Annotated in this window: 118 protein-coding genes and 3 pseudogenes; 86 read left to right on the top strand and 35 right to left on the bottom strand. The window is 73.1% G+C overall.

What is annotated here, in order from left to right:
* From tuf to truA, 33 genes and pseudogenes are all read left to right on the top strand, one after another.
* The coding region (gene tuf / locus VG869_15530) for an elongation factor Tu (GenBank protein ID HEV3452595.1) at positions 1–132 on the top strand (132 nt) is incomplete at its 5' end.
* 10 nt (positions 133–142) lie between these two features.
* Positions 143–469, top strand: a complete 327-nt coding sequence (rpsJ, locus tag VG869_15525) for a 30S ribosomal protein S10 (protein HEV3452594.1) — start codon at positions 143–145, stop codon at positions 467–469.
* A 235-nt stretch (positions 470–704) separates the two neighbouring features.
* Positions 705–1,388: a 50S ribosomal protein L3 gene (gene rplC / locus VG869_15520; protein HEV3452593.1), complete on the top strand. Its 684-nt coding sequence runs from the start codon at positions 705–707 to the stop codon at positions 1,386–1,388.
* Positions 1,385–2,059, top strand: a complete 675-nt coding sequence (gene rplD / locus VG869_15515; protein ID HEV3452592.1) for a 50S ribosomal protein L4 — start codon at positions 1,385–1,387, stop codon at positions 2,057–2,059. The genes rplC and rplD overlap by 4 nt, the downstream gene beginning before the upstream one ends.
* Positions 2,056–2,349 (top strand): 50S ribosomal protein L23, encoded by a 294-nt coding sequence (gene rplW, locus VG869_15510; protein ID HEV3452591.1) that lies wholly within the window; start codon positions 2,056–2,058, stop codon positions 2,347–2,349. Before rplD ends, rplW begins: the two co-directional genes overlap by 4 nt.
* A 1-nt stretch (position 2,350) precedes the next feature.
* Complete coding sequence (rplB, locus tag VG869_15505) at positions 2,351–3,187, top strand: 50S ribosomal protein L2 (protein ID HEV3452590.1); 837 nt, start codon at positions 2,351–2,353, stop codon at positions 3,185–3,187.
* 15 nt (positions 3,188–3,202) lie between these two features.
* On the top strand, positions 3,203–3,484 hold the full coding sequence (gene rpsS / locus VG869_15500) for a 30S ribosomal protein S19 (protein HEV3452589.1): 282 nt from the start codon (positions 3,203–3,205) through the stop codon (positions 3,482–3,484).
* A gap of 2 nt (positions 3,485–3,486) precedes the next feature.
* On the top strand, positions 3,487–4,206 hold the full coding sequence (gene rplV / locus VG869_15495; protein ID HEV3452588.1) for a 50S ribosomal protein L22: 720 nt from the start codon (positions 3,487–3,489) through the stop codon (positions 4,204–4,206).
* A pseudogene (rpsC, locus tag VG869_15490) lies at positions 4,206–4,826 on the top strand (30S ribosomal protein S3). The gene rplV and the pseudogene rpsC overlap by 1 nt, the downstream one beginning before the upstream one ends.
* Positions 4,827–5,158: 332 nt before the next feature.
* Entirely contained in the window at positions 5,159–5,575 is a 417-nt protein-coding gene (gene rplP / locus VG869_15485; protein HEV3452587.1) for a 50S ribosomal protein L16, read from the top strand.
* Positions 5,575–5,796 (top strand): 50S ribosomal protein L29, encoded by a 222-nt coding sequence (gene rpmC / locus VG869_15480; protein HEV3452586.1) that lies wholly within the window; start codon positions 5,575–5,577, stop codon positions 5,794–5,796. The genes rplP and rpmC overlap by 1 nt, the downstream gene beginning before the upstream one ends.
* Entirely contained in the window at positions 5,793–6,068 is a 276-nt protein-coding gene (gene rpsQ / locus VG869_15475; GenBank protein HEV3452585.1) for a 30S ribosomal protein S17, read from the top strand. The genes rpmC and rpsQ overlap by 4 nt, the downstream gene beginning before the upstream one ends.
* A complete protein-coding gene (gene rplN, locus VG869_15470; GenBank protein HEV3452584.1) occupies positions 6,065–6,433 on the top strand; it encodes a 50S ribosomal protein L14 in 369 nt (122 codons plus the stop codon). Before rpsQ ends, rplN begins: the two co-directional genes overlap by 4 nt.
* The gene (rplX, locus tag VG869_15465; GenBank protein ID HEV3452583.1) at positions 6,433–6,756 is read left to right on the top strand and encodes a 50S ribosomal protein L24; all 324 of its coding nucleotides are present in this window, start codon (positions 6,433–6,435) and stop codon (positions 6,754–6,756) included. Before rplN ends, rplX begins: the two co-directional genes overlap by 1 nt.
* Complete coding sequence (gene rplE / locus VG869_15460) at positions 6,756–7,325, top strand: 50S ribosomal protein L5 (GenBank protein HEV3452582.1); 570 nt, start codon at positions 6,756–6,758, stop codon at positions 7,323–7,325. The genes rplX and rplE overlap by 1 nt, the downstream gene beginning before the upstream one ends.
* Before the next feature lie 10 nt (positions 7,326–7,335).
* The gene (locus VG869_15455; GenBank protein HEV3452581.1) at positions 7,336–7,521 is read left to right on the top strand and encodes a type Z 30S ribosomal protein S14; all 186 of its coding nucleotides are present in this window, start codon (positions 7,336–7,338) and stop codon (positions 7,519–7,521) included.
* A gap of 12 nt (positions 7,522–7,533) precedes the next feature.
* The gene (gene rpsH / locus VG869_15450) at positions 7,534–7,938 is read left to right on the top strand and encodes a 30S ribosomal protein S8 (protein ID HEV3452580.1); all 405 of its coding nucleotides are present in this window, start codon (positions 7,534–7,536) and stop codon (positions 7,936–7,938) included.
* An 8-nt stretch (positions 7,939–7,946) separates the two neighbouring features.
* Positions 7,947–8,486, top strand: coding sequence for a 50S ribosomal protein L6 (gene rplF, locus VG869_15445; GenBank protein ID HEV3452579.1), 540 nt, complete (start codon positions 7,947–7,949; stop codon positions 8,484–8,486).
* A 10-nt stretch (positions 8,487–8,496) separates the two neighbouring features.
* Positions 8,497–8,850 (top strand): 50S ribosomal protein L18, encoded by a 354-nt coding sequence (rplR, locus tag VG869_15440; protein HEV3452578.1) that lies wholly within the window; start codon positions 8,497–8,499, stop codon positions 8,848–8,850.
* A 79-nt stretch (positions 8,851–8,929) separates the two neighbouring features.
* Positions 8,930–9,466: pseudogene (rpsE, locus tag VG869_15435) on the top strand (30S ribosomal protein S5).
* The gene (gene rpmD / locus VG869_15430) at positions 9,466–9,648 is read left to right on the top strand and encodes a 50S ribosomal protein L30 (GenBank protein ID HEV3452577.1); all 183 of its coding nucleotides are present in this window, start codon (positions 9,466–9,468) and stop codon (positions 9,646–9,648) included. The pseudogene rpsE and the gene rpmD overlap by 1 nt, the downstream one beginning before the upstream one ends.
* Positions 9,649–9,655: 7 nt before the next feature.
* Positions 9,656–10,147, top strand: coding sequence for a 50S ribosomal protein L15 (gene rplO / locus VG869_15425; protein ID HEV3452576.1), 492 nt, complete (start codon positions 9,656–9,658; stop codon positions 10,145–10,147).
* 36 nt (positions 10,148–10,183) lie between these two features.
* Positions 10,184–11,497, top strand: coding sequence for a preprotein translocase subunit SecY (secY, locus tag VG869_15420; protein ID HEV3452575.1), 1,314 nt, complete (start codon positions 10,184–10,186; stop codon positions 11,495–11,497).
* Positions 11,490–12,185: an adenylate kinase gene (locus VG869_15415; GenBank protein ID HEV3452574.1), complete on the top strand. Its 696-nt coding sequence runs from the start codon at positions 11,490–11,492 to the stop codon at positions 12,183–12,185. Before secY ends, VG869_15415 begins: the two co-directional genes overlap by 8 nt.
* Complete coding sequence (gene map / locus VG869_15410) at positions 12,182–12,934, top strand: type I methionyl aminopeptidase (GenBank protein HEV3452573.1); 753 nt, start codon at positions 12,182–12,184, stop codon at positions 12,932–12,934. Before VG869_15415 ends, map begins: the two co-directional genes overlap by 4 nt.
* Positions 12,935–13,085: 151 nt before the next feature.
* Positions 13,086–13,310 (top strand): translation initiation factor IF-1, encoded by a 225-nt coding sequence (gene infA / locus VG869_15405; protein HEV3452572.1) that lies wholly within the window; start codon positions 13,086–13,088, stop codon positions 13,308–13,310.
* Between the two features lie 13 nt (positions 13,311–13,323).
* Positions 13,324–13,437: a 50S ribosomal protein L36 gene (gene rpmJ / locus VG869_15400; protein HEV3452571.1), complete on the top strand. Its 114-nt coding sequence runs from the start codon at positions 13,324–13,326 to the stop codon at positions 13,435–13,437.
* Positions 13,438–13,447: 10 nt separating this feature from the next.
* Positions 13,448–13,828, top strand: a complete 381-nt coding sequence (rpsM, locus tag VG869_15395; GenBank protein HEV3452570.1) for a 30S ribosomal protein S13 — start codon at positions 13,448–13,450, stop codon at positions 13,826–13,828.
* Positions 13,828–14,226 carry a 30S ribosomal protein S11 gene (rpsK, locus tag VG869_15390; protein ID HEV3452569.1) on the top strand — a complete coding sequence of 133 codons (399 nt, stop codon included), beginning with the start codon at positions 13,828–13,830 and terminating at the stop codon, positions 14,224–14,226. The genes rpsM and rpsK overlap by 1 nt, the downstream gene beginning before the upstream one ends.
* On the top strand, positions 14,226–14,849 hold the full coding sequence (gene rpsD / locus VG869_15385) for a 30S ribosomal protein S4 (GenBank protein HEV3452568.1): 624 nt from the start codon (positions 14,226–14,228) through the stop codon (positions 14,847–14,849). Before rpsK ends, rpsD begins: the two co-directional genes overlap by 1 nt.
* Before the next feature lie 50 nt (positions 14,850–14,899).
* Entirely contained in the window at positions 14,900–15,835 is a 936-nt protein-coding gene (locus VG869_15380) for a DNA-directed RNA polymerase subunit alpha (protein ID HEV3452567.1), read from the top strand.
* A gap of 4 nt (positions 15,836–15,839) precedes the next feature.
* Positions 15,840–16,187, top strand: a pseudogene (gene rplQ / locus VG869_15375) (50S ribosomal protein L17).
* Complete coding sequence (truA, locus tag VG869_15370; GenBank protein ID HEV3452566.1) at positions 16,187–17,002, top strand: tRNA pseudouridine(38-40) synthase TruA; 816 nt, start codon at positions 16,187–16,189, stop codon at positions 17,000–17,002. Before rplQ ends, truA begins: the two are co-directional and overlap by 1 nt.
* Here truA and VG869_15365 read toward each other — a convergent pair.
* Positions 16,984–18,492: an alkaline phosphatase family protein gene (locus VG869_15365; protein HEV3452565.1), complete on the bottom strand. Its 1,509-nt coding sequence runs from the start codon at positions 18,490–18,492 to the stop codon at positions 16,984–16,986. The genes truA and VG869_15365 overlap by 19 nt on opposite strands.
* Before the next feature lie 125 nt (positions 18,493–18,617).
* Between VG869_15365 and rplM the strand changes: the two genes are divergently transcribed.
* The 16 genes from rplM (at position 18,618) to groES (ending at position 33,389) form a co-directional block, all read left to right on the top strand.
* On the top strand, positions 18,618–19,067 hold the full coding sequence (gene rplM / locus VG869_15360; GenBank protein ID HEV3452564.1) for a 50S ribosomal protein L13: 450 nt from the start codon (positions 18,618–18,620) through the stop codon (positions 19,065–19,067).
* A gap of 13 nt (positions 19,068–19,080) precedes the next feature.
* On the top strand, positions 19,081–19,473 hold the full coding sequence (gene rpsI, locus VG869_15355; GenBank protein HEV3452563.1) for a 30S ribosomal protein S9: 393 nt from the start codon (positions 19,081–19,083) through the stop codon (positions 19,471–19,473).
* A 31-nt stretch (positions 19,474–19,504) separates the two neighbouring features.
* A complete protein-coding gene (glmM, locus tag VG869_15350; protein ID HEV3452562.1) occupies positions 19,505–20,860 on the top strand; it encodes a phosphoglucosamine mutase in 1,356 nt (451 codons plus the stop codon).
* 11 nt (positions 20,861–20,871) lie between these two features.
* Positions 20,872–24,306: an SIS domain-containing protein gene (locus VG869_15345; protein ID HEV3452561.1), complete on the top strand. Its 3,435-nt coding sequence runs from the start codon at positions 20,872–20,874 to the stop codon at positions 24,304–24,306.
* On the top strand, positions 24,303–24,713 hold the full coding sequence (locus VG869_15340; GenBank protein HEV3452560.1) for a holo-ACP synthase: 411 nt from the start codon (positions 24,303–24,305) through the stop codon (positions 24,711–24,713). The genes VG869_15345 and VG869_15340 overlap by 4 nt, the downstream gene beginning before the upstream one ends.
* A 2-nt stretch (positions 24,714–24,715) precedes the next feature.
* On the top strand, positions 24,716–26,152 hold the full coding sequence (locus tag VG869_15335) for an NAD(P)H-hydrate dehydratase (protein ID HEV3452559.1): 1,437 nt from the start codon (positions 24,716–24,718) through the stop codon (positions 26,150–26,152).
* A complete protein-coding gene (locus VG869_15330) occupies positions 26,152–26,622 on the top strand; it encodes a CBS domain-containing protein (GenBank protein ID HEV3452558.1) in 471 nt (156 codons plus the stop codon). Before VG869_15335 ends, VG869_15330 begins: the two co-directional genes overlap by 1 nt.
* Positions 26,619–27,755 carry an alanine racemase gene (gene alr, locus VG869_15325; protein ID HEV3452557.1) on the top strand — a complete coding sequence of 379 codons (1,137 nt, stop codon included), beginning with the start codon at positions 26,619–26,621 and terminating at the stop codon, positions 27,753–27,755. The genes VG869_15330 and alr overlap by 4 nt, the downstream gene beginning before the upstream one ends.
* Complete coding sequence (locus VG869_15320) at positions 27,752–28,759, top strand: alpha/beta hydrolase (protein ID HEV3452556.1); 1,008 nt, start codon at positions 27,752–27,754, stop codon at positions 28,757–28,759. The genes alr and VG869_15320 overlap by 4 nt, the downstream gene beginning before the upstream one ends.
* Positions 28,756–29,643 (top strand): P1 family peptidase, encoded by an 888-nt coding sequence (locus VG869_15315; protein HEV3452555.1) that lies wholly within the window; start codon positions 28,756–28,758, stop codon positions 29,641–29,643. The genes VG869_15320 and VG869_15315 overlap by 4 nt, the downstream gene beginning before the upstream one ends.
* 23 nt (positions 29,644–29,666) lie before the next feature.
* The gene (locus tag VG869_15310) at positions 29,667–30,263 is read left to right on the top strand and encodes a uracil-DNA glycosylase (GenBank protein HEV3452554.1); all 597 of its coding nucleotides are present in this window, start codon (positions 29,667–29,669) and stop codon (positions 30,261–30,263) included.
* Entirely contained in the window at positions 30,260–30,745 is a 486-nt protein-coding gene (gene tsaE, locus VG869_15305; protein ID HEV3452553.1) for a tRNA (adenosine(37)-N6)-threonylcarbamoyltransferase complex ATPase subunit type 1 TsaE, read from the top strand. The genes VG869_15310 and tsaE overlap by 4 nt, the downstream gene beginning before the upstream one ends.
* Positions 30,745–31,434, top strand: coding sequence for a tRNA (adenosine(37)-N6)-threonylcarbamoyltransferase complex dimerization subunit type 1 TsaB (tsaB, locus tag VG869_15300; GenBank protein HEV3452552.1), 690 nt, complete (start codon positions 30,745–30,747; stop codon positions 31,432–31,434). The genes tsaE and tsaB overlap by 1 nt, the downstream gene beginning before the upstream one ends.
* Positions 31,431–31,976, top strand: a complete 546-nt coding sequence (gene rimI, locus VG869_15295; GenBank protein ID HEV3452551.1) for a ribosomal protein S18-alanine N-acetyltransferase — start codon at positions 31,431–31,433, stop codon at positions 31,974–31,976. The genes tsaB and rimI overlap by 4 nt, the downstream gene beginning before the upstream one ends.
* The gene (gene tsaD / locus VG869_15290) at positions 31,973–32,989 is read left to right on the top strand and encodes a tRNA (adenosine(37)-N6)-threonylcarbamoyltransferase complex transferase subunit TsaD (protein HEV3452550.1); all 1,017 of its coding nucleotides are present in this window, start codon (positions 31,973–31,975) and stop codon (positions 32,987–32,989) included. The genes rimI and tsaD overlap by 4 nt, the downstream gene beginning before the upstream one ends.
* Before the next feature lie 106 nt (positions 32,990–33,095).
* Positions 33,096–33,389, top strand: coding sequence for a co-chaperone GroES (gene groES, locus VG869_15285; protein HEV3452549.1), 294 nt, complete (start codon positions 33,096–33,098; stop codon positions 33,387–33,389).
* Positions 33,390–33,432: 43 nt separating this feature from the next.
* Here groES and VG869_15280 read toward each other — a convergent pair whose 3' ends face one another.
* Positions 33,433–35,061: an AMP-binding protein gene (locus VG869_15280; protein ID HEV3452548.1), complete on the bottom strand. Its 1,629-nt coding sequence runs from the start codon at positions 35,059–35,061 to the stop codon at positions 33,433–33,435.
* Positions 35,062–35,105: 44 nt separating this feature from the next.
* Here VG869_15280 and VG869_15275 point away from each other — a divergent pair, with 44 nt between their 5' ends.
* The 9 genes from VG869_15275 (at position 35,106) to VG869_15235 (ending at position 43,955) form a co-directional block, all read left to right on the top strand.
* A complete protein-coding gene (locus VG869_15275) occupies positions 35,106–35,801 on the top strand; it encodes a CoA pyrophosphatase (protein ID HEV3452547.1) in 696 nt (231 codons plus the stop codon).
* Positions 35,802–35,931: 130 nt separating this feature from the next.
* Positions 35,932–37,098 (top strand): GuaB3 family IMP dehydrogenase-related protein, encoded by a 1,167-nt coding sequence (locus VG869_15270; GenBank protein ID HEV3452546.1) that lies wholly within the window; start codon positions 35,932–35,934, stop codon positions 37,096–37,098.
* 10 nt (positions 37,099–37,108) lie between these two features.
* Positions 37,109–38,650: a glutamine-hydrolyzing GMP synthase gene (guaA, locus tag VG869_15265; GenBank protein HEV3452545.1), complete on the top strand. Its 1,542-nt coding sequence runs from the start codon at positions 37,109–37,111 to the stop codon at positions 38,648–38,650.
* Between the two features lie 4 nt (positions 38,651–38,654).
* Positions 38,655–39,680 (top strand): class I fructose-bisphosphate aldolase, encoded by a 1,026-nt coding sequence (locus tag VG869_15260; protein ID HEV3452544.1) that lies wholly within the window; start codon positions 38,655–38,657, stop codon positions 39,678–39,680.
* A 71-nt stretch (positions 39,681–39,751) separates the two neighbouring features.
* Positions 39,752–40,615 carry an aminoglycoside adenylyltransferase domain-containing protein gene (locus VG869_15255; GenBank protein HEV3452543.1) on the top strand — a complete coding sequence of 288 codons (864 nt, stop codon included), beginning with the start codon at positions 39,752–39,754 and terminating at the stop codon, positions 40,613–40,615.
* Positions 40,616–40,669: 54 nt separating this feature from the next.
* Positions 40,670–40,843, top strand: coding sequence for a hypothetical protein (locus VG869_15250; GenBank protein HEV3452542.1), 174 nt, complete (start codon positions 40,670–40,672; stop codon positions 40,841–40,843).
* Between the two features lie 9 nt (positions 40,844–40,852).
* Positions 40,853–41,290, top strand: coding sequence for a D-aminoacyl-tRNA deacylase (gene dtd, locus VG869_15245; protein ID HEV3452541.1), 438 nt, complete (start codon positions 40,853–40,855; stop codon positions 41,288–41,290).
* Positions 41,291–41,359: 69 nt separating this feature from the next.
* Positions 41,360–41,587, top strand: coding sequence for a hypothetical protein (locus VG869_15240; GenBank protein ID HEV3452540.1), 228 nt, complete (start codon positions 41,360–41,362; stop codon positions 41,585–41,587).
* 46 nt (positions 41,588–41,633) lie between these two features.
* Positions 41,634–43,955 carry a UvrD-helicase domain-containing protein gene (locus VG869_15235; protein ID HEV3452539.1) on the top strand — a complete coding sequence of 774 codons (2,322 nt, stop codon included), beginning with the start codon at positions 41,634–41,636 and terminating at the stop codon, positions 43,953–43,955.
* 1 nt (position 43,956) lies between these two features.
* Here VG869_15235 and VG869_15230 read toward each other — a convergent pair whose 3' ends face one another.
* Positions 43,957–44,421, bottom strand: coding sequence for a hypothetical protein (locus tag VG869_15230; protein ID HEV3452538.1), 465 nt, complete (start codon positions 44,419–44,421; stop codon positions 43,957–43,959).
* An 89-nt stretch (positions 44,422–44,510) separates the two neighbouring features.
* Here VG869_15230 and VG869_15225 point away from each other — a divergent pair, with 89 nt between their 5' ends.
* From VG869_15225 to VG869_15210, 4 genes are all read left to right on the top strand, one after another.
* A complete protein-coding gene (locus VG869_15225) occupies positions 44,511–44,927 on the top strand; it encodes a cobalamin B12-binding domain-containing protein (protein ID HEV3452537.1) in 417 nt (138 codons plus the stop codon).
* Positions 44,928–44,960: 33 nt separating this feature from the next.
* A complete protein-coding gene (gene sucC / locus VG869_15220; GenBank protein ID HEV3452536.1) occupies positions 44,961–46,109 on the top strand; it encodes an ADP-forming succinate--CoA ligase subunit beta in 1,149 nt (382 codons plus the stop codon).
* 7 nt (positions 46,110–46,116) lie between these two features.
* On the top strand, positions 46,117–47,001 hold the full coding sequence (sucD, locus tag VG869_15215) for a succinate--CoA ligase subunit alpha (protein ID HEV3452535.1): 885 nt from the start codon (positions 46,117–46,119) through the stop codon (positions 46,999–47,001).
* Positions 47,002–47,173: 172 nt separating this feature from the next.
* Entirely contained in the window at positions 47,174–47,398 is a 225-nt protein-coding gene (locus VG869_15210) for a DUF4190 domain-containing protein (protein HEV3452534.1), read from the top strand.
* Positions 47,399–47,512: 114 nt separating this feature from the next.
* Here the strand turns inward: VG869_15210 and VG869_15205 are convergent, their stop codons facing one another.
* Together VG869_15205 and VG869_15200 are read right to left on the bottom strand one after the other, a co-directional pair.
* The gene (locus VG869_15205) at positions 47,513–47,971 is read right to left on the bottom strand and encodes a hypothetical protein (GenBank protein HEV3452533.1); all 459 of its coding nucleotides are present in this window, start codon (positions 47,969–47,971) and stop codon (positions 47,513–47,515) included.
* A gap of 184 nt (positions 47,972–48,155) precedes the next feature.
* A complete protein-coding gene (locus VG869_15200; GenBank protein HEV3452532.1) occupies positions 48,156–48,653 on the bottom strand; it encodes a hypothetical protein in 498 nt (165 codons plus the stop codon).
* A 108-nt stretch (positions 48,654–48,761) separates the two neighbouring features.
* Between VG869_15200 and purN the strand changes: the two genes are divergently transcribed.
* The 8 genes from purN to VG869_15160 all read left to right on the top strand — a co-directional run bounded on the left by purN (position 48,762) and on the right by VG869_15160 (position 55,675).
* Positions 48,762–49,325 (top strand): phosphoribosylglycinamide formyltransferase, encoded by a 564-nt coding sequence (gene purN / locus VG869_15195; protein HEV3452531.1) that lies wholly within the window; start codon positions 48,762–48,764, stop codon positions 49,323–49,325.
* Entirely contained in the window at positions 49,322–50,830 is a 1,509-nt protein-coding gene (gene purH / locus VG869_15190; protein ID HEV3452530.1) for a bifunctional phosphoribosylaminoimidazolecarboxamide formyltransferase/IMP cyclohydrolase, read from the top strand. The genes purN and purH overlap by 4 nt, the downstream gene beginning before the upstream one ends.
* Positions 50,830–51,690, top strand: coding sequence for a tetrahydrofolate dehydrogenase/cyclohydrolase catalytic domain-containing protein (locus VG869_15185; protein HEV3452529.1), 861 nt, complete (start codon positions 50,830–50,832; stop codon positions 51,688–51,690). Before purH ends, VG869_15185 begins: the two co-directional genes overlap by 1 nt.
* The gene (locus tag VG869_15180) at positions 51,687–51,902 is read left to right on the top strand and encodes a hypothetical protein (protein ID HEV3452528.1); all 216 of its coding nucleotides are present in this window, start codon (positions 51,687–51,689) and stop codon (positions 51,900–51,902) included. Before VG869_15185 ends, VG869_15180 begins: the two co-directional genes overlap by 4 nt.
* Before the next feature lie 24 nt (positions 51,903–51,926).
* Positions 51,927–53,129 carry an NADP-dependent isocitrate dehydrogenase gene (icd, locus tag VG869_15175; protein HEV3452527.1) on the top strand — a complete coding sequence of 401 codons (1,203 nt, stop codon included), beginning with the start codon at positions 51,927–51,929 and terminating at the stop codon, positions 53,127–53,129.
* Positions 53,130–53,207: 78 nt separating this feature from the next.
* Positions 53,208–53,993 carry a J domain-containing protein gene (locus VG869_15170; GenBank protein ID HEV3452526.1) on the top strand — a complete coding sequence of 262 codons (786 nt, stop codon included), beginning with the start codon at positions 53,208–53,210 and terminating at the stop codon, positions 53,991–53,993.
* A 19-nt stretch (positions 53,994–54,012) separates the two neighbouring features.
* Positions 54,013–54,999: a malate dehydrogenase gene (locus tag VG869_15165; GenBank protein ID HEV3452525.1), complete on the top strand. Its 987-nt coding sequence runs from the start codon at positions 54,013–54,015 to the stop codon at positions 54,997–54,999.
* Entirely contained in the window at positions 54,893–55,675 is a 783-nt protein-coding gene (locus VG869_15160) for a TMEM175 family protein (GenBank protein HEV3452524.1), read from the top strand. The genes VG869_15165 and VG869_15160 overlap by 107 nt, the downstream gene beginning before the upstream one ends.
* Here VG869_15160 and VG869_15155 read toward each other — a convergent pair.
* Entirely contained in the window at positions 55,672–56,430 is a 759-nt protein-coding gene (locus tag VG869_15155; protein ID HEV3452523.1) for a PspA/IM30 family protein, read from the bottom strand. The genes VG869_15160 and VG869_15155 overlap by 4 nt on opposite strands.
* Before the next feature lie 72 nt (positions 56,431–56,502).
* Positions 56,503–57,453 carry an alpha/beta hydrolase gene (locus VG869_15150; protein HEV3452522.1) on the bottom strand — a complete coding sequence of 317 codons (951 nt, stop codon included), beginning with the start codon at positions 57,451–57,453 and terminating at the stop codon, positions 56,503–56,505.
* 30 nt (positions 57,454–57,483) lie between these two features.
* On the opposite strand from VG869_15150, the gene VG869_15145 reads away from it, so the two are divergent.
* From VG869_15145 to VG869_15130, 4 genes are all read left to right on the top strand, one after another.
* Positions 57,484–58,218, top strand: coding sequence for a hypothetical protein (locus tag VG869_15145; GenBank protein ID HEV3452521.1), 735 nt, complete (start codon positions 57,484–57,486; stop codon positions 58,216–58,218).
* A 17-nt stretch (positions 58,219–58,235) separates the two neighbouring features.
* A complete protein-coding gene (locus VG869_15140; GenBank protein ID HEV3452520.1) occupies positions 58,236–58,712 on the top strand; it encodes an MOSC domain-containing protein in 477 nt (158 codons plus the stop codon).
* A 58-nt stretch (positions 58,713–58,770) separates the two neighbouring features.
* Positions 58,771–59,865 carry a DUF1214 domain-containing protein gene (locus tag VG869_15135; protein ID HEV3452519.1) on the top strand — a complete coding sequence of 365 codons (1,095 nt, stop codon included), beginning with the start codon at positions 58,771–58,773 and terminating at the stop codon, positions 59,863–59,865.
* 106 nt (positions 59,866–59,971) lie between these two features.
* The gene (locus VG869_15130; protein ID HEV3452518.1) at positions 59,972–60,334 is read left to right on the top strand and encodes a cupin domain-containing protein; all 363 of its coding nucleotides are present in this window, start codon (positions 59,972–59,974) and stop codon (positions 60,332–60,334) included.
* Positions 60,335–60,520: 186 nt separating this feature from the next.
* Here the strand turns inward: VG869_15130 and VG869_15125 are convergent, their stop codons facing one another.
* From VG869_15125 to VG869_15075, 11 genes are all read right to left on the bottom strand, one after another.
* Complete coding sequence (locus VG869_15125; protein ID HEV3452517.1) at positions 60,521–61,147, bottom strand: TMEM175 family protein; 627 nt, start codon at positions 61,145–61,147, stop codon at positions 60,521–60,523.
* A gap of 117 nt (positions 61,148–61,264) precedes the next feature.
* On the bottom strand, positions 61,265–63,724 hold the full coding sequence (locus VG869_15120; protein ID HEV3452516.1) for a hypothetical protein: 2,460 nt from the start codon (positions 63,722–63,724) through the stop codon (positions 61,265–61,267).
* Between the two features lie 128 nt (positions 63,725–63,852).
* The gene (locus tag VG869_15115; protein HEV3452515.1) at positions 63,853–65,178 is read right to left on the bottom strand and encodes an MATE family efflux transporter; all 1,326 of its coding nucleotides are present in this window, start codon (positions 65,176–65,178) and stop codon (positions 63,853–63,855) included.
* 346 nt (positions 65,179–65,524) lie between these two features.
* Positions 65,525–66,385, bottom strand: a complete 861-nt coding sequence (locus VG869_15110) for a class I SAM-dependent methyltransferase (protein ID HEV3452514.1) — start codon at positions 66,383–66,385, stop codon at positions 65,525–65,527.
* A 184-nt stretch (positions 66,386–66,569) separates the two neighbouring features.
* On the bottom strand, positions 66,570–67,094 hold the full coding sequence (locus VG869_15105; GenBank protein HEV3452513.1) for an adenylate/guanylate cyclase domain-containing protein: 525 nt from the start codon (positions 67,092–67,094) through the stop codon (positions 66,570–66,572).
* A complete protein-coding gene (locus VG869_15100; protein HEV3452512.1) occupies positions 67,091–67,786 on the bottom strand; it encodes a DUF4097 family beta strand repeat-containing protein in 696 nt (231 codons plus the stop codon). The genes VG869_15105 and VG869_15100 overlap by 4 nt, the downstream gene beginning before the upstream one ends.
* 80 nt (positions 67,787–67,866) lie before the next feature.
* Complete coding sequence (locus VG869_15095) at positions 67,867–69,141, bottom strand: sulfotransferase (protein HEV3452511.1); 1,275 nt, start codon at positions 69,139–69,141, stop codon at positions 67,867–67,869.
* Positions 69,142–69,275: 134 nt separating this feature from the next.
* The gene (locus VG869_15090; GenBank protein HEV3452510.1) at positions 69,276–70,727 is read right to left on the bottom strand and encodes an FGGY-family carbohydrate kinase; all 1,452 of its coding nucleotides are present in this window, start codon (positions 70,725–70,727) and stop codon (positions 69,276–69,278) included.
* A 10-nt stretch (positions 70,728–70,737) separates the two neighbouring features.
* Positions 70,738–72,243, bottom strand: coding sequence for an FAD-binding oxidoreductase (locus VG869_15085; protein ID HEV3452509.1), 1,506 nt, complete (start codon positions 72,241–72,243; stop codon positions 70,738–70,740).
* Between the two features lie 42 nt (positions 72,244–72,285).
* Positions 72,286–73,935: a glycerol-3-phosphate dehydrogenase/oxidase gene (locus tag VG869_15080; GenBank protein ID HEV3452508.1), complete on the bottom strand. Its 1,650-nt coding sequence runs from the start codon at positions 73,933–73,935 to the stop codon at positions 72,286–72,288.
* 43 nt (positions 73,936–73,978) lie between these two features.
* A complete protein-coding gene (locus VG869_15075; protein HEV3452507.1) occupies positions 73,979–74,332 on the bottom strand; it encodes a rhodanese-like domain-containing protein in 354 nt (117 codons plus the stop codon).
* A gap of 238 nt (positions 74,333–74,570) precedes the next feature.
* Here VG869_15075 and VG869_15070 point away from each other — a divergent pair, with 238 nt between their 5' ends.
* Positions 74,571–75,536 (top strand): hypothetical protein, encoded by a 966-nt coding sequence (locus VG869_15070; protein ID HEV3452506.1) that lies wholly within the window; start codon positions 74,571–74,573, stop codon positions 75,534–75,536.
* A complete protein-coding gene (locus tag VG869_15065) occupies positions 75,533–77,032 on the top strand; it encodes a GGDEF domain-containing protein (protein HEV3452505.1) in 1,500 nt (499 codons plus the stop codon). Before VG869_15070 ends, VG869_15065 begins: the two co-directional genes overlap by 4 nt.
* Here the strand turns inward: VG869_15065 and VG869_15060 are convergent.
* Entirely contained in the window at positions 77,029–78,618 is a 1,590-nt protein-coding gene (locus VG869_15060) for an AMP-binding protein (GenBank protein ID HEV3452504.1), read from the bottom strand. The two genes, VG869_15065 and VG869_15060, sit on opposite strands and share 4 nt — an antisense overlap.
* Before the next feature lie 53 nt (positions 78,619–78,671).
* Here VG869_15060 and VG869_15055 point away from each other — a divergent pair, with 53 nt between their 5' ends.
* Complete coding sequence (locus tag VG869_15055; GenBank protein HEV3452503.1) at positions 78,672–80,210, top strand: AMP-binding protein; 1,539 nt, start codon at positions 78,672–78,674, stop codon at positions 80,208–80,210.
* Here the strand turns inward: VG869_15055 and VG869_15050 are convergent.
* Complete coding sequence (locus VG869_15050; GenBank protein HEV3452502.1) at positions 80,180–80,545, bottom strand: hypothetical protein; 366 nt, start codon at positions 80,543–80,545, stop codon at positions 80,180–80,182. The genes VG869_15055 and VG869_15050 overlap by 31 nt on opposite strands.
* A 165-nt stretch (positions 80,546–80,710) precedes the next feature.
* On the opposite strand from VG869_15050, the gene VG869_15045 reads away from it, so the two are divergent.
* Positions 80,711–81,295: a hypothetical protein gene (locus tag VG869_15045; GenBank protein HEV3452501.1), complete on the top strand. Its 585-nt coding sequence runs from the start codon at positions 80,711–80,713 to the stop codon at positions 81,293–81,295.
* A gap of 7 nt (positions 81,296–81,302) precedes the next feature.
* Here the strand turns inward: VG869_15045 and VG869_15040 are convergent, their stop codons facing one another.
* From VG869_15040 to VG869_15020, 5 genes are all read right to left on the bottom strand, one after another.
* On the bottom strand, positions 81,303–81,887 hold the full coding sequence (locus VG869_15040) for an HD domain-containing protein (GenBank protein HEV3452500.1): 585 nt from the start codon (positions 81,885–81,887) through the stop codon (positions 81,303–81,305).
* 67 nt (positions 81,888–81,954) lie between these two features.
* On the bottom strand, positions 81,955–82,890 hold the full coding sequence (locus VG869_15035; protein HEV3452499.1) for an aldo/keto reductase: 936 nt from the start codon (positions 82,888–82,890) through the stop codon (positions 81,955–81,957).
* Positions 82,891–83,252: 362 nt separating this feature from the next.
* Complete coding sequence (locus VG869_15030) at positions 83,253–84,680, bottom strand: glycosyltransferase 87 family protein (protein HEV3452498.1); 1,428 nt, start codon at positions 84,678–84,680, stop codon at positions 83,253–83,255.
* Positions 84,681–84,759: 79 nt separating this feature from the next.
* Positions 84,760–84,978 (bottom strand): hypothetical protein, encoded by a 219-nt coding sequence (locus VG869_15025; protein ID HEV3452497.1) that lies wholly within the window; start codon positions 84,976–84,978, stop codon positions 84,760–84,762.
* Entirely contained in the window at positions 84,978–85,739 is a 762-nt protein-coding gene (locus tag VG869_15020; protein HEV3452496.1) for a hypothetical protein, read from the bottom strand. The genes VG869_15025 and VG869_15020 overlap by 1 nt, the downstream gene beginning before the upstream one ends.
* 225 nt (positions 85,740–85,964) lie before the next feature.
* Between VG869_15020 and VG869_15015 the strand changes: the two genes are divergently transcribed.
* A complete protein-coding gene (locus VG869_15015) occupies positions 85,965–87,098 on the top strand; it encodes a glucosaminidase domain-containing protein (protein HEV3452495.1) in 1,134 nt (377 codons plus the stop codon).
* Between the two features lie 26 nt (positions 87,099–87,124).
* On the top strand, positions 87,125–87,274 hold the full coding sequence (locus VG869_15010; GenBank protein HEV3452494.1) for a hypothetical protein: 150 nt from the start codon (positions 87,125–87,127) through the stop codon (positions 87,272–87,274).
* A gap of 77 nt (positions 87,275–87,351) precedes the next feature.
* Here VG869_15010 and VG869_15005 read toward each other — a convergent pair whose 3' ends face one another.
* Together VG869_15005 and VG869_15000 are read right to left on the bottom strand one after the other, a co-directional pair.
* Positions 87,352–88,023 (bottom strand): hypothetical protein, encoded by a 672-nt coding sequence (locus VG869_15005; protein ID HEV3452493.1) that lies wholly within the window; start codon positions 88,021–88,023, stop codon positions 87,352–87,354.
* Between the two features lie 45 nt (positions 88,024–88,068).
* Positions 88,069–89,397 carry a glutamate decarboxylase gene (locus tag VG869_15000; GenBank protein HEV3452492.1) on the bottom strand — a complete coding sequence of 443 codons (1,329 nt, stop codon included), beginning with the start codon at positions 89,395–89,397 and terminating at the stop codon, positions 88,069–88,071.
* Between the two features lie 250 nt (positions 89,398–89,647).
* Between VG869_15000 and VG869_14995 the strand changes: the two genes are divergently transcribed.
* Both VG869_14995 and VG869_14990 read left to right on the top strand, forming a co-directional pair.
* Positions 89,648–90,127: a MarR family transcriptional regulator gene (locus VG869_14995; GenBank protein HEV3452491.1), complete on the top strand. Its 480-nt coding sequence runs from the start codon at positions 89,648–89,650 to the stop codon at positions 90,125–90,127.
* Between the two features lie 29 nt (positions 90,128–90,156).
* Positions 90,157–92,037 (top strand): ABC transporter ATP-binding protein, encoded by a 1,881-nt coding sequence (locus VG869_14990; GenBank protein ID HEV3452490.1) that lies wholly within the window; start codon positions 90,157–90,159, stop codon positions 92,035–92,037.
* Between the two features lie 38 nt (positions 92,038–92,075).
* Here VG869_14990 and VG869_14985 read toward each other — a convergent pair whose 3' ends face one another.
* From VG869_14985 to VG869_14975, 3 genes are all read right to left on the bottom strand, one after another.
* The gene (locus tag VG869_14985; protein ID HEV3452489.1) at positions 92,076–93,065 is read right to left on the bottom strand and encodes an aldo/keto reductase; all 990 of its coding nucleotides are present in this window, start codon (positions 93,063–93,065) and stop codon (positions 92,076–92,078) included.
* A 175-nt stretch (positions 93,066–93,240) separates the two neighbouring features.
* The gene (locus VG869_14980) at positions 93,241–95,133 is read right to left on the bottom strand and encodes a glycosyltransferase (GenBank protein HEV3452488.1); all 1,893 of its coding nucleotides are present in this window, start codon (positions 95,131–95,133) and stop codon (positions 93,241–93,243) included.
* Positions 95,134–95,310: 177 nt separating this feature from the next.
* Positions 95,311–96,288, bottom strand: coding sequence for an alkaline phosphatase family protein (locus VG869_14975; protein ID HEV3452487.1), 978 nt, complete (start codon positions 96,286–96,288; stop codon positions 95,311–95,313).
* Positions 96,289–96,438: 150 nt separating this feature from the next.
* On the opposite strand from VG869_14975, the gene VG869_14970 reads away from it, so the two are divergent.
* Positions 96,439–96,657, top strand: a complete 219-nt coding sequence (locus VG869_14970; protein ID HEV3452486.1) for a dodecin — start codon at positions 96,439–96,441, stop codon at positions 96,655–96,657.
* A gap of 19 nt (positions 96,658–96,676) precedes the next feature.
* Here the strand turns inward: VG869_14970 and VG869_14965 are convergent, their stop codons facing one another.
* Entirely contained in the window at positions 96,677–97,327 is a 651-nt protein-coding gene (locus tag VG869_14965) for a nitroreductase family protein (protein HEV3452485.1), read from the bottom strand.
* 67 nt (positions 97,328–97,394) lie between these two features.
* Complete coding sequence (locus tag VG869_14960) at positions 97,395–97,688, bottom strand: hypothetical protein (protein HEV3452484.1); 294 nt, start codon at positions 97,686–97,688, stop codon at positions 97,395–97,397.
* Positions 97,689–97,764: 76 nt separating this feature from the next.
* Between VG869_14960 and VG869_14955 the strand changes: the two genes are divergently transcribed.
* Positions 97,765–98,205: a TIGR03618 family F420-dependent PPOX class oxidoreductase gene (locus tag VG869_14955; GenBank protein ID HEV3452483.1), complete on the top strand. Its 441-nt coding sequence runs from the start codon at positions 97,765–97,767 to the stop codon at positions 98,203–98,205.
* Between the two features lie 30 nt (positions 98,206–98,235).
* On the opposite strand, the gene VG869_14950 is transcribed toward VG869_14955, so the two are convergent.
* A complete protein-coding gene (locus VG869_14950) occupies positions 98,236–98,997 on the bottom strand; it encodes a DUF4230 domain-containing protein (protein ID HEV3452482.1) in 762 nt (253 codons plus the stop codon).
* Between the two features lie 238 nt (positions 98,998–99,235).
* Between VG869_14950 and VG869_14945 the strand changes: the two genes are divergently transcribed.
* Positions 99,236–99,979 carry a dienelactone hydrolase family protein gene (locus VG869_14945; protein HEV3452481.1) on the top strand — a complete coding sequence of 248 codons (744 nt, stop codon included), beginning with the start codon at positions 99,236–99,238 and terminating at the stop codon, positions 99,977–99,979.
* Between the two features lie 13 nt (positions 99,980–99,992).
* Here VG869_14945 and VG869_14940 read toward each other — a convergent pair whose 3' ends face one another.
* Both VG869_14940 and VG869_14935 read right to left on the bottom strand, forming a co-directional pair.
* Positions 99,993–100,472 carry an SRPBCC family protein gene (locus tag VG869_14940; GenBank protein HEV3452480.1) on the bottom strand — a complete coding sequence of 160 codons (480 nt, stop codon included), beginning with the start codon at positions 100,470–100,472 and terminating at the stop codon, positions 99,993–99,995.
* 46 nt (positions 100,473–100,518) lie between these two features.
* The gene (locus VG869_14935; protein HEV3452479.1) at positions 100,519–100,902 is read right to left on the bottom strand and encodes a cupin domain-containing protein; all 384 of its coding nucleotides are present in this window, start codon (positions 100,900–100,902) and stop codon (positions 100,519–100,521) included.
* 139 nt (positions 100,903–101,041) lie between these two features.
* Between VG869_14935 and VG869_14930 the strand changes: the two genes are divergently transcribed.
* Positions 101,042–102,238 (top strand): cation:proton antiporter, encoded by a 1,197-nt coding sequence (locus VG869_14930; GenBank protein ID HEV3452478.1) that lies wholly within the window; start codon positions 101,042–101,044, stop codon positions 102,236–102,238.
* The last annotated feature ends 63 nt before the right edge of the window (positions 102,239–102,301 follow it).

The following is a 102,301-nucleotide window of genomic DNA, read 5'->3' as shown; positions in this document are numbered from 1 at the left end:
ATGCCCGGCGACAACACCGAGATGACCGTCGAGCTCATCGCGCCGATCGCCATGGAAGAAGGGCTCCGCTTCGCCATCCGAGAAGGCGGCCGCACCGTCGGCGCCGGCCGCGTCGCCAACATCACCACGTAGAGGAGCTCGGATGGCGGACTCGAGGGGCCAGAAGATCCGGATCCGGCTCAAGGCGTACGACCACGAGATCATCGACCAGTCCACGAAGAAGATCGTCGAGACCGTGGTCCGCACCCAGGCCAAGGTCCGAGGGCCGGTCCCGCTCCCGACCGAGATCCGACGCTTCACCGTCATCCGCTCGCCCCACGTCGACAAGGACTCCCGCGAGCACTTCGAGATGCGCATCCACAAGCGTCTCCTCGACATCGTCGACCCGACCAGCAAGACGGTCGAGTCGCTCCAGCGCCTCGACCTGCCGGCCGGCGTCGACATCGAGATCAAGATCCAGCAGGCCTGACCCGCCTGGCTGGCCGAACCGGCGGTCAGGTAAGGTGGACGGCCCGCCGGCCCCGTCGGGCGCCGGCGTCGCCCACCTGACCGAGTTCGCCAACCGACGTCCGCGCACGCCCTTGGGAACGGCGCGGCACAACCGAACCGCACGCTCCCGCCGGCACCGGCCGTCCCCCGCCCGGACCGGGGGAGCGTTCGCGTGAGGGCATCAAGACGCCAGCAGAGCAAGGACCACGACGACCATGGCCGGCAAGGGCATCCTCGGGCGCAAGCTCGGCATGACCCAGGTCTGGGACGCCGAGAACCGGGTCATCCCGGTGACGGTCATCCAGGCCGGGCCCTGTCGCGTCGTGCAGCTGAAGACCCCCGAGCGGGACGGCTACGCCGCGGTCCAGCTCGCCTTCGGGACCGCGAAGCCCGCCCGGCTCACGAAGCCGGCCCTCGGGCACCTCGAGGCCGCCAACGCCGAGCCCGCCCGTCACCTCGCCGAGCTCCGGGTCGAGGACCTCTCCGCCTTCGAGGTCGGGCAGGTGCTGGCCGCCGACATCTTCGTGGCCGGGGAGCGCGTCGACGTGACCGGCATCAGCAAGGGCAAGGGCTTCACCGGCGTGATGCAGCGGCACAACTTCAAGGGCCAAGGCGCCAGCCACGGCACCCACAAGAAGCACCGGGCCCCGGGATCGATCGGGGCCTGCGCCACCCCGGCCCGCGTCTTCAAGGGCATGCGCATGCCCGGGCAGCACGGGAACCGCAGCGTCACGACCCTCAACCTCGAGGTCGTCGAGGGCGACGCCGAGCGGGGCCTCCTGCTCCTGAAGGGGTCGGTGCCGGGCCCGGCCGGCGGCCTGGTCTTCGTCCGCAACGCCGTGAAGGGCCCGCCGGCATCGCCGCCCCGGTCTGACGCCGTCCCGGCGGAGCGCACATGAACCTCGACGTCACCTCGGTGTCGGGCGCGAAGGCCGGCAGCGTCGAGCTGCCCGAGTCGCTCTTCGGGATCGTCCCGAACGTTGCTGTCCTCCACCAGGTGGTCACGGCCCAGCTCGCGCACCGCCGGGCTGGCACCCACGCCACGAAGACCCGCTCGGAGGTTTCCGGCGGGGGGGCCAAGCCGTGGCGCCAGAAGGGGACCGGGCGGGCGCGCCAGGGCTCCATCCGGGCCCCCCAGTGGCGAGGGGGCGGCGTGGCGCACGGGCCGAAGCCGCGGGACTACGCCCAGCGGACGCCGAAGAAGATGGTGCGGCTCGCCCTGCGCTCGGCGTTGTCCGACCGGGCCGCCGAGCACCGCGTGAAGGTGGTCGACGCCTGGGGGATCGAGGAGCCGAAGACCGCCCGCGCCCTCGAGGTGCTCGACGGACTCGGGCTCCGCCCGGCCGGCGAGCGGCCCCCGCGGGTGCTCCTCGTGCTCGACCGGTCCGAGGACGCGGTCTGGAGGTCGTTTCGCAATCTCAAGCACCAGGTCCAGATCGTGCTGCCCGAAGAGCTGAACGCGCACGACATCGTCGTCAACGACTGGCTGGTGTTCAGCCGGGCCACCCTCGACGCCGCCGTGGCGAGGCTCGCGCCCGCGGCCCCCGAGCCGGAGAGCGAGCCGGCATGAGCCGGGACCCGCGCACCGTCATCATCCGCCCCGTGGTCTCCGAGAAGGCGTACGCCCACTACGACGCCGGCGTCTACACGTTCGTCGTCGCCGGCGACGCCAACAAGATCGAGATCAAGCGAGCCGTCGAGGCGATCTTCAACGTGACGGTGACCAACGTGAACACCCTGAACCGGTCGGGGAAGCGCAAGCAGAACCGACGCACCGGGACGTGGGGTACCCGCTCGGCCCAGAAGCGGGCGGTCGTGTCCCTCGCTCCGGGCGACCAGATCGAGATCTTCGGGGGCTGACGTGCCGATCCGCAAGCGCAAGCCCACCAGCCCGGGACGCAGGTTCCAGACCGTCTCCGACTTCGCCGAGGTCACCCGCGACCGTCCCCAGAAGTCGCTGACGCGCCCGAAGCGCAAGACCGGGGGTCGCAACGCCGCCGGACGGATGACCGCCCGACACCGGGGAGGCGGTCACAAGCAGAAGTACCGCGTCATCGACTTCAAACGCGACAAGGACGGTGTCCCGGCCAAGGTCGCGGCCATCGAGTACGACCCCAACCGCAACGCCCGCATCGCGCTGCTCCACTACCGCGACGGCGAGAAGCGCTACATCGTCGCCCCCGCCCACGTGGCCGTCGGCGACCTCCTCGAGAGCGGCCGCGGCGCCGAGATCCGCCCCGGCAACGCGATGCCGCTGCGGTTCATCCCCGTCGGCACCACCGTCCACAACGTCGAGCTGAAGCCGGGCGCCGGCGCCAAGCTCGGTCGCGGCGCCGGCGCTGCCATCCAGCTCGTGGCCAAGGAAGGCGATTTCGCCACCCTGCGGCTCCCGTCCACCGAGATGCGGCGGGTCCCCATCGACTGCCGGGGCACCGTCGGCGCCGTCGGGAACGCCGAGGCGACCCTCGTGAAGCTCGGCAAGGCGGGCCGGAACCGGTGGCGGGGCAAGCGGCCGCACACCCGCGGGGTCGCCATGAACCCCGTCGACCACCCGCTCGGCGGCGGTGAGGGCAAGAGCTCCGGGGGTCGACACCCGGTCTCGCCGTGGGGCAAGCCCGAGGGGCGGACCCGCCGCAAGGGCAAGAAGTCGGACCAGCTGATCGTGCGCCGCCGCCGCAGCCGCGGCGCCCGCCGGTAGGCAGGAGGAGGCACCGTGCCGCGCAGCCTGAAGAAGGGCCCCTTCGTCGACCTGCACCTCGCCAAGAAGGTCGACGCGATGAACTCGGCCGGCGACCGCAAGGTCATCAAGACCTGGTCCCGACGATCCACGATCACCCCCGAGATGGTCGGTCACACCATCGCCGTGCACGACGGGCGCAAGCACGTCCCCGTCTACATCAGCGAGGCGATGGTGGGTCACAAGCTCGGGGAGTTCGCGCCCACCCGGACGTTCCGGTACCACGCCGGCCAGGAGCGCAGCGGGAGGCCCCGGTAGCCGTGGCCGACACCGACACGCGGTCCACGACCGCCCGACTGCGGTACGTGCGCACCTCTCCGCCGAAGATGCGGCAGGTGCTCGAGCTGATCCGCGGCCAGGACGTCGAGACGGCTCGCGACACGCTCCGCTTCTGCGAGCGGGCGGCGGCTCGCGACGTCGTCAAGCTGCTCGACTCCGCGGTGGCCAACGCCGAGCACAACGACCAGATCCCCGAGGAGGAGCTCTTCGTCGCTCGCGCCCACGCCGACGAGGGGCCAACACTGAAGCGGTGGCGTCCCCGCGCCCGCGGGCGAGGGGTTCGAATCCGGAAGCGGACCAGCCACATCACGATCGTGCTGTCCCGCTTCGCCGGCGAGGACCTCGAACGTCGCCGCCGGGCTGACGCCGCCAGCGGTCGGCGGGCACGTCGGCCCGCCCGGCGCCGCCCGGCCGCCCCGCCGCCCGAGGAGCTCGAAGCCGCCCCGGAGGAGGAGCTCGAGGCCGCGAGCGGCGACGCCGCCGCGGCAACGCCCGAGGCCGACACGGCCGCACCCGCGGCGGCCGCCCCGGCCGCGACCACGGCGAGGAAGCCGACGGCTAAGCAGACGACGGCGAGGAAGACGACGGCCAAGAAGACGACGGCCAAGAAGGCCACGGGCACCACGAAGAAGGCCGGCGAGCCGGCCAAGCAGGCGACGCCCCGGAAGCGGCGTCCGAACAAGCCGAAGGACGAGGACTGATGGGCCAGAAGGTCAACCCGTACGGGTTCCGCCTCGGAATCACCACCGACTGGAAGTCCCGGTGGTTCGCCGACCACAAGGAGTACACGGACAGCCTCATCGAGGACTGGCGGATCCGGGACTATCTCCGCCGCCAGCTGCCGCACGCCGCCGTGAGCCGGGTGGAGATCGAGCGCACCCGCGACCGGCTCCGCGTCGACGTGTACACGGCCCGTCCCGGGATCGTCATCGGCCGGCGAGGCGCGGAGGCCGACCGGCTCCGCCAGGGTCTCTACAAGATCACCGGTAACCCGAAGATCCAGTTCAACATCCAGGAGATCAAGCAGCCCGAGCTCGACGCCACCCTCATCGCCCAGGGGGTCGCCGACCAGCTGGCCGGGCGGGTCTCGTTCCGTCGGGCCATGAAGCGGGCGGTCCAGACCGCCATGAAGGCGGGCGCCCAGGGGATCCGAGTCCAGTGCGGGGGCCGCCTCGGCGGCGCGGAGATGTCCCGAAAGGAGTGGTACCGGGAGGGCCGGGTGCCGCTCCACACGCTCCGGGCCGACCTCGACTACGGCCAGGCTGAGGCGCGCACCACGTTCGGTCGCATCGGCGTGAAGGTCTGGATCTACAAGGGCGAGATCCTCCCGTACCGGTCGGCGGCCGACGACAAGATCAGCCGCGAGGCGGCGATGGCGGTCGGCGAGACCGCCGGTGGCGAGGCGGCGCCGCGCCGACGGGTGATCAGCGCCGGTGGCGGACGCCGTCGGCGTGACGAGACGGTCGAGGTCCCCGTCGAGGCGACGGCCGAGGTCGGACCCGACGAGGCGACCCCTCTCGTCAAAGAGGCCGACCCCGAGCTCGAGCGGCTCCTCGCCGAGGAAGAGGAGATCGAGCGTCGTACGCGCCAGCACCACGAAGCGCCGAAATTCCATTCCGACGACGAATGACGCGGAAGCCCTGAGGTCCCAGCATGTTGATGCCACGCAAGGTCCGCCACCGGAAGGTGCAGCGCGGCCGCCGCACCGGAACGGCCAAGGGTGGAACGCGCGTCAACTTCGGCGACTACGGCATTCAGGCGCTCGAGGCCGGATGGATCACCAACCGCCAGATCGAGGCGGCCCGCATCGCGATGACCCGCTACATCAAGCGCGGCGGGAAGGTCTGGATCAACATCTTCCCGGACAAGCCGGTGACCCAGAAGCCCGCCGAGACCCGGATGGGCTCCGGCAAGGGCAACCCGGAGCACTGGGTCGCGGTCGTGAAGCCGGGCCGGGTCATGTTCGAGCTCGCCGGCGTCCCGGAGCAGACCGCCCGTGACGCCATGCGCCTCGCCATGCACAAGCTCCCGATCAAGACCCGCTTCGTCGTCCGCCAGGAGGAGGCGTGATGAAGGCCGCCGAGCTCCGGGAGCTCAACGACGCCGAGCTGGCGAACCGGCTTCGCGAGTTCCGGGAGGAGCTGTTCAACCTGCGCTTCCAGAACGCCACCGGCCAGCTCGAGAACTCCACCCGAGTCGGCGATGTGCGCAAGGACATCGCGCGCTGCGAGACCCTGCTGCGAGAGCGTGAGATCGTCGCGGCCGAGGCGTTGAAGGAGAACCAGGCATGAGCCAGCCCGACGTACCGCCTCGCCCCAACCCCCGGAAGGTCCGCGAGGGTCTCGTGGTGTCCTCGAAGATGGACAAGACGGTCGTCGTCGCGGTCACGGACCGGGTGCGCCACGGTCGCTACGGGAAGACGGTGCAGCGCACCCGGAAGCTGTACGCGCACGACGAGTCCAACGACGCGCGCGAGGGCGACCGCGTCCGGCTGACCGAAACCCGCCCGCTCTCACGGAGCAAGCGCTGGCGGGTCGTCGAGGTGTTGGAGCGGGCGCGGTGATCCAACAGGAATCCCGCCTCAAGGTGGCCGACAACTCCGGCGCGCGCGAGGTGCTGTGCATCAAGGTGCTCGGGGGCACTCGGCGCCGGTATGCCGGCATCGGCGACATCTTCGTGGCCACCGTGAAGGACGCCGTGCCCGGCGCGACGGTGAAGAAGGGCGAGATCGTCAAGTGCGTCGTCGTCCGGACCAAGAAGGAGCGCCGCCGTGCCGATGGCAGCTACATCCGATTCGACGAGAACGCGGCCGTCCTGATCAACGACCAGCTCCAGCCGCGTGGCACGCGAATCTTCGGCCCCGTGGGCCGTGAGCTCCGGGACCGTCGGTTCATGCGGATCGTCTCCCTCGCGCCGGAGGTTCTGTGATGCCGTCCCGAACCAAGATGCGGCTCAAGAAGGGCGACCAGGTGCTGGTGCTGTCGGGCAAGGACGTCGGCAAGCAGGGCGCGATCACGCGCGTGCTGCCGGACCGGAACATGGTCATCGTCGACGGGATCAACGTCGCCAAGAAGCACCAGCGCTCCACCCGGGCGACCATGCAGGGCGGCATCATCGACAAGGACATGCCGATCGACGCGTCGAACGTGGCGATCGTCTGCTCCGCCTGTGGCCCCACTCGGATCGGCTACCGGTTCGACGACGAGGGATCGAAGCGCCGCGTGTGCAAGAAGTGCGGACGGGATCTGTGATGAGCGCCATTCGACAGGCGCCGCGCCTCAAGGCTCGGTACGACGAGGAGCTGCGCCCACAGCTGCTCCGTGAGCTCGGCATGAGCAACGTCATGGAGGTGCCGCGGCTGGCGAAGATCGTCATCAACTGCGGTGTGGGTCGGGCCACCCAGCAGGCCTCACTCCTCGACGGCGCGGTCACGGACCTGACCGTGATCACGGGCCAGAAGCCGCTGGTGACGAAGGCGAAGAAGTCCATCGCCGGCTTCAAGTTGCGGGCCGGGAACGCCATCGGAGCCAAGGTGACGCTCCGCGGCGACCGCATGTGGGAGTTCTACGACCGGCTCGTCAGCCTCGCCATCCCGCGCATCCGGGACTTCCGCGGGATGAACGCGGACTCCTTCGACGGGCGCGGCAATTACACGTTCGGAGTGACTGAGCAGCTGATCTTCCCCGAGATCGACTACGACAAGATCGACACGGTGCGAGGCATGGACATCACCCTCGTGACGACCGCCACCACCGACGCCGCCGGGCGCGCGCTGCTGCGGGCGCTCGGCTTCCCGTTCCGCCGAGACTCAAACCAGTAGGGAGCTCCCATTGGCCAAGAAGGCATTGATCCAGAAGCAGCAGCGGAAGCCCAAGTTCGCCGTGCGTGCGTACACCCGGTGCCGGAAATGCGGTCGCGCGCGCTCGGTGTACCGGAAGTTCGGGCTCTGTCGGATCTGCTTCCGGGACTTGGCCCACGCCGGGGAGATCCCCGGCGTGACGAAGGCGTCGTGGTGAGGGGGTGAGCCGATGACGATGACCGATCCGATCGCCGACATGCTCACCCGCATCCGGAACGCCAACGTCGCGTTTCACGACGAGGTCGTGATGCCATCGTCGAAGGTCAAGGTCGCGCTCGCGAACCTCTTGGTCCGTGAGGGCTACATCCGGAACTACGCTGTCGAGGACGACACCGAGCGGCCTGGCGGCAAGCTGCGGATCGTCATGAAGTACACGCCGGATCGGGAACGCACGATCTCGGGGCTGCGCCGGGTGTCGAAGCCCGGGCTGCGCGTGTACACGAAGGCGACGGACGTTCCCCGCGTCCTCGGCGGGATGGGCATCGCCATCCTGTCGACGAACCAGGGTCTCATGACCGACCGGGAGGCGCGCCAGCGCAAGGTCGGCGGCGAGATCCTCTGTCACGTCTGGTAGGAGCGATCGTGTCCCGCGTCGGCAAGGAACCGATCCCGATCCCCACCGGGGTGGACGTCACCCTCGACGACGGCCAGGTGGCCGTCAAGGGTCCCCGTGGTGAGCTCGCCCGCCGGACGCCGACACAGATCAGGATCGCCCGCGACGGAGACCAGCTCGTCGTGACCCGCCCCGATGACGAGCGCGAGAACCGTGCCCTGCACGGGCTGGTGCGGTCCCTCGTCAACAACATGGTGGTGGGGGTGTCCGAGGGGTTCGCGCGCGAGCTCGAGATCGTGGGCGTGGGATACCGGGTCACCGCCCAGGGGCCGACCCATCTGGAGCTCCAGGTGGGCTTCTCGCGACCCATCCCCGTGGAGGCTCCGGAAGGGATCACGTTCGAGGTCCCCTCGCCGACGCGGATCACCGTGCGGGGCTGCGACAAGCAGCTGGTCGGACAGGTGGCCGCTGACATCCGCAAGATCCGCAAGCCCGAGCCGTACAAGGGCAAGGGCATCCGCTACGCCGGGGAGCGCGTCCTGCGCAAGGCCGGGAAGTCAGCGAAGTAGGGACGGAACGATGCTGCAGAGGGTCTCGGCCCGCCGCCGCCGGCACCAGCGGGTGCGCAAGCACGTCCGCGGGACGGCGGCGCGGCCCCGACTGTCGGTCTTCCGGTCGAGCCGGCACATCTACGCGCAGCTGATCGACGACGTCCACGGCCAGACCTTGGCCGCGGCGTCGACGATGGAGCCGGCGGCGCGGACGGCGCCGACGGGCAACGTCGAGGCGGCGAAGGCGGTCGGCCGGCGCGTCGGGGAGCGCGCGAAGGCCGCGGGGATCATCCGCGTCGTCTTCGACCGCGGCGGGTTCCAATACCACGGAAGGGTCGCGGCGGTCGCGGAGGGGGCACGCGAGGCGGGCCTGGAGCTGTAGTCGTGGAGTCGCTGACAGGCCGCGCCGCCGGCGCGGGCACGCCGAGATCTCGAAAGCAGGATGACTGATGGCTGAAGGGCAGTACGAGGAGCGGGTGATCGCGATCAACCGCGTCGCCAAGGTCGTGAAGGGCGGGCGCCGGTTCTCGTTCACCGCGCTCGTCGTCGTCGGCGACGGCGAGGGCAACGTCGGCCTGGGGTACGGCAAGGCGAAGGAGGTTCCGGCCGCGATCCAGAAGGGCATGGAGGAGGCCAAGAAGAACCTCTTCCGCGTCCCGCTCGCGGGGTCGACGATCACCCACGTCGTGCTCGGCGCGCATGACGCCGCACGGGTGCTGCTGAAGCCCGCCGCCCCCGGCACCGGGGTGATCGCCGGCGGCGCCGCCCGGGCGATCCTGGAGGCGGCCGGGGTGCACGACGTCCTCGCGAAGTCACTCGGGTCCTCGAACGCGATCAACGTGTCGCGGGCGACCATCCAGGGTCTCCGGGCCCTGAAGCGCCCCGAGGCGGTGGCGCAGCTGCGCGGCAAGTCGCCCGAGGAGGTCAGCTCCGCCGGGATGCTGCGCGCGTACCGGGAGCGTCAGGCGCCCAAGCATGAGATCGCGGAGGTCAAGTGATGGCTGCTGCCTTGCGAATCACCCAGATCCGCTCGTCGATCGGAGCCAAGCCCAAGCAGCGGGGGACGCTGCGGGCGCTCGGCCTGCGTCGCCTGCACCAGACCGTCGAGCTGCCCGACCGCCCCGAGATTCGGGGGATGATCGAGCGGATCCCACATCTCGTCACGATCGAAGAGGTCTGAGATGCCGATCAAGATCCATGACCTGAAGCCGCCCGCGGGGTCGAAGCGCGCGCCGCGCCGGGTCGGGCGAGGCATCGGCGGCAAGGGAGGGAAGACCGCCGGTCGTGGCATGAAGGGCCAGGGCGCTCGCGACACCGTGAAGCCGGGCTTCGAGGGGGGCCAGACCCCGATCGCGCGGCGGACGCCGAAGGCGAAGGGCTTCCGGAACCCGTTCCGGGTTGAGTACGCGGTCATCAACCTCGACGCCCTCGACGGCTTCGATGCGGGGGCAACCGTCGATCCGGACGCCCTTCGGGCTCGCGGTCTGGTCGCCAAACGCGGCCTCGTCAAGGTGCTCGGGCGCGGTGCGCTGACCACGGCCCTCACGGTGCGCGCGCACGCGTTCTCCGAAGCGGCCAGGCGGGCGATCGAGGCCGCGGGTGGCCAGACCGAGGTCCTGCCGGCCCCGTGGGGCGACCGCCGCCCGCCGGCGCGGGGCAACGCGCTCACCAATCGGTAGGCTGTCGGCCGCCGTCGCCAGGAGGATCCTCCCCGAATGCTCGCCCGGCTCAAGAACATGTTCCGGGTCGCCGACCTCCGGAACAAGATCCTGTTCACGCTGCTCATCGTGGCCGTGTACCGGATCGGCGCCCACCTCCCAGTTCCGTATGTCGACTTCCACGCGATCAAGCAGCTGCAGTCGTCCGCGAAGAACAGCGGGGTCGTCGGGTTCCTCGACCTGTTCTCGGGCGGTGCGATCACCAACGTCGCGATCTTCTTCCTCGGGATCATGCCGTACATCACGGCGTCGATCATCATGCAGCTGCTGGGGGTGGTGATCCCGAAGCTCGAGGAGTGGCAGAACGAAGGGCAGACGGGCCAGAAGAAGATCACCCAGTGGACCCGGTACCTGACCATCGGGCTCGCGCTCGTGCAGTCCACCGGGTTCGTCTTCGCCCTGCACGCGGGCAACGGCGGCCTGTTCGGGCTGAGCGCCAGCCTGCCGAAGGGCGTCGACTTCATCCCGCACTTCGACACCCCCCGCGCGGCGTTGATCGTACTGGTCTGGACTGCCGGCACCGCCCTCGTGATGTGGCTCGGTGAGCTCATCTCCCAACGCGGCATCGGGAACGGCATGTCGATCCTGATCTTCGCGTCCGTCGTCTCGCGCCTGCCGTCCCAGGGCGGCGCGATCTACAGCCAAGGCAGCAAGTTCCAGTTCTTCACGATCCTCCTCATCGGCGTGGCCATGATCGTCGGGATCGTGTTCGTCGAGCTTGGGCAGCGCCGAATACCGGTCCAGTTCGCGAAACGCGTCGTCGGCCGCCGCATGTACGGCGGCCAGAGCACCTACATCCCGCTGAAGGTCAACCAGTCTGGGGTGATCCCGGTCATCTTCGCCAGCTCGATCCTGGCGTTCCCGGCGCTGATCGCGTCTGCGCTCGGCAACAGCGGTCACGGCATCCAGGCCTGGATCAACAACAACCTGGTGGCCCGCCAGAGCTGGTTCTACATCCTCTTCTACACGATCCTCATCATCTTCTTCGCGTACTTCTACACCGCCATCGCCTTCAACCCCCAGCAGCAGGCCGACATCATCCGCAAGCAGGGCGGCTTCATCCCGGGCATTCGCCCGGGACCGCCGACCGAGCGGTACCTGGCGAAGACCCTGAACCGGATCACGATGCCGGGCTCGCTGTTCCTCGCCACCATCGCCGTCGCGCCGCTCCTGGTCTTCGCGCTCTGGAACATCAGTCAGTTCCCCTTCGGGGGGACCGCGCTGCTGATCACCGTGGGCGTGGCGCTGGAGACGATGAAGCAGATCGACAGCCAGCTCATGATGCGCAACTACGAAGGCTTCCTTGCCTGATCTTCCGACGCAGGCGAGAGGTCCCCGGCTCGTCTTGCTCGGGAAGCAGGGTGCCGGCAAGGGAACGCAGGCCGTTCGCCTCGCCGAGCACTATGGCATCGAGCACCTCGCGACCGGCGACCTGTTCCGGGAAGCCGCCGCGGCCGGAAGCGATCTCGGGCGCGAGGTGAAGAGCTACATGGACAAAGGGTTCCTCGTCCCCGACGACATCGTGGTCGGCGTCGTCGACGAGCAGCTCCACCTCGACGACCGAGCCGCGCAAGGGTTCGTGCTCGACGGCTTCCCGCGCACACGGCACCAGGCCGAGGAGCTCGATCACATCCTTGGTCCGTACCAGCTGGACCTGGCCGTCGACCTCGACGTGCCGACCGAGGTCGTCCTGCACCGCATCGCCGGTCGCCGGGTGTGCTCGAACTGCGGCGCCCTGTACCACCTCGACAACCCACCCGAGAGCGACTGGACCTGTGACGTGTGCGGCGGCGAGGTGGTGCAGCGGGAGGACGACCAGCCCGAGGCGGTGATGCGCCGGCTCGAGCTCTACGAGATGAAGACGCTGCCGGTGATCCAGTTCTACCGACGCGCCGGCATCCTCGCCCACGTCGACGCCAGCGACGAGACCGAGGAGGTCTTCAAGCGCCTGGTCGAGCTCGTCGACTCCTACTTCGATCCTGGCTCCCGGGCGCTGTGATCACGCGCAAGTCACCCGAGCAGATCGCCCTCATGCGGCGGGCCGGCAAGGTCGTGGCCGAGATGCACGAGGAGTGCATCCGAGCGGCGAAGCCCGGCAGCACCACCGCCGACGTCGACGCCGTCGCCCGAGACGTCATCGAGCGGCGCGGCGCCCGATCCAACTTCCTCGGCTACCACGGCTTCCCGGCCGTGGTCTGCACCTCGCCGAACGACGTGATCGTGCACGGGATCCCGAGCGACGAGGTCGTGCTCGAGGAGGGCGACATCCTCTCGATCGACTGCGGCGCCATCATCGAGGGCTGGCACGCTGACGCCGCCCTCACGATCCCGATCGGCGACGTCGACGACGAGTCGAAGCGGCTGATCGAAGTCACCCGGTCCTCGCTCGAGGCTGCGATCGACCACGTCGTCGAAGGCGAGCGCCTCGGCGACATCGGCGCCGCCGTCGAGGAGGTGGCGACCGGCGCCGGCTTCAGCGTGGTCCGCGAGTACGTCGGGCACGGGATCGGCACCGCCATGCACGAGGAGCCGCAGGTGCCGAACTACGGCCCCCCGGGCCGGGGGCTCAAGCTCAAGGAGGGGCTGGTCCTCGCCATCGAGCCGATGGTCAACGCCGGCGGCCCCGAGACCGAGGTGCTGAGCGACGGGTGGGCCGTGGTCACCCGGGACGGCCGCCGCTCGGCCCACTTCGAGCACACGGTCGCCGTCACCGACCACGGGCCCGAGGTGCTCACGCTGCCCTGGTAGCCCGACCGCGCCGCCCGCGGGAGGCGATTTCACCCGCTCCCCGGGATCCGATAGTCTGGACGGGCTCCGCGCGAGTTCTCGGGTTCTTGCGCGCCTGCACGCCGTCCATCCAACCCGAGCCGATGCCCGAGTAGATGAGGCGGTGGAGGCCCTGGCCAAGCCCAAGGACGACACGATCCTGGTCGAGGGGACGGTCGTCGAGCCGCTCCCGAACGCCATGTTCCGGGTCGAGCTCGAGAACGGCCACCGGGTGCTCGCCCACATCTCCGGGAAGATGCGGATGCACTACATCCGCATCCTCCCGGGCGACCGGGTCCAGGTCGAGTTGACGCCGTACGACCTGAGCCGCGGCCGGATCACCTACCGGTACAAGTAGCCGAGAGACTCCGATGAAGGTTCGACCGTCGGTCAAGAAGATGTGCGAGAAGTGCAAGATCATCCGTCGGCACGGGGTCGTGCGCGTCATCTGCGAGAACCCCCGCCACAAGCAGCGACAAGGCTGAGGACCGAGAGATGGCACGCATCGCTGGCGTCGACGTCCCTCGAGAGAAGCGGCTCGAGGTGTCCCTTACCTACATCTACGGCATCGGTCGGCCCACGGCCCACCTGGTCTGCGACCAGGCCGGGCTGTCGCGCGACACGCGCGTCCGTGACTTGACCGACGACGAGGTCGCCAAGCTGCGGACGATCATCGACGGAAACCTCAAGGTGGAGGGGGACCTCCGCCGTGAGGTCGCGGCGAACATCAAGCGCAAGATCGAGATCGGCAGCTACGCGGGCGTTCGGCATCGCCGCGGCCTCCCGGTGCACGGTCAGCGGACCCGAACGAACGCCCGCACCCGGAAAGGCCCGAAGAAGACCGTGGCCGGCAAGAAGAAGGCGAGGAAGCACTGATGGCCAAGCCGGCAGCTGGCGGTCGGCGGCCGAAGCGGCGCGAGCGCAAGAACATCGCCTACGGCGTCGCGCACATCAAGTCGTCGTTCAACAACACGATCATCACGATTACGGACCAGCAGGGGAACGCCATCGCCTGGGCCTCCTCCGGCAACGTCGGCTTCAAGGGCTCGCGGAAGAGCACACCCTTCGCGGCGCAACTCGCCGCCGAGACCGTGGCGCGACGGGCGATGGAGCACGGCGTGCGCAAGGTCGACGTCCTCGTCAAGGGTCCCGGCTCGGGCCGCGAGACCGCCATCCGCACGATCCAGAACACCGGCATCGAGGTGGTCGGGATCAAGGACGTGACGCCCATTCCGCACAACGGCTGCCGTCCGCCGAAGCGTCGGAGGGTCTGATGGCCCGTTACACGGAGGCCGTCTGCAAGCTCTGCCGCCGCGAGCGCATGAAGCTCTTCCTGAAGGGCGCCAAGTGCGACACGCTGAAGTGCCCGGTCGAGCGCAAGCCGTACCCGCCTGGTGAGCACGGCCGCGGCCGGATCCGCGAGAGCGAGTACCTGCTCCAGCTGCGCGAGAAGCAGAAGGCACGGCGGATCTACGGCGTGTTCGAGCGCCAGTTCCAGAACCTCTACCGGGAGGCGAACCGCCAGCCCGGCATCACCGGCGAGAACCTGCTGCGGATGCTGGAGCAGCGCCTGGACAACGTCATCTTCCGTGCCACCTTCGCCGCCAGCCGCAACCAGGCCCGGCAGTTCGTCCGCCACGGCCATGTCCTCGTGAACGGGAAGCGAGTGACGATCCCCTCCTACCAGGTGCGCGAGGGCGACGTGCTCACACTCGGTCCGAAGGCTCAGCACAACATCGTCATCCGACACAACCTCGACACTCTCGATCGCGCGGTTCCGGCGTGGCTCGACGTGAGCTCGGAGCGGCTGGAGGCGACCGTCCGCGGCGCCCCGCTGCGCGAGCAGATCGACGTGCCCGTCCGCGAGCAGCTGATCGTCGAGCTCTACTCGAAGTAAGTGAGGCGGCCCCGCCCGTGGGCCACGATCCGTCCCGGAAGTGAAAGACCATGCTGATCATCCAACGACCCGAAGTTGAGGCCGGCGAGGCTGAGGGCAACACCCAGTCGTTCGTGATCTCGCCGCTCGAGCCCGGCTTCGGGCACACGCTCGGCAACAGCCTCCGCCGAACCCTGCTGTCGTCGATCCCGGGTGCCGCCGTCACCCAGGTGCGTTTCGACGAGGCGCTGCACGAGTTCGACACCATCCCCGGTGTGAAGGAGGACGTCACCGACCTCATCCTCAACGTGAAGGACCTTGTGCTGCGGTCCTTCAGCTCGGAGCCGGTCACGCTGCGGCTCGACAAGCGCGGCCCCGGTGACGTGCAGGCGCGCGACATCCAGACCACCGCCGACGTCGAGATCCTGAATCCCGACCTGCACCTCGCCAGTGTCAACGCGAAGGGCCGGCTCGCCATCGACCTGACCGTCGAGCAGGGTCGCGGCTACCTGTCGGCGGAGCGGAACAAGCGCACGTCGACCATCGGGGTGATCCCCGTCGACGCGATCTTCTCGCCCGTCCGACGGGTCGCGTTCTCGATCGAGCCGACGCGCGTCGAGCAGGCGACGAACTACGACCGGCTGACCATCGAGATCGAGACTGACGGCTCGATCTCGCCTCGGGAGGCCCTCGCGTCTGCGGGGGAGACCCTCCGGGGGCTCGTCGGGCTCGTCGCCAGCCTGTCCGAGGCCCCCCAGGGTCTCGAGCTCGGCGAGGTCTCGCCGGCCACCGCCGCGTCGCCCGACCTCGAGCTGCCGATCGAGGAGCTCGACCTCTCCGAGCGTCCCCGCAACTGCCTGAAGCGAGCGCGGGTCGACACCATCGGGCAGCTGGTCCAGAAGAGCGAAGACGACCTGCTGGCGATCACGAACTTCGGGTCGAAGTCCCTCGAGGAAGTGCTCCAGAAGCTCGACGAGCGGGGCCTGTCGCTGCGCGTGAAGGAGTAGGGGCGTGCCGACTCCGACGAAGGGGCCCCGTCTCGGCAAGGACCCGGCCCACCAGCGGCTCCTGCTCGCGAACCTGGCCGCTCACCTCTTCGAGGCCGAGGCCATCGTGACGACGGAGGCGAAGGCGAAGGCGCTGAGGCCGTACGCCGAGCGCCTGATCACGAAGGCGCGTCGCGGCTCGGTGCACGACCGGCGCCAGGTCGTGGCGAAGCTCCACGACAAGGCCGTGGCCCACAAGCTGTTCGGCGAGATCGCGCCCCGCTACGCGGAGCGCCCCGGTGGGTACCTTCGGATCTTGAAGCTTGGCCCACGCCCGGGAGACAGCGCGCCGATGGTGCGCATCGAGCTGGTGTGACCCTGTTCGACGCCGGTGCGCCGGCGTCGCGCCCCCGGGCCTCGACCGCCCGCATCAAGCTCGTCATCGCCTACGACGGGACCGCGTTCCACGGGTTCGCGGCCCAGCCCGAGGTCCGCACCGTCGGGGGGGTGCTCACCGAATCGCTGACCCGGGTGCTGAGCGTCCCACCCGAGCAGCTCGGCCTGGCGTGCGCCGGCCGGACCGACCGGGGGGTGCACGCCTGGGGCCAGGTCGTGAGCCTCGACGGACCGCCCGACTGCGACCTCGAGGGGCTGCGGGAGTCCCTGAACCGCATGAACGGCCCCGAGGTGGTCGTGCGGCACGCCGAGCACGTCGGCGACGACTTCGACGCCCGCCGGTCTGCCCGTTGGCGGACCTACCGCTACACGATCGTGAACCGCCCCGAGCCGGACCCCTTCCTCGCGCGGTACGCCTGGTGGGTCGCCGAGCCACTCGACGTGGGCCTGCTGCGCCTCGCCGCCGACCCGTTCGTGGGCGAGCACGACTTCGCCGCCTTCTGCCGACGCGCGCAGCGCGGGACGACGGTGCGGCGCGTGCTCGAGTCTCGGTGGCACCCGCCCGATGGAGGCATCCTCTCGTACGAGATCCGGGCGCGTGCCTTCTGCTGGCAGATGGTGCGCGCCATCGTGGGCACCCTCGTCGAGGCCGGGTCCGGGCGCCGTCGACCCGGTGACGTCCTCGGCACGCTGCGCTCCCTCGACCGAGCACGCGCCGGCCAGCTCGCGCCGGCCCACGGCCTCTGCCTCTGGGATGTCGGCTACGAGGCGGCTCAGCCGTCCTCGAGGTAGAGGAAGCCGTAGCCCTCGTCGCGGAACCGCAGCCCGGCCTCGCGCAGCGTGACGTCCCAGTCGCCCGTCACGCCGGGGTCGTTCTCCTCCATGCCGTGATCGGCCACCAGGACAAACGCGGTGTCGTCGAGGATCCCTGCCGCGTCGACGGCTCGGATCACCTCGCCCATGCGGCCGTCGGTATCCCGGACCGCGGCGGCGGCGATCTCCGAGTAGGGACCACCGGCGTGCATGGCCGCGTCGGTCAGCGTGAAGTTGCAGAACAGGAACGTCGGGACGGGGAACGATTCCCCTCGGAACTCCCCGCCGAGGATCCCCGTCGCCTGCTCCACACCGGCGTGGTCGACGATCGTGGACCACCGGTAGTCCTTGCTGGGGCGCACGAACCGCTCGGTGGTGTGCGGCAGCCCCTCCTTGGCCGCCGGAGCCGGGCTCTCCCCTCGCCGGAAGGCGTCGAAGGTGGACCACGACGCACCGACGTCGCACGGCTCGTCGACCGACGCCGTGAACACGTCGGGCCGACAACGCCGCAGCACGCTGTGCACCGATTCGACGTCGCGGAAGGCGTGCCGCATGGACCACGGCCACGTGGCCGACGAGTTCGTGATGACCTGCTGACCGGTCCGTCGGTCGAACCAGGCGTTGTGGAGAACCCCGTGACGACCGGGCAGTCGACCGGTGAGCACCGACGTGTGGTTCGCGAGCGTGACCGTCGGGAGCCCCGACAGGGCGCCGTGCCCGTAGGCCGTGCCCGAGTCGATCAGCCGGGCGACGTTCGGCGCCTCGCCCCGCCCGGCCATGTCGTACAGGACGTTGGCGTTGGTGCCGTCGAACAGGAAGGCCACGACGTGCCGCGGTCGCCCCATCGACACGTCCAGGGCGTCGTCGCGCACCTCTCCGTCCTGGCCGCGCAGGTGTCGGCCCTCATCGTCGGGCGGCACGCCGAGCAGCTCGAGGATCGTCGGCGCCACGTCGACGAGGCGCGCTCCTCGGCTCACGAGGCCCTGGCGACGCACGCCGCGCCCGGCGAGCACCAGGGGCGCGCGGGCCTGCACGATCCCAAGCGACCCGTGCTCGCCCCGGTGGCCACCCTGGTCCTCCCAGTTGTGGTCGGCGGAGTGGATCACGCACAGGTCCGGGGCCGCGGGATGGTCGAAGAGCTGTGCCACCTGCTCGAACGCGTCCGGGTACGCGTTGTCGGCGCGCCGTGGGTGGGGGTGCGCGCGCTCCTCGGCCAACGGGCAGAACTTCTCCACCGAGCGATCGGCGAAGGGGTCGAGACCCTCGACCCCGAGGACCGCGAACCCGTCCTCCCCACGGCGGAACCGGATCGCACCCTCGTGGGATCGGGCCTCGTAGGCGTCGTCGGCCGCCAGGAGCACCATGTCGACGATCGGGTCGAGGGCCGCGTCGGTGAGCACCTCGAGCGCCCGCTCGGCGACGGCACGGCGCTCCGGGGCGAGCCAGGATGGCGAGCCCGCCGTGGTCACGCATGGAGGGTAACGGGCCGGGACGGGCCGATTGCCCGGTCCCTCCCCCCGTCGGTAAGATTTGACTCCCCGTTCACGGGCCGGCCGCGGCCATGGGACGGGCTCCGATCCACGAGGCCGGGACCGTGCGTACCTTCCAGCCAAAGCCTGCCGACATCGAGCGCGCCTGGCACGTCGTCGACGCTGACGGCGCCGTGCTCGGACGGCTCGCGACCGAGGTCGCGACGCTGCTGCGCGGGAAGCACAAGGCGACCTGGGCTCCGCACGCCGACGTCGGTGACCACGTCATCGTGGTCAACGCCGGACGGCTCGACGTCGGCCCCCGCAAGGCCCAAGCGAAGCGGTACTGGCGTCACTCCGGGTACCCGGGCGCGATCCGCAGCGAGAACCTCGAGCGCCTCCTTGCCCGCGCCCCGGTCGAGGTCGTGCGGCGCGCCGTGCGGGGGATGCTGCCGAGAGGTCCGCTCGGCCGCCGGCTGCTGCGGCGGCTCCGCGTCTACCCGGGCCCGACGCATCCCCACACCGCCCAGCAACCGAAGGCCCGCACCCTGAGCTCGAGCCGGACCCGAGCCTGACCACCGAGCGACGATGCCCAAACCCCTGATCCAGACCACCGGCCGCCGAAAGGAAGCCGTCGCGCGGGTTCGGCTGCGCCCCGGGAGCGGGAAGCTCGTCATCAACGGACGTCCGATCGAGCGCTACTTCACGATCCTCACCCACGTCCAGCGGGCGACCGAGGCGCTCCGGCTGACCCAGACCGCCGACGTGTACGACGTGGAGGCCACGATCGGCGGGGGCGGGGTCAGCGGACAGGCGGGCGCGCTCCGGCTCGGCATCGCGCGCGCCCTCGTGAGCCTCGACGACGAGCTGCGTCCCCAGCTCAAGAAGGCGGGACTGCTCGTGCGCGACGCGCGCGAGAAGGAACGGCGCAAGTACGGCCTCAAGAAGGCCCGCAAGGCGCCCCAGTACTCGAAGCGGTAGTGCGTCGCCACGCGGCGCCGCGTTGCGAGCCGTGACTCTTCGCTTCGGGACCGACGGCATCCGCGGTGTCGCGAACCGCGAGCTGTCGCCTGAGCTCGTCACGGCCCTCGGACGAGCGGCAGCTCGCGTCCTCGGCACCGACCGCCCGTTTGTCGTCGGCCGTGACACCCGCCGATCCGGCCCGATGATCGAGGCCGCCCTCGTGACCGGCATCTGCGCCGAGGGTGCCGACGTGCAGCTCGCCGGCGTCGTGCCCACACCGACCGTGGCCTACCTCGCCGCCCAGCAGGGAACGCCGGCCGCCGTCGTCTCGGCCAGCCACAACCCGTTCGAGGACAACGGCATCAAGCTGTTCGCCGCCGGCGGTCAGAAGATGGCCGAGGCGCTGGAGCGGCGCATCGAGCAGGAGCTGCGAGAGCTGGCGGTCACCACCCCGCCGCCGGGTCTGGACGGGCGCAACGTGGGCGTGGCCCAGCCGATCCGCAATGCGGTCGACGTGTACGTCGGCCATGTCGTCGGGGTCCTCGAGGGGCGGACCCTGGAGGACCTCCGGGTAGTGCTCGACTGCGGGAACGGCGCCGCCTTCCGCACCGCACCGAAGATCCTTCGGGAGCTCGGAGCCAAGGTCGACGTGATGAACGCCGCCCCCGACGGGACGAACATCAACGCCGGGTGCGGCTCGACCGACCCGAGCGGGCTCCAGGACGCCGTCGTGGCGTCGGGCGCCCGAGCCGGGCTGGCCTTCGACGGCGACGGCGACCGTGTCATCGCGGTCGACGAGCGCGGCAGCCTCGTCGACGGCGACCAGATCATGGCCATCTGCGCCCTCGACATGGCTGAGCGCGACCGCCTTCGCAACCGCGCCGTCGTCGGGACGGTCATGTCGAACCTCGGTCTCCGCAAGTGCCTCGAGAGCCACGACATCGCGTTCGTCGAGGTGCCGGTCGGGGACCGGTACGTGATGGACGAGCTCGAGCGCCGAGACCTGTCGCTCGGCGGCGAGCAGTCTGGGCACATCATCTTCCGGGATCATGAGCGCACCGGGGACGGTGCGCTCACGGGCGCTCTCCTCCTCGACGTGGTCGTCGGGACGGGCCACTCGCTGTCGCTCCTCGCCGGCGTCATGCAGCGGTTTCCGCAGGTCCTCCGCAACGTGCCCGTCCGGGACCGGGCTGCGCTCGACGAGGCCGGGCAGTTCTGGGAGGAGGCCGCGTCCATCGAGCGCGACCTCGAACCGGATGGGCGCGTGCTCGTGCGACCCTCCGGCACCGAGGCGGTCGTGCGCGTCATGGTCGAGGCACCGAGCCTCGAGCAGGCCGAGCTCATGGCCGACCGCCTCGTCGGCGCGGTCCAGCGCGCCTGCGGTGCTCCCGCACAGCCCGCGTAGGCTGATCTCAGATGTGCGGCATCATCGGGGTGGTTCGCCGTCGGGCGACGCGCCCGCCCCCGGAGATCCCGGCGCTCGTCACCTCGCTCGACCAGGCGGTCGCGGCGCTCACCGACTGGGCCGGCGACCTCGCCGCTCTCGAACGGGCCGCCACGGCCCTCAGCACCGTCGACAGCGCCCTGCGCGGGGTGCCGGGCGTCCGGGCACTCCTCGCCGACGCCGCGGCGGGGCAGCGCCTCGACGAGCGCGCCGAGCGCGCCGCCGCCGCCCTCGCCGTCATCGAGAACCAACTCGACGCCGGCGCGCACCCGCCGGCGAGCGTCGCGCTCGAGGCGCTCAACGCAACGCTGCTGGCGGTCCGGGACCCGCTCTGGGCGATCCGCCACGACCGGCTCCGCGCCGCCCGGGCCGTGGCCGACCTCGCCGGCCCCGACGCATCGGTCGCCGCCATCGAGGCCTTCACCTCCGTCCAGACCGCGCTGTCGGCCATCGACCGCCTCGAGGTCCGCGGCCGCGACTCGGCTGGCGTCCACCTCCTCGTGAGCGGGCACGGCCTCGACCTCGACGATCCCAGGACCGCCAGCCGGCTCGAGGAGCGATCGGCCGACCCGCTGTTCGGATCGGGATCGATCCGCGCCGCCGACGGCAGGCTCGTGTTCGTCTACAAGGCGGCGGCCGAGATCGGTGAGCTCGGGGACAACACCCGCCGCCTCCGCGCCGCCATCGGCGACGACGAGCTGCTCCACGAGGCCGTTTCGGCCGACACCGTCGAGGTCACGCTGCTCGGCCACACCCGCTGGGCCAGCGTCGGCATCATCTCCGAGGCGAACGCCCACCCGCTGAACGGGGAAGAGGCCGGCCGCGACGCCGCGTACGTCGCCGCGGCCCTCAACGGCGACGTCGACAACTACGCCGAGCTCATCGCGGGCGATGACCTCCACGTCCCGGCCGAGATCACGACGGACACGAAGGTCATCCCGATGCTCACGGCGCGGCGACGAGCCGAGGGCCGGACCCCGACCGACGCGTTCCGCGCTGCGGTCACCACCCTCGAGGGTTCGGTGGCCGTCGCGGCGACGCAGGCCGAGCAGCCCGACGCGCTCTTCCTGGCTCTCCGGGGGAGTGGACAGGCCCTGTACGTCGGGCTCGCCGAGGACGCCTTCGTCGTGGCGAGCGAGCCCTACGGTCTCGTCGAGGAGACCTCGCGCTACATCCGTCTCGACGGCGAGACGCCGGCAGACCCGCGACGTCCCGCCGCCACGCGGGGACAGGTCGTCGTGGTGCACGGCGCGGCGGCCGGCACCCTCGACGGGATCGAGCGCCGCGCCTACGACGGGACACCGCTGCCGGTCACGGACGCCGACGTGCAGCGGGCGCAGATCACCACGCGCGACATCGACCGCGGGACCTTCCCGCACTACCTGCTCAAGGAGATCTCCGAGGCACCGGACTCGTTCCGCAAGACGCTGCGAGGCAAGATCGTGACCGGCTCGGAGCCGGGCGGGACGGACGGGCCGCCGACGGTCCAGCTCGGGCCGGAGACCCTCCCGCCGCTCCTCCTCGAGCGACTGGGAGACGGCACGATCCGACGGGTGGTGGTGATCGGGCAGGGCACCGCCGCCGTCGCGGGGCAGAGCCTGGCCCTCGCCCTCGCGGACGTCCTCGACGGACGCCTGACCGTCGACGCCCTGCACGCCACCGAGCTGTCCGGGTTCGGGCTGCGCGACGACATGCGGGACACGCTCGTCGTCGCGATCAGCCAGAGCGGGACCACGACCGACACGAACCGGACCGTGGACCTCTCACGAGCCCGAGGCGCCACCGTCGTCTCCATCGTCAACCGCCGGAACAGCGACCTCGTCGACAAGTCCGACGGCGTGCTGTACACGTCCGACGGCCGCGACGTCGAGATGAGCGTCGCGTCCACGAAGGCCTTCTACGCCCAGGTGGCCGCCGGCCACCTGCTCGCGGTCGCGCTGGCCGCAGAGCTCGGCGTCGAGTCGGCCCGCTCGGGCGAGATCCTGGTTGCCCTCCGCGCGCTGCCCGACGCGATGCGGGCTGTGATCGCGCTGCGCCCGGTGATCGCCGGCGTGGCCCAGCGCCACGTGCTGACGCGCCGCTACTGGGCGGTGGTCGGGAACGGCCGCAACGTCGTCGCGGCCCGGGAGCTCCGGATCAAGCTCTCCGAGCTCTGCTACAAGGCGATCGCCTGCGACGTCACCGAGGACAAGAAGCACATCGACCTGTCCTCCGAGCCGTTGGTCTTGGTGTGCGCCGCCGGACTCGGCGGCTCGAACGTCGACGACGTGACGAAGGAGGTCGCAATCTACGGGGCCCACCGGGCGGCGCCCATCGTCATCGTGGGGGAGGATGACGCCCCCCGCTTCGCCCACGCGCTCGAGGTGGTGGCCGTGCCCGCGGTGGACGCGGCGCTCGACTTCGTCCTGTCGACGGTGGCCGGGCACCTGTTCTGCTACGAGGCGGCGCTGGCGATCGACGGGTCGGCCCGGCCGCTCCGAGAGTGCCGGGCCGCGATCGAGGCGGCCGCGGCCGGCCCGCCCGAGGAGCTCCTCGATCGTCTCGCGCCGGCGCTCGACGGGCCCGCGCAGCGGTTCCTGGACGGGCTCCGCGCCGGGCAGTACGACGGGACGCTCGAGGCCAGCACCGCCACCCGGGTGGCGTCGCTGCTGCGCTACGCGGCTGGCGTCGTGCCCCTGGACGCCTACGAGGTCGAGCACGGGCTGGTCGGCACCCCGAGCACGGTCGTGCAGGACCTCACCGCCGCGTTGACCCGGGCGATCGAGGAGCTCACGCGCCCCGTGGACGCGATCAAGCATCAAGCCAAGACGGTCACCGTCGGGATCTCGCGCTCCGACGAGACGCTGCTGCAGGTCCCGTTGGTGCGGGAGGTCCTCGCCGCCGGCGCCCCCCGCGACGGCCTCAGCTACCGGGCGCTCCGCACCCTCGCCGAGCTCGACCCGGCCGTCGACGCCGTGCACGGCTACACCCGCTACCGAATCGAGGGCGACGTCGGCGGCGACCACGCGAGCGCGCACGTCGTCGACAGGGGCGGGGTCGCGGCCACCATCACCTCCCGAACCGACGCCGACCCCCGGCTGCGGGGCACGAAGCACCGGATCGCGAACCAGCGGGAGGTCACCGCGGTGCGGGGCCGCGCCGACGGTCGCACCCTCGTCATCGTGCCCGAGGTCAAGCACAATCAGACTGTGGGTCTCACACTGCTGCACGTCGAGTTCGCGGATCTCCTCGCCGCCGACGCCATGCGCGGCGTGCTCGAGGGCTACCAGGGTCGGTACGGAGCGCTGAAGGACGCCGTCACCGAGACCGAGACGAGCTTCGACGACGACGTGCTCGCCCGCGTCCCCGTCGTCGAGCTGCTCACCGACCCGGTGTACGTCCTCGCTGATCGGTGGCGACGCCCGTGACCGACGCGACGCGATGCGACGCCTCCGCGTTGCGCATCGTCGGCCTCGGCACGGACCTGGTCGAGGTCCCGCGCTTCCGCCTCGCGATGGAGCGTCGCGGCGAGCGCCTCGGCGAGCGGCTCTTCAGCGAGGACGAGCGCTCCTACGCCTACCGGCAGCGGGACCCCGCCAAGAGCCTGGCCGCGCGGTTCGGCGCCAAGGAGGCCGTCATGAAGGCGCTCGGTGTCGGGCTCTGGAAGTTCAAGCTCCGCGATGTGGAGGTGGTCCGTCAGCGGGGCGGCGCGCCCCGGGTCGAGCTCCACGGGCGCGCCGCCGAGCTCGCCGACGAGCGCGGGGTTCGCGCGTGGCACCTCTCGCTGACCCACACCGGTACCACCGCGCTGGCGGTCGCCATCGCGGTGGGCTGAGCGTGCAGCCCGTCCTGACCCCAGCCGAGATGGCTGCGGCCGACCGCCGCGCCACCGATTCCGGGACGCCGGTCGCGGTGCTCATGGAGCGGGCCGGCCGCGCCGTCGCCTGGGAGGTGCGCCGGCGGCTCGACGGCCTCTACGGACGTCGGGGCGTCGTGGTCTGCGGCAAGGGCAACAACGGCGGCGACGGGCTCGTCGCGGCTCGGGTGCTGGCCGGCTGGGGGCTGCGCGCCGACGTCATCGAGCTCGCCGAACCGGTGGCGTCGACGGAGCTCGCCCGGTCGCTCCGACGCGCCGACGTCCTCGTCGACGCGATGTACGGCACCGGGTTCACCGGTCGCCTCGAGGGGAGCGCGGCCGAGGTCGCCGCCGCCAGCCCGTCGTCGCTGACGGTCTCCGTCGACATCCCGTCGGGCGTGGACGGGCGCACCGGCCAAGCCGAGGGACCAGCGGTGTGGGCGACCGCGACCGTCGCCTTCGCGTCCCGCAAGCCCGGGCTCGTCCTCGAGCCCGGGCGCAGCCACGCCGGCGCGGTCATGGTCGCCGACATCGGGGTCGACGTCGGCGAGCCGGCGCTGCACGTGCTGGAGGACGACGACGTCCGCGCGTGGCTGCGCGCCTCCGAGCCCCCTCCCACCACGAACAAGTGGCAGGCCGGGCTGCTCGTCGTCGGTGGGTCGGGCGGGATGACCGGCGCGCCCGTCCTCGTGAGTCACGCCGCCATGCGGGCCGGCGCCGGCATCGTCTGGTGCGCGGTGCCCGGCCGCGACGCCGCGGCGCGAGGGAGCGGCTCCGAGGTGATCACGAAGCCGATGCCGGCGACCGACGACGGCGCGCTGGCCGGGCTCGGCGATCTGCCCGCCAGCCTGGGCCGGTTCCGCGCCGCCGCGGTCGGACCGGGCCTCGGGACCGCCGACGCCACCCGGGCCGCGCTCCGGGAGCTCGTCGCCAAGACGCCGGTGCCGCTGGTCCTCGACGCCGACGGTCTCAACGCCTTCGCCGGCCAGGCCGCCGCGCTCCGAGAGCGCCCCGCGCCCACGGTGCTCACCCCGCACGACGGGGAGTACGCGCGGCTCGCCGGCGAGCCGGTCGGCGACGACCGAGTCGACGCCGCCCGGCGCCTCGCCGCCGCCAGCGGCTGCGTGACCCTGCTGAAGGGGCCCGCGACCGTCATCGCCGACCCCTCGGGACGGGCGGTGATCAACCCGACCGGCGGCGCCGAGCTGGCCACCGCGGGCAGCGGCGACGTGCTCACCGGCATCATCGGGGGCCTGCTGGCCCGCGGCCTGACACCGTTCGCCGCCGCCGCCGCCGGTGCCTACGTCCACGGCCGGGCCGGGGACGTCGCCGGGCATACTGGCCTCATCGCCGGCGACCTGATCGCGGCGCTGCCCCGCACGCTGCACGGCCTGAACCCCGGACCCCGGGAGCGCTGATGCCCACCACCACCCCCGTCCGCGACGTCATGACGACCCCGGTGGTGACGCTTCGGCCCGAGCAGAGCTTCCAGGAGGGCGCCGACCTGCTCGCCGAGCGGGGAATCGGGGCCGCCCCCGTGGTGGACACCGACAACAAGGTGGTCGGACTCCTGCGCGACGAGGACCTCATCGTGACCGAGGCGAACCTCCACGCCCCGACCTGGTTCAACGTCCTCGGCGCCGAGTTCCCGCTGCCCGGCGCCCAGAAGCGCTTCGAGGCCGAGCTGCGGCGCATGGTCGCGGCCACGGTCAAGGACCTCATGACAACCAAGTTCGAGACGGCGCGGCCCGGCGACACGCTCGGGGACGTGGCGGCGAGGATGCACGACCGCGACGTGACGCACCTGCCGGTCGTCGACGACGACGGGCGGCTCGTCGGGATCATCGCCCGCGGCGACCTGGTGCGCCGGGTCGCCGCCGACGCGTGACCGCTCCGGAGGCCCAGGTCCGACCCACGTGGGGTGAGGTGGACCTCGACGCCATTCGCGCCAACGCGCGCCAGCTGGCCGCCCTCGCCGCACCGGCGGCGCTGCTGGCGGTGGTGAAGGCCGACGGCTACGGGCACGGCGCGGTGCCGACCGCCCGGGCCGCCCTCGACGCCGGCGCAACCTGGCTCGGGGTGGCGCTGGTCGAGGAGGGCGCAGCCCTCCGGGCCGCCGGGCTCGAGGCGCCGATCCTCGTCCTCTCCGAGCCCCCGCCCGGTGCCGCGGCCGCCGTCGTCCGGGCCGGGCTCACCCCGGTCGTGTACACCGAGCCGGCGGTGGAGGCGCTGGCGAAGGCCGTCGCCGAGGCCGCTCCGGACTCGCCGCTGCCCGTCCACCTGAAGGTCGACACCGGCATGCACCGCGTGGGGTGCGCCCCCGCGTCCGTGCGGCCTCTGGTCGAGGCGATCGCGGCGCGGCCCGAGCTCGCGCTCGAGGGCCTCTGCACGCACTTCGCCGTCGCCGACGAGCCCGAACGACCGGAGACCGCGGGTCAGCTGGCGGAGTTCCGCCGTCTCCTCGCCGACCTCGAGGGGTGGACGGGCCGCCGGCCGATCGCGCACGCGGCCAACTCCGCCGCGCTCCTGGCGTTCCCGGAGGCCCGCCTCGACCTGGTACGGGTCGGCATCGCGCTGTACGGCGTCACGCCGGCTCCCGCCCTGGCCGATCGGGTCGCGCTCGTCCCGGCCCTGTCGGTGCGGGCCCGGGTCACCTTCGTCAAGACGCTCCCGGCGGGCTCGCGCCTCTCCTACGGGCTTCGCTACGCGCTCCCGGCCGCAGGCCGAGTCGCGACCGTGCCGGTCGGGTACGCCGACGGCGTGCCCCGCAACCTCGGGCTGGCCGGCGGCGAGGTCCTGATCGGCGGCCGACGGCACCCGATCGCCGGCGCGGTCACGATGGACCAGCTCATGGTCGACGTCGGAGACGACCCGGTCGACGTCGGCGACGAGGTGGTGCTGCTGGGCGCGCAGGGCGGGGAGTCGATCACCGCCGAGGAGTGGGCGGAGCGGCTCGGCACCATCGGGTACGAGATCGTCACCGGCATCGGGCCCCGGGTCCCGAGGCGGTACCTCGGATGAACGTCTCGCGCCGCGCGCTCCAGACGCTGGGCGTCACGGCCGGCGTGGCCGCCGGCGCGGCCGTGGCCGGGTACGTCGGTGAGCGGGCGGTGCTGCGCTCGCTGCGCGAGCGCCCCGACCCCGACGCCGACCAGCTCGGCGCGCTCGAGTTCGACGACGCCCTTCGGCTCCCCACGCACGACGCCGGCACCGCGTACGTCGTCCGGCGCGGTCTGGGTCCGCCGCTGCTCTTCTCCCACGGCGTCACGATCACGTCCCGGGTGTGGGTGAAGCAGTTCCGGGAGCTGCCCCAGGCGGGCGTCCAGGTGATCGCCTTCGACCACCGCGGCCACGGCGAATCTTCGCTCGGCTCCAGCGGGCACTCGGTCGCCAACCTGGCCGCCGACATGCGCACCATCCTCGAGGGCCTCGACCTCCGCGGTGCGATCCTCGTGGGCCACTCGATGGGTGGCGTCGCCGCGCAGGCCTTCGCGCTCGACTACCCCGAGATCCTGCGCGAGCGGGTCGCCGGTCTGGTGCTGCTGTCGACGCTCGGGAAGACCAGCGTGTCCGCGTCCCGGCGGCTGCGCTGCGTCGCGGAGCGGGTGACCGGCAGCCTCGACCTTCGGCGGCTCATGACGCGCCGTGACCTCGGGACGGTGTTCGCGCGGGTGGGGTTCGGCCGGCAGCCCCTGGCCAGCCAGGTGGAGCTGAACCGTCAGATGCTGGCCAGCTGCGAGCGCGCGACGGCGCGGGAGGCGACCGCCGCGCTCCTCGGCCTCGACCTGACCGCCGACCTCCCCTCGCTCGATGTCCCGACCCTCGTGATCGGCGGCACCGCCGACGTCATCACGCCCGCGGCGGAGTCGCGCCGCCTCGCGGCGCTGATCCCCGGGGCCCGCCTCGAGCTCCTGGACGGCGCCGGCCACATGATCATGCTCGAGCGCACGGAGGTGTTCCACCGGCTCCTGCTCGACTTCGCGCGCCACGTGGGCGCGCTGCCGGCGACGGCCGGGGCCGCGTGACGGGCGCGATCACCGACGTGCCCGGCGTGCAGGTCGGGCACTGGACGGGGACCGGGACCGGGGTCACGGTGGTCCTCGTCCCCGACGGGACCACCGGCGGCGCCGAGCTGCGGGGCGGGGCGCCGGCCACCCGGGAGCTCGCCGTCCTCGAGCCGGGTCGGACGGTCGACGCCGTCGACGCCGTCGTGCTCACCGGTGGGTCGGCGTTCGGGCTCGCGGCGGCCGACGGCGTCATGGCGTGGCTGGCCGAGCGGGGCCGCGGCGTCCCGACCCGCGGCGGCCCGGTGCCCATCGTGCCCACCGCCGCGATCTACGACCTCGTCGAATCCGGCGGCGCCTTCCCCGGGCCCGACGAGGGCCGCGCCGCCGCCGCGGCCGCCGCGGCCGGCCCCCGGCTCCGGACCGGCCGGGTCGGCGCCGGTCGGGGCGCCACCGTCGGCAAGTGGCGGGGCCCCGAGCACGCGGTGCCGAGCGGCCTCGGCTCGGCGAGCGCCGTCGTCGGGGCGGCGACGGTGGGTGCCCTCGCGGTGGTGAACGCGCTCGGCGACGTGCTCGATCCCGCCGGGCGCGTGCTCGCCGGCTCAAGGGCGGGCCCGGAGGTCGAGGCCTTCCCCGACCCGCCGCCGACCGGCGAGCCGAACACCACCCTCGTGGTCGTCGCGACCGACGCCCGGCTGACGAAGACCGACTGCGGGCTCGTGGCCCAGAGCGCCCATCACGGGCTGGCCCGCGCCGTGCACCCCTCACACACCCGACACGACGGCGACCTGGCGATCGTCGTGGCGGTCGGCGCCGTCGAGGCCCACCTCGACCGCCTCCGGGTGGCGGCGACCGAGGTCGTCGAGGCGGCGGTGCGCGACGCCGTCCAGGCGGACGATGATTGAGCCCCGACGATGATCGAGGCCCGATGACGCTGCTCGAGCCCACGCCGACGTGGGGCTCCTTCCAGGAGCTGGCCGAGGTCGCCGCCGCGTGCACGAAGTGCCCGCTAGCCGAGCACCGCACCCAGGTGGTGTTCGGCGTCGGCGACCCCGGCGCCGACCTCGTGTTCGTCGGTGAGGGGCCCGGCGCCGAGGAGGACCGCCAGGGCATCCCCTTCGTCGGCCGAGCCGGCCAGCTCCTCACCCGGCTCATCGAGGGGATCGGGCTCCGCCGCGACGACGTGTACATCTGCAACGTCGTGAAGTGCCGTCCGCCGGGCAACCGGGACCCGCTGCCGGCCGAGATCGACGCCTGCCGGCCGTACCTCGAGGCGCAGCTCGACTTCGTGGCGCCGCGTGTCCTGGTCACGCTCGGCAACTTCGCGACCCGGCTCCTCCTCGAGACCAAGGAGGGGATCACGAAGCTGCGCGGCAGGGAGATCCCCTATCGGGCCGGTCGAGCCGTGCTCATCCCCACCCTGCACCCGGCCGCGGTGCTGCGGAACGGGGGCACGGCGCTCGCGCAGGCCCGCGCCGACTTCGTGGTCGTGAAGCGGGCCCTGGCCCGCGCGAACGCCGGGTGACCGACCTCGCCCTGCTCTCCGGCTCCCCTGAGGAGACGCGCGGCGTCGGCCGGGCCGTCGCCACCCTGGTCCGCCCGGGCGACGTCCTGGTCGTCGCCGGCGCCCTCGGGTCGGGCAAGACCACGTTCGTGCAGGGGCTCGCCGAGGGCCTCGGCATCCGCGACGGGGTGGTGAGCCCCACGTTCACGCTCGCCCGCGAGTACCGGGGGCGCGTCCGGCTCGTCCACGCCGACATCTACCGGCTCGACCGCGCCCACGAGCTGCTCGACCTCGGGCTCGATGACCTGGCCGACGACGCCGTGCTGGCCGTCGAGTGGGGCGACGTGGCGCTGGCGTACCTCTCGCCCGAGCACCTCGAGGTGCGGCTGGCGCCCGGCCCGGACGTCGACGCCGTCGACGACCGCGCCCTCGCCTTCGCGCCGCGTGGGCGGACGTGGCTCGAACGTCGGGACGCCCTCGCCGCGGCCCTCGGTGCCGCGTGATGCTGCTGCTCGCCCTGGACACCGCCACGCCGCAGGTCGCGGTCGCGATCGGCGACGACGGACGCGTCCGGGGCGAGGTCCGCCTGGCCGGCCGCCGCCGCCACGCCGAGCAGCTCGTGCCGGCCATCGCCTACCTCTGCGAGCAGACCGGGGTGCGGCTCGAGCAGCTGGCCGCGGTCGCGGTCGGCGTGGGCCCCGGGCTCTTCACCGGGCTGCGGGTCGGCGTCACCACGGCCAAGGTCATGGCCCAGACGCTGCGGGTCCCGGTGGTGGCGGTGCCGAGCCCCGACCTCGTGGCCTACCCGCTGCGCCACGCCGGCCGCCTCATCGCCGTGGTGCTCGACGCCCGCCGCCGCGAGGTCTTCCACGCCCAGTACCGGCCGGTGCCGGGCGGGGTGCAGCGGGTGTCGGAGTACGCCGTCGGCGCCGCCGCCGACGTCGTGGCCGAGCTCGCGGCCGGGGGCGATGAAGTCCTCCTCGCCGGCGACGGGGTCGAGGCCAACCGCGACGAGTTCGCCGCCCTCGACCGAGCCGAGGACGCCGGCCCGGAGTTCGAGCGCCCGAGCGCGACCGCGCTCGTGGAGCTCGCCACCGGCCGGGTGGAGCGGGAGGAGTTCAGCTCCTCGTGGGCGGTGCAGCCGCTCTACCTGCGGGCCAGCGACGCCGAGCTGGCGTGGCCGGGGCGATGACGGTCACCGAGCCGCTCGTCGTCCACGTGGTCGAGATGCGGCGCCGGCACCTGCGGTCGGTGCTGCGCATCGAGGGCCTCGTGTACCCGCGCCCGTGGAGTCACTCGCTGTTCCTGTCGGAGCTGGCCCTGCGCGGCTCGCGGGCCTACTTCGTCGCCCGGGTCGGGCGCGACGTCGTCGGCTACGCCGGGATCATGCTGACCGGCGAGGACGCGCACATCACGACGATCGCGGTGGATCCGGCCTGGCACCGCCGGAAGATCGGCACCCGCCTGCTGCTGGTCCTGGCCCGCGAGTCGATCGCTCGCCACGCTCGGAACCTCACCCTCGAGGTCCGACTCTCGAACCGGGCCGCCCAGGACCTGTACCGGCGCTTCGGCTTCGGGCCCGTCGGCGTCCGCAAGAACTACTACCAGGAGACGCACGAGGACGCGGTCGTCATGTGGGCCCACGACGTCGACACCCCGGACTACGCCGCGCTGCTCGCCGCCGTGGAACGCGCCATCCCGGGCGAGACCCGCTACGAGGACCGTCGTCGGTGAGCGGCGACGACCAGCGCCGGCCGATCCTCGGCATCGAGACGTCCTGTGACGAGACCGCGGCGGCGGTGGTCGTCGGCGGGCGCACGGTGCGATCCTCGATCGTGTCCAGCCAGGTGGACCTGCACGCGCGCTTCGGTGGCGTCGTCCCCGAGGTCGCCAGCCGCGCCCACGTCGAGCTGATCGGACCCGTCATCGCCGAGGCGCTCGGGGAGGCCGCCACCGAGGCCGGCGACCTCGCCGCGGTGGCAGCGTGCCGAGGCCCGGGGCTCGCGGGCGCCTTGCTCGTCGGCGTCAGCGCCGCGAAGGCCCTCGCGCTCGTCACCGGCGTGCCCTACGTCGGCGTCAACCACCTCGAGGCCCACCTCTACGCGGCGTGGCTCGAGGACCCGGAACTCGAGCCGCCCCTCGCCGTGCTCATCGTGTCCGGCGGGCACACCCTCCTCGTGGTCGTGGAGGACCACGGCCGCTACCGGGTGATCGGCCAGACGGTGGACGACGCCGCCGGCGAGGCCTTCGACAAGGTCGCCCGCCACCTCGGCCTCGGCTACCCCGGCGGGCCGGCCATCGACCGGCTGGCCCGCCGGGGCGACCCCGACGCCATCCCCTTCCCGCGGGCGATGCCGGGCGAGCCCGACTTCTCGTTCGCCGGGCTCAAGACCGCGGTCGTGAACTATTGGCGTCGCCATCCCGACGCCCCGGTGGCCGACGTCGCCGCCTCGTTCCAGGCCGCGGTCGTCGACCAGCTGGTCGAGAAGCTGGCCGGCGCCGCCGACGAGGCCCAGGCGCCCACGCTGGTGGTCGGCGGCGGGGTGGCCGCCAACACCGCGCTGCGCCGGCGGGTCCGGGCCCTGGCCGAGGCGACCGGCCGTCGGGCCCTGCTCCCGGCCCCGGCGCTGTGCACGGACAACGCGGCGATGATCGCCGCCGCGGCCTGGTGGCGGCTCCAGGCCGACGGGCCCACCCCGCTCGACGACGGCGTCGAGCCCACCCTCGGTCTCCCGCTCGTCGGCTGACGGGTGCCGGGCTTGCCGCCTCCGGCCGGGCACGGTATGTTTGCGCTAGCACTCACACCCGCCGAGTGCTAACCATCGCAACCGCTCGCCGCAGGAGGCCCACCGTATGAAGCTGCAGCCGCTGGAGGACCGCATCGTCGTCCGAGCGGGGGAGCCCGAGGAGACCACGGTCAGCGGGCTCGTCATCCCCGACACGGCCAAAGAGAAGCCGCAGCAGGGCGAGGTCCTGGCCGTCGGGCCCGGCCGCCGCTCCGAGAACACGGGCGAGCTGATCCCCGTGGACGTCAAGGCCGGGGACACCGTCGTCTACTCGAAGTACGGCGGCACCGAGATCACCGTCGACGGCGAGGATCTCCTCATCCTCACCGGCCGCGACGTCCTCGCCAAAGTCCAGAAGTAGTCCCGAGCCGCGACCCCCGGCACCGCTGGGGGTCGCCGCGCGCTCAGGCGCCCGCGGCGACGACCGTCGTGGCCCGGCTTCGAGCCCAGCCGTAGTCGGCCTTGCCGTTCGGGCCCCGAGGGATCTCGTCCACGACGACGACGTGGCGGGGCCGCTTGAACCGGGCCAGCCCGTCACCGGCGTCCTTCAGCCGCTCCGGGTCCAGGGCCGCCCCCGGCTCCGCCGCGACGACGACCGCCACCGCCTCGCCGTAGCGCTCGTCCGGCACGCCGACGGCGACGCAGTCGGCGACCGCCGGGTCGCGCTTCACCCACTCCTCGACCTCCTCGGGGTAGATCTTCTCGCCCCCCGAGTTGATGCACACCGAGCCCCGACCGAGCAGCGTGATCGTCCCGTCGGCGTCGACCGTCGCCCAGTCGCCGGGCACCGAGTAGCGCGCCCCCGCCATCGTCCGGAACGTGGCCGCGGTCTTCGCCGCGTCCTTGTAGTAGCCGAGCGGGAGGTACCCACCGAGCGCCAGGATGCCCTGCTCGCCCGAGCCCGGCGTCACCTCCTGGCCGTCCTCGGTGAGGACCTTCGTGCGCGGGCCGACGCGGAAGCGAGCCGTGCGGGCCTCCTGGCCCGGCGCGGTGATGCTGGACGCGAAGCCGACCCCCTCGCTCGAGCCGAGGCTGTCGAGGAGGAACGCCGGCTGGCGCTGCTGGAGCGCGGCCTTGACCTCGGCGCTCCAGATCACGCCGCTGCTGATCACGAGTCCGAGCGACGACAGGTCGTAGGGCCGGCCCCGCTCCTCGGCGGCCTCGAGCGCTCGCACCATCGGCTTGGCGAACGCGTCACCGACGATGGCCAGTTGGGTCACCCGCTCCCGCTCCACGGTGCGCCACAGCTCGTCGGGGTCGAAGTGCCGGCCCTCGAGCGTGACCACGGTGCCGCCGAGGAAGAGGGTCTGGATGCTGGACATGGCGCCGGTGCCGTGCATGAGCGGTGACGCCGGGAGGTGGATCGGGGCCCGCCCGCCCTCGACGATCCGGGCCGCGGTGGCGCCGGCGTCGTCGGCGCGCTCCGGCATCGTCTCGCGGTACAGGGGGTAGCTGTTCTCGCCGAGGGTGCCGAACAGGTCCTCGTTGCGCCACATCACCCCCTTCGGCATGCCGGTCGTGCCGCCGGTGTAGAGGAACCAGCACCGGTCGCCCGACCGGTCGCGCCGCGGCATCGGCGGGTGCTGGTCGAGCAGCTCCTCGTACGGGAGCGCCCCGTCGAGGGGCGGGGCGCCGTCGTCGACCTGCACCACCGCCCGCAAGCGCGGCAGGCGGTCGCGCGCCGCCGCCACCTGCTCCGCGAGCGCGCCGTGGAAGACCAAGACCTCGGCGTCGGCGTTCTCGAGGAGGTAGGCGAGCTCGTCGGCGAGGTAGCGGTAGTTGACGTTGACGTGGACCGCCTCGGCCTTGAGGGTCCCGTACATGGCCTCGAGGTACTCGTTGCCGTTGTACAGGTACAGCGCCACCTTCGAGTCGGGCCGCGTGCCCAGGGCCTCGAGGCCGGTGGCGAACCGGGCGGCGCGATCGTCGAACTCGCGCCACGAGCGGCGACGCTGTCCCTGGACGAGGGCGGTGCGCGCCGGCAGCGCGTCCCGAACGGACTCGAACACCGTGGCCAGGTTCCAGTTCCCCATCGCACTCCCGCGTCGTGGCAGCGTGCGAGCCTACGCTGCGGCGCGTGGTGACGCGCGGGGGCCGACAGCGCATCCCGCGACCGCCGTCGGCGCGTCCCGGTCGTCCCTCGCCGTGGTCGCGGCTGCCGCCCGACCGTCGTCAGTTCACGCTGGCGGAGGTTCGGGCCGCCTGCGCCCGGCTGCCGGCTCCCCGGCGGCTGCCCGCTCCTCCCGGCGCTCGACCGGCGGCCGTGCTCGTCCCCTGCTTTCAGGCCGACGGCCCGGCCCGCTTGATCCTCACCAAGCGACCGGAGACCATGCCGTCCCACCGGGGCGAGATCGCGTTCCCGGGCGGCAAGCTGGAGGCCGAGCGCGACGGCAGCCCGCGCGACGCCGCACTCCGGGAGGCGAACGAGGAGATCGGGCTGGACCCGGGGATCGTCGAGGTCGTCGCCGAGCTCGACAGCATCACGACGGTCGCGTCGCGGTTCGTGCTCACGCCGTTCGTCGGGCTGCTCGCCGAGACCCCGCGGCTGGCGCCCGACCCGACCGAGGTGGTGCGCGTGTTCGACGTGTCGATCGCCGAGCTGCTCGACGACGGCGTCTACCGCGAGGAGCGCTGGGACGTGCCCCCCGACCTCGGTGTCACCCCGGGCCAGGACCGCCCCATCCACTTCTTCGAGCTCGCGGGGGAGACGGTGTGGGGCGCGACCGCCCGCATCCTCGCCGGCTTCCTCGCCCATCTCACCGCCGATCGCTGACGCCCGGGGCAGGCCGCCCACGGGCCCGCGGCCGGGCGGCGGCGCCGCACCCCGTCGCCGGGCCGGTCAGCGGGTCCTCAGAACCTGGGCGGTACGATCAGCGTTCCGGCGTCGAGGAGTGGGGAGCAGCGTGGAAGTCGAGATCGGAATCGGCAAGACCGGGCGACGGGCCTACGGATTCGACGAGATCGCGGTCGTGCCGAGTCGCCGGACCCGGGACCCCGAGGACATCGACATCTCGTGGGAGATCGACGCCTTCGCGTTCGAGCTCCCGCTCGTCGCCGCGGCGATGGACGGGGTGGTCTCGCCGCGGGTCGCGGTGGAGGTCGGGCGGCTCGGCGGGCTGGCCTGCCTGAACCTCGAGGGCCTCTGGACCCGCTACGAGGACCCCGAGCCGCTGTTCGAGGAGATCGCCGAGCTCCCGGCCGAGAAGGCGACGCGTCGCATGCAGGAGATCTACGCCGAGCCGATCGACGAGGCGCTGATCGGCGCCCGCATCCGCGAGATGAAGGCCGGTGGCGTCACGACGTGCGCGTCGCTGACGCCGCAGCGGGTCGAGCGCTACGCCAAGCACGTGCTCGACGCCGAGCTCGACCTCCTCGTCATCCAGGGGACGGTCGTGTCCGCCGAGCACGTGTCGAAGGACGGCGCCCGCCAGCCGCTCAACCTCAAGAAGTTCATCCGCGAGTTCGAGCTGCCCGTCGTCGTCGGCGGCTGCGCCTCCTACTCGACGGCGCTGCACCTCATGCGCACCGGTGCCGTCGGGGTGCTCGTCGGCGTCGGCCCCGGCCACGCCTGCACCACCCGGGGCGTCCTCGGCATCGGCGTTCCCCAGGCGACGGCCATCGCCGACGCCGCCGGCGCCCGCATCCGCCACCTCGACGAGACCGGCGTGTACGTGCACGTCATCGCCGACGGCGGCATGGGCACCGGCGGCGACGTCGCCAAGGCCATCGCCTGCGGTGCCGACGCGGTGATGCTGGGCTCGCCGCTCGCCCGCGCCTACGAGGCGCCCGGCCGCGGGTACCACTGGGGCATGGCGACGTTCCACCCGACGCTGCCGCGCGGGGCCCGCGTCTTCGCCGGGCGCAGCGCCTCCCTGGCCGAGATCCTCGTCGGCCCCGCCCACGAGAACGACGGCTCCCTGAACCTGTTCGGTGCCCTCCGCACCTCGATGGCGACCACCGGCTACGAGACCCTCAAGGAGTTCCAGAAGGCCGAGCTGATGGTCGCGCCCGCGGTGAAGACCGAGGGCAAGGTGCTCCAGCGGGAGCAGCACATCGGCATGGGGCGCTGAGTACGAGGCGTTGACGCTCGACCACGACACCGTCCTCGTCCTCGACTTCGGGGCCCAGTACGCGCAGCTCATCGCCCGGCGGGTCCGCGAGGCCCGCGTCTACTCCGAGATCGTGCCCCGCACCGCGTCGGTCAGCGACGTGCTGGCCCGACGGCCTCGCGGGATCATCTTCTCCGGCGGTCCGGCTTCGGTGCACGCCGACGGCGCGCCGACCATCGACCCGGCCATCTACCGCGCCGGTGTCCCCGTCCTCGGCATCTGCTACGGCGCCCAGCTGGTGGCCAGTCAGCTCGGGGGGGAGGTGCGCCGCACGGGCGGCGGCGAGTACGGGCGCACACCGCTGACCCGCACGCCGGCGGGCTCGCTGCTCTTCGCGGAGACGCCGACCGACCAGACGGTGTGGATGAGCCACGGCGACGCCATCGTCGCCGCGCCCGACGGCGCCACGATCACCGCGTGCTCGCCCGGCGCGCCCGTCGCCGCCTTCGAGGACCGCGAGCGGGCCCTCTACGGGCTGCAGTTCCACCCCGAGGTGGTGCACACCGACCGGGGAGGCGAGCTGCTCCGCGCCTTTCTCTTCGACGTGTGCGGCTGCCGCCCGACGTGGACGCACACGTCGATCATCGACGAGGGGGTCGCGGCGGTCCGGGCCCAGCTGGGCGACGCCCGCGTCGTGTGCGGCCTGTCCGGCGGCGTCGACTCGGCGGTGGCGGCGGCCCTCGTCCACAAGGCGGTCGGTGACCAGCTCACGTGCGTGTTCGTCGACACGGGGCTGCTGCGCCTCGGCGAGGCCGAGCAGGTCGAGGAGACGTTCCGGCGCCAGTTCCAGGTCGATCTCGTCCACGTCAAGGCCGCCGACCGGTTCCTCGGCGCCCTGGCCGGCGTCACCGAGCCGGAGCGCAAGCGCAAGATCATCGGGGAGACGTTCATCCGGGTCTTCGAGGAGGTGGCGTCGGACCTCGCCGACGCGCGGTTCCTCGTGCAGGGCACCCTCTACCCGGACATCGTCGAGTCGGGAGGCGCCGACAACGCCACGATCAAGTCGCACCACAACGTCGGGGGCCTGCCGGCCGACATGCGCTTCGAGCTCGTCGAGCCCCTCCGCAGCCTCTTCAAGGACGAGGTCCGCGCCGTCGGCGAGGAGCTGGGCCTCCCCGAGGAGATCGTCTGGCGCCAGCCCTTCCCCGGGCCGGGCCTGGCCGTCCGCATCATCGGCGAGGTGACGCCCGACCGCCTCGAGACGCTCCGTCGGGCCGACCACGTCGTCACCGAGGAGGTCCGCCGGGCCGGCCTGTATCGTGAGCTCTGGCAGAGCTTCGCGGTGCTGCCGGCCATCCGCACCGTGGGCGTGATGGGCGACGGCCGCACCTACGAGTACCCGGTTGTGGTGCGGGCGGTGACCTCGGAGGACGCGATGACGGCCGACTGGGCTCGACTGCCGCACGACGTGCTCGAGCGCATCGCGTCCAGGATCATCAACGAGGTCCCGGGCGTGAACCGCGTCGCCTACGACATCACCAGCAAGCCACCCGGCACGATCGAGTGGGAGTGACACGATGAACCTCGAGACCCTCGAATCGACGGCCCGGGCCCTCGTCGCCCCCGGCAAGGGGATCCTCGCCGCCGACGAGAGCACCGGCACGATCAAGAAGCGGTTCGACAAGATCGGCGTCGAGTCGACCGAGGACAACCGCCGGGCCTACCGGGACCTGCTCTTCACCGCCGACGGCATCGGCGACTCCATCAGCGGCGTGATCCTCTACGACGAGACGATCCGTCAGGCGTCGCTCGAGGGAGACGTGCCGTTCCCGAAGGTGCTCGAGAGCCAGGGGGTCATCCCCGGCATCAAGGTCGACACCGGCGCCAAGCCGCTGGCCCTGGCCGACCCCGGCGAGACCGTGACCGAGGGCCTCGACGGGCTGCGCGAGCGCCTCGCCGAGTACAAGGCCCTCGGGGCCCGGTTCGCGAAGTGGCGGGCGACCTACACCATCAGCGATTCGCTCCCGTCCCAGAACGCCATCGACGTGAACGCGGTCGGGCTCGCCCGGTACGCCGCCCTCTGCCAGGAGGCGGACATCGTCCCGATCGTCGAGCCCGAGGTGCTCATGGAGGGTGACCACACGATCGAGCGCTCCCGGGAGGTGACCGACGCCGTGCTCGAGGCCCTCTACCACGCGCTCTCCCAGCAGCGGATCCGGCTGCCCGGCACGCTGCTGAAGCCGAACATGGTGCTCTCGGGCTACGACGCGCCGCGGCAGGCCTCGATCGAGGAGGTGGCCGACCAGACGCTGTCCTGCTTCGCCGATCGGGTTCCGGCGTCGGTGCCGGGCGTCGTCTTCCTCTCCGGCGGCCAGAGCGACGAGGACGCCACCGCGCACCTCAACGCGATGAACCAGCGGGGACCGCACCCGTGGCAGCTGAGCTTCTCGTACGGGCGGGCCCTCCAGGCGGCCGCGCAGCAGGCCTGGGGCGGTGACCCCGGCAACCGTCGGGCCGCGCAAGCGGCCTTCCTGGCCCGGGCTCGCCTCAACAGCCTGGCCCGTTCGGGCCGGTACTCGAGCGACATGGAGCGGGCCGCCTAACCGGGCCGGGTCGACCGAGCCCCGGTCGCCCGCCGCGACCGCCGGCGCTGCGGACCGTGGAGCCTCGCTCCGTGCCCCCGGCCATCCGCCACCCGCATGCGCTCGGGCGGCGGCAGGCGTGGGCGACCGCGGACGACGACCTGCGATCGTTCGTGGGCGCCGTGGCGAGCGCGGCCGCGGCCGACCTGGACCCTGCGGTCTGCGTCGGCGCCTACCTGCACGGCTCGCTCGCGACCGGCTCGCTCTACCGGCCGAAGAGCGACGTCGACCTGCTGTTCGTCGTCGAGGACCGGCTGTCGCCGGCGCGTCGACGGGCGGTGGCGCTGACGCTCTGCGACTGGTCCGACGGCCGCCCCCAGGTGGGCGATCTGGAGGTGTCGGTCCTCCGACGTGCGCACACGCTGGGCTTCCGCGCGCCGCTCCCGTTCGAGGTGCACTACAGCGAGCGGTGGAAGCAGGCGGTCCGTGCTGACGCCGTGGACTTCGCCCGGGACCGGGGCGATCCCGACCTGGCCGTCCACTGCACCGCCGTGCGGGCCCGCGGGGTGCGCCTCCGCGGGGCCCCGATCGCCGACGTGTTCGGGCCCGTGCCCGTCGAGGCCACCCGGGCCGCGATCCTCGACGACCTGGCCTGGATCCTCACCGGCGACCACGTCCTGCGGAGCCCGTTCTACGGCGTCCTCAACTGCTGCCGCGTCCTGGCCCTCGACGCGTCGTACGGCTGGGACCACGTGCTGACGAAGGAGGAGGGCGGCGAGTGGGCGCTGGCCCGTCTCCCCGAGGCCCTCCGTCCCACGGTGGCACAGGCGCTGGCGTGCTACCGGTCGCCGGAGCCGGTCGCCGCCGACCGACGGCAGACCGACGGGCACGACTGGGACGCGCCGCCGCTGCTGGCCTTCCGCGACCACGTCCGCGGCGTGGTCGCCGGCTGGTGAACACCAGCTGAACGGCGTCGGGGCGGCCCGAGCCCGCCGGTAGCGTGGCCCGGCGTGGGCGGGTGCACGAAGGCCGAGATCGAGTGCCCGCGGGGACCGACGACGGGCCCACCGGCGGCGGTGGGCGCCGACCGACGGCGACGCCGCCGGATCGTGAGCTGGGGGCTGGAGCCGGCCACCGCGGCGAACCCGACGGACGTGCCGGTCGACGCCCGGTCGGCGCGCTGAGCCACCGCCGTGCGGGCGCTCGTCCAGCGGGTCGCCGAGGCCCGGGTGCGGGTGGGGGCCGAGGTCGTCGGGGCGATCGGGGCGGGCCTGTGCGTGCTCGTCGGCGTGACCCACGGTGACGACGAGGCCTCGGCCCGCCGGCTCGCCGACAAGGTGTGGCACCTGCGCGTGTTCCCGGACGGCGCCGCCCCGATGCAACGGTCGCTCGCCGACACGAGCCGGGCCGCGCTCGTCGTGAGCCAGTTCACGCTCTACGGCGACACCGACCGGGGGCGACGCCCCTCGTGGGCCGCGGCGGCGCCGCCGGCGGTCGCCGAGCCGCTCGTCGACGGCTTCGCCGCCGCGCTGCGCGCCTTGGGGGCAACCGTCGCCACCGGCCGCTTCGGCGCCCACATGGCCGTCGAGCTCGTGAACGACGGCCCGGTCACCCTCCTGCTCGAGGTCTGACCGGCCTCTTCACGATCCCCTGGCCGGCGGCTCAGGCTTCCCTCAGGTCGCGCGGGGCACGATCACCGCGTGCCCGTCGTCGACAGCCAGGAGCGGCTGAGCACCGCGCACGACACGTGGGTCGTGGACCGCGGCCGATGTCGGTTCCGCCGCGTCCCGCGCGACGCCGACCCGGAGGACCCGCGTCTGCCGGTGGTGTGGGTTCCGTTCCACGGTGCCTGGCGCGACCCTCGCACGGGCGCGCTGACGCTGGTCCTCGACCCCTCCGGCACCCGGCTGCTGCGAATCAGCCCGTGACGCGTCGTACCGGCGCGCGTCGGCGCGCCGGTACGATGGTTCGGTCATGCCCGACTCCGCCGCGCCGGTCGTGCCGACAGGCGCCTCGGAGCTCGACTCGCTGCTGGCGGGCCTGAACCCGGTCCAACGCGAAGCTGCGACCGCGCCGGACGGCCCGCTGCTCGTCGTCGCCGGCGCCGGTTCCGGGAAGACCCGAGTGCTCACGCACCGGGTCGCCTACCTCATCGCCACCCGACGGGTGTCGCCGTTCGGGCTGCTCGCCATCACCTTCACGAACAAGGCCGCGGGGGAGATGAAGGAGCGGGTCGCGAACCTCGTCGGGCCGGTGGCGCACCGCATGTGGGTCTCGACCTTCCACTCGGCCTGTGCCCGCATCCTCCGCCGCGAGGCGGCCCGGGTCGGGCTGCGCTCCTCGTTCAGCATCTACGACCAGGCCGACGCGGTGCGGCTCGCCGAGTACGTGCGCCGCGATCTCAACCTCGACCCCAAACGGTTCCCGCCCCGGCAGCTGCACGCCCGGATCTCGGCGTTCAAGAACGACCTGGTCACGCCGGACGAGGTCCTCGAGTCCGCCGTCACGCCGGCGGAGCGCCGGTACGGCGAGGTCTACCGGGAGTACCAGCGTCGGCTCCTCGAGGCGTCGGCGGTCGACTTCGACGACCTACTCCTCCTCGCGGTCCGGCTGTTCCGGGAGCACCCGGACGCGCTAGCCCGGTGGCGCCACCGGTTCGCGCACGTGCTCGTCGACGAGTTCCAGGACACGAACCTCGCCCAGTGGGAGCTCGTGCGCTTGCTTTCCGCCGAGCACCGCAACGTGATGGTGGTCGGAGACGCCGACCAGGCCGTCTACGCCTTCCGCGGCGCCGACTACCGGAACCTGCTCCGCTTCGAGGAGGAGTTCCCGGACGCCACCGTGATCGTGCTCGAGCAGAACTACCGGTCGACGCAGGCCATCCTCGACGCCGCCAACGCGGTCATCGCCCACAACGCGGCGCGTCGCCCCAAGCACCTGTGGACGGAGCAGGTCGGCGGCGAGCTGCTCACCCAGTACCAGGCCGAGGACGAGCACGACGAGGCCGCCTTCTGCGTGCAGGAGGCGATGCGCCTGGTCGAGGCCGAGGGGTGTCGCTTCAGCGACATCGCCGTCTTCTACCGCACGAACGCGCAGAGCCGCGTCCTCGAGGAGTCGCTCGTGCGCAGCGGCGTGCCGTACCGGGTCTACGGCGGGGTCAAGTTCTACGACCGACGGGAGGTGAAGGACGCGCTGGCGTTCCTGCGGGCGCTGGTCAACCCGGACGACGAGGTGTCGTGGAAGCGGATCGTGAACGTGCCGAAGCGAGGCGTTGGCGACACCTCGGTCGGCAAGGTCGACGCGTTCGCCCGCGCCGCCGGGCTGACGTTCCGCGACGCGCTCGGGGAGGCCGCCGCCGCCGGCGTCACCGGGAAGGCGCTCGGCGGCATCCAGGACCTGCTCGAGCTCATGGCCCTGTTCGAGCGCACGGCGGCCAGCGGCGTGGCCCGCACCGTGGAGGCCATCCTCGAGCACTCGGGCTACCTGGCCGAGCTCGAGGCGGAGCGCTCGATCGAGGCCCAGGGCCGCACCGAGAACCTCGGTGAGCTCATCGGGGTGTGCCGCGAGTTCGACGAGGCCCTCGACGCCGGGGACCTCACCGGGCTGCCCGGAATCGCGGGCGTGGGCACCGCCGGCGACGACGGCGCGCCCGCCGCGGCGCCGGGCGGCGTGGCGCGCCTGGCCGCGTTCCTCGAGGCGGTGTCGCTCGTGACCGACCTCGACGCCGCCGAGGGTGAGGGCGAGGACCACAGCGCCGTGACGCTGATGACCCTGCACGCGGCGAAGGGGCTCGAGTTCCCGGTCGTGTTCATCACCGGGCTCGAGGACGGCGTCTTCCCGCACCTGCGGAGCCTCGGCGAGCCCGAGGCCCTGGAGGAGGAGCGACGGCTCTGCTACGTCGGCATCACACGCGCCCGCGAGCGTCTCTACCTCTGCCACGCGTGGCGACGCACCCTGTACGGCGCCACCGACTATTACTCGGCCAGTCGGTTCCTCAGCGAGATCCCGGAGGAGCTGGTCCACGCCGTGGGCCTCGAGCGGCCGCGGGGCAGCGGTCCCGAGGCCCACCGTGACGCCGTCGTCGACGCGGCGTTGCGCGCCGGCGCCGACCGGCCGGGGGCCCAGGAGCTCGGCATCCGGGTGGGTGACGACGTCGTGCACGACACCTTCGGCGAGGGCGTCGTGCTCGACGTCGAGGGTCGCGGCGACGCCGCCGAGGCCGTCGTTCGGTTCCGCGACGCGGGCGAGAAGCGGCTCCTGCTGGCGTGGGCGCCGCTCCGCCGCGGCAGCGCCTGAGTCACGCCGGCAGCGGGGCCGGCGCGGGTTCGACGTGCCGGAAGTCCACGATCACCCCGCCCGCCTCGGCGCCCAGCTGCGGCAGGCTCAGCTGGTACCGGTCGAGCTCGCGGCTCGACAGTCGGCGGCCTCGACAGTCGATGTAGGCGTGCTGGAACGGCTTCCACGCCACCGTGCACGAGCCCGCCCCGGGCCGACGGGCCACGAGCGGGACGAGCCGGTTGTCCTCGAGCGCCAGCCAGATCCCGGTCCCGCCGAAGGGATGCGCGAAGTAGAGGGGCTGGTGGTCCTTCACGATCCGACTCCGGAGATCGCGCTCGAGCCCGATGTAGACCGGTCCCGGCTTCGGCGCCGCCTGCCCGCCGCCGGTCGCGAAGAACAGCGCCGCCGCGAAGACGGCTCCGGCGAGCACCACGAGGGCGCCGGTGAGGAGCAGCAGCCGCCGATCGGACCGTGCGGGGGGCACGTGCCTTTGGTACCCGTCGCTGCTGGCCCGGTCCAGTCGGGCCTGCGTACGCTGGCGCCCTCTTCGACGGGCTGGACCCTGAGGTGCGCATGCAGCGGCGCTATCGCGTCATCATCGCCAAGCCGGGCCTCGACGGCCACGACCGTGGGGCCAAGGTGATCGCGCGCGCGCTGCGAGACGCCGGCTTCGAGGTCATCTACACCGGCTTGTTCCAGACGCCCGAGCAGGTCGCCGAGACCTGCCTCCAGGAGGACGCCGACGCCGTCGGGCTGTCCGTCCTTTCCGGCGCCCACCTCACGCTCTTCTCCCGCGTCGTGGCCCTCCTCAAGGAGCGCGGCCGCGGCGACGTCCTCGTCTTCGGCGGGGGGATCATCCCCGCCGAGGACCTCCCCGTCCTGGAGGCCGCGGGCGTCGCCCGGCTGTTCACCCCCGGGGCGCCGCTCGGCGAGATCACCGCATGGCTCGAGCAGGCGCTCGATGCCCGCGAGTCCGCGGTGGCGGGCTGAGGCCGCCGCCGCGCCCCACGACCAGGAGTCGCAGTGGACCTGTTCGAGTATCAAGGCAAGCAGCTCTTCGCGAGCTACGACATCCCGGTCTCACCCGGGGCGGCCGCGGTGACGGTCGACGAGGCCGTCGCCGCCGCCGACCGCATCGGGTACCCGGTCGTGGTGAAGGCCCAGGTGCACGTGGGGGGACGAGGCAAGGCGGGGGGCATCAAGCTCGCCGCCGACGCCGACGAGTGCCGCGTCCACGCCGCGAGCATCCTGGGCATGGACATCAAGGGCCACCGCGTGGGCTTGGTCTGGATCGAACGGGCCAGTGACATCGCCCGTGAGTACTACGCCTCGCTGACGATCGACCGTTCGGCCAAGCAGCACCTCGGGCTGCTCTCGGCGCAAGGCGGGGTGGAGATCGAGGAGGTCGCGGCGACGAGCCCCGACGCCATCGCCCGCATCCGCGTCGACCCGGTCGATGGCCTCACCCCCGGCCAGTGCGAGGAATGGGTGAGCGCCGCCGGGCTCGCCACCGAGGCCCGAGCTGCGACCACCCAGATCCTCCTCAAGCTCTGGCGCTGTTACGAGGAGGGCGACGCCGAGCTCGTCGAGGTGAACCCGTTGATCCTCACCACCGACGGCGAGGTGCGCGCGCTCGACGCCAAGGTCACCCTCGACGCCAATTCCATCTTTCGCCACCCCGACTACGAGCAGTACGAGCAGACCCAGCCCCGGGACGCCCGTGAGCAGGAGGCCTTCGGCAAGGGCCTCCAGTACGTGGGCCTCGACGGCGACGTGGGCGTGATCGCCAACGGCGCCGGGCTCGCCATGAGCACCGTCGACGTCGTGAACGAGGTCGGCGGCAACCCCGCCAACTTCCTCGACATCGGGGGCGGCGCGAACGCCGACGTGATGGCCGGCGCGCTCGAGGTGATCAACCACGACCCGAACGTGCGAGCCATCTTCATCAACATCTTCGGTGGCATCACCAAAGGGGAGGAGGTGGCGACCGGCATCGTCCAGGCCCTCGGCCGCGTCGCGATCGAGTCGCCGATCGTGATCCGCCTCGACGGCACGAACGCCGAGGAGGGACGGGCGATCCTCGAGCCGCACCGCTCCGACCGCCTCCGACTGGAGCCGACGATGCTCGACGCTGCCCGCGTCGCGGTGGCGATGGCGCGCGATCGGCGGTGAGCGACGCATGAGCATCTTCGTCGACGCGACCACGAAGGTCGTGTACCAGGGCCTCACCGGATCTCAGGGCCGCTTCTACGGGCTCCTGAACCGCGACTACGGCACCCAGGTGGTGGCGGGCACGAACCCGAAGAAGGCGGGGACCGACGTGGCCGGGATCCCGATCTTCGCCACCGTGGCCGAGGCCGTGAAAGAGACTGGCGCCGACGCCTCGTGCGTCTTCATCCCTGCGCCGGGCGTGCGGGACGCGGTGCTTGACGCGGCCGAGGGCGGCGTGGAGTTCATCGTCGTGATCACCGAAGGCGTCCCGATGCACGACGAGGCCTGGTTCTTCAACGCGCTGCGCCGCGACCATCCGAACGTGCGCCTGCTCGGCCCGAACTGCCCCGGCATCATCAGCCCCGGCCGGTGCAACATCGGGATTACGGCCGGGCACATCGCCCAGGCCGGTGGTCCGGTCGGCATCGTGAGCCGGTCTGGAACCCTCACCTACCAGGCCCTCTACGAGCTGAAGCAGCAGGGCATCGGCGTCACCACCTGTGTCGGGATCGGCGGCGACCCGGTTCCGGGAACCAGCTTCATCGACTGCCTCCAGGCCTTCGAGGCCGACCCGGAGACGCGGGCGGTGATGATGATCGGCGAGATCGGCGGCTCGGCCGAGGAAGAGGCCGCCGAGTACATCAAGACGGAGATGACCAAGCCCGTCGTCGCCTACATCGCCGGCGTCACCGCGCCGCCCGGCAAGAAGATGGGGCATGCGGGCGCGATCGTCTCCGGCGGCAAAGGCACCGCGCAGGCCAAGATGGACGCGCTGCGCGACGCCGGGGCCCGCGTCGGGCTCAACCCGACCTCGACGGGCGCCCTCATGGTCGAGGTGGTCGCCGACCTCTGACCCGCGTTGAGGCCGGCCCGGTCGGCGGACGCGCCACCGGCGGATTGCCCGCGTAGGCTTCGACGCCGTGACGTCGGCCCCGGTGCCACCCCCTCCTCCTCCACCACCACCGCCGGCGGGATGGTCGCCCGCGTCCCCGCCCGCGGCGAGGCGAACCACGAACGGGCTCGCGGTGGCGGCCCTGGTGCTCGGGATCGCGGTTCTCTGCACCGGGATCATCGGGGGCATCCTGGCCGTGATCTTCGGGAACCTCGCACTCGCGCGCATCGACGAGTCGAACGGCGGCCAGAAGGGCCGGGGCTTGGCGATCACCGGGATCGTGCTCGGCTGGATCGCGATCGGTCTGACCGCGATCGCAGCCGCGGCGTGGCTCGGCTACGGGATCAGCAACCTCTAGCTCGGGCGAGGGCCCGCCGGCGTTCGGTGCGTCGCCCAGCGGTCGCGGAGAAACGCCCTACTGCCGAGCGGCCAAGCCGAAGAGAGCGACCATCTCGTCGAGGTCTGTTGCCGGTCAGGCTTTGGACGTCGCCCGCTCGTTCGTAATCAGGACGGCACCGATGAAGCATGCGACCGAGCCGAGCAGCATGAAGATCAACCCGATACCGATGTCATAGCCACCCTTCTTCACCGCTAGGAAGGCGAGTGAGTCAACGACGGCGAAGAACCCGAGCGCGAGATGGATCTGCGGCCAGGTGAAGCCGCCAATGCCGGGACCAAGGTCGACGCTCAGCAGATTGACGAGCACGACCTGCAGGCCCATGACCACAGTGAGGAAGACGATGAGAGTTGCAATCGGAAGGAGTCCGTCGCCCCATGCGCTGATTCCGCCACCGAACGTGCCCCGAGACGTCGAGAATGACGGGGCGCTGTAGAAGTCGAAAAACGAGAATACGAAGGTGATGAGCGCCCCCGCCCCGATGAGGATCTCACCCGGCGTGAGCTTCAGGTTGACCTGGCTGCCGTCGGCCATGCGATCCCCTCTAATCGATCTCCACCGTTGCGGTGACGCCACGAGGTGCGTGACGCCAACGGCATCGGTGCGGTCGGGTCATCACGTTGTCCAGTGCACCGCCGCCCGCGGCGCCGACGCACCCGAAGCAGCACAACACGGTGAAAGGTCGATTGCAAGCATTGACGAGCCCGCGGCTCTCGGATCAACGACCTCGCAGGACGAGGTAACCGCCGCCGGCGAGCCCCGCGGTCGCGACGAGGCCCGCGTAGGCACCGGGGCTGCGCGTCTTCACGAAGGAGATGTGCACGCCGCCGAGGTTCGCCGAGCTCGGAAGGCCGAACGCGGCCAGGTCGACGTGCGGTCCCGCGAGCAGCTGGCCGATGACCAGGACGAGCGCCAGCAGGCCGAGTCCCGCGAGGATCCGTCCGGTGACCGCGGAACGCGGAGGCTCGAGGCCGACGAGCCGCAACGCGACGTAGCCCAGCATCAGCACGCCGATGAGAACGGCGAGGAAGGTGGCGGGGTGGGCCCAGGCGTTGTCGCTGAAGCGGTAGGCGCTGCTCGGAAGGGACTGCGACCGCCCGTGGATGGTGAGCGTCGTGATTCGTGCGCCGACCCAGTCGAGGAAGGACACGCCGAAGAGGGCGACGCCGCTGACGCCGATGAGCTGCTCGCCCGGGCTGAGCTGCCGCACGTCCACGGTGATGGTCCCTCCCGCCGCCCGTGGTCGGGGCCGCGCCCAGCCGGGGGCCGGGTCTGCGACGCTAGCCCGCGTCGGTGCGGGTCGGCCCTCGGCTACCTTCGACTCGTGCAACGGCTGGGAGTGCTCGCGTCGGGGAGCGGGACGATTCTGCAGGCCATCCTCGACGCGGGCCTGCCGGTCGGGGTGGTGGTCGTCGACCGGACGTGCGCGGCCACCGACCGGGCGGCGGCGGCGGGCGTGCCGGTCGAGCTCGTCGAGCGCACGTCGTTCGGGCCTGACTTCGATCGGATCAGCTACACGCACCGGGTCGTCGACGCGCTGAAGCGTCACGAGGTCGACCTGGTCGCGATGGCCGGGTTCGGCACCATCCTCGGCGAGCCGGTCCACGACGCCTACCCCCGGCGGATCGTCAACACCCACCCGGCGCTGCTACCGGCGTTCAAGGGCTGGCACGCGGTCGAAGACGCGATGGGCGCGGGGGTCAAGGTCACGGGGTGGACGGCCCACCTCGCCACGCTCGAGGTGGACGACGGCCCGATCCTGGCCCAGGAGCCGGTGCCCGTCCTCGACGACGACACCGTCGAGACGCTGCACGAGCGGATCAAGCAGGTCGAGCGGCGCCGCTATCCCGAAGTCCTGCGGGCTCTCCTCGAGGACGAGCGGTCGTGAGCCCGCGTGCGCTCGTCTCGGTCTTCGACCGGGCCGGCCTGGTCGAGTTCGCCCGCGGCCTGCACGAGCTCGGCTTCGAGCTCGTGGCGTCGGGCGGGACCGCCGCCGCGCTCACCGAGGCCGGCCTGCCCGTCACCACGGTCGAGGCGCTGACGGGCGCGCCCGAGATGCTCGACGGCCGGGTCAAGACGCTGCACCCGCGGGTCCACGCCGGCCTGCTCGCCGACCTCGGCAACCCCGGCCACCGAGCCGACCTCGAGCGTCACGGGATCGCGCCGTTCGACCTCGTCGTCAGCAACCTGTACCCGTTCGCGGCTCGCCCGGGGATCGAGACCATCGACGTGGGGGGCCCGACCATGGTCCGGGCCGCGGCCAAGAACCACGCCTGGGTCGGGGTCGTGACGAGCCCGGCCCAGTACGGCGACGTGCTGGCCGAGCTCCGCGCGAACGACGGCGCGCTGTCCTCGGACACCCGCCGACGACTCGCGCGCGAGGCCTTCGCCCACACCGCCGCGTACGACGCCGCGATCGTCGGCTGGCTCGAGGGCGACGAGCTGCTGCCTCCGCATCTGGTCCTCCCACTCGAGCGGACCGACGAGGCGTTGCGGTACGGCGAGAACCCGCACCAGCGGGCGGCGCGGTACCGACTCGTCGGGACGACGTCGTGGTGGGACGCGGTGGAGCAGCACAGCGGTCTGGCGCTCTCGTACCTCAACTTCTACGACACCGACGCCGCCTGGCGTCTCGTGCACGACCTCGGCTCGCGTCCCGCCTGCGCCATCATCAAGCACGCGAACCCGTGCGGGGTCGCCGTCGCGGACGACCTGCGCACCGCCTACGCCCGCGCGCTCGCCTGCGACGAGCAGTCGGCCTTCGGCGGCGTTGTCGCGCTGAACCGACCGCTCGACGCCGCCACCGCGGCGCCGATGGTGGCCGGCCCGCAGGCCGACGTCGTCGTCGCCCCCGGCTACGCCGCCGGGACCGTCGACGCGTTGATGGCCAAGCGCAAGAACACCCGCGTCCTTGAGGCGCCCCCGCCCGAGCCCCAGCGCCGCGACGTGCGGCAGATCTCCGGTGGCTTCTTGGTGCAGGAGCCGCATCGCTTCGTTGCCGGTCGGGACGACTGGCGGGTGGTGACGAAGGTGGCGCCCACCGACGAGCAGTGGAAGGACGCCGAGCTGGCGTGGCGCGTGTGCGGCCACGTGAAGTCGAACGCCATCGTGCTCGTGCGGGACGGGCAGGCGGTCGGGATCGGCGCCGGCCAGCAGAAGCGGGTCGACGCCGCCGAGATCGCGGCGCGCAAGGCCGCCGGCCGGGCCGCCGGGGGCGCCTCCGCCAGCGACGCCTTCTACCCCTTCCCGGACGGGATCGAGGCCGCCGCCGCGGCCGGCGTGGCGGTGGTGGTCCAGCCGGGCGGGGCGATGCGCGACGACGACCTCATCGAGCGCGCCGACGAGCTCGGCCTGGCGATGGTGCTGACCGGCGAACGCCACTTCCTCCACTGATGACGGCGCGGCTCCTCCCCGGCGCCCCGGTGGCGGACGCGGTCTTCGCCGACCTCGAGCCGCGGATCAAGGCCCTGACGGCGGCGGGGCACCAGCCCGGTCTGGCGACGATCCTCGTCGGCAACGAGTCCGCCAGCGCCGGGTACATCCGCCAGAAGCAGGAGAAGGCGGCCGAGCTCGGCATGGGTTCGCCGCACGCGCACCTGCCCGAGGACACCACACAAGCCGACCTGGTGGCGGCGATCCGCCGGTTCAACGACGACCCCGCTGTCGACGCCATGCTGGTGCAGCACCCCACGCCGGTCCAGATCGACTACGAGGCCGCGCTGCTCGAGATGGACCCCGACAAGGACGTCGACGGCCTCCACCCGGTGAACATGGGTCGGCTGGCCATGTCGCTGCCCGGGCCGATCCCGTGCACCCCGGCCGGCATCGAGGCGCTCCTCGCGCACCACGACGTGCCGGTCGCCGGGCGCGAGGTCTGCATCCTCGGCCGGGGGACCACGCTCGGCCGGCCGCTGGCGTTGCTGCTCTCGCAGAAGCGCCCGACGGCCAACGCCGCGGTGACGGTCGTGCACACGGGCGTCCCGGACTGGCCGCGCTACACCCAGCGGGCCGAGATCGTGGTGGCGGCGGCCGGCGTGCCCGGCATCCTCCAGCCCCAGCACATCTCGCCGGGGGTGGTCGTGATCGGCGGTGGGGTGCGTTACGAGGGCCGGCGGCTCCTGCCCGACGTCGACGAGCGCTGCGCGGAGGTGGCGGGCGCGATCACTCCCCGAGTCGGCGGCGTCGGGCCCACCACGATCGCCATGCTGTTCCGCAACGCGGTCGAGGCGGCCGAACGGAGAGCGTCGCGTTGAGCGCCCCGTCCGTCCGAGCTGCGGGGGGAACCTGCCCGCTCTGCGGCGTCACCTTCACGGCCGAGGCGCGGCGCTGCCCGGCGTGCGGATGGTCGCTCGCGGGGATCGACGGCCGCCCCGGTCCGTACTCGGCCCGCGCGCTGTGGTGGACTGGCGCCGGGTTCGTCGCCGTGTATCTCATCACGCTGGCGATCGTCGCGCTCACGCACTGAGGCGCAGCAGGCCGGAGGACGCCGATGCCCGAGAACATCAAGATGGTCGACGGCGCCCTCACGGTGCCCGACGAGCCCGTCATCCCCTTCATCGAGGGCGACGGGACCGGCGTCGACATCTGGCCCGCGGCGCAGCGGGTCCTCGACGCGGCCGTCGCGAACGCGTACGCGGGCCGGCGGGCGATCGCCTGGCGGGAGGTCCTCGCGGGCGAGAAGGCGAACCGCCAGACCGGCAGCTGGCTGCCGGACGAGACGGTCGCCGCGTTCCGGGAGCACCTGATCGGGATCAAGGGCCCCTTGACGACGCCGGTCGGCGGCGGGATCCGGTCGCTGAACGTCGCCCTCCGCCAGGTGCTCGACCTGTACGTGTGCCTCCGCCCAATTCGCTGGTACCCGGGCGTGCCGTCGCCGGTGAAGCGCCCCGACCTCGTCGACATGGTGATCTTCCGCGAGAACACCGAGGACATCTACGCCGGCCTCGAGGTCGAGGCCGGCACGCCGGACGCCCACACGCTGATCGGGTTGCTGGAGCGCGAGTTCGGGTGGCGGATCCGCGAGGATTCCGGGATCGGCATCAAGCCGGTATCGGAGACCGGCTCGAAGCGCCTCATCCGGGCCGCGATCCAGTACGCGTTGGCTCGGAACCGCAAGAGCGTCACGCTCGTGCACAAGGGCAACATCCAGAAGTACACCGAGGGCGCGTTCCGCAACTGGGGCTACGAGCTCACCCGCGAGGAGTTCGCGGGCGTCGCCGTCGGCTGGGATGACTGCCACGGCGAGCCCGGCGACAAGGTCCTCGTGAAGGACAACATCGCCGACATCACGCTGCAGCAGGTGCTCACCCGGCCCGAGGACTTCGACGTGATCGCGACCACGAACCTGAACGGCGACTACCTCTCCGACGCCCTCGCCGCCCAGGTCGGCGGCATCGGGATCGCCCCCGGGGGCAACATCAACTACGTCACCGGCCACGGGGTCTTCGAGGCGACCCACGGGACCGCGCCGAAGTACGCGGGCCAGGACAAGGTCAACCCCTCGTCGCTGCTGCTGTCGGGCGTGATGATGCTCGAGCACCTCGGGTGGCAGGAGCCCGCCGACCTGATCACGAAGGCGTTCGAAGCCACGGTCGCCGACAAGATCGTGACCTACGACTTCGCCCGCCTCATGGAGGGCGCCCACGAGGTCAAGACCTCGTCCTTCGCGGAGGCCGTCATCGATCACATGTAGGAGCGCGGGGCCGGTTTGGCCGCGCCGGGATCATCCGGCACGCTGGGAAGCAGCGAACACGGTGGTCGGGAGGGTCACGTGCTGCTCGCCGAGTTGAACGTCCGTCACTCGCGGCGGCACATGCCGACCCGCCGGGTCGCCCTCGGTGACGCCTACCTGCCCCTCAGCGGCCCCGGCTGGGGCGCGGTCCTGCTCGGCGCCGTGGTCGCCGAGCACCTCGACGATCTCGACGAGGAGCAGCGCGACCTGCTCCCGCGGCTGGTCCACGACGCTGCCGACGGAATGGCGGTGCCCCGAATCGCGCTCCGCTACCGGCTGCAGACCGACACCCACGGCCTCGACCGGTCCCGCCACCGAATCGTGAGCGAGGCGCGGCTCGGCAGCGCGCCCGCCGTCGTGCTCGAGCTCGACCGTCACGGCTCTGGGGTCCCGCAGCTGCTCGGCGCGGTGATGGCGGCCGCGTCCCTGCCGAGCTCAGCCCGGCGAACCGCCCTTCGGGCCATCGAGGCGGCCGTCGCCCATCCGGTGCTGCCGTCGGGGCTGGTCGTGCGCCGCCTGTACGAGGGGGTGCCGGGGCTGCAGCCCTTCGCCCCGCACGCCAACGGCGACCGCAAGGACGACAGGTGGCGGGGGGTCCCGGCCGAGCGTCGATGGGCGATGGAGGTGCTGGGGCTCGGAGCGGACATGACCGTCGAGCGTCCCGACGTGCAGGCGCGCTTCCGGCGCCTCGTCCGGCTCGCGCACCCGGACCACGGCGCGGCGCGCGTCGGGGCGGCGGAGCGCCTGGCCGAGCTCAGCGAGGCGCGCGAGCTGCTCCTGGCCCACGCGGACTCGGCCGCACCGTCGGCGGGACGCGGGGCGTAGCAGGTAGGTTCCTCCGCCGATGGCGACCCGCGCGCTCCACGTCACGGTCACCGGCGCCGCCGGCCAGATCGGCTACGCGCTCGTGCACCGGATCGCCGCCGGCGCCCTGCTCGGCGATGAGCAGCCCGTCGTCCTGCGCCTCCTCGAGATCGAGCCCGCCATGGCCGCGCTCGAGGGCGTCGTGATGGAGCTGGAGGACGGCGCGCACCCGCTCCTGGCCGGGATCGAGCCGACCGCCGACGTGACCCGCGCTTTCGAGGGCGCGTCGTGGTGTCTGCTCGTGGGGTCGGTGCCCCGCAAGGCCGGGATGGAGCGCCGTGACCTCCTCACCGTGAACGGCGGCATCTTCCAGCCGCAGGGCCGTGCGATCAACGACCACGCCGCCAGCGACGTTCGAATCCTGGTCGTCGGCAACCCCGCCAACACCAACTGCCTGATCGCCCGCAGCAACGCTCCGGACGTCCCGGCCGAGCGCTGGTTCGCCATGATGCGCCTCGACGAGAACCGGGCCAAGAGCCAGCTCGCGAAACGAGCCGACGTGCCGACGCGAACGGTCACGAATCTCGCCGTCTGGGGCAACCACTCCACCACGCAGTTCCCCGACTTCTTCCACGCCCGGATCGAGGGCCGGCCGGTGCCGGACGTCATCACGGACCACGACTGGCTGCGGGGGCCCTTCCTCGAGACCGTGCAGCAGCGAGGCGCGGCCGTCATCGCGGCGCGCGGGGCCTCATCGGCGGCGTCGGCCGCCCACGCCGCGATCGAGTCGGTCAACAGCATCTGGCGGCGGACCCCGGCCGACGACTGGCATTCGCTCGCGGTGCCGAGCCGCGGCGAGTACGGCATCCCCGAGGGGCTGCAGTTCGGGTTCCCCGTTCGCAGCGACGGGTCGTCGTGGTCTGTCGTCGAGGGCCTCCAGCACGACGCGTTCGCGGCCGAGCGGATCCGGATCACCACCGACGAGCTGCTCGAGGAGCGCCGGGAGGTCGCCGACCTGCTGGGGTGAGCGGGTCCGCGCCCCCCACCGCGCGCCGCGTCAGCATGGTGCGATCGCGGCACCAGAGCTGGACGAGCGAGGCCGGGGGCTCGACCGGGTCATCGCTTTCAGCGACGGCGTGTTCGCCATCGCCATCACCCTGCTCGTCCTCAACCTGCGGGTCCCCCACGTCTCCGGTCCGCACGTCGACCGTCGGCTGCTGGACGGGCTCGGCCACGACGGGGGCCTGCTGATCGGGTTCGTGATCTCCTTCTACGTGATCGCCCGGTTCTGGCTCGTCCACCACCGCCTGTCGGTCCTGCTCCGGCGAGTGGACACGACGTTCATCGTGCTGAACCTCGTGTTCCTCGCCGCCATCGTCTTCCTCCCCTTCCCCACCGAGATCATCGGGCAGTACGGGAACACAACCACGGGGGTCGTCTTCTACGCCGCCGCGTTCGTGGTGACGGCCGGGCTCTCGGCGGCGACGTGGGAGTACGCCCTCCGCGTCGGGCTCGTCGACCCGCGAGTCCCCCCGTCGACGCGGCGGCACGCCCGGGTCCGCGCCGCCGTGCCCATCCTCATCTTCGGGATCTCCATCCCGGTCGCCTTCGCCGACCCGTCGATCGCGAAGCTGTGCTGGATCGGGCTGGTGGCCCAGCGCCAAGTCGCGGCGCGCGTCGCCGGCGGGTCCGATCCCGGTTAGCCGGATTCCTCGGGCGCGTTCAGCATCGGGGGGGCGCGCAGCCCAAGCTCAGCCCGTAGCGAGCCGAGCCGGGCTTGGGCCTCGGCGCTCAGCTGCGCCTGCTCGACCTCGAGCATCTTGGCGTCGACGCTGGTCCCGCTGAGCTCGGAGGCCGCCTGCGCGCGGGCGAGGCGACGCTCAATCTTGATGCGGACCTCCTCGAAGGTCGGGACGTCCTCACCGACCGCTTCCGACAGCTGGTTCATCGCCGTGTTCATCTGCTCGTGCATGCGGGCCTGGTCGAGCTGGCTCAAGAGCTGCTCCCGCTCGGCGAGCTTCTTCTGCACCGCGGCCGAGTTCTGGGTGACCGCCGACTTCGCCTGCTCCGAGGCACGCGTCGCGTCGAGCAACTGTTCCCGGAGCTGGCCCACCTGGGCCTCGAGGCTCACGATCCGGCTCGCGAAGCCCTCGGCGGCCTGGTTGAAGGTCGTGGCCTTGTCCGCGTTGCCCGCCCGCGCCTCCTGGTCCCCGAGCAGCAGCGCTTGACGGGCGGAGGCGTTGGCCCGCTCGTAGTCCTCCATCGCCCGGTCGAGGCGCAGCTGCGTCTGCTTCTGGTTGGCGATCACGTTCGTCGCCTGCTCGAGCAGCCGTTGGTGCTGCTGGCGCGCGTCACGGATCGCCTGCTCGAGCTGGACCTTCGGGTCGGCGCGCTCCTCGAGGCGCACGCCGACCTTCGCCCCGAGGTACCGCCACCATCGCTTCAGGGCGTCCCACATGCCCGGAATGCTACGCCCCCGGTCGTGAATCGGCGCCGCTGCTCGGCCGCCCGCGCTCGGGTGCAGCCGGTCTCAGCGCCCCGCGTCGGCCGGGCGGGCGGTCCAACCGGGGAGCGGCCGCCCCTCGATCCAGGTCTCGATGACCCCGACGACGCGGCCCGGGTCTTCGAGCTGCGGGGCGTGGCCCATCCCGTCGAGCACGTGGAGGTCCAGGTCGTGGACGTCCGCGGCGTGGCGGGCCGCTTCGAGGGGGACCAGCCGGTCGTCGGCGCCGTGGAGGATCAGGGTCGGCCGCTCGGCGCTTGCCGCCGCGAGGTCGCGGTGGAGGCCGCGCGCGAGGTACGCGACGAGCGAGCGCGCCGCGTCCGCGTAGGCCGTGGCGGCGTCGGGCCATCGCAGCCGCTCGGCGGTCAGCTCGACCATGCGGCGACGAAGGTCGGGGTCCACCGCGTCGGCGCGGCCTGCGCTCGCCTGCACGGCGGTGTCGACGAGCCGCTCGGGTCCGAGCGTCCGGGCTCGCAGCGCGACCACCCCGGCGCCGAGGGCCGGGACCGCCAGCGGCGCCAGCCACGCCAGCCGGATCCAGTCCGCCACCCCGGGCCGCGGGTGCGGGACGGCCGGGTCGACGAGCACGAGCCCGGCGACGGACTCGGGGCGCGTCGCGGTCACGCCGACGCCGATGCAGGCGCCCATCGAGTTGCCGATGATCAGCGCCGAACCGAGTTCGTCGAGTGCCGTGTGCACGACGCGGCGCTGGGTGCTGAGGGCCGCGCTGCGACCCGAGGAACGGGTCCGGCCGAAGCCGATCAGGTCGACGGCGGTGACGATGGCCCCGAGCCGCTCGGCGAGCGGCACCGCGAGGGGCTCCCACGTCAGGGTGTTCGCCCCCAGCCCGTGCAGCAACAAGACCCGCCGCCCGGGGCGCGGATTCGCAGGGCGCCACTCGACGGTGTGCACCGGGACGCCGTCGACGTCGATCGAGCGGACCCGCCCGGCTCGACGGAGCGGGTCGGGATCGGGCATCCGCGAAGCCTACGCGTACGCTGCTCGACGGTGACCGAACGGGCCCGGGGCGAGGCGTGGTCGCTGGCCTTCGCGCGGCGTGACGGCACGGGCGGGTTCGTGCGGCTGACGCGCTGGCCGGACCGGGCGTGGTTCTGGACCTACGTGGTCTCGCCGGCGTGGGGCCTGGTGGTGGTCCGAGATCACGACGTCGCGCCCCCGGCGACGGTCGGGTCGGCCGTGGTGCGGGCGGACGCCCTCTGGGCCGAGCTGAGGTCGGGGTCGCCGGACGAGCACTGGGCCGTGACGCTCGAGGCCTTCGGCGTGCACCTCGACGATCCCCTCGAGTCGGAGCGCGGCGAGCGCGGCGAGCGACGTCCCGTCGGCCTCGACGTCGAGTGGGAGGCGGGCGCCGCACCCTTCGGCACGGTCCACGGGGAGCTGCTGGTCGGCGACGAGCGCGCCGACTTCGACGGGACCGGGACCTTCGTCCACGAGTCGCTGGCCGACGATGCCTGGGACCACGCGTGGCGTCGCCTCTCCTGGCAGGGCGACGGCGAAAGCGGCCACCGCGTCAGTGGCGACGCGCTCGGCCTCGAGCTCGACGCCGCCGGGCTGCCGGTCGCGGCGCGGGTCGGATCGTTCGACTTCACGGTCGCGGCGGTGGCGGTCGTGCCCGTCGGCGCCCGCCTCGTGCTGGCGTTGCTCACCGGCGACGCCGGGTGGGGCTGGTTGGAGTGGTGCCAGCCGGCGGCCGGGGAACCCGGTCGCATCGAGGACCGCTGACCGGTCAGGATGCGCCCGTGTTCGAGGGGCAGCTGGTGGGGATCTACGTCGCGCCGACGGCGGGGGCGGCGATGGAGGCCCGGGGCGAGGTGGAGGCGGTGGCGGGGTCCGGCCTGGTCGGGGACCGATATCTCGGCGCGTCGGGCACGTACTCGGGCCGGCGCCTGGCCGACCCGAAGCGGGCGGTCACGCTCATCGAGCGCGAGGCGATCGTCGCCGCCCGGTCGGAGCGCGAGCTCGAGCTCGGGGAGGACGAGACCCGGCGCAACCTCGTGACCCTCGGCGTGCCGCTGAACCACCTCGTCGATCGCGAGTTTCGCGTCGGATCGGCCCGGTTGCGGGGTGTCGACCTGGCCGAGCCGTGCGCCTACCTCGAACGTGAGACCCGCCCCGGTGTTCGCGCCGCGCTCGTGCACCGCGCCGGGCTGCGGGCCGAGATCCTCGTGGGCGGTCTCCTTCGGGTGGGGGACACGATCAGCCCGATCGGGCGCTGACCGCTCGGCGTTGCCGCTCGCCGAGGCTCCGGCCGAGTCGGTCGCCTAGCGTTCGGGCATGGATCGGACCTACGAGACGACGGGCGCCGTCCACGAGCTGCTCGAGGTCGTCGGCTCGCTCGATGCGAGCTTTCTGAGCGGCGACCGGGCCGTGGCCGAGGACCAGCAGGTGCTCGAGGGCTACAAGTGGATGTTCTCGATCCTGCAGGTCGCGCTCGACTGCTACGTGTGGGCCGACCCGGGCAACCCGCGGTTCGTCGACATCGTCGGCCCGTACAAGAAGTGGGGTGGGGACAACGCCGACGCCTTCTACCAGTACGCGCCCGTCGACCCCACGCGCACGTACCGGGTGCGGGGCCGCAGGGGCGACGCCGCCTACCTGTCGCTGACGGTCTACGGCGGGCCGCGGGACGGGCGTTACTCGGAGCGGATCGTGGGCACCGTCAACGACCGGGACGACCTCGAGATCGGCCCCGACGGATCGTTCGAGCTGGTCCTCGGCCCGGCCCGGCCGGCGGGCTGGGACGGGCCGTTCCTCAAGCTCGAGCCCGACGCGGTGGTGGCGATCACGCGCGACTACCTCCAGGACCCGGTTCACGGCGCGCGCTGCACCTGGCACATCGAGTCGGAGAACCCTCCGCGCCAGTGGCGTGAAGACGACGCCGACCTCGCCCGCCGGTTCCGCGCCGCCGCGACCTGGGTGCGCGACCAGGCCCACCTCGTGCCGCTCGGCCTCGGCGAGCCGAACCACATCGACGAGCCGTACCCAGTGCAAAAGGTGACGTTCGGCTGGGCCGCCGGCGACGCTGCCTACGCCATGGGGAGCTACGACCTGGGCCCGGAGGAGGCGCTCGTCATCCGGGGACGCTCACCGGAGTGCGCGTTCTGGAACCTGTGTCTCTGGAACCAGTTCATGCACACCTACAACTACGACTACGAGCGCTGCACGATCAACGGGGCCCAGGCGGTCCCTGAGGCGGACGGGTCCTGGACGATCGTCGTCGCGCACGACGACCCCGGGCACCCCAACTGGGTGTCGACGTGTGGACACCCGCGAGGCCGACTCTGGTTCCGGTGGTTCTATCCGGCCGAGACACCGGACGCGCCGACCGCGGAGGTGGTCCGTCGCGCCGACGTGCCCGCCGGGCCCTAGCGGCGGCCGCGGTCCGACCGGCGCTGGGCGTCGCCGCCTCGGGGGACGGTTAGGGTGCCCCGGCAGACCGCGGAAGCTCGTCCCCAGCAGCGTAAGGAGAACCCACGTGGCCAAGCTTGAGCGCAAGCGCTTCGACGCTCCCGACGAGACCCGACCGTTTCGGGACAAGGGGCAGGTGCAGATCCTCAACATCGGCGGCGGCGTCGTGGGTCGGGCGACGTTCGAGCCCGGCTGGCGCTGGTCCGATCACGTCAAGGCGATCGCGGGCACCGACAGCTGCCAGGCGCCGCATCTCGGGTACGTGATCTCCGGTCACCAGAAGGTTCGGATGGACGACGGCACGGAGCTCGAGTTCGGACCCGGTGACGTGGTCTCGATCCCGCCTGGGCACGACGGGTGGACCGTCGGCGACGAGCCCTGCGTCGTCCTTGACTTCGCGGGGATGTCCTCGTACGCCAAGCCGAGCTGACGCCGCCGCCGACTCGAGCCCGCGCGGGCGGGCTCGGATGCGCGCGGCGCGGACGAACTGGCGCCCACCGATCGGTCGCGCCGCTGGCGCGCCCGAGATCTCGACGAGCCGTTGATCCGCATCCTGTTCAACGCGGGTCCGGGAGGCCGGTCACCTCGGTCCGATGCTGCCGCTCGCGCCCGTGGCTCAGGTCATGACCCGCGGCTCGGACGGCTGGTCGACCGGTCTGCTGGGGGTGCGCTCGAACACGTAGTAGACGGCGACGAGCGCGCTGATGACGAGGGCGGCCTCGGCGCTGACGAACGCGACCCCGACGGCGATGGCGTACGCCGCGGTCCCGATCGTGAAACGGATCAGGGCCCGCCGTTCCAACGCGGGCTCGACCCGAACGGCGAGGAGGTGGCGCCGCATCGTGTGCGAGAACAGGCCGCCGAACGCGAGGGACATCCCCAGGAACACGCCGTTGAAAACCGCAGTCGCGAGGTGGGCGTCCGGGCCGCCGCCGCGCAGGTAGGCGGCCATGGTGGCGGTCGCGAACGGGATCGCCACGACGAAGAACAGCAGGAGGAGATTCAAGAAGACGAGCACACGGTCGATGGCGTCGATGGTCCGGAAGAGGGCGTGGTGGTTCACCCAGATGATCCCGATGGTGAAGAAGCTGATCGCGTAGGCGACGAACTCGGGCCACCGGTGGACCAGCTGGTGACCGAGCGGTCCGTGTCCCGGGCCGGGCACGGCGAGGTTCAGGGCGAGGAGCGTGATCGCGACGGCGAAGACCCCGTCGCTGAAGGCCTCGAGTCTCCCTCGGTCCATCGTCCCTCCCGTCCGGTGCCGGGGCCGCGGCCCCGGCCCGGCGGATTCTCGTCCGGCGCCCGGCGTGGGTGCGCCGCCGGGGCGGTGGCCGACGCGGTCGAGCGTCGGGCCTTGACCTCAGCGTGCGGTCGCGGCCAGGACGCGCCGCGGTGGGGACGCCTCGGCGTCGGGTGGCACGGGCGCCGGCAGCAGCGCGCGGAGCAGGGCGAGCGCGCCCAGGTACAGGAGCAGCGCGAGAACCAGCACGGCGTTGAAGCCGAAGGACATGGCGAGGATCGTGGAGAGCACGGAGCCGATGACCGACGCGAACCCGTTCACGGCCCACCCCCAGGCGACGTACTCCCGGGAGGCTTCCGTGAGGCTTGCCACGGCACCGAGCCCCAGCGGCATGAACATGCCGAGGCAGAGCCCGAGGGGCGCGAGGACGGCGAGGGCGACGGGAATCCGGGCCGCCAGCGGCCACGAGAGGAGCGCGTCGGTGAGCGGGGTCAGCCCCAGGAGGTAGAAGAGCGTCAGCGCAGTGATCGCGCCGACGAGGACCGGGATGGCCCGGCGCGACCGGTCCTTGACCCGTTCGCTGAGGAAGGCGCCGACGCCCGTGAAGACGAGGATGGACATCAGGGTGACGGTCAGCGAGTACGTGGGATAACCAAGGAACAGGACGAGCCGTTGGATGAGGGTGACCTCGAAGAAGATGAAGCCGAACCCAAGCAGCGCGAAGTAGGTCGCCGACCGACCCTTGCGTGGCAGCGCGGACCAGGTCCTGCGGATGCGGACGAACGGGAGGAGCAGGAACAAGGCCGCGAGGAGCACCGCCACGCCGAGCAGCAGGATCAGCACTCGCTCGCCGACCGCCTGCTCGAAGTCGTGCCGGTCGATCGGCTTTCCGAACCCACGGATCACGTCGGTGAACCGTGTGAAGTGCCAGAAGAAGGGGCGGTTGTCGGTGATCGGCCGGACGTCGTAGGGATAGGAGTTGTAGAAGGCGTCGAGCCGGCTTCCGGGTGTGGTGATGAGTCGGCTGACCGGGTTGCTGTCGACCCGGCGGTCCGGGGCGTAGCGCAGGGCGGAGCCGCCGACGGCCGGCAGGGCGCTCGTGAAGCGGGCGACGTCCGCCGCCGTGAACGCGTCGCGCTTGACGAGGATCGTGCTGAACGCGAAGCCGTTGACGTCGGGTGAGGTGGCGACGGCGACGTGGCGGGTCGGGTCGCGGACCCCCAGCTCGGCCAGGGCGTGACGGGCCGTCGCCACGTAGCGCAGCGTGCGGTTCGGCTTGTCGAACTCGCCGAACTGCACGGCCAGCACCCCGCCGGGGCTGAGATGCCGCAGGCTGTCGGCCACGGCGTTGCTCGTGTACAGGTAGCTCTCCGAGAGCACGAAGGCCGAGGCCGTGGCCGCGTTCGTCGCCGAGTAGCTGTCGGGAGCCGGGAACCAGACCAGCTGGTACTTGGCGTTGCTCCGAGCCAGATAGGAGCGGCCGTCGCCCTTCACGAAGTTGACCCGCGGGTTCTGAGCCAGGTGGCCGTCGTAGGCGGCGTAGGTGTGCGTGACGAGCGACCAGGTCACCGGGTTCAGCTCGATGGCGTCGACGTGATGGGCCCGGTAGTACAGCGAAGTCAGGACCTCGTTGCCGCCCGCAGCGCCGATGATCAAGACCCGTCTCGGCGCCGGGCCCGTGACCGCGAAGGGCCACTTCCGAGGATCGGTCTCGAAGCGCGTCAGCGAGGCAGGGTCGCCGTTGAACGGGTAGATCCCGGACCCCAGGAGCCCGTCGTGGTACAGGAACCGCACGCCGATGTTGTTCTGCACGTCCACCCGGAAGATCGGGCTCCAGGACGAGTACGCCGTGTTCGCCGACGTCAGGTGGGCCTTGGTCGCGTCGGTGCGCTGCTCCGGGAGCAGCGACGGGCGCGCCGCCAGCACCGCCAGCACGACGGCGAGCACCACGCCGACGGCCAGGCCGCGTCGGCGGCCACGAAGGCAGACGCCCACGCCGGCGGCGGCGAGCACGGCCCCGGCCAGCATGATCGTGCCCGGTGGCCCGATCGACGCGATGAGGGCCACGACGACCGCGCACGCGAGCCCGGCCCCGAGCAGGTCCGCGAAGTAGAGACGCCCGATCTTGTCGGTGCGACGGGCGAAGAGGGTGGCCACGACCACGCCCACGGCGACGAACGAGGCGAAGATCGCCAGACAGATCGCCAGCAGACCGACGACCGCCGAGAGCTCCGCGCCCGTCCCGTACAGCCAGATGTTCAGCGTGTCGACGGAGATCCAGGCGACGATGGCGTAGCCGATCGCGACGCTCGCGGCACCGACGAGGAAGCTCCAGGCGAGCACGGCGTCGGTCGACGCCTGTCGGAGGCGACGGGACGTCGCCACCACGACACCGCCCGATCCGATGCCGAGCAGCGCGAGGCCGATGACGAGGTAGGTGTAGTAGTAGAAGAGCTTGAACGAGACGACCCGGGTGTAGCTGATCTCCAGGAGCAGGGCGGCGAAGCTGACGGCCAGGATCTCCAGGCTGTACGCGCGCACGGACCCCTCCGCGCGCAGCTCGTCCCCCCGTTGCGCCATCAGTCCCCAGTCCCGATCGTCGAAGCCCGGGCCCCGCCGAGCGTGTCATTCTGGCCGATGGGGCCGAGCGGCACCGAATGCACGGTTCGGCGGCGACGGGCTCGTCGCAGCCGCCGGTCGCGGCCGACTCAGGTCCGAACGGCGCCGGTGACCTGCCAGCGGCTGCTGGCGTAGCGCAGCCCGACGCCGACGGCGCGCGCCGCGAACCAGACGGTGAGGGCGGCCCAGAGCGCCACGACGCCGGCGTGGAGCCCGACCACCAGCGCGGCCGCCGGCGCGAAGCCCAGGAATGTCGCCGCGAGCATCGCGCCCGCGAGGTACCGCTGGTCGCCGGCTCCGATGAGCACCCCGTCGAGCACGAACACCAGCGCGTTGAGCGGCTGGATGAGCGCCACGACCACGAGGAGCTGCTCGGCGAGACCGCGGACACCAGCCGAGTCAGTGAACACGGCCGGGAGCCACGGCGCGGTCGCGCCGATGACGACGCCGAAGGCGGCGCCGACGGCGACGCCCCACTCCAGCATGCGGCGGGCGGCGGCGCGCGCTTGCGCGGCGTCGGAGGCACCGAGCAGGCGGCCGACCATCGCCTGCCCTGCGATCGCCAACGCGTCGAGCGACAGCGCGAGGAACAACAGCACCTGGTAGGCGATCTGATGCGCGGCGACATCGAGGTCGCCCTTTCGCGCCGCCAAGGCCGTCGCGGCGAGGAAGACGACGAGCAGCGACGCGGTTCGAACGATGAGCGGGCCACCGACGACGGCGACGGCGCGCACGCCGCCGCGGCGGGGCCACGGGCTGGCGCCGGACGGCCGGGCCGTGCGGGCCACGATCACCACGAAAGCCGCCGCCGAGCCGATTTGGGCGATCACGGTGCCCCACGCGGAGCCGGCGATGCCCCACCCGAGCCCGAACACGAACAGCAGCTCCAGCGCCAGGTTCAGGACGTTGGCCGAGACGGCGACGAGCAGCGTGGTGCGGGTGTCCTGGAGGCCCCGCAGGTAGCCGGTCCCGGCCAGGGTGACCAGCAGCATCGGGACGCCGAGGAGGGAGATCCGCAGGTAGGTGAGCGCGAAGGGATGGACGCGGGCCGAGGCGCCCATGGCGGCGACGATCGCCGAGCCGCCGACCAGCCCGACGAGCGCCAGCGCGGTCCCGAGGCCGAGCGCGAGCCAGAGCCCGTCGACGCCGAGCTCGGCCGCCCGCCGCCGATCTCCGGCCCCGACGAACCGGGCGACGCCCGCGGTGGTCGAGTAGGCGAGAAAGTTGAACACCGCGAACGCGGCCGTCAGCACCGTCCCGGCGACGGCGAGCCCGGCCAGGGGTCGGGTGCCGAGTCGACCCACGATCGCGGTGTCGGCCAGGACGTAGAGCGGCTCGGCGGCGAGGGCCCCGAAGGCCGGTAGGGCCAGGCGCAGGATCTCCCGGTCGTGGAGGCTCCGCCGGCGGATCGTCACACCGGCAGCCGTGCCCGACCGGCCGTCGCGCGACGCCGGCGTGGCGTCGAGCTGCCCACCGGATCCGTCGACGCGCCGACGTCCGCCCCTGGCCGCGGCGGGCAGGCAGCGCCATACTCGGTGTGGGATGACAGGCTTCCGTTAGGTCTGACGACTCCGGAGCGGGCGTTCCTCGCCGGCGGCCGGCGCTTCTGCCGCGCGCGGCTGGCGACTTCGTGCCTGGCTGCGTCGAGCCCGAGCCCCGCCTCGTGGTGGGGGCGCGCGGCGCCCCCACCGGCCCGAGGAGCCGCCGGCGAGGGTCCCGCGACGTGACGGGGTGGGGCCGGTGGTCCTGGCCGGCAGCTCGTCACGGGGCGGGCTCGGCCGCGTCCGGCCGACCCAGGCTCCACACGATCGCGAGCGGCAGGCCCGCGATCGCCTCCTCGTAGAGCGCGTCCGACATGCCGGGGAAGGACAGTCGCGCCGCCTCGAGCGTCCAGGTCGGCTCGGCGCAGCCGACGACGGTCAGCCCCGCCCGCGCGACCGCGGCGAGCACCCGGCTCGGCAGGTGGGCGTGGCTGGCGACGAAGTTCGGGGTGCCGTCGGCGGCTCGGAACGCGCCCTGGCCGCCGAGCAGCACCATGAACGGATGGAAGTCGGAGATCACCAGCTGCCCACCTGGGCGCACGACTCGGGCGAGCTCGGCGATCGGTTCTTCGATGTCGGCCACGTGCGAGAGTGCGAGTGCACACACGGCGCCGTCGAACTCACCGTCGTCGAAGGGCAGCGGGGCCATGGGGCCCTCGACGAAGCGAGCGCCGGGTGCCTTCCGGCGCGCCACCTGCAGCATCTCGGGCGAGACGTCGATTCCGGTGACGGTGTGGCCGAGCTCGACCAGGTGCGCGCTGTGCCGGCCGGTGCCACAGCCGACGTCGAGCACGCGCGACGGTCGGGGCCAGCCCGTCAGTGCGTGGCGGGCGGCCGGCTCCTCGACGATGACGAGCGGGTTGGGCTCGTCGTAGACCGACGCCCACCTCGCGTAGCCCGGCACCACCCCGAGCTCGGCTCCGAGCGCGGCCGACGAGAACCAGGGGTCGTCGAGGGACCGGACGATCGCCTCCAGCTCGCCCACCCGCGCCATCAGCGCGTCGTCAGACGCCGCCGGACCGGCGCGGAGCAACCCGAGCCCTTCGAGGCCGAGCGCGAACTCGCCCACGGTGTACGGCACCGCGCCACCCTACGGGCGGCGTCCTGCGCACGGCCTGGGGTTTGGCGCCGGCCGGCGGCCCGGCCACTCGGATCGGGCTGGCGTCCGCCGGGTGGTCGGGTGGAGGCGAGCGCAGGCGGGTGCCGGCGGGTCGGCGGCTCGCGGGGGTGCCGCCGCGGCCGGCCGGCGCGGCGCCGGCCGTCGCTCAGGGGCGGCGGACGAGGGCTCGCGAGGCCCGGTAGAGGCGGACCGGCTCGGGGATGCCCCGCATCACCACCGGACCGAGCTCGTCGAGGAGGACGTCCGGTGTCGCGTCGTCCAGCGCCGCGAGCACCGTGGCCGAGACCAGGAGCTCGCCGGGACCGGCGACGTCGACGATCCGCGCCGCCAGGTTCACGTCGTGGCCGACGAGGTCGTCGCCTCGCCGGGTTGGGCAGCCCCAGTGCATGCCCATGCGCACCCACAGCGCGGCCGGCTCGTGCCCGACCTCGGCGAAGCGGTCGAGCAGCTCGAGGCACATGGCGAGGGCCGGTCGGGCCGCCGGGAGCCACAGCAGGAGACCGTCGCCGAGCTCCTTCACCAGCCGGCCGTCGGACGGCAGCGCGGCCCGCACGAGGCGTTCCTGGAGGTCGAGGAGGGCGATGGCCTCGGCGTCGCCGCGCTCGGCCGTGAACTCCGTGAACCCGACGATGTCGGTGAACGTGATGGCGCCGGACTCGGTCCCGCTCAACGTTCCGTGACCGAGATCTGGCCGCTGCCCGTTGTCACCCGGATGGCGCCGTCGTGACCAGGCTGGCAGTCGCAGCGGACCGAGCCGCTGGCGGCCCGCAGCGCGGTGGCCGGCCGCAGCCCGTGGGGGACGCTCACGGCGACGGTTCCCGAGTGCGCCTCGACGTCCACGGTCGCGGGCTCGACGAGTCCGATCGTCACGCTCCCGCTGCCGGCCCGAACGCGCGCCGGGCCGACGGCGCCCACCTCGACGCTGCCCGACGCCGCGACCAGCTCCACCGAGCCGGCCCGGCCGACCCGCAGCCGGCCGCTGCCGGACTGGCAGCGGCACTCGCCCTCGCACTCGTCGACGACGATGCTGCCCGAACCGGTTCGAGCGTCGACGCGGCGGGCGCGGTCGATCGTGATGCTGCCGCTTCCGGTCGTGACGCGCGTGTCGCCGAGGGTGCCGCGGATCGAGACGGAGCCCGACGCGGCACCGACGAACACGTCGGTTCCCGCGGGGCAGCGCGCGACGAGGCTGCCCGACCGGCCCTTCACGTGCACCCCGTCGGCGCCCGTCTCCACCCGGTCCGCCCCGCGTTCGACGAGCACGTCGGTGCGGTCCTCGCCGGTGATCACGACCGATCCGGACCGGCTGGTCACGCGCAGCGGGGTGGCGGCGTCGACGGGCACGCTGGTGGGGCCGGCCATCCCCTCCATCATGGGCCTCGTGGCCGCCGCCGTGCAGGTGACGCGCGTCACCCACGAGGACGCGCCGTCGGCGGTCGCCGTCAGTGCTCGATCGCGACGCCGAAGCGGTCGACGTAGTCGCGCATCGCGGCTCGCCGCTCGGCGGGGTCGATCCCGAAGTCGCCGGCGAGGTCGTAGCGGACCCCGCCGTGGCGTCCGCGCGGGTGGTCGCGCAGGAAGCGATCCATCTCGGCGCGGGCCTCGGGCCCGAACGGCTGGTCGGCGACGGCGTAGATGCGCTCGACCATGCCGAGGTCGTCGGCCATGAACTCGTCGAAGCGGACGTCGATCGATCGGTCGGCGGGCAGCAGCCGCCGCTCGCGCATGCCGGTCTCGAGCATCTGCTCGATGCGGTCGGACCAGTACCGACCGATGCGCGGCGGGTCGGGGTGGGCGGTGTTGAGGCGAGCGGTGTAGGCGAGCATGGTGGCGTTCGACGCGATGACCGAGACGGGATCGCGATGGGTGACGACGAACGTCGCGTCGGGGAAGACCGTGAGCAGGGGGCGGAACTGCTCCAGGTGCTGGGGCGACTTCAGCACCCAGCGGTCACCGCCGCGTTGCCACTGCAACACCTGCAGCACGCGCTTGAGGTACCGGTACGACGGCGTCTGGTCGTGCGCGAGGTAGTAGTCGCGCCAGGTCGGCAGGACGGCCATGGTCTCGAACAGCATCGTCGAGCAGTCGAGGGCGAGCAGCTGGATCTCCTCATGCACGTGGTCCACGGTCATCTCGTGCATGCGCTTGAAGTAAGGGAGCGCCTGGTCCAGGAACTCGAGCCCCGCGGCGGTCCGCTCCCGCCGGGGGTCGGGACCGCCGGCGGCCACCGCGGCGCGCTCCAGCGGGGCGAGCACGGGCTCGAGGCTCTCCCAGTAGGGGAGCGACCGCAGGGCGGGGTCGGCGGCCATGAGGTTGTGCAGGTGGGTGGTGCCGGTCCGGGGCTGCCCAACGATCAGGATGGGCCGGCTGATCTCGACGTCGAGGATCTCGGGGTGCGAGGCGACGAGGTCCTCGACGAGGAGCCGGTTCTTCAGGTGCCCGACGAGCTGCCCGTGGATGCTCACGACGCCGGCGGCGCTGAGGCCGCCCTCGTCCCGCGTGGCGCGATGCAGGACCTCGAGGCGCTCCCGGAACGCGTCGTCGCCGAAGTTGGCGCAGCCGGTCGTCGTCGCCGCCTCGTCGCACAGCGCCTGGGGCTCGAGCGACAGGCCCTCGGCGACCGGTCCCGCGGCGGCGAGCGCGGCTGCGATGGGGGGCGGGAAGCGGGGCTCGGCCAGGTCGTCGATGCGGATCGCGGGCGGGCGGGTCGTGGCCACGGCTGGGAGCGTCCCAGGCGCGGCCGGGCCCGGTCCAGGTGGCGGCGCGCGGCGACGGCGCCCGAAGGGGGGTCGGGGCCGCCGCGCGCGACGCGGTCAAGCCGGACCCTCCACCACGGATGTGGTGACGCCCGTCAGACGTCGATTTCCGACAGCTCGGGGATCCAGGCCCGGGCCCGGTCGACCGCGGCCCGCCAGCGGGCCCGGTCGGCGACCCGCGCCGGCTCGACCCGTTCCACCGGGGCCCACGTCGCCGCGACGGCGGCGTCGTCCGGCCACACGCCGACGGCGAGGCCGGCCGCGAAGGCGGCGCCCAGCGCGGTCGCCTCGCGGACTGGAGCGACCTCGACGCGCCGCTGGGCGGCGTCGGCGAGGGCCTGGACGAAGGTGGGGTTGGCGCTCATGCCCCCGTCGATGCGGAGCGCCTCGATCCGCCGCCCCGAATCGAGCTCCGCCGCCTCCACGAGGTCCGCGCCGCGGTGGGCGACACCCTCCAGGACCGCGCGCACCACCTGCGCCGCGGTCGTGCCGCGGGTGAGGCCGAGGAGGGTGCCGCGAGCTCCGTAGTCCCAGTCCGGCGTGCCGAGCCCGAGGAGGGCCGGGACGAACCACACGTCGCCGGTGTCCTCCGCGCGCGCGGCCAGCGCGTGCGACGCGTCGGCGTCGGCGATGAGCCCGAGGCCGTCGCGCAGCCACTCGACGCTGGTGCCGGCGGCGAACATGATCGCCTCGAGGCCCCAGGTGTCGCGCCCGGCCCGACGACGGGTCACGATCGGGAACGTGCCCCCTCGACCGCGATCGAAGTCGGGACGCTCGTCGCCCAGGACGACGTCGAGCATCCCGCCGGTGCCGAACGTGATCTTGGCGTCGCCCGGCCGCACGCAGGCCTGGCCGAGCAGCGAGGCCTGCTGGTCGCCGAGGATGCCCGCGATCGGCGGGCTGCCCGTGAGCGCGGCCGCGTCGCCGACCACGGCCGACGAGTCGACGACGGTCGGGAGCATGCGGCCCGGGATCCGGAGCCGCTCGAGGACGTGGTCGGCCCACGCGCCGCCGTCCCGACGGCGAAGGCCGGTGAGGGCGGCGTTCGTGGCGTCGGTGACGTGGAGCGCGCCCCGTGAGAGCGTCCAGGCCAGCCAGCTGTCGACGGTGCCGAAGCAGAGGTCACGGGCTCGTTCCGGGTCGGCCAGGTCCAGCAGCAGCTCGACCTTGGTCGCCGATTCGTTGGGCCCGAGACGCAGGCCGTGAGCCTGCAGCTCGAGGCAGCGTCCGACCGTGCGCACGTCCTGCCAGCCGAGGGCGGGGCCGACGGGCTCGCCGGTGGCCCGGTCCCACACCACCGTGGAGCTGCGCTGGTTGGCGATGCCGACCGCCGCTACCGGTCCGTCGACCGCGAGCGCGGCCTCGGCGAGCTCGAGCACGGCCGCGGCCAGCGCGACGGCGTCGAACTCCACGAGGCCCGGAGCCGGCGTCGTCGGCGCCAACGGCTGGCGGCGCTCGGTGACGATGCGAGCGGCGGCGTCGACCACCGCGACGCGGACCGACGACGTGCCGGCGTCGACGACGAGCAGGCGAGACGGCCCGGTCACGGGTCGGGCGTCACGGCCACGCCGGCGACGGGCCGAACGGCGACGCCAGGCCGAGCTTGCCCGGGTTCAGGATGCCGTGCGGGTCGAGCGCCCGCTTCACGGCGTCGAGGACGGCGAGGCCGGCGCCGAGGGTCTCGGGCATGAAGCGGGCCCGGTTCAGGCCCACGCCGTGGTGGTGGCTGAGCGCGCCGCCGGCGGCGAGCACGGCCCGGGTCGCCGCGTCCCAGGCCGTGCGGTAGTAGGTCTCGCGGGCGCCGGCCTCGGGCTGACCCGCGAACGTGAAGTAGAGGCAGGCCCCGTCCGGGTAGGAGTGCGACTGGTGCGCCGACGCCACGAGGGTCCCGTCGACGGCGCGGAGCGCGGCGGTCGCCGCCTCGTAGATGCCCGGCAGCTCTCGCCACCGGCCGGCGACCTCCATCGTGTCGACGACGTAGCCCCGCCCGATCAGCGCCTCGAGGGCACTGACGTCGTTGCGGTGCTCGAGCCAGTGGGCGACGGGGCCGGCGTCGAGCTCGGTGGCGTCTCGACACTCGTCGCGGACGATCGTCGTGACCGCGTCGAGGACGGCGGGGTCGGCTTCGTCGAGCACGAGGAGCGGGTGCACACCCGGGGCAGTTCCGAAGTTCCGGGCCGCCTCGACGTCGTCGTAGAGGCGGACGACTGCGGGCGTCGCGCCCCGCTGGAGGATTCGGCGGCAGGCGTCGAGCCCGGCGCCGAACGAGGAGAACGCGTACGCGGCGCGCCGCTCGGCCGGCGGGGTCGGATGGACGCGCAGGCGGGCGCCGGTGATGACGCCCAGTGTCCCCTCGCTGCCGACGAAGAGCTGGGTGAGGTCGGGACCGACCGCCGCGCGCGGCGCGCCGCCGGTGTGGACGAGGGTGCCGTCGGCGAGCACCACGTCGAGGCCCTCGACGAGGTCCTCGATCTTCCCGTAGCGCGTCGAGTACTGCCCGGCGCTCCGGCAGGCGAGCCAGCCGCCGACGGTCGAGAGCGCCACCGACTGGGGCCAGTGCCCGAGCGTCACGCCGTGCCCGGTCCGGAGGTCGTCCTCGAGGACGTCCCCGAAGGTCCCGGCGCGCACGTCGAGCACGAGCGAGACGCGGTCGACGCTGACGATGCCGGTCAGGCCGCACAGGTCGAGGACCAGCCCCCCGTGCACCGGCACGCTGGCGCCGCAGACGCCGCTGCGGCCGGCGGCCGGCGTGACCGGCACGCGCGCCTCGTCGCAGATGGCGAGCACGGCCTGGACCTCGTCGCGGGTCGAGGGGCGCGCGACCGCGGCCGCCAGGGCGGGCACCTGCCCGTCGAGGGCCCAGACCATGGCGAGCGGCCACCAGTCCCGGCTGGCCTCGCCGCGCGCCGCAGCGTCCGTGTCGACGGCGGCGCACGCCCCGCGCAGCCGGGTCAGGACCGGCTCGGGGACCTCGACCGCCGGGGCGGCCAGGCGCGCCGTGACGCCCGCGCCGCCGCCGAAGGCGATCGGCGGGGTCGGCGTCCCGCGCCGGACCTCGGGCACGGGCCGGACCCTACCGGGCCGGGCGCTGAGGGTCGCGGGGTGCTACGCGCCGAGCGACGCGTCGAGGGCCGTCTCGGGCAGCTGCGCGGCGGCCCGCTCGTGCTCGCAGAGGGCGCGGTAGGCCTCGACCTCGCTCGTGACCTGGGCCTCGTCCCAGCCGAGCTCGGGCGCGACGAGGCGGGCGACGTCCGGCGCCGCGGCTCGTGACGCGTCGCGGGCCAGCAGCCGGGCGCGGGTCCGACGGCTCAGCACGTCGTCGAGCGTGCGGGCCATCTCGTGGCGCGCCGCGTACACGGCTTCGGCGCGCACGTACGGCAGCCCGGGAACGAGCGGCTCGCGCAGGCCCGGGTCCTGACGCAGGAGCTGGAGCACCGCCTCGGCCTCGGTGCCGTAGCGGCCGGCGAGGTGCTCGTGCAGGCTGGGCTCGGCTGCCGCCGGCGGTGGGCTGAACCCGTGCGACCCGAGCAGCCCCAGCCGGCGGGTGCGGCTCTTGACCCGGGAGCTCAGCAGCCGGGCGGCCTGATCGATCGTGTCCGCGGCCATGCGCCGATAGGTCGTGAGCTTGCCGCCGGTGACGGTGATGACCCCGCTCGTCGACACGCGCACGCCGTGGCGACGCGACAGGTCGGCGGTCCGGGCGTCGCTGGCCGTCCGGAGCAGGGGGCGGAGCCCCGCCCACGTCCCGGTGACGTCGGCGGCGGCGACCGGCTGGTCGACGGCGCGGTTCAACGCCCCGAGGAGGTACTCGACGTCGGCGGGCGTGCACTGGGGATCGTCGATCGGCCCGTCGTAGTCGGTGTCGGTGGTGCCGACGTAGGTGAAGTCCCCCCACGGCACGACGAACACGGACCGCCGGTCCTTCGGCACCGGGAGGATCGCCGCGATCTCGTTCCGGACCTTCGACCACGGCACCGTCAGGTGCACGCCCTTCGCGGGCCGGATCGACGCCGGGTGCGACCCCTCGTCGAGAGCCCGCACGTCGTCGGCCCACACGCCGGTGGCGTTGACGACGACGCGGGCGTTGACGTCGAACTCGGCCCCGTCGGCGCGGACGGTGGCGGCCCGGACGGCGCCGTCGGGTCCCTTCGCGAGGCCGGTGACCGCGACCCGGTTGGCGACGGCGGCGCCGTGGGCGGCGGCGGTGCGAGCCAGGCACAGCGTGAGCCGGGCGTCGTCCGTCCGGGCGTCGTAGAAGAGGTAGGCGGACGCGAGGAGGTCGCTCCGCAGGGTCGGCATGAGGGCGCGGGCCCGGTCCCGGTCGACCCGCTCGTGGGTCTTCCGGATCCGCACGCCGCCGGTGAGGTCGTACATCCACAGGGCGGCGCCGAAGGCGCGGGCGACCCGGCGGTCCACGAGCCCGTCCCGGGCGAAGATCGGGATGAGGAAGGGCAGGACGCGCACGAGGTGGGGCGCGTTGCGCAGCGCCAGCTGGCGCTCGGCGAGCCCCTCGTAGACGAGGGCGAACTCCCGCTGCTGCAGGTAGCGGATCCCGCCGTGGACGAGCTTCGAGGACTTCGAGGAGGTGCCGGCGGCGAAGTCGTGCCGCTCGACGAGGGCGGTGCGCAACCCCCGCGACGCCGCGTCGAGGGCGCAGCCGGCGCCGGTGATCCCCCCGCCCACCACCAGCACGTCGAACGGCTCGTCGGCCAGGCGGCGCAGCGCCTCGGCGCGATCGAACCCGGCGGACGCCACCGGGTCAGGCTACCGGCGGGTCTGACGGTCGGACCCGGGCGCCTCAGGCCACCGTGCCGGTGCCGCCATCGTCGGTGATCAGCGGCAGGCCCGCGCTCGCCCACGCCTGCAGCCCACCGGCCAGGTTGGTGGCGTCGTAGCCGGCGCCGAGCAGCGCGGCCGCCACGCGGGCCGAGCGGCCGCCGCCGCGGCAGACCACGACGATCGGGCGGTCCGTGGGCAGCTCGGCCTGCCGGGCCGCGAGCTGGCCCATCGGGATCCACGTCGCCTCGCGCGCGTGACCGGCGTCCCACTCGTCGGGCTCCCGGACGTCGAGCAGCACCGCCCCGGCGTCGAGGCGGCGGCGGGCTTCGGCCGGGTCGATGGCGGGCACCTCCGGGGGTGAGGCCGCGGTCACCCCGTCAGCCTCCCACGCAACGTCGCGGACGCCCCGGTTCGGCGGTTCCGGCGGGTTACGGTGGCCGGACCGGCAGGGCGGCCGGACGGCGGCGGCGCACTGGGGAGCGGGTGCAGCAGGACCACGTTGCAGTGGGGGAGCGGGTGCAGGAGGAATCTGGCTCGGGCGCTCAAGGTCGGAGGCCCCGCTGCCGATGTCATCCTCGAAGGCGGGGCATACATCGTCAAGTAGGACGACGGTGAGGAGCTCCGTGGGCAAGCAGCGCAGGGACCGGCGGAATCACGGCAAGGACGGCGTGGATCGCCGGTTCCTCGCCGCGCTCGCGGCCGAGGCCGCGCTGGCGCTCGGGATCGGCGTGGCCTTCGTGGCCGCGAGTCCGGTGTCGGCCGTGAACTCGACGCGGACCGCGGCCCACTCCGTCCGCCTCGCCCAGCACCATCGCCTCGGCTGGGGCGGCCACGACCACGGCAGCGGCGGCAGCGACCACGGGAGCGCCGGCACCGACCACGGCAACGGCGGCAGCGACCAGGGGTCGGGCGCGAACCCGGGATCGACCCCTTCGGGCGGCGATCACGCGCCGTCCGGCGACCACCCGGCGGTGGGGAACGGCGGCCCCGCGAACGGGGCCGGACCGTCGACCGGGAGCGACCACGGCAACGGCGCCCAGCGCGTGGCCCCCGGCAACGAGCAGCAGCCCGGCGCCCACCCCGACCAAGAGACGGACGGCGACGACGAGGGTGACGAGGGCGGCGCCTCGGCGTCGAACGTCGAGCCGACGCCACCCGCGAACCCGGTGACCGTCCCGGCGGCCCCCGTGCCGGCGACGCTGCCCGCCACCCAGCCAGCGAGCGCCCCCGTGTCGTCGGTGAGCGCCGCGGCGGGCGCGCCGTTCACCTCGGCCTCGACGGCGCGCCGCGTCGTCACCACCCACGTCCCGGCGGCGGCCACCGGCGCGGCGCCGGCGGCGCCGGCCGCGGCCGCACCGAGCCCGCCGGCCCCGCCCGCGGGCCTGTTCCCGGCACCGGCGCCACCGCGGCGCGGCGTCGCGGGCGCGCTCCAGACCGCCCGGTCCTACTCCCTGCTCCTCGTCCTCGCCGGCGCGGTGGTGGCCTTCCTTGCCCTGCAGGGCCGCCTCGACCGGCGCGACCCCCGGATCGCCCACGCCCCCACCGGCAACCGCCTGGAGTTCCGGGACTTCGAATGAGCGCGCTCGCGCTGGGCGACGCCCATCTGCCGGTCCACGACCGGCTGGCGGTGCTCCAGCTGGTGCGGGTGGGACTTGGGGTGGCCGTCGCCGCGCTGCCGGCCCTCGTCGGGACGTTGGGCGCGCCGCTGGCCCTGCCCCTCGCGTACTTGACCGTGGTCGGCGCGGCCGAGCTCGCGCGCCGACGGGTCCCTCGGCTCGGTTCGCCGCTCCTCTCGGCGATGGTCCTCGTGGACGGCGCCTTCCTCGCCGCCGCCGTCCTCCTCACCGGCGGAACGACGAGCCCGCTGCTCTTCCTCGCCTTCCTCGAGGTCGTCGCGGTCACGCTGCTCGCCTCGCCGCGGACGGGGCTGAAGTTCGCGGTCTGGTGCGCGCTGCTGCTGTTCCTCGGCCGCGCCGCGTCCTCGGCGGGGGTGCTGCACCTCCGCACCACCGGCAGCGACCGCACCGCCGCGCTCAGCGCGGCGGCCTTCCTCCTGTTCGCCGTGGGCGCGGCCGCGTTCCAGGCCGTGAACGAGCGGGCGCTCCGCCACGCCGGCTCCGAGCTGGCGGCGCTGGTCGACCTCGGCGGCGCGCTCGAGCGGGTTCGACGCCCCAACGACGTCGTCGCCGTGCTCGTGTCGCACCTGCGCCAGCGCCTCGGTTTCGCGCGGATCCTCGTGGTCGTGCACGGCGACGGCGGATGGATCACCGCCGGCGACGCGCTCGACGCCGGCACCCACGGGGGCCCGCTCGGGCGCGTCGGGAGCGCCGTCCTCGCCGACGAGGCGCCGCGCCTCGTGCGCGTGCTCGAGGGCGGGCTCCTCGCCGAGCAGCTCCCGGGAGCCCGCAACGTCGTCGTGGCCGCGCTGACCGGCGACGAGGAGCCGCTCGGTCTCGTCGCGGCCGAGTGGGCCCATGGTGCGCACGCGCGCATCCCCAGCCTGACCGTGTCGTCGCTGCTGCAGTCCGTGTCGCACGCGGCGCTGACGCTGCGGAACGCTCGACTCCTCGACGAGGTCGAGCACCTGGCCACCCGCGACGAGCTGACCGGGCTCGCCAACCGGCGCCTCTTCGAGGAGACGCTCACCCTCGAGGTGGGGCGCTACCAGCGCACGGGGGCGCCGCTCACCGTCGTGGCGCTCGACGTCGACCACTTCAAGGCGATCAACGACGAGCTGGGGCACCCGGCCGGGGACGCCGTGCTCCGCGCCGTCGGCGACGCGCTGCGTGCCAGCACGAAGGCCTTCGACCTGCCGTCACGGTACGGGGGCGACGAGTTCCTCGTCCTGTTGCCGGGCTGCGCGGCCGCCGACGCGCTCGCGGTGGCCGAGCGGCTGCGCCGGGTCGCGGGCCTGGCCGCGGTGCCGACGCCGGTGACCGTGAGCGCCGGCGCGGCGACGATCCCCGACGACGCCGCCGACGGCCCGGCGCTCGTCGCCGCAGCGGACGCCGCGCTCTACGACGCCAAGCGCGGGGGACGGAACCGGGTCGCCCCGGTCCCGGCCGGGCGCTAGCGGCGCGACCCGCCGGCGAGCTCGGTCGCCTGCTGGCGCAGCCGCGGGTAGTTCGCCTTCCCGGCGGCGGACCGCTCGAGCGAATCGACGACGAAGAACCGCTTCGGCCGCTTGTACCCAGCGATGCGCGCTCGGCACCACGCCGAGAGCTCCGGCTCGTCGAGGTGGTCGCCGTCGCGGGCCACGACGAGGGCGACGACCATCTCGCCGTAGCGCTCGTCGGGGACACCGACGACGACGCCGTCGAGCACCCCCGGGTGCGCGCGGAGCACCAGCTCGACCTCCTCCGGGTAGACCTTCTCGCCGCCGGTGTTGATGCACGCCGAGCCCCGGCCGAGCAGGCGGACCGTCCCGTCAGCGTCGACGGTCGCGTGATCACCCGGGATCGAGTAGCGGACGCCGTCGACGACCCGGAACGTCTCGGCCGTCTTCTCGGCGTCGCGGTGGTAGCCGAGCGGCAGCCGCCCGCGCACGGCGAGGAGCCCGATCGCCGCGCGGCCGGGTGCCACCGGTCGGCCGGTCGCCTCGTCGAGCACGCAGACCCGGTCGTCGACCGCGAACCGGGGCGGCCCCAGCTCGGACCCGGCGGTGGCGGCGGTCCGGCTCATCAGGCCCTCCGTGGCGCCGAGCGAGTCGATGAGGGTGACGGAGGGCAGGTGGCGGAGCAGCCCGGCCTTCGTGTCCGGGCTCCACGTGACGCCCGAGGAGGTGATCGCCCGGAGGCTCGTGAGGTCGTACCGGCCCGGCTCGGCGTCGAGCGCGGCGAGCAGCGGCCGGGCGAACACGTCCCCGACGAAGGTGAGGACGGCGACGCCGACGCGCTCCACCTCGCGCCAGACCCGCGCCGCGTCGAGGCCGGGCTCGTCGACGAGCACCACCGTCCCCCCACCGGCCAGCGTCGACATGGCGATGAAGAGCCCGGTCCCGTGCATGAGCGGGCAGGCCGGCAGCGCGGTCCCGGCGCGCTTGCCCGCCCGCGCCGCCGCGGCCGGGTCCGGGGGCTCCGTGCCCGGTCGCCCGATCTCCCACAGCGCGACGTAGAGGTCGTCGTTGCGCCACCGCACCCCCTTCGGCCGGCCGGTGGTGCCACCGGTGTAGAGCAGGATCACGTCGTCACCGTCCGGCGGGCGCGCCTCCCACTCGCCCCGCGGCGAGGCGGCGTCGAGCGCGGCCTCGTACGGATCGCCGACCTCGAGGAGCAGCGGCCGCTCACCGTCCGGCTGACGCCCGGCGGCGTCGTGCACGACCGCGGCCAGGGTGGGTTCGTGCACGCACGCCCGGGCCTGCGAGTCGGCGAGGACGTAGTGCACCTCGTCGGCGAGGTAGCGGTAGTTCACGTTGACCGGCATGCAGCCGAGCTTCAGCGCCGCGAAGAACGTCTCGAGGTACTCGGGCCGGTTCAGCAGGTCGATGGCGACCGCGTCGCCCGGCCGCAGCCCGGCCCGGTGCCAGTGCGTGGCCAGCCTCGACGCCCGATCGTCGAAGGCCCCCCACGACCGGCGGCGCGGGCCGCACACGACCGCGTCACGCTCGGGAACCTCCACCGCGATCGACTGCCACACCGCGGCGAAGCTCCAGCCCGGCACGGGGCGGCAGTGTAGATGCGGGTGATGACGGTCCCGCGCGAGGCTGACATGTCATGGCCGAGAGCTTCTCGTCGATCGCGGCCCGCAAGGCCGACACGGCCGCGCTGATCGACGAGCGGACCAGCCGCACCTGGGCTGGGTTCGACGACCACGTCAACCGGCTCATCCACGCGCTGCGCGGTCTCGGCCTCGGGGCCGGGGACACCGTGGCCGTGCTGAGCCACAACCGCGTCGAGCTCTTCGAGGTGCTCGGCGCGGCGATGCACGCCGGTCTGGTGGTCGTGCCGCTGAACTGGCACTGGCTGGCCGAGGAGATCGCCTACGTGCTCGAGGACTCGGGGGCCCGGGCGCTGCTCGTCGACGAGGACCTCGCTCCGGTGGGCGCCGACGCGGTCGAGCGCGCCGGGGGCGCCGTGGCGATGGTCAGGCTCGGCGGGGACGAGTACGCCGAGCTGCTGGCGGCGCAGCCCGGGGACGAGCCGGCGGACCAGGTCCTGGCGGGGCCGATGTTCTACACGTCGGGCACGACCGGACGGCCGAAGGGCGTCCGCAACGCGTTCACCAGCGCCGGCCTGCCGGCGTCGACCTGGCAGCTCATCACCGCCGGCGCGGTCGAGAACCTCGGGCTGCCCACGGACGGCGTGACGCTGCTCTGCGGCCCCGCGTACCACTCGGCGCAGTGGGCGTTCGCCCTGTTCCCGCTGCTCGCCGGGGGCACGGTCGTGATGCGCCGCCGCTTCGACGCCGCCGAGACGCTGGGGCTCATCGACCGCCACCGGGTGACGAACGTGCACTTCGTGCCGACGCAGCTGCGGCGGCTGCTGCGCCTCCCCGACGACGTCCGGGCCCGGTTCTCGGGCGCGAGCCTCCAGGTCGTGTACCACGGCGCGGCGCCGTGCCCGCCCGACGTGAAGCGCCAGATGATCGACTGGTGGGGCCCGAAGCTGGTCGAGTACTACGGCGGCACCGAGGGGGCGATGCTCGCCACCATCACCGCCGAGGAGTGGCTCGCCCACCCGACCAGCGTCGGGAAGCCGTGGCCGCTCGTGGACGTGATGGTGCTCCACGACGACGGGACCGAGTGCACGGTCGGCGAGGTCGGCACGCTCTACGTCCGCAACCGGCTCGGGATGGACTTCGAGTACCACCGCGACCCGGCCAAGACCGCTGCCGCGCACCACGAGCCCGGCGTGTTCACGCTCGGGGACGTCGGCTACCTCGACGAGGAGGGCTATCTCCACCTCTCGGACCGGCGCGTCGACCTCATCATCGCCGGGGGCGTGAACATCTACCCGGCCGAGGTGGAAGGGGTGCTGCAGGCGCATCCGGCGGTGCGGGACGCGGCTGTGTTCGGGATCCCGCACGACGAGTACGGAGAGGAGGTGAAGGCGGCCGTCGAGCTCGAGGACGGGGTGGAGCCCTCCGACGAGCTGGCGGCCGAGCTGCTGGCGTCGTGCCGAGCGCACCTCGCCGGGTACAAGGTCCCCCGCTCGATCGACTTCGAGGCCGCGCTGCCCCGACACCCGACCGGCAAGCTCTACAAGCGGCTCCTGCGCGACCGCTACTGGGAGGGCACGGGCCGACGCATCTGAGCGGAGGCCTCGCGGCGGCGGGCCCAGCCCAGCGCGGCGCCGGTGGCGGCGGCGGCGCCGAGCGCGGCGCCGGCCGACACCGTGACGAGCGCGGTCGCGACCACCGCGCCCTCGAAGCCGAGGACGGTGCTCGTCACCGCCGGCATCCCCTCGTGGATCGAGCTGGCGAGCCCGGCGGCCACCACGGCGGCGAGGACGCACGCGAGCCCGAGACCGAGGGCGCCGGCGGCGAGGCAGGCGACGCCGAACGCGGCGAGGAGGGCGGCCTGCGCGCCGAGGAGCGCGGGCACGAGGGACGCCCGCGGGGTCGGCTCGGCGGTGGTGCTGTCGTCCATCCCTTGGTCCTTCCCCGGATCCTCGGGGTTGCGGATGAAGGCGGCGTGAACGCTGGGTGAGAAACCGGCCACGACGGGCCGTACCTTGGGGTCATCGCCACCGCCGACGAGCCGCAGGACGATCCGGCCCCGGCCGCCGCCGGGCCGGCGCGCCGCGCCCCCGCGGTGCGGGCCGACAGCCTGCACGGCGTCGTGGAGGCGGTCCTCGACGCCGCGGTGCGGCGGGCGGTCGAGGACCCGCTGCCGGTGCAGACCGCCGCCGACGTGCGCGCCGCGGCCCGGGCGCCCGTGCCCGCCGGGCTCACCACCCTCGTGGTGCCGGCGGTGGCCCGGGTGGCGGGCCGGTGGTCAACCCGGGTGGTGAGCCTCGGCTCGCGGGTGTCGTTCTCGGTGAAGGCCCTGCTCGCCGCGGTCCCGCCGCTGGCATCGTCGTTGGCGGTCGGGACCCGGGAGCTCCACGCCCTCGGGTCGCTGGTGGTGAACCGGCTCCGAGCGGACGGCCACCCCGTCGAGCCCCGCTTCGTCCAGCGCGTCACCGTCAACGCCTACGCCTGGCCCGGGGGCGGCCGGACGCTCGAGGACGCCCAGGCGCCGGCCCTCGTGCGCATCGCGGGCCTGTGGCTGACCCGGCCCCTCGCGGGGGAGCGTGCCGGTGACTGGGTGGGACGGGCGGCCGAGGCCATCGAGGCCGCCGACCTCGGGGCCCGGCTGGCCCGCTACCGGGAGGGACCGCCCGCGCTCGGGCCCTGACGCCGGCTCACGCGGCGTCGACGTGCGCGACCCGCCAGGCCGCGATCGCGGTCTCGAGCTCGGCGTTGCGCTCGAGCTCGGCGACCGAGGCCCGCAGCTCGGGCGTCAGCCGGCTGTCCCGGCTCAGGCCCCGCCGGAACACCGCCACCAGGTGGCGGTAGCGCTCGAGCACCTTCGGCGGCGGGTCGGCGTGGCGGGCGAAGGCGACGCTCCCGTGCCGGCGGATGTCGCGGACCAGCTCCTGCACGTCGCGGATCGTCACCGCCGCGCAGACGCGGAGCACCGACGGGTCCCGCTCCTCGTCGAGCCGCGTCGCGTCGAGGAGGACGTCGGCGCAGGCGGCCACGAGCCGCGCCCCCTTCTTGCCGATGCGGGCCCGCAGGACGCGCCGGTCGACGTCGGCGCCGCGAGCGCCGTCCACGATCATCCCGGCGATCGCCTCGCGGTGGGTGCCGCCGTCGCCGAGCACGAGCGACGCCACGCCGAGGACCTGCGCCACCGACGGCGAGCGGGACCCGCCCGCGGCGGCGTGGAGCTCGGTCGCCCAGTTCGCCGCCACGAAGAACCGCTTCCCGACCCGGATGGCCGTCACAGCCGTCGAACCTACCGACGATCTCCGCCGGCGCGGTGGACCGTCGCGCCCGGAGACGCCGCCGGCGTCAGGGGCCGAGGACGGCGTCGAGCTCGGCCTGCTCGCCGGGGGTGAGGGCCCACGCCGTCGCGGCCGCCGCGTTGGCCCGGGCCTGCTCCGGCGTGGTGGCGCCGGCGATGACGCTCGGCACCAGCGGGTTGCCGGCCAGCCACGAGAGCGCGAGCTCGTGGAGGGTGTGCCCGTGGTCGGCCGCGAAGCCCTCGAGGCGCTCGACGGCGGCGAGCCGATCGTCGCTCAGGATCCGCTGTACCCGGTCCGCCGGCCACTGCGCCAGCCGGGTGCCGGCGGGCGGCGCCTCGCCGCGGGCGTACTTCCCCGTGAGGAGCCCGCTGGCGAGCGGGAAGTACGGCACGAAGCTGAGGCCGAGCCGTCGGCACGCCGGCAGCACCGCCGCCTCCGGCTCGCGGTGCACGAGGCTGTACTCGTTCTGGACGCTCACGAAGGGCCGCACGCCGAGCGCGGCCGCCGCGGTCGCGGCCTCGTCGAGCTGGTCGGCCGAGAAGTTTGAACACCCGATCTCGCGCACGGTGCCGGCGGCCACGAGCCGGTCGAGCGCCTCGAGGGTGTCGCCGATCGGCGTGCTCGGGTCCGGCTGGTGGAGCCAGTACAGGTCGATGTGGTCCACGCCGAGCCGGCCGAGGCTCTCCTCGGCGGCGCGGGCGACCCACTCCGGGTCGCCGCCGGTCAGCCCCTCGGGAGGCCGGCGCATGCCGAACTTCGTGGCCACGACGACGTCGGCGCGGGCCGAGCCGAGGGCGCGGCCGAGGAACTCCTCGGACCGGCCGCCGCCGTAGAGGTCGGCGGTGTCGAAGAAGTTGACGCCGGCATCGAGTGCGGCGGCGACGACGGCCCGGGACGCGGCCTCGTCGATGCGGCCGCCGAAGTTGTTGCACCCCAGCCCGGCCGGCGAGACCTCGAGGTCGCCGATGCGTCGTGGCTCCACGTTGTGTCCTCCTCCTCGTGTCCCGTCGCCGCCAGGATCGCGCGGCACCCCCTGGGCGGGCCCTCCGGGCCCGACGGCGCCCCGAGGCCGACGGCGCGACCGCGCTCGGACGGCGTCCGGCCGCTGCGAGTGGCGCGGTCGACGGGGCCGGGGACCGGATGATCGAGCCCTCGCCGGCTCTTTACGTCGGGCTGATGTGCCGATGCCTACGGTACGCGGGCAGCGGCCTCCCGAGGCTCGGCGCGCGGTTCCAGAGCACGCGTCGGGTCGGGGCGGCTCGTGTGCCCCGGCCGGCAGCTGCCCGCACAGACCCCCCGGGCCGGGTGCTCCGCGAGCCGTCCCTCGGGGGGCCGCGCCGGCGACTACCGGGCGCCGGCGGCGGTCCGCACGGGCGAGGCCTCCGACGCCGCGCCGCGGTCACGCACGGCCACGAAGGCGCCGAGGAGCACGATCGGCAGCGCGTACGCGACGGTGCCGCGCAAGACGGTGTCGGCGACGCCGCCGGTGTGGTGGGTCGGCAGCTTCCACGCCGCCAGCAGCACGGCCGCCTGCACCCACACCAGCCACCCGAGCGGCGACGGCCGGCGGGCCGTCATGACCGGCAGCGCCCACGCCGCGTACCACGGCAGCGTGTACTCGGCGCCGATCCCGTACGCCGCGGCCGCGGCCCCGGTGGCGGGCTCCGGCCGGTCGGCGCGGGCCCAGCGCCACGCCAAGGCGAGGGCGAGGACCCCCACCAGGGCGAGCGACAGGTAGAAGAGGGTGGACAGCGTCGCGTTCGAGGGGACGAGCCCCGGCAGGTCGCGCCCGGCGTCCTTGCCCACGAGCAGCTCCGCGGGCAGGTTCCAGGGCGAGCCCGGCGTGACGGAGTGGTCGGCCCCCTTCAGCACGTGGGTCTGACCGGCCACGAACGGGAGGTACACCACGGCGACGACGGCGCCGGTGACGGCGGCGGCTCGTCGCGCCACCCGCCGCTCCCCGTGCCGCCAGGCCCAGAACACGACCGCCGGCAGGACCACCAGGCTGGTGACCTTCACGAGGGACGCCACCGCGATCGCCAGGCCGGCGAGGGCGCCTCGCCGTTCGGCGACGAGGAGGGCGGCGGCGAGGATGGCGAGCCCGATGAAGGCGTCGATCTGGCCGCTGTTCACGATGACGGCGCCGAAGACCGGGTGCAGCCCCAGCCAGGCCAGCGCCGCCGGGCTGCGGGTGCGGCGCCAGACGAGCAGCAGCGCGCCGGCGACGGCGAGTGCAGCCCCCAGCTGGAACAGCAGCCGGTCGACGAGGCGCGAGTCGCCGGCGGCGAACGTGAGCGCGGCGGCGTAGCCGACGAACGCCGGTCCGTAGACCGAGCCGCGGTGCTGCCAGATCGGACTCACGAGGTGGTCGAAGGGATCGGCGCGGTACTCGGCGGGCACGTGCCGGTACGGGCTGGACCCGTACACGCTCACCATCCGGCCGTACATCGTGTAGGACCACAGGTCGTTCGAGGAGCGCGGCCCCACGCAGACGGCGACGACGAGGACCACGCCGATCGTGGCCACGACCGGCCGCGGGCCGATCCGGGGACGGCGCGCCTCCAGGAGGGCGAAGGCGCCGACGGCGGCCGCCGCCCCCACCACGAGGATCGTGCTCCCGACCGAGTGACGAGCCCCGACGGTCACCGCGATGAGCAGCGCCGCGGCCACGACGAGCAGCGCCACGGACAGGGGCGGCGGGCGCGGTCGCGCCGGAGAGGCCTGCACGGGCTCCCGGTCGAGGGACGCCGGTCGCGGCTCCGGCGCGGTCACGATTCGTCGACGCTAGTCGCCGGTGCCGCTCGCGCTCGGTCGCGTCGCGCGCGGTTGGGCCGAGCCGTCGACGCCAGCCTCAGGCGTCGTCCGACCGCCGGTTCGACGCCGCGGCGGCGCGCCGGACCGAGAACGCCAAGACGCCGCCGATCGCGACCGGCAGCAACCACCACGGGTTGTTGCGCTCCGTCAGCAGCGCGGTGACGCCGAGCGCCACCGCGACGCCGCCCGCGGCGAGCCAGTCGTCGCCGATGAGGAAGTCGTACCAGAAGCGGCCGAAGCGCGCGAGCACGCCCATCAGGCCTGGACCGCCCGCGTCGGCCGTCCCGCGACCGCCGGCCGCCGCTTGAGGTCCGCGACCAGCGCCAGCGCGAGCACGGCGAAGAAGCCGACCAGGGCGAGCAGCGCGAGGTCTTCGCCGGGCCACGACACCCCGACCCCCTCCCCGCCCCAGAACACCCCGAAGGCGCTCAGCATGACCCCGACCGTGAACTTCAGCGAGTTCTCCGGTACCCGGGAGAGCGGCCGATGCACGAGCGCCCCTACGCCGGCGACGATCACCAGCGCGCCGCCGGCGCCGGCGGCCGCCAGGCCCAGGTGCCCGCCCGTGCTCCCGAAGCTCACGACGATGAACACCACCTCGAGCCCCTCGAGGAGCACCCCCTTGAACGCCAGCGTGAACGAGTACCAGTCGAGGCGCGCCCGCACGGTGTGAGCGGCGTGGCGCGATTCCTCGACCTCTCGCGCGTAGATGGCGTCCTCGTCGTGCAGGGGGCGGATCCCCGCCGCCCGGAGGATGGCCTTGCGCAGCCACTGCAACCCGAACGTCAACAGCACCGCCCCGACCACGACCCGGAGCACCGAGAGCGGGATCGCGGTGAGGGCCGGGCCGAGGGCGGCGATGAGGGCGGCGAGCGTCACGAAGGCGGCGGCGACGCCGATGGCCACGGACCGCCAGCCGCGCGTCACGCCCACCGCGAGCACGATCGTCAGGGCCTCGACCATCTCCACCGCGGAGGCGAGGAAGGCCCCGAGGACGACCAGGACGGAAGGTGTCACGACGCGTGCCGGCGGTCGGGTCCCACGCCCTGCATCCTGCTCGATGGTGGCCGCCCTCGACGGCTCTGGCCAGCCGGCGGCCAGCCCGACCGCTGGCGGCCCACCCCGGGGCCCGGCGTGCCCGGTTTGGGTGGGTTTTCGGTCAAGTCCGTGCCGCCGCCGGTCGTCAATAGGGGTGGACGAGCGCTGCTCCCTTGACGATCCCCGGTAACCGCCCGTGACGCCGTGACCAACCGCCTCCGCCGCTGCCGGCCGGTCCTGGCCTCGCTCGTGGCTGGGTTCAGTGTCCTGCTGGTGCCGGCCGTCGCCGGCGCGCAAGCGACGCCTCCGCCGCCGCCGACCGGTCAGGACCAGCTCCTCGCGGCCGCCATCGAGCTGTCGCGCACCGCGACCCGACTCGACCAGGTGGCGCTCGAGGTCAGCCAGGTGCAGGCCCGGCTCCACGACGCCGAGGTGGCCCTCCTCGACGTCACGACGCGCGCCAACGCCACCCAGGTCCAGATCGACCAGCTGAAGGCGGCCTTGGCGGCGCGGGCCGCGGCCGTCTACGAGCAGCACGGCAACCAGGGTGCGGTGCTGCGGGTCCAGCACGTCCTCGACGTCGGCGCTGGCGAGGCCTACACGAACGCGGCGTCGATCGACGCCAACCAGCAGCTCGACGAGCTCACCGCCGCCGAGAACCTGCTCCAGCAGCAGCGCTCGCAGCGCGACCTCGAGCGCCAGGCGGTGGCCGACGACCAGGTGCGGCTCCAGTCGGTGCAGGCGAGCCTCGAGGCGGTGCGCGCCCGTGACGAATCCATCCTCGGCAAGCTCGGGGGCATCCCCGTCATGGGCACGGCCCGCCTGACCGCCGCGCAGCTCGCGGCGTGGTTCCGCTCCACCGGCCTCGGCGCGCACCTCGCCGGCGGGACGACGATCGACCAGTTGACTCAGATGTACATCGAGGAGGGAGCGGCCGAGCACGTCGCCGGCGACCTCGCCTTCGCGCAGGCGATCCTCGAGACCGGCTCGTTCGGGCACGCCCTCGACAACAACTTCGCCGGCATCGGCGCCTGCGACAGCTGCACGAGCGAGATCGGCTTCCCGACGCCCCGCGACGGCGTGCGGGCCCAGATCCAGCTGCTCCGCAGCTACGCCGACCCCGACAGCCGCGCCGCGCTGCTCGCGCACCCGCCCGAGGCGGCGCTGTTCGGGGCCAACCCGGCTGCCGCCGCGGCCTCCTACGACTCGTTCGCGTACAAGGGCTCGGCGCCGCTGTGGAACGTCATGGGGAACGGCAAGTGGGCGACCGACCCCGACTACGCCATCAAGGTCCTCGAGCTGTACGCGCGCATGGTGGCCTTCGCCAGCGCGCACTGACGGCCGACACGATCGGTGCGGACGCGATGAGCAACCAGGACCGTCGCTTCGGGAGGCGCTACGTCTCCGTGCCGCACGGCGTCCGCGTCCGCCTCGTGATCATGTGGGTGGCGCTCGTGGTGCTGCTGACGGTGCTGGCGATCTCCGCCGGGACGTCCGTTCGCGTCCACCCGTGACGAGCGGCCTGTGAGCAGGATCGCCGCCTGGTCGTAGGGCTCGGCGGGGAGGGTCGCGACGCGGCCTCGAGGCCGACTCAACCGTGACCGAGGTGGCTGACGTGGTGCCAGGTGCCGACCCAGCCGAGGGACGCGATGCCGAGCACTGCGCCGACGGCGAGCGTCGCCACGACCAGGCTGAGCCGGGCCCGGGCTCCGGCCAGCCGATGCTCGGTCTCGCCGCGCCCGGGGCGCTCGCGCCAGTCCGCCGCCGTGAGGGCGGCGGTCTCCTGCAGGTGCCCGAGCACGTGGACCGCGATCAACGCCGCCCACACGAAGAAGCTGGCCTGGTGGAGCCACAGGTACTGGTGGCCGGCGCTGCGACCCAGGGCGATGAGCGCGACGCCGGTGCCGAGCAGCGCCAGCGACGAGACGACGAGGGGCGGCCCGGTGATGCGCAGGATGAGGGGCGGCGGCCCCTTGCAGGCGTACGCGGCGTCGCCCCGGTAGTAGCGGGCGAAGCGGTACCCGGTCGTCGCGGTCTTGAGGAGGACGAGGGGGACGAGCAGCATTCCGATGAAGACATGCAGCGAGATCAGCTGCTTGACCTGCAGGAGCGTGACCGCTTCGACGGCCAGGATGACGAACAGCGCCGCGCCGACACCGCCGGTCAAGCGGGAGTTCCCGTCGACCCCGCCGCCCCACCCGACGGAGAGCTGCGGGTCGCTCGCCACGGGACGTTCGGCGATCACGAGGCGGGTGAGGTTCACGGGTCGCTCCTCCCCGTCAACCGGTGTCGTTGGCCTCGGGCGCGGTCAGTGGTGGAATCCCGCCACCGGCCGGCTGAACGGCTCCCGCTGGCGCTCGAGTTCGGTGACCGACTCCCGCAGGTCGTCGAGCAGCAGGTCCGCGAGGTCGCGGCTGAAGCCGTTCCGCACCACGATCCGGAGCACGTCGAGGTGCTCGAGGTCGGGCGGGAACGGATAGGCGGGGACCAGCCAGCCCCGCTCGCGAAGGGCCCGGGAGACGTCGAAGACGGAGTACCGGGTCTGGTCCTCGCGCAGGGTGAAGGCGAAGACCGGGAGCTGCCGGGCCTCGCTGATCAGCTCGAAGGGGCCGAGCGCGCCGACGCCTGCCGCGAGCCGCCGGGCCACGTCCCGGGTGGCGGCTTGGACGTGCCGGTAGCCGTCCCGTCCGAGCCGCAGGAAGTTGAAGTACTGGGCGATCACGGGGGCGCCGGGCCGCGAGAAGGTGAGCGAGAAGGTCGACTGGCTGCCGCCGAGGTAGCTGACGGAGAACACGAGCTCCGTAGGCAGCGCCGCGTCGTCACGCCAGACCGTCCAGCCGACTCCCGGGTACACGAGCCCATACTTGTGGCCCGAGGCGTTGATGGACGCGACGCGTGGCAGGCGAAAGTCCCACTGCAGGTCCGGGTCCAGGAACGGAGCGACGAAGCCGCCCGACGCCGCGTCGACGTGGATCGGGATGTCGGGCCCTCCGCCGGCGTGCAGCCGGTCGAGGGCGGTGGCGAGGTCGGCGATCGGCTCGTAGCTCCCGTCGAAGGTCGACCCGAGGATCCCGACGACGCCGATCGTGTGGTCGTCGCAGTGAGGCAACGCTGCGCCCGCGGTCAGATGGTGCCGTCCGGCCTCGATCGGCACGAGGCGCGGCTCGACGTCGAAGTACCGGCAGAACTTCTCCCAGCACACCTGGACGTTGACCCCCATGACCAGGTTCGGGCGCTCGGTGCCGAGACCGCTCGCCCGGCGGCGTGACTCCCAACGCCGCTTCAGCGCCAGCCCGCCGAGCATCGCGGCCTCGCTCGAGCCGGTGGTCGAAGTTCCGATCGGCTGCTCGTCCGCCTGCGCGTTCCAGAGCGTGGCGAGGATGTTGACGCACCGACGTTCGAGCTCGGCGGTCTGCGGATACTCGTCGCGGTCCACCATGTTCTTGTCGAAGCACGAGGCCATGAGACGCACGGCCTCGGGCTCCATCCAGGTGCTCACGAAGGTGGCCAGGTTCAGGCGGGCGTTGCCGTCGAGCATCAGCTCGTCGCGCACGATCTGGGCCGCGGTCGCCGGCGGCAGCTCACCGCCCGACAGCTCGAAGCGGGGGATCGTCGCCTCGCCGATCCCCGCGTACAGCGGATTCACGTCGAGCTCGCTGCCCCGCAGCTCCTCGGCGACCCTCCGGCGAAGCGGCACGGGCTTCCTCCTCCTGCGTTCGCGCCCGTCTCGGAGACCGGCGGGAGCCTATGGGTCGACGCCACGAAGCGACGCCGCGGGCCGCCGGGCCGGCACCCCGAGCCCGACATTAGGGAGCATCCCTCACTATGTGCTATCCTCAGCGAATGACGGGTGGATCACGACTGCGCGGCCGGGCCGAGGGGCCCCGATGACCCGGGGCCGGCCGGCGCCCGGGTCGACCCCGGAGATGGGTCAGCTCGCCGAGCTCCTGGTGCGGGCCTCGTGGCGGCTCCGGCGCGGCTCGGCGAAGGAGCTCGCCCCGCTCGGCGTGACGTTCGGGCAGGCCCGAGTCATGCGGGTGTTGGCCCGTGCCCCCGAGCCGATGCGCATGGCCGACCTGGCCGCCAGCCTCGAGATCGTCCCCCGGTCCGTGACGACGATGGTCGACAGCCTCGAGGAGGCCGGCCTCGTCGGCCGCGAGGTCGATCCCAACGATCGCCGCTCGGTCCTCGTCACGCCGACCGTGGCGGGGCGGTCGGTGCTGGCACGCATGGACCATGCCCGCCGAGCGAGCGCCGAGAGCCTGTTCGGCCGGCTCACCGACCAAGACCGCACGACGCTGCTCAGCCTCCTCGTCGCCCTGGACGCTGATCGCGACGGCACGACTGCTTCCCCGGGAGCTCGCTGATGGGGCACGCCGGCCCGATGTGGGGAGCGATGCGATCGATGCGTCGCGACCAGTCGGTCACCGACGCCAAGGTGGCGCCCGGGACCGTCAAGCGCATCCTGCGGTTCGCGTCGCCGTACCGCAAGATCCTGGCGTTCTTCCTCGTTCTCGTCGTGATCGACGCCGTCATCGGAGCGATCAACCCGCTCATCCTCCGAGAGATCATCAACCAGGGCATCCTGCTGCACAACTCCGGCCTCATCGTGAGCCTCGCCTTCCTGGTGGCCGGCCTCGCCGTCGTCGACGCCGGCCTCTCGCTCGGCCAGCGATTCGTGTCGGCCCGGATCGGCGAGGGCCTGATCTACGACATGCGCACGAAGGTCTTCGACCACGTGCAGCGGATGCCGATCGCGTTCTTCACGCGGACCCAGACCGGGGCGCTCGTCACCCGGCTCAACAACGACGTGCTCGGCGCCCAGGAAGCCTTCACCGACGTGCTCTCGACGGTGATCGGCAACCTCATCAGCGTGGCCTTCATCCTCGTCGTCATGTTCCTGCTCTCGTGGGAGCTCACCCTCGTGGCGCTCCTGATCCTGCCCGTGTTCGTGCTGCCGGCCCGCTGGCTCGGGCGGCGGCTCCAGTCGATCACGCGCGAGGCGTACGCGCTGAACGCGCAGATGAACACGACGATGACGGAGCGTTTCAACGTCGCCGGTGCGCTGCTGGTCAAGCTGTTCGGTCACCCCAGCGAGGAGACGAGGTCCTTCGCGAGCCGGGCGGGGCGGGTCCGCGACATCGGCGTGATCCAGGCCATGTACGCCCGGTTCTTCTTCGTCGCGCTCACGCTCACCGCCGCCTTGGCCACCGCGCTCGTCTACGGGTGGGGCGGCGTCCTCGCCGTCAACGGCGCGCTGAACATCGGGACCCTCGTCGCGCTCACCGCCTACCTGGCCCGGCTGTACGGGCCGCTCACCCAGCTCTCGAACATCAACGTCGACGTGATGACGACGCTCGTGTCCTTCGAGCGCGTCTTCGAGGTGCTCGACCTCCCGCCCATGATCGCGGAGAAGCCGGACGCCGTGACGATCCCCCGCGGCCCGGCCCGAATCGACTTCGAGCACGTCGACTTCGGCTACCCGAGCGCCGACGAGGTCTCCCTGGCGTCGCTCGAGTCCGTGGCCTCCCTGGTCCACACGCCGAGCGAGCAGGTCCTCTTCGACGTCACGTTCAGGGCGGAGCCCGGGACGATGACCGCGCTCGTCGGCCCCTCCGGCGGCGGGAAGACGACCCTGTCGCACCTCGTCCCCCGGCTCTACGACGCGCGGAGTGGGGCCGTGCGCATCAACGGCATCGACGTGCGGGACGCGACGCTCGATTCGCTGCGGGCCAGCATCGGGATGGTCACCCAGGACGCCCACATGTTCCACGAGACGATCCGATCGAACCTGCTCTACGCGCGGCGGGACGCCACCGACGACGATCTCGTGGCCGCGCTCCAGGCGGCCCAGATCTGGGCTCTCGTCGGGAGCCTGCCCGACGGCCTCGACACCGTCGTCGGTGACCGCGGCTACCGGCTCTCGGGCGGCGAGAAGCAGCGGCTGGCCATCGCCCGGCTGCTGCTGAAGGCCCCCGACATCGTCGTGCTCGACGAGGCCACCGCCCACCTGGACTCGGATTCGGAGCTGGCGGTCCAGCGCGCGCTGCAGACCGCCCTCGCCGGCCGGACCTCGCTCGTGATCGCGCACCGGCTGTCGACGGTGCGCGACGCCGATCAGATCCTGGTCGTGGACGCGGGTCACATCGTCGAGCGGGGCAGCCACGACGAGCTCCTCGCCGCCGACGGGCTCTACGCCGAGCTGTACCGCACCCAGTTCGAGCGTCAGGGCGCCCATGAGCCGCCGCTCGCCAGCCCCGCCAACCAGCCGGCCTAGGTCGCGTCGAGGCGTCGAGTCGACGCCGACGACCGCCGTCAGTCGTGGTTGGCGAACTCGATGAAGTCGTACGGGTAGCCCCGCGGGAACGCGCTGGCCCAGAAGAGGGCGTTGCGGTGGTCCTCGGCGAGCTCCCAGCCGACCGCGGCGAGGTTGTCCTCGAGCTGGTCGAGGGTGCGGGCCCCGATGATCGGCGCCGTGATGCCCGGCCGGGAGGTCACCCAGTTCAGGGCCACCTGCGCCGGCGTCTTGCCGGTGTCGGCGGCGACCTTCCCGACCGCGTCCACGATCCGCCAGGCCCGGTCGTCGAGCCGGTAGGTGAAGGTGATGGGCTCCTCGGCGTCCCCGCCGCGGGTCCCACTCGGCAGGTCCTCGCCCGGCCGGTACTTGCCCGTCAGGATGCCGCCCCCGAGCGGGCTCCACGGCAGCACCGCCAGGTGCTCGGCGCGGCACAGCGGCAGCAGCTCCCGCTCGATGTCCCGGGTGATGAGCGAGTACTCCGGCTGCAGCGACGAGAACGCCTCCCAACCGTGACGGGCCGAGGTCCCGAGCGCGGTGGCGAGGTGCCAGGCCGCGAAGTTGCTCGCTCCCAGGTAGCGGACCTTGCCCTCCCGGACCAGGTCGTTGAGCGTCGAGAGCGTCTCCTCGAGCGGCGTCCGCTGGTCCCAGCAGTGGACCTGGTACAGGTCGATCCAGTCGGTGCCGAGGCGACGCAGCGACGCCTCGATCCCGAGGCGGATGTGACGGCGCGAGAGGCCCACGTCGTTCGGGCCGGCGCCAGTCGGGAACCGCACCTTCGTCGCCAGCACGACCTGCTCACGCCTGGCGCCGAGGGCGCGGCCGGTGATCGCCTCGGACGCGCCCTCGGAGTACACGTCGGCCGTGTCCACGAAGTTGCCGCCGGCGTCGAGGAAGCGGTCCAGCATGCGTCGGCTCGTGGCCTCGTCGGCTTCCCGGCCGAACGTCATCGCCCCGAGGCACAGCTCGGACACCCGAATGCCGGTTCGGCCCAACGGTCGCAGGTTCACGGCGGCTCCTCGCTCGACGGCTTCGCATCCTCGTCCGGGTGCGACTCGGTGCACAAGGCGGGCCGGCCGGGCCCGACTGCACCCCTTGGGCGCGGCGCGCGTGCACGGAGGCGACGCCGCCTCGGGACGGCGCGGCGACCGGGGTGGCCGGGCCGAGGCGACGGACTGGGCTGGGCTACGAGGCCGCCTCGACGGGGGCCCGCTCGGGGCGTCGGTCGCTGAGCGGGCGGCCGTGGAGCGCGAGGTCGGGGTGGGTCACGGCGCAGTACTCCAGGACGCGACGGCGGTCGTCGCCGTCGAGGGCGTCGAACGCGGTGCCGACCCGGAACCTCGGGTCCCCGTCGCCGGTGCGCAGCCGTCGGCACGACCGCACAACGACCGCGAGCGAGAGGTCGTGGGTCCCGGCAGCGCTGTCCGGAAGCCGGAGCAGCAGGCGGAGCGACGTGGCGGGAGGGAGCGCGATCGGTGACTCGACGCCGATGCCGTGCGTGCTGACGTCGACGACCTCGAGGCCGATGGTGTGCCCGTGAATCCGCGCCCGGCCGGTGACCGCGAGGCGGTAGCTGCGGCGGAGCTGGTGGCGTCGGACGAGGGGGACGACCACGGCCAGGAGACAGATGGTCTCCCACACCGCCAGGGCGAGCAGCACGCCGGCGGCGAAGCCGGGCAGGCCCGGCAGCGAGACCACTCCCGCCAGGGCGAGGGCCCGGACGAGCGCCGCGCCCACGACGACCACCACGCCCGCCGTGACCAAGGGGAGGAGGCGAAGGACCTCGAGCCCTCCCTCGTCGACCCCTTCCTTTGGGGTCACCTTGAAGCGGCCGGCGCGGGGATAGAAGAGGGCGGCCACGGCTCGGGCTTGCACGCCCATGGTCATCAGCCCGTACCGGGTCGAGTCCATCGTGGCCAGGGTGCCGCGCGCGAGGGCCAGCGTGGCCGTGAAGGCCAGGATCGCCCAGGGCGCCCACAAGGCCCCGAGGCCGAGCACGGTCGCGTGCATCGGGAGCTGGCCCGAGGTCAGGGTCGCGGTCAGGACGGCGAGGAGCGTCAGCCGCTGCAGCCCGCTGTAGTAGTGGATGAGCGAGCCGAGGTAGCTCAGCCGCTGACGCAGCGAGAGGCCCGGGCACCACACCGGGTTCTCCCTGGTTCGGAACACCGCCAGGTTGCCGCGAGCCCAGCGCGCTCGCTGCAGGAGGAACCCAGCCAGGTCGTACGGCGCGAGCCCCTGCACGAGGCACTCGCCGTGGTACCGCGTGCGCCAGCCGCGCGCGTGCATGGCGATCGTCGTGTGGAAGTCCTCGGCGACAGTCTTGGTCAGCACGCCTCCGACCTGGACGAGGGCCGCGCGTCGGACGACGGTGGCCGAGCCGCACCAGAACATGGCGTTCCGTCGGTCCTTGTTCGGCGCGATCACGTCGTAGAACAGGCTCTGCTCGTGACGCTGCGGGCCGTGATGCTGGACCGAGTCTCGGTTCGAGAAGTCGTGCGGGGTCTGCACCAGCGCGACCGACGGGTCCGCGAAGTATCCGAGCGTGGCGTCGAGGATGCTGGGCAGGGGGACGTGGTCGGCGTCGAGGAACAGGATGAGATCCCCGACGGTCAGGCCGAGCGCGTGGTTGATGTTCCCGGCCTTGGCGTCCCGGTTGTCGGGCCTGGTCACGTGGACCGCGTCGTGCTGCGCCGCGAGCTCACGCATCTCCTCGCGCCGACCGTCGTCGAGCAGGAAGGTGCGGTGCGGACCGCGGATGGCGGCGCAGCCCACGAGCGTCGGTTCGACCACCTCGACGGGTTCGTCGTACGTGCAGACGAAGACGTCGACCGAGACCGGTGGGTCGACGGGGAGCGGCTCGGGTTGCTCGACGGTCGGCACTCGCCACGCGAGCCAGGCGTACGACACCAGGCTGAGCCACGCGAAGAGCTCGGCGGCCAGGAGCGGCCAGAAGAGCCAGGCGGCGACGCCGGCTCCACTCCATCCGATTCGCCACGCCAGGTAGGCGGCGCCCCAGACGAGCGCGGCCGCGGTGGCCAGGTGCGTCAGCCGGGGATGCCGCCACCAGAACCCGCTCACGGCGCGCGCGCGGCGCGCGGGGACCAGCCCGCGACGCCGCTCGCGCGCGTGATCGGCCGGCAGGGGAGGCGCCATCGAGCCTGTGATCGGCCTGCTGCAGGCCCTGCTTGAGCCGGGCCGGTCGAGCGGGGCCTCGCCGTCCCGGGCCGGACGTTGGAGGCACGGTGGGCGCCAGGCTCAGAGCCGAAACGCCCCGCGCAGGCTGGGCGCGGTCGCAGCGCCGGGGAGGAGCGGGAGGCCCAGGAGCTCCTCGGCGGTGCGGAGCAGCGCGTAGTGGTCGACCGGCGCCGCCTCCACCGCGCCCGGGGGAGTGGTCGGGCTGACCACCACCAGGGGCATCGGGGTGGGCTCGTCCCACACCACGAAGACCGCGGTGTGTCCCTGCCGGTACGCCGAGCTCGCCAGGAGGATTGGCATCCACTGCTGCAGCCAGGCGTCGCCCGACCGCACGGGGCAGTCGTGCGTGTCCGAGCACAGGTTGGGCGTGACGAAGCTGAACGCCGGAAGCGAACCGCGGTCGAGGTCCTGGCGGAGCGCACCGACGCTGAGGTTGCCGAGCGGCACGTCGTCGCGCTGGCACGCGGCTCGGTCTTGGCCGCCGACGTAGTACGCGGCCGGGTTGTGCTTGACCGCGTACAAGCCCGAGGAGGCCAGCTCGCAGTTGACCGTCATCGACTCCTCGTAGGACCGCCCGACCTTGCCCGCCTGCCGCACCTGGCGGAACAGGTTGTCGACGGTCAGCGGATGGCTGCTGGGGGCGTCGTCGTCGTGGATGCCCTGCGCGCTACCGGAGGTGGCGCCGATGTAGTTCGGGAGCGACGGGCTCCCAACGCTGGCGTAGCGGGCGGCGCTCCCGCAGCCGCGGGCCAGCGTCGTCGTGTACGCCGCGTCGGGGTTCCCGATGACGTCCGACGCGGTGTGGTTCTCCATCCAGACCCAGATCACGTGGTCGTAGGTCGCGGGGACGGTCGCGGCCGCGCCGCACGGGTTCGCCGGCCCGCCGACCGAGGCCGCCGTGGTCGGGGTCGGGGTCGAGGCGGCGGTGCCCGGTCGCGGGTGGGCGGTGGCGTTCGACCCGCCGCACGCGCCGAGCGCGACGACGAGGGCGCCCGCGACGACGACCGTGGTCCGATGGCGGCGAGATCGGCGGGTCATGGACCTCCGGGATGCTCGGCGTCCGCCGCCAGTCTGGCCCCGGCGTGTCGACCGCTGGCCGCGCCCGCCCGCGGCCGGTGGTCGTCGGCGGCGCGTGGACGAGCCCGCCTACGGTGATGCGGAAGCGGCCGCGAGCACGAGGAGGCGCGCGTGGGTGTGCACGATGACCATACGTACCGGGTCACGGAAGTCGTCGGGACCTCCCGGGACAGCCTGCAGCAGGCGGTGCGGAACGGCGTGTCGCGAGCCGCCGAGACGTTGCGACACCTCGACTGGTTCGAGGTCACCGACGTGCGCGGGTCGATCGTCGACGACGAGGTCGGCTACTTCCAGGTGACGATGAAGATCGGTTTCCGGCTCGAGAGCTGAGCGGGGCAGCCGGCCGCCGCTACCACCGGTTCCAGTGGAGCACTTCGTCGATCCCGCGGCGACGGGCGGGCCTGAAGTCGCCCCGGAGCGTGTGGGCGACCGGCACCAGCGCGACCTGGGTCACGTCCGCGTACGGGATGCCGAGCAGCGCCGCCATCTCCGCCTCGGCCATGAGGTGCGCCGTGGTCCAGGAGGTGCCGAGCCCGCGAGCCCGGGCCGCGAGCATGAAGCTCCAGACCGCGGGGAGGATGGATCCGAAGGCGGTGGCCTGGTCGACCAGCGAGCCGGCCTCGGCCCGCCCCTCGATGCAGGGGACCACGAGGACGGGGACCTCGTGGAGGTGCTCGAACAGGTAGCCGGCGGACGCCATGACCCGTCGCCGCGCCGCCCGCTCGGGCTCCGTCAGTTCGCGCCGCGGCGGGGCCGGCTTGTCGGTGCGTTGCGCGTACGCGATCGCTCCCCGACGGAACACCTCCGCGACCGCCGAGCGCGTCGCCGGCTCCGTGACGACGAGGAAGTGCCAGCGCTGGTCGTTGCCGCCGGTCGGCGCCTGGAGCGCGATCGCGAGGCACGCTCGCACCAGCGCCGGATCGACCGGCCGGTCGAGGTCGAGGCGCCGTCGCACCGCCCGCGTCGTCGTGAGCACCTCGTCGGCCGGCTCGACGGACACGCCCGGCACCGTATCCGCGGCCTGTGCTCGAGCGACCAGGGTCGCGGCCGGCGCGCCGACTGTGGGGTCAGGCCGCGCCGCCCCCGCTCGTCGCCGGCGGTCGGATCACCACGAGCGAGCTCTCGGGGTGGTCGGGGTCGAGCTGGATGTCGAGCCGAGGGGAGCAGCCCGGCCCGGGCGCCACCGAGACGATCGCCACCTCGTCGCGTTCTGGCCGCCCCTCGAGGGCGTCGCGCAGCCCGAGCAGCCCCGCGGCCACGACGCGGCCGACCGCCCCGCGCCGAAACCGGTCGACCGGCCGCTCCCACGGCTCGTGCCCGCCCGGGCTCGAGGCGGCTGAGGGCTGGTCGCGGGCGGCCACGGGCCGAGGGTACCGACAGCTCATCGACCCGCGAGCACCGGCGCACGCGGCGGGCGGACCCTCTTACACTCCGGCGGTGGCGTCCCTGCCGGACTTCGAGACCGTCTTGGCGTCGGATCACTTCCTGGCGGTCGTGAGCACGGCTCGCCGAGACGGCTCGGTGCAGGCCTCGGTCGTGAACGTGGGGGTGCTCGACCACCCGGTGCGCGGCGACCGGGTGGTGGGGTTGGTCGCGCGGGGCGACGCCGTGAAGCTCCGCCACCTGCAGCGCGACCCGCGAGCCACGATCGTCGCGAAGGCCGGATGGCAGTGGGCAGCGGTGGAGGGGTCGACGGAGCAGTTCGGGCCCGACGACCACCGTGGTCTCGACCAGGAGGCGCTGGCCGAGCTGCTCCGGGCGGTGTTCCGGGCCGCTGGTGGCACCCACGACGACTGGGCCGCCTACGACCGCACCATGGCCGAGGAGCGGCGCGTCGTTGTGCTGGTCACCCCCACCCGCGTGTACTCGAACGGCTGACCCGAATCCTCGGGACCGCGCTCGCGCGTCTCATGACGCGGGGGCGACATTGACGACGACCGCGGTGACCCCGATCGGCCGCAGGGCCGCCCGGACGTCCGCCGAGGCGACCTGCTGCGCAGCCGCGAGGAGTCCCTGCTCCTGTGCCTTCTCGGTGAGGTGCGAGGTCGCGGCGTCCCGCAGGTCGCTCGCGCTGACGTCACCGCCGACGAACCGGGTGATGAGCCCCTCATTGCGTCGGATCACGCCACTGTTGGCGTCGTCGACCACCGGCGAGGCCAGGCGCGCGGGCGGGATCCGAACGGTGGCGTGCGATCCATCGAGGCGGATGTCGCCGGCACCGACCCGCCCGAGGTCGACGGCAACCGCGACGGTGCCGACGGCTCGGTAGGTGACCGTCTCGCCGAAGCCCGGCAGCACCGAGCCGTTGTCAATGGTAAAGGTGACCGTCAGCGCTTGCGGGGCGGGCCCGACCGTTCCGAGGCGCCGCACCGCGCGCAGGGCTGCGGCCGAGTCGGGGCCGCCCGTGGTCGCCATCACGTCGACACCGAGGACGGCCATCGTCGCCCCGGTGACCAGACCGGCGGTGAGCGCGCCGGCGGTGATCGCCAGGGTGGCCCCGCGCCCGCGGCGCGGCCGCGCCGGCCCGGCGGTGCGAAGCCCGGTCGGGTGGGCGGCGACGGTCGTGGTGACCGGGGCGCCGGACCGACGACGGCCCCGTTGTGGTGGGCGACCGCGCGCGGCTCCGGAGCGTGCGATGCGGGGATGGGTGCGGGTGTCGAGCGCCGGCACGGCGGTCCTCCTGCGGGGACGCCCGCATTGTTGCCGCTCGGGGGCGGGCGGGGGCCGCGCCTCGCTCCCGGTGCGTGGCCGCCGCCGGCGAGGGACGACCCGGCGAGGGGCGGCCTCAGCCGCCGCCGGCGGACCGGGCGCGACACGCGGCGCACCACGCGCGGGCGGGGACGGGACAGAGACACCGGGCGTCGAACGCCCATAAGGTCCATCGCCACCAGCCGACCGAGGAGCGTTCGTGTACGACGCCATGATCGCCGAGACCATCCGCATCGAGGGGCACGGCGGCGACGAGATCCCAGCCTACGAAGCGCGGCCGCTCGGCCCGGGTCCGTACCCGGGTGTCGTCGTGATTCACCACATGCCCGGGTACGACGCCGCGACCAAGGAGATGACGCGCACCTTCGCGGTGCACGGCTATTCGGCGATCTGCCCGAACCTGCACCACCGCGAGGCGCCGGGTGCGAGCCCGGACGAGGCCGCCGCCGCGGTTCGCGCCGCCGGCGGCGTCCCCGACGACCGGTGCGTCGGCGACGTGGCCGGTGCCGCCCGCCGCCTCCGGTCGTTGACGAACGCGACCGGCGCCGTCGGCGTCATCGGGCACTGCTCCGGGGGCCGCCAGGCCTACCTCGTCGCCTGCCGACTCCCGGTCGACGCGGCGGTCGACTGCTACGGGGGGCGGGTCGTCGCGGAGCCGAGCGAGCGCTCGGAGCGTCAGCCCGTCGCCCCGGTCGAGCTCACGCCCGACCTCTCGTGCCCCCTCCTCGGGCTCTTCGGCGCGGCCGACCGCAACCCGTCACCCGACCAGGTGGCCCGCACCGAGGCGGCGTTGCGCGAGCACGAGAAGACCTATGAGTTCCACAGCTATCCCGAAGCCGGGCACGCGTTCTTCGCCGTCGATCGTCCCACCTACCGCGTGGAGGCGGCGGTGGATGGCTGGCAGCGCATCTTCGCCTTCCTCGGTATCTACCTGCCGCGGTGACGCCGGCGGCGGTCTACCCGACGAGGTCGGCTCGGTAGTCGGGGTTGCGATCCAGCCACGCCGACGCGGCGCGCATGCTCGCCTCGTTCTGGCGGTTGATGAATCGATAGATCGGCCCCTCGAACCAGCGCCACGGGGCCTTCGTGAGGTGGTAGCGCTCCTCGAAGTGCAGCCGGGTCAAGGTCTCGGTGACCGGCTCGAGTCGCACCTTCCCGGTCTGGTCGTTGCCGGGCTCGCGGCTGATCATGGTGTACGTGTAGCCGACGCCGGGCTCGACGTCGTGGACGAGCTCGAGCGCCGCGCCCTCACGCCCGAAGGGCATCTTGTAGATCACTCGGCGCAGCCGCCCGTTGTGGTGGTCGTCGCCGGGCCACAGCACGTCGACCCGCTTCACCATCGGCGCATAGTCGGCCCAGTGGTCGTAGTCCTGGAACAGCGCCCACAGTCGGGCCGCCGAGTGCGGGAGCTCGAGCGTGTACTGGTGTTCTCGCACCTCACGTCCTCGTGCGGGCTGGCCCGCCGGGCACCGGCGCGCTCGCTCAGTGGGTCGTGTAGTCGATCGGTCCGGCGCCCTTGACCCCGACCGCGAAGCAGAAGCAGTGGATGGGGGCGTGGTCGCTGACCGGCCGGAGGCTGTGCACCGTGTCCGGCGGGATGTAGACGAGATCGCCCTGGGCGATCGGACGCTCCTCACCGGCGATGGTCATGATCCCGCGACCAGCGGTGACGTAATAGAACTCGTGCGTGGGATGCGAGTGCGGGTACACCATCTCGCCGCCCTTGACCTCGAACTCGTTGGCGAGTTCCAGGTACCCGCCGTCGGTGATCTCCATCATCTCGCGGGGCCGGACGAGCCACCACACGGGGACGGTGCCGTTGTGCTCGACCTCCGGTGCCACGTCCTCGATCGACCGAACGTCCATCTGGCCTCCCTGCACGCGACGTCCCGCCACCCTACCGGCCGCGCCGACAGCGTTCCCGAGCCACCTCCGGGCCGCTCGGGGACGTCCGCGGCCCCGGGCGTCGGTCGACGGGCTACGCGCCGTTTGGTAGACGGAGCCGGTGCACGGGACCTCCTACACCTCGCTGCTCGCGGTGACTGCCATCGCGCTGGCGGCTCCCATCGCGGTGTCGCTCGTGCCCGTGGTTCGCGTGCCCGCCGTGGTGCTCGAGATCGTGCTCGGCATCCTCGTCGGCCCCTCCGTGCTCGGGTGGGTGCACCTAGATGCCTCGGTGTCGGTCCTGGGCGTGATCGGCCTCTCGTTCCTCCTGTTCCTCGCCGGTCTGGAGCTCGACCTGTCGTCGCTCCGAGGGCGGGTCGGGCGCATCCTCGGCGCCTATGCCGTATCCGGCGTGCTGGCGCTGGCCGGCGGGCAGCTGGTGTCGTTCATCGACGCGGACAACAAGGCGCTCTTCGTCGGCATCGTCTTGGCGTCCACGTCCCTCGGGCTCGTCGTGCCGGTCCTCCGGGACGCCGGCCTGACGTTCACCCCGTTCGGGCAGCTGGTGCTCGCCGCGAGCTCCGTGGGCGAGTTCGGCGCCATCCTCGCCCTCGCTCTCTTCTATTCCGGCTCCGGCTCCGGGCTCGGCACGCAGCTCTTCCTGTTGGTGGGCTTTGCCCTCCTGGTCGTCGTGGTCGCGGTCGGTCTGGGCCGGGTCGAGCGGTCGCCGCGGTTCGCGCGGGCCTTGCTCCGCCAGGGCGAGACGTCGGCGCAGCTCGGCGTGCGCGTCGCCATGCTGGTGCTGGCGGTGTTCGTGGCCCTCTCGAGCGAGCTCGGCTTCGAGGCCGTGCTCGGCGCCTTCGTCGCCGGCGCGCTGCTCCGGGTGACCGACCCCGACGAGCACCTCACCGACGAGCGGCTCCGCTCGAAGCTCGACGCCATCGGCTACGGCTTCCTGATCCCGGCCTTCTTCGTCACGAGCGGGCTGCAGTTCGACGCTCACGCGCTCGTGAGCGAGCCCGCCGCCATCGCCATGGTGCCGGCGCTCGTCGTCCTCTTCGCGGTGGCTCGCGGCGTCCCCGCGGTCCTCTACCGGGGGCTGGGCGACGCCCGGCACGTCGCGACCGCCGGGCTGCTCCAAGCCACCTCGCTCTCGGTGCCGGTCGTGGCCGCTCGCATCGGGACCCAGCTGCACACCATCGACGCTGACACCAGCGCGGCGATCGTCGCCGCCGGCCTCCTCACCGTGGTCGTGTTCCCAGCCCTGGCCCTGCTGATCCTCTCCCGGGGCGGGGCGGAGCCGGGGTCGACGCCCTGATCGCCCGCCGGGATCGGCGGCCGGAGCGCCTCGAACGACCAGGAGGGTCGACGAGCGCACCGC

Source organism: Acidimicrobiia bacterium (assembly GCA_035948415.1).
Lineage (GTDB): Bacteria > Actinomycetota > Acidimicrobiia > IMCC26256 > PALSA-555 > PALSA-555.
Note: the sequence above shows the minus strand (reverse complement) of the source record. Positions and strands in the feature narration are given on the sequence as shown.

Excerpts from the sequence above, each read along its gene's own strand:
- VG869_15380 (HEV3452567.1), top strand. The coding sequence starts at position 14,900 with ATGCTGATCATCCAACGACCCGAAGTTGAGGCCGGCGAGGCTGAGGGC.
- VG869_15065 (HEV3452505.1), top strand. The coding sequence starts at position 75,533 with ATGAGCGCGCTCGCGCTGGGCGACGCCCATCTGCCGGTCCACGACCGG.
- rplW (HEV3452591.1), top strand. The coding sequence starts at position 2,056 with ATGAGCCGGGACCCGCGCACCGTCATCATCCGCCCCGTGGTCTCCGAG.
- VG869_15345 (HEV3452561.1), top strand. The coding sequence starts at position 20,872 with ATGTGCGGCATCATCGGGGTGGTTCGCCGTCGGGCGACGCGCCCGCCC.
- VG869_14990 (HEV3452490.1), top strand. The coding sequence starts at position 90,157 with ATGCGATCGATGCGTCGCGACCAGTCGGTCACCGACGCCAAGGTGGCG.
- rpmJ (HEV3452571.1), top strand. The coding sequence starts at position 13,324 with ATGAAGGTTCGACCGTCGGTCAAGAAGATGTGCGAGAAGTGCAAGATC.
- VG869_15120 (HEV3452516.1), bottom strand. The coding sequence starts at position 63,724 with ATGGCGCAACGGGGGGACGAGCTGCGCGCGGAGGGGTCCGTGCGCGCG.
- rplC (HEV3452593.1), top strand. The coding sequence starts at position 705 with ATGGCCGGCAAGGGCATCCTCGGGCGCAAGCTCGGCATGACCCAGGTC.
- VG869_14995 (HEV3452491.1), top strand. The coding sequence starts at position 89,648 with ATGACCCGGGGCCGGCCGGCGCCCGGGTCGACCCCGGAGATGGGTCAG.
- rplD (HEV3452592.1), top strand. The coding sequence starts at position 1,385 with ATGAACCTCGACGTCACCTCGGTGTCGGGCGCGAAGGCCGGCAGCGTC.
- VG869_15025 (HEV3452497.1), bottom strand. The coding sequence starts at position 84,978 with ATGGGCGTGCTCGCGCGCTTCGGCCGCTTCTGGTACGACTTCCTCATC.
- rpsK (HEV3452569.1), top strand. The coding sequence starts at position 13,828 with ATGGCCAAGCCGGCAGCTGGCGGTCGGCGGCCGAAGCGGCGCGAGCGC.
- VG869_15310 (HEV3452554.1), top strand. The coding sequence starts at position 29,667 with ATGACGCTGCTCGAGCCCACGCCGACGTGGGGCTCCTTCCAGGAGCTG.
- rimI (HEV3452551.1), top strand. The coding sequence starts at position 31,431 with ATGACGGTCACCGAGCCGCTCGTCGTCCACGTGGTCGAGATGCGGCGC.
- VG869_14935 (HEV3452479.1), bottom strand. The coding sequence starts at position 100,902 with ATGGACGTTCGGTCGATCGAGGACGTGGCACCGGAGGTCGAGCACAAC.
- sucD (HEV3452535.1), top strand. The coding sequence starts at position 46,117 with ATGAGCATCTTCGTCGACGCGACCACGAAGGTCGTGTACCAGGGCCTC.
- rpsD (HEV3452568.1), top strand. The coding sequence starts at position 14,226 with ATGGCCCGTTACACGGAGGCCGTCTGCAAGCTCTGCCGCCGCGAGCGC.
- rpsH (HEV3452580.1), top strand. The coding sequence starts at position 7,534 with ATGACGATGACCGATCCGATCGCCGACATGCTCACCCGCATCCGGAAC.
- rplX (HEV3452583.1), top strand. The coding sequence starts at position 6,433 with ATGCCGTCCCGAACCAAGATGCGGCTCAAGAAGGGCGACCAGGTGCTG.
- rpmC (HEV3452586.1), top strand. The coding sequence starts at position 5,575 with ATGAAGGCCGCCGAGCTCCGGGAGCTCAACGACGCCGAGCTGGCGAAC.
- VG869_15155 (HEV3452523.1), bottom strand. The coding sequence starts at position 56,430 with ATGTGGGACGCCCTGAAGCGATGGTGGCGGTACCTCGGGGCGAAGGTC.
- VG869_15320 (HEV3452556.1), top strand. The coding sequence starts at position 27,752 with ATGAACGTCTCGCGCCGCGCGCTCCAGACGCTGGGCGTCACGGCCGGC.
- VG869_15225 (HEV3452537.1), top strand. The coding sequence starts at position 44,511 with ATGCAGCGGCGCTATCGCGTCATCATCGCCAAGCCGGGCCTCGACGGC.
- VG869_15055 (HEV3452503.1), top strand. The coding sequence starts at position 78,672 with ATGGCCGAGAGCTTCTCGTCGATCGCGGCCCGCAAGGCCGACACGGCC.
- VG869_15260 (HEV3452544.1), top strand. The coding sequence starts at position 38,655 with ATGAACCTCGAGACCCTCGAATCGACGGCCCGGGCCCTCGTCGCCCCC.
- secY (HEV3452575.1), top strand. The coding sequence starts at position 10,184 with ATGCTCGCCCGGCTCAAGAACATGTTCCGGGTCGCCGACCTCCGGAAC.
- tsaB (HEV3452552.1), top strand. The coding sequence starts at position 30,745 with ATGCTGCTGCTCGCCCTGGACACCGCCACGCCGCAGGTCGCGGTCGCG.
- VG869_15205 (HEV3452533.1), bottom strand. The coding sequence starts at position 47,971 with ATGGCCGACGGCAGCCAGGTCAACCTGAAGCTCACGCCGGGTGAGATC.
- VG869_15235 (HEV3452539.1), top strand. The coding sequence starts at position 41,634 with ATGCCCGACTCCGCCGCGCCGGTCGTGCCGACAGGCGCCTCGGAGCTC.
- VG869_15185 (HEV3452529.1), top strand. The coding sequence starts at position 50,830 with ATGACGGCGCGGCTCCTCCCCGGCGCCCCGGTGGCGGACGCGGTCTTC.
- VG869_14975 (HEV3452487.1), bottom strand. The coding sequence starts at position 96,288 with ATGACCCGCCGATCTCGCCGCCATCGGACCACGGTCGTCGTCGCGGGC.
- VG869_15150 (HEV3452522.1), bottom strand. The coding sequence starts at position 57,453 with ATGCCCGATCCCGACCCGCTCCGTCGAGCCGGGCGGGTCCGCTCGATC.
- VG869_15135 (HEV3452519.1), top strand. The coding sequence starts at position 58,771 with ATGGATCGGACCTACGAGACGACGGGCGCCGTCCACGAGCTGCTCGAG.
- VG869_15280 (HEV3452548.1), bottom strand. The coding sequence starts at position 35,061 with ATGGGGAACTGGAACCTGGCCACGGTGTTCGAGTCCGTTCGGGACGCG.
- VG869_15010 (HEV3452494.1), top strand. The coding sequence starts at position 87,125 with ATGAGCAACCAGGACCGTCGCTTCGGGAGGCGCTACGTCTCCGTGCCG.
- groES (HEV3452549.1), top strand. The coding sequence starts at position 33,096 with ATGAAGCTGCAGCCGCTGGAGGACCGCATCGTCGTCCGAGCGGGGGAG.
- VG869_15100 (HEV3452512.1), bottom strand. The coding sequence starts at position 67,786 with ATGGCCGGCCCCACCAGCGTGCCCGTCGACGCCGCCACCCCGCTGCGC.
- rpsM (HEV3452570.1), top strand. The coding sequence starts at position 13,448 with ATGGCACGCATCGCTGGCGTCGACGTCCCTCGAGAGAAGCGGCTCGAG.
- VG869_15125 (HEV3452517.1), bottom strand. The coding sequence starts at position 61,147 with ATGGACCGAGGGAGACTCGAGGCCTTCAGCGACGGGGTCTTCGCCGTC.
- icd (HEV3452527.1), top strand. The coding sequence starts at position 51,927 with ATGCCCGAGAACATCAAGATGGTCGACGGCGCCCTCACGGTGCCCGAC.
- rpsQ (HEV3452585.1), top strand. The coding sequence starts at position 5,793 with ATGAGCCAGCCCGACGTACCGCCTCGCCCCAACCCCCGGAAGGTCCGC.
- rpsI (HEV3452563.1), top strand. The coding sequence starts at position 19,081 with ATGCCCAAACCCCTGATCCAGACCACCGGCCGCCGAAAGGAAGCCGTC.
- VG869_15050 (HEV3452502.1), bottom strand. The coding sequence starts at position 80,545 with ATGGACGACAGCACCACCGCCGAGCCGACCCCGCGGGCGTCCCTCGTG.
- rpsJ (HEV3452594.1), top strand. The coding sequence starts at position 143 with ATGGCGGACTCGAGGGGCCAGAAGATCCGGATCCGGCTCAAGGCGTAC.
- rpmD (HEV3452577.1), top strand. The coding sequence starts at position 9,466 with ATGGCTGCTGCCTTGCGAATCACCCAGATCCGCTCGTCGATCGGAGCC.
- rplP (HEV3452587.1), top strand. The coding sequence starts at position 5,159 with ATGTTGATGCCACGCAAGGTCCGCCACCGGAAGGTGCAGCGCGGCCGC.
- rplE (HEV3452582.1), top strand. The coding sequence starts at position 6,756 with ATGAGCGCCATTCGACAGGCGCCGCGCCTCAAGGCTCGGTACGACGAG.
- VG869_15165 (HEV3452525.1), top strand. The coding sequence starts at position 54,013 with ATGGCGACCCGCGCGCTCCACGTCACGGTCACCGGCGCCGCCGGCCAG.
- rplR (HEV3452578.1), top strand. The coding sequence starts at position 8,497 with ATGCTGCAGAGGGTCTCGGCCCGCCGCCGCCGGCACCAGCGGGTGCGC.
- VG869_15330 (HEV3452558.1), top strand. The coding sequence starts at position 26,152 with ATGCCCACCACCACCCCCGTCCGCGACGTCATGACGACCCCGGTGGTG.